The following is a 115,343-nucleotide window of genomic DNA, read 5'->3' on the forward strand; positions in this document are numbered from 1 at the left end:
AAGGCGTAGATCGAGGCGATATCCTGCTCTCCGTGGCCGGCACTGACGGCGTCGGACCACAGATTGCGAATCTGCGCGAGCGAGGGCATGGCGTTCTCGCCACCGGCTTCCAGCGCCAGGCCGGCGTCTTTCAGCCCCCACTGCAGCGCCATCTGCGCGTCGAAATTGCCGCTGCCGATCGCATCGAGCTTGACCTTGGTGTAGGGACTCGCCAGTGGCCCGCCATCCAGCGTCTGCCAGAGGTCATCGGTCGAGAAACCGAGCGTCTCGGCCAGGCGTGACGTCTCCGCGATACCCTGCATCATGGCGATCAACCAGGCATTGACGACGATCTTCATGCGCGCGCCCTGACCGGCATGCCCCAGCCACTGGGTCTTCTTGCCCAGCACATCGAAGATCGGATCGGCCACCGGCCCGGCCTTGTCACGGTCGCCGCTGGCGAGCACCGTGACGGCGCCCTGCTCGGCCGGCGCTTTGGTGCCGGAGACCGGCGCGTCGACGAAGATCACATCGGCGCGGCTTTCACCGACCTCGGCGATCAGGCGATCGGTCTCGGCTACACCGAGCGTGCCCATCTGAATCAGCAGCGAATCCTGCGGCATCGCCTGCAGCGCACCGGCGTCGCCCAGCAGCACGTCCCGCGTGACGGCGAGATCCGGCAGCATCGCGATCACCGCCGCGGCATCCGTCACCGCATCGGCGGCAGAATCCGCTTCGCGAGCCCCGGCCGCCACCAGACCGTCCGCCTTGCCCGGCGAACGATTCCAGACGGCCACCCGGAAGCCGGCTCCGAGCAAGTTGGCGGCAAAGGCGTGGCCCATGGCGCCCAAACCAAGAACGGCGACACTGCGAGAATCGGACATGACATTTACCTCGTGGGGATCTGTAGTTAGCTAACGGTATCGTTCCACTATAGGCAAAACGTCTCATCGACAAAAGTCGTGCCTCGCTCGAGCTAACGGGAGCGCTAGCGCCATCATGATCTCCGGCATCGTCGGTCGGGGTGCGTCGTACGACGGAAGCGGTATGGTGAAGTCTCGACATCGCCATCAAGCTGTCCCGCACGACGCTATTTGTCATACAAGAAATTGTCGCCATCTACAGGAGTCAAACGCCATGTCCCCGACAGTCGCTCTGATCGCGCCAGGCGCCATGGGCGCTGCCATCGGCCGCCGCCTGACCGATCACGGTCTCGATGTCTGGACCTGCCTCGAGGGCTGCAGCGCGGCGAGCCTCGAACGCGCGCGGGCAGCGGACCTGAAAAATGTGCCGCTGGCGTCACTGATGCAGGCCGACCTGCTGCTCTCGGTGGTGCCGCCGGCCGAAGCGGCAGCACTCGCCGAACGGCTGGCACCGTTTATCACGCAGACCGAGACACCACCCGTCTACTGCGATCTGAACGCCGTCAGTACGGCGACGCTGGCCCGGATCGAACGCATCGTCAGCGACAGCGGCAGCGCGTTCGTCGACGGTGGCATTATCGGCCCCCCACCTTCCGAGACGAAGACACCGCGTATCTATGCCGCCGGCGAGAACGCCCCGGCTCTGGCGAAACTGTCGTCGTACGGTCTCGACGTTCGAATACTCGACGGCGGCATCGGGAGCGCATCGGCGCTCAAGATGTGCTTTGCCGGTATCAACAAGGGCATGACGGCGCTGACCACGATCATGCTGCTTGCCGCCGGCCGTAGCGGCGCGGGGGAAGCGCTGCGTGGCGAGCTCGCCCACAGCCTGCCGGAGGTGATCGAGCGCATCGATCATGGCATACCGGACATGCTGCCCAAGGCGTGGCGCTGGCATCCTGAAATGCGCGAGATCGCCGACTTTCTCGACGCCGCCGATCCCCAGGGCAACGATGTGGCTGGACGACGCGCCTTCGAAGGCTTCGCCGCGCTCTATGAGCACCTGGGCGACGTCAGCACCAATGACGCGCTGATACGCCAGCTCGAAACGCTGATCGACGCTACGGCTGGCGCCTCGCGCAAGTGACGCCGAATGCGCCTCTCACATGCCATGCTTGATACCGCGACTGATCAGCCACCAATTGGCCGGATAGGACGTCGCGAAACCGATGAGCATGGCGATCTGCATCATGAACCAGTAGGTCGCGGAGGCAACGGGCGGCTCCTGCGGCAGAATCAGCAGGAAAGCGATGGTCAGCCAGGCGAACATGCCGATCTCGAAGGCCACCAGCGAGACGGTATCCGCCTTGACGGCGTTGACGAACGCACGCGCGAGATTCTTCTCGCCCATCTCCATCGCAGGGAGAATCTGAAACGCCAGGCCGAATAGATAGGCCCCGATGAACGCGCCAACGAAGTGCCCGAGCAGCGTCGAGCCCAATACCGTGAAGCCGGTGAGCGCGACGATTGGCGCCGCGACCGAATCGCCCAGCGTGCAGCCGCCACCGCAGTGCGTGACGCCGACGAATACGCTTTGCCATTTGGGTTTGTCCCCACCGTGATGATGCGCGTGCGATCCATGCCCCGGGTGTTGAGAACCCTCGTGTTGAGAACCCTCGTGATGAGAACCCTGGTGATCAGAGCCGTCTCGGCGGGAATCCCCGTGGTGGGAGTTCTCCTGATGCGGGCCGTGATCATGCGCGTCGTGCCCGCGAGATTCATGTTCGTGATCGGCATGCTGATGCCCTTGATGCCCACCATGCTGTTCGGACTTGAGCGGCGCCCGTCCCATCTTGAGGTAGGCCCACCAGCCGACGAGCGGCATGTAGAGCCCGGTAATCGGCCAGGTCACATTCATGACCGCCATAGGTTGCGGTCGCTTCGACACGTCGATGGCGATGGCGATGGCCGTGGCGATGCCCAGCAGCAGAAAGATCCAGGACCAGAAGGTCAGCATGGCGAAAAACGCTCCTTGTCGGTGAGATATCGGGATTCCGAAGTCCATTTCGGCGATGCGAGATTGAATTCCTCATGGAGTCAATCAGTCGCCGCCTAATTGGCGGCCTCACCTGAAGGTATAGAGTCTCTTCGCGTCGCCAACAAGCGACGTCCTGCACAAAGGTCGTGATCGACGACGCCGATTCAGTCATGTTCACCGTCACTTTTGGCAGTGCTCGTGAGTCGTAAAATAACAACATAAACATCAATAAAGCGGCCGATTATCGATTGATGAAACTGCTGTTCTGAAAGTTAACGCAAAATCGTTCATGGAACTGACGGCGAGTCAATTCCACCAAGAGATGACCGATAAATGGCGCTCATTCACTTATCGTTCTAATCATTAAAGCACCGCTTTATAAGCGACCTCGCTTGATGCATCATCAGCGCCCACGCGGTCGCTGAAACGATTCAGGGGGATTCCTTCACGGCGATGTCCAGACGCGATATCGATGGTATCGGCTCCCGTGATGGAAGATCCAAGCTCCACGTCGGAGCACTCGATCGACACGCCAATGACTCGTGATCGAATGGATGCGCCAACAGGGCAAACGGATAGAACGAACAGGAAAACGATCATGCCAGCAAGGCCACAGACGAATTACCGCAGCGCGCTGGTCGTCGTGACGACGATCTTCTTCATGTGGGGATTCATTACCTGCCTCAACGACATTCTGATCCCTCACCTCAAAGCGGTGTTCTCGCTGAATTACACCCAGACCATGCTGATCCAGTTCACCTTCTTCGGTGCTTACTTCATCATGTCGCTGCCGATGGGCAAGCTACTGGCGAAGGTCGGCTACAAGAACGCCATCAGTCTGGGCCTGCTGATCGCCGCCGTCGGCGCGGTGATGTTCTATCCTGCCGCGAAGGCGCCCTCCTACCCGCTGTTCCTGACCGCGCTGTTCGTCCTGGCGAGCGGCGTCACCATGCTGCAGGTCGCGGCCAATCCGTACGTCAGCATGCTTGGCCCGGAAGGCTCCGCCTCCAGCCGACTCAATCTGGCGCAGGCCTTCAATTCGCTTGGCACGACGATCGCCCCTTACTTCGGTGGCATGCTGATTCTCGGTGCGGCCGTGCTCGGCGCCAGCGAACTGGCCGACATGTCCCAGGCTGACCGCATGGCCTACCGCGTGCAGCAGGCGCAGAGCGTACAGACGCCCTATCTGCTGCTCGCGGCCGTACTCGCCGTGCTCGCCGTGGTGATCTATCTCTGGAAGCTGCCCAACTTCAAGGATCAGGCGCGTGACGACAGCCCCCGGGACAACGTCACCGCCGCCCAGGCGCTGCGTCACCCTCACGTGCTATTCGGCGTGATCGGCATTTTCTGCTACGTCGGCGCCGAGGTCTCGATCGGCAGCTTCATGATCAACTACCTGTCGCTGCCGGATATCGGCGGCATGAGCGAGAGCGCCGCAGCAAGCTACGTAGCCTACTACTGGGGCGGCGCGATGATCGGCCGCTTCATCGGCTCGGCGCTGATGCAGAAGATTCGCCCCAGCCTGCTGCTCGGCCTCTTCGCGATCGTCGCGGCGCTGCTGGTGGTCACTACCATGCTGACCTCCGGCCATGTCGCGATGTGGAGCATCGTCGCCATCGGGCTATTCAACTCGATCATGTTCCCCACCATCTTCACGCTCGGCATCGCCAAGCTGGGCCCGCTGACCAGCAAGGCCTCGAGCCTTCTGATCATGGCGATCGTCGGCGGTGCCATCCTGCCGGTGGCGCAGGGGGCGATCGCCGATACGGTCGGTATCCATCACGCTTTCATCCTGCCGCTGCTCTGCTATCTGTTCATTGCCTTCTACGGTTTCCGGGGCTCGCGGGTGCTCAACCCGCACCCGGCTTCCAGCGAGGAGCTGGCCGAGGCACGCGGTTAAGCGCCGATTTCGCAACGAGCGCTATCATCACAAAACGAGCGCTGCTATCACAAAGCGTGCCTCGTAGACGACGAACGCCCCTCTCAGGAGGGGCGTTCTCGTTATCGGTACTGTCACGCTGGCGCGTAACGCAAGATCACGAATCCGGGTAATCGGTGCCAGCTCCGACCTCGCCCCAGGCACGCACTTCCTCAAGCGTCTGCTCGAGATGCTCGGTGACCTTGCCGACACCCCAGGCGCCCAGCACCAGATGGCGAGGCGGTTCGGGGTGCGCGACCAGATCGATCATCGTCTGGGCAGCGCGGCGCGGGTCGCCCGGCTGCTTGCCGCTGCCTTCACTGGTACCGGCCATACGCGCCTTGGCGGTCTCGGCGTAGTCATCGATCCGGCTCGGCGTCTGCTGCAGCGAGCGCCCGGCCCAATCCGTACGGAACGGCCCCGGCTCGACGCAGGTAACGCGGATACCGAGCGGTTCGACCTCGGCCTTGAGCGAATCCGACCACCCCTCCACGGCATGCTTGCTTGCCGCGTAATAGCCGGACCCCGGGAAGCCGATGAACCCGGCGACCGAGCTGATGCTGATGATATGGCCCGCACGCCGCTGGCGCATGCCGGGCAATACCGCCCGCGTCATGGCGAAAAGCCCGAAGACGTTGGCATCGAACTGGGCGCGAATCGCCGACTCCTCGCCCTCTTCCACCGACGCCTGATAGCCGTAGCCGGCATTGTTGACCAGGACATCGAGGCGGCCGAATTTCGCCTCTGCGGCGGCAACAGCCGCGGTGATCTGGTTCGGGTCGGTGACATCGAGCGCCAGGGCCAGCGCGCGGTCCTCGGCGCCTTCGACCAGATCGGCGACACGTTCGCGAGCGCGAGCGGACACGACGACGCTGCCGCCCTGATCGATGATCAGACGAGCGAGTTCGCGGCCGAAGCCGGTGGAGCAGCCGGTGATGAACCAGACCGGAGAATCGGGCATCGACATGATGTTCTCCCAGGATGATGACGGCGCGGCCAGAACGATGACACGCCCCTGCCGTCGGTGAATGTCGCCTCTTAGCATAGACGACACGAGCCCGTGTTCACCCCCACCCATGAAGGCCCGCAGGGCGCCTGGCGACACTTACGACCTTGGTCTTATCCCTCTTGTACCCGCCGCCAGCATCGGGATAATTGATTAGCGGGCAAAAGATAGACGCGTTATCGATTTGTCTGCTTCGGTCGGGACGAGTCCGCCCCATAACCACTATCAGCTCGGTACGACTAGCATGACGCCGCCGTGACCTGGCACCGAGGTTACGTCCGCACATTGGCGCCGGCGGATGACCCACTCGGCCCATACAGCTAAGACGAAGACTCGGCTGCAAAGACTCGGCGGCAATGCCGGCCGAGCCCTTATTCCGACGTCCTGACCAGAGGACGCACGCGACAAGAGATCACGAAGGAACATGACGCAAGTCGAGCATCTGTTCGAACGCTATGGCCCCCGTTACAAGCTGTGGGTGACGCTGACCGTGATGCTCGGTCTCGTGGCGCTGGGCATGTCGATCACCATCGTCAACGTCGCCATACCGTACATCAAGGGCGCCTTCGGCATGAGCGACTCCCAGGTACAGTGGCTCTCCACCGGGTTTCTCGCCTCGACGACGGTCTCGCTGCTGGTCGCGCCGTGGCTGGTTGCGGCCGTCGGCCAGCGCGCCACCTTCATCGGTCTGCTGCTGGCTTTCATCGCGGCCTCCATTCTCGGCGGACTCGGCCAGGGCATGGCCGCCCTGGTCGCCGCCCGTATCGTTCAGGGCGGCATGACCGGACTGATCCGCCCGGTGGCGATGCAGGCGCTGTTCGCCGCCTACCCGCCCGAAGGTCGCGGCATGGCCACGGCCATGTACGGCATGTGCCTCGGCCTGCCGCTGACGCTCGCTACCGTGATCGGCGGCTGGCTGGTCGAGCATTTCACCTGGCGCTACGTCTTTTTCGTCACGCTGCCGATCTGCGCCGCCGCGATCGCCATGGGCTTCTTCTTTCTGCCCTCACGTGAGCACAAGGGACCGCGTCCGCCGTTCGACTGGGCCGGCGTGATCATGCTGTTCGTCGCAGTCTTCTCGCTGCTTGCCGCGCTCTCCAACGGCCAGCGCTGGGGCTGGTATGACCCTCGGGTGCCGGAACTGATCCTGATCGCCACGCTGACTGGCGCCGGTTTCGTCGCCTGGCAGAATCGTACCGCGCATCCACTGCTCGATCTGGCGATCTTTCGCGATCGCACTTTCATCGTCGGCACGCTGGCGATGTGCCTGTTCGGCGGTACCTTCTACGGCATCATGTATCTGCTGCCGCAGTTCGTGCAGGCGGTGCTGCACTACAGCCCGATCTCCGCCGGCAAGATCTTCCTGCCCTCGACGCTGGTTCTCGCCGTGCTCGTGCCGCTGGTGGGCTGGCTGAGTGATCGCTATCCGCCGCACTGGATCACCCTGCCGGGCCTTGGCTGCGCACTGCTCTCCGTTTGGCTGATGGCGCAGATGGACTGGAACACCTCGTTTTTCTATCTCGCCATGGCCATGGCTGTGCTGTCGGTCGGCATGGCCGCCTTCCCGCCGCCGACGCTCTCCAACGCCATCGCGGGCTTGCCCGTTCATCTGATGGGCCATGGTTCGGGGGCGATCAACTTTGCGCTTCAGCTCGGCGGCGCGCTGGGCACCGCCGGACTGGTGATCCTGCTCGATCGTCAGAGCGCCTACCACGGCCAGAGCCTGAACGCCGGCGTCAATGCCGGCAACGCGATTGCCCGCCAGCAGCTCGACCAGCTGGCCGATCTCACCGCTCGGCTTGGCGTGCCCGATACTCAGCAGCAGGCGATGGCTGGCTACCTGATGGAGCGTATCGAGACGATCTGGGCGTCGATCCTCGCCTATCAGGATGGCTTCTGGATATTGATCGGCAGCCTGTTTCTGGTCGTCGTGCCCTCGCTGCTGCTGAGCCGCTGGCGCGGGCTGCCCCGTACCTGAGCCTGCCGCTACCTTCGAATCCCTCTCCGACCGCTGAAGGACCCTTTCGCGCATGACCGCCGACTCTTCTCCCAAGCGACGCCTGCCCCGTTCCACCAAGCTGCTGGTTCTGGCGCTGATCGTCATCGCCTGCCTGATCTGGATCGGCTTCGCGGTCGCGCATCGCCTGACCCACGTCAGCGTGCAGGACGCCCGCGTGATGGCCGATCAGATCACCGTCAGCAGTCGGCTCGACGGCCGCGTGACCCGATTCGACCTGACCGAGGGCGAGACCCTTAGCGCAGGCGATCCTGTCGCCTCTCTCTATAGCGAACCGGACCAGCGCAAGCTGAAGGCGCTGGAAGCCAACGCCGCAACGCACCAGGCGCGCGTGGATTACGAGTCCGCACGACTCGAACTGGCCAAGCAGCAGTACCAGGGCGGGATCGACATTACCAAAGAAGAGCTCGACGCCAGCAAGGCCGCCGAGAAAGCCGCCGGTGCGCGCCTGACACAGGCCGAGCGCGACTATCGCCGCTCCGATACGCTCTACCGCAAGAACTCGGTATCTCAGCAGCGCCGCGACCAGGACTACTACGCCTACCAGGCCGCGCTGGCCGAGCATCACCAGGCTGAGCAGGAGGTTGCCGTCAGCCAGGCGCAGGCGAACAATGCGCGCGTCGGCTTCCTCAACGGCGTGCAGGTGCCTCTGCCCAACCCCACGGTCATGCGTCAGGAGCTGCAGATCGCACGTCAGGAGCTGGCCGAGGCCAAGGCCAGACTCGATGAAGAGCAGTTGAGAATCCGCGACCTCGAGGTCAAGAGCCCCACCGATGGCGTCATCAACAAGACCCTGATCGACCCCGGCGAATACGTCAGCGCCGGGCAGCCGATCCTGATGATGCACGATCCCTCGAAACTCTGGGTCGAAGCCAACGTCAAGGAGACCGACGTTGGCTCGCTGCGGGTTGGACAGCCCGTCTCCATCACCGTCGACGCCTTTCCTGATCGGACTTTCAGCGGCCACGTCGCCATCATCGGCCGCGCCGCGACGAGCCAGTTCGCGCTGCTGCCGGACCCGAACCCGTCGGGCAATTTCACCAAGATCACCCAGCGCATTCCGGTGCGCATCCGCTTCGATGACGGCCCCACCGAACTGATCGGCCCCGGCATGATGGTCGAGGTGGATATCGACGTCAGCGATGACGGTGAAGACCGCAGCGTCCATGCCCAGACGACGCCCGCCACCAGTTGAGCGCGCCGGCGGCTTGCTTTCGGATTACGATGGCGCTCCGAGTTCATCGCCGCAGGAGCATCACATGCCCGTCATCATCACGCCGTTCACGCCCGCTCACCGTCAGGGCGTCATCGACCTGATCCTGCCGATTCAACAACAGGAGTTCGGTATCGAGATCACGGCAGCCGACCAGCCGGATCTCGGCGATATTCCCGGCTTTTACCAGCAGCAGAGCGGTGGTTTCTGGGTCGCAATGGCGGGAGACCGGATCGTGGGAACGATCGGCCTGAAGGCGTTCGACAACGGGCAGGCCGCGCTACGCAAGATGTTCGTCGCCGAGGCGTACCGCGGAGGCGCCAGCGGAGCAGCGCGGCAGCTGCTCGAGACGTTGCTTGCGCACGCCGATCGCTACGCCATCGAGACGATCTGGCTCGGTACCACCGCACAATTCGTCGGTGCTCATCGTTTCTATGAAAAACACGGCTTCGAGCTCGTCGAGGCCGAAGCACTGCCGGACCACTTCCCGCGCATGGCGGTAGACACGCGCTTCTATCGCCGGCGGCTGGCCGGCTCGCAAGACCCGGTCCATCAGTAGGGTCCGGCCTGCTAGCCAGCGCCTGCCTTGCGGCCGCAGTAAGGTTTTCGGGACCTCACTGCACCATCGCCATCAGTTCCGGCGTTCCCTCCACCAGCATACGCACGGCGACAAACAGCACGAAGACCAGTCCGACCCAGGCGATCCAGGCATGCTTCTCGACCAGCCGCGCGACGAGGGCCGCGGCGAAGGCCATGATCGCCACCGACAACAGCAGACCGAACATCAAGGCCGCCCAATGACCGGTTGCGGTACCCGCGACCGCGAGCACATTGTCGAGACTCATGCTGAGATCCGCCAGGATGATGGCGAGCATTGCGCGGCCGAAGCTTCTCGGCGCCTTGCTCGCTCCCTCTTCGTCGCCGCCGCGAATATCCTTGTACATGCCCCGGGCAACGTAGAGTAGGAGCAAACCCCCGACGACCTGCAGGCCGGGAATGGTCAAGAGCCAGGCGGCAATCAGCGACAGCAGGATTCTCGCGATCACCGCGACCGCCATGCCGGCGGCGATGGCCTTGTCACGCTGCTTGTCGGGCAAGCCAGCGGCAATGGTACCGATGATCACGGCATTGTCCCCGGACAGAACGATATCGATGAGAATGACGCCGAGAAAGGCAAAGATCGACGAACTCGTGAGATCCATGGACGAAGGTTCCCGTTAACGTATTGAAGACATGTGATCTCCCGGCGCCGCCGAAGGAGCGACCATCCGGGTAGAGCCAGTGGAAGATGCCTGTGAGCAAAGCCGCGAGAAAGACGAATGAGAGACGCGAGAGGCCGGCAAATCATCCGGTTTCAGTCATACATCATACATTTATTATCTCGCTAACCGATACGCGAAAAGGCGCATTGACATGGCTGGATTGCCGTCTCCAGGCCGGCGCATGAACGACGCCCCGAAGGATAACGGCGCCCGGAAATTGGGCGCCGCTGTCAGATCTCCCAGAAGAACTACCGCCGGGTCATGGTACCGGCTGCAGTTGCCACGACTCGCTCGCCGTCATTTCCAGAAATTGCTCTTCACCAGATCGACGACATCGGTCATCCGCCCATTGAGAACCGCCTTGCCGGAGTAGAGCGCGGTCGACACGACCTGCCCCGGCTCGACCTTCGGCGGCATGACCAGCTCCATCCGGTTGACCTTGACGTCGAGAATGGCGGGGCCCGGATGCGTCAGCCATTCGGCGACGGCGTGCTTGAGCTCATGCTCCGCTTCGACGCGGCGTCCCCATAGACCGATCGACTGCGCCACCAGCGCGAAGTCCGGATTCTCGAGATCGGTATAGCTGTCCAGCAGGCCATCGACCTTCTGTTCCAGCTCGACGAAGCCGAGAGAGCTGTTGTTATAGACGACGATCTTGAGCGGCACCTTCTCCTGTTTTAGCGTCAGCAGATCGCCCATCAGCATCGTCATGCCGCCGTCGCCGCACATCGCGATCACCTGACGCTCGGGAAACGCCTTCTGAATGCCGATCGCCTGCGGGTAAGCATTGGCCATGGTGCCATGCACCAGGCTCGAGAGCGTCCGCCGCTGCCCACGCGACTCGATATGGCGCAGCATCCACACCATCGGGCTGCCGGCATCGGCGGTGAAGAAGGCGTCATCGTGCGCCGCCTCATCGAGCGCCAGCGTCAGCTCCTGCGGATGAATGAGGGCGTCATCCATCGACTCGTGCGCATCGCGCTCCAGCGCCTTGTGGTACTGATGGCGACAGTGCTCCAGCCAGCGCGTATCGGTCTGCTCGTCGACGATCTGGGCGATCGCCGCGCAGGTATCGCGCACGCTGCCGACCAGGCCGACATCGACCGGATGGCGCTTGCCGATCTGCTGCGGGTCGATATCCACCTGAATGATCGTCGCCTTCTCCGGGTAGAACTGGGTCCAGGCGAAGCTGCAGCCGAGCAGCAGCAGCGTGTCACAATCGGCGACCGCGTGATAACCGCCAGCGAGGCCGAAGACCCCGGTCATGCCGACCTCGAAGGGGTTGTCCGGCTGGATGAAGTCCTTCGCCCGCGAGGTCCAGGCGACCGGCGCGTTGAGCTTCGCGGCCAGCGCCATCACCTCGTGTCTTGCATGTTCGCAGCCAAAGCCAGCGTAGATCGAGATCTTGCCGCCAGCGTTGAGCGCCCGGATCGCCGGCACCAGCTCTTCGGCGTTCGGTCGCACGACCGGGTCGAACCGATGCGCGCGGTAGGGCAGATCCTGACTCGGCGTCTGGGTGAACAGATCGCCGTGAACGATCAATACGGCCACGCCATTCTTCGACAGCGCCGCCTGTGCCGCCAGCGCCGTCATCCGTCGCGCCTGCTCGGGATTGATGACCGACTCGCAGAACACGCTGTACTGGTCGTAGATCGGTTTGGGATCGACATCCTGCGGGAAGCCGACGCCGGTGTCGCCGGTCGCCACCTGCGAGGCGATTAGAACCACCGGCGCGCCACTGCGATGGGCCTCGAACAGGCCGTTGACGAAGTGCAGTGTGCCCGGGCCGCAGGTGCCGGCGCACAGCGTCAGCTCGCGGGTCATGTAGGCTTCGCCGCCAGCGGCAAAGCCGCCGACTTCCTCGTGGCGCACGTGTACCCAGTCGACGTCGCTGCGCCGAATGGCGTCGGTGAAGTGATTGATGGTATCGCCGACGACGCCGTAACAGCGTTTAGCGCCGGCCTGGGCGAGCGTCTCGACGATGATCTCGGCCACGTTCTGGCTCATGATGCGACTCCTTTCGCGATCGGACACGATAACGAAACGTGCAGGAAAGATTCGAGCGCCCGGCCGTGATGAGACCTGGCCCGAAACGATGACAGGCCATCGCGAGAAGCGATGGCCTGTTCAAGCGTAGTCGCCCCGACGAATTCGTGGGCCGCTCCCGTGCATTTCTTGGCAGAGCGCCTCGACCGGGTCGCAGAGCGTCTTGAGGGATTGGCAGAGCGTCTAGGCGGGGTGGCGGAGCCTCTCGAAAGAAAAGCCCGCCGACGAGACCGTCAGTCGCCTCGGTCGTCGAAGCTGACGATCTCGACCCAGTTGGCGTTCTTGCCGGTCGGCGCCTCGCCGATGCGTGTAAGCTCACCGCTCTGCGGCGTAATGCGATAAAGCCCGATGTCATCGTCCAGCTGGCCGGAAACCACCATGAACCGCCCGCTCGGATCGATATTGAACCCGCGTGGTTGCTTCTCGACCTTCGTCGTGCGCAGGAAGGTCAACCGTCCGGTTTCCGGATCGGCGGCAAAAGCGCTGATACGGCTGCGCGTGCGCTCGCTGATATAGACATGTCGCCCGTCGGGCGTGGTGTGAATGTCCGCGGCCCAGATACGCGGCGTATCGTCTCCGGCCGGGATATCTTCGCGAGCCATGCCGCGGATCAGACCCGAATCCGCAGGGATACCCGTAGCCGTACCCAGTGCCGTGAGCTGACCGCTCTGCGCATCATAGGCGTAGGTCGTGACCGCGCCAGAGAACTCTCCCAGCACGTAGACGAAACGCCCATCGGACGAGAACACGAAATGGCGGGGCCCGGTCTGCGATGGCGTTGCCACCGACGCCGGGGCCAGCGGCGTCAGATGGCCGGTGTCGGCATCGAACCGATACTGGACGAGTTGGTCGTCACCCAGGTTGGTCGCGTAGGCGAATCGACCGTCGGGCGAGGCATGCATGGCGTGCGCCCGGCGCCCCGTCGGCAGCGTCTTCTGCGCGTCGCCGACAACACCCCGGGCGTCGATGGGGCTGACGCTGAGAAGATCATCGCCATAGGAGGCGGCGAACAGGGTATGACCGCTTGGATCGACATCGATATTGGCCATGCTGGCCGGCAGCGCCCCCGTACCTTGACGGCTCAACGCGCCACTGCTGGCATCGAGACGGTAACTCACCACCTGCCGCGGCGTGTCGCGCAGCGCGGCGTAGAGATGATGGTGGTCGGGACTCAACGCCATCGGCATCACCTCACCACCGGCCGGTGTCTTGGCCAGCGGCTCGAGCAGGCCCCGCTCCCGGTCCAGTGTATAGCTCGAGATGATGCCGTCGTCCGCGTTCGAGACGTAGACATAGGTCGCTGCCTGAGCGCTCGCGGCACCGATCGTCAGAGCCAGCCCCGCGCTCATGGCGGTCAAAGTTTTGCGGTTCATCGGCGCTGATCCTTTCAGGTTGAATGCTTAGCCTGCTCATTCAAGCCCGAACGGTGCCGGAACCCCATGCCTCTTTGGTCGACCAACCTATGAGATCGAGAGAACCGGCCTTGTGCTCACCCCATTTCCGCCGGGTCAGGCACGCGTGGGAATCTCGGCGGATGGGCCTGCATGTAGGCGTGGCAGGCGCGCAGCACGCGCACGTCGTCGTGCTTGCCACCGGCGAGCTGAAAGCCGACCGGCAGACCGCGCTCGGTGAACCCGCACGGTACCGACGCGGCCGGCTGCTGGCTCAGGTTGAACGGATAGGAGAACGGCGCCCACTCCTCCCAATCGCGCATGCCGCTGCCCGGCGGCACCTCGTGATCGACCGCGAACGGTTCGATCGGTACCGATGGCGTCATCAGCAGGTGATACTGCTGATTGAAGCGCTCGAGCTTTTCGGTCAGATGCGCGCGTTCGCTCAGTGCTCGAAACAACTCGAGCGCACTCCACTGCTCGGCGGTGCGCGCGTTGGCGACGAGACCTGAATCGAGCAGCTCGCGCTGCTTCGCGTCGCTATTGGCCCAGACATCCAGTGACGCTGTGAACCAGAGCTTCTGGAAGATATCGATCGGCGATTCGAAGCCAGGGTGGACCTCTTCCACCTCGGCGCCCAATGCCTCCAGGTTTTTCGCGGCTTCGCGCACTCGGGCCGCAATCTGGTCATCGACCTCGGCGTAACCAAGCGTCGGTGAGAAAGCGATACGCAATCCGCGCAGATCCTGATCGAGATCGCTGCCCCAGTTCTCGGGCTGGCCGCGAGTCGCATAGGGGTCGCGGTAGTCATAACGGCCGATCACGTTGAGCATGCGCACTGCGTCCTCGACGCTGCGCGTGATCGGTCCGATGTGCGAGAGCGTCGGTGCCGTGGCCGGCGGCCATTGCGGCGTCCAGCCGTAGGTCGGCTTGAAGCCGAAGGTGCCGGTGAAGGCCGCGGGAATCCGTATCGAACCACCGGAATCGCCGCCCTGATGCAGCACGCCCATGTTGAGCGCTGCCGCCACCGCCGCCCCGCCGGAGGAACCACCGGGTGTCAGCGAGGTATCCCAGGGATTGCGCGTGGCGCCGAAGACGCGATTGTCGGTAACCGCCTTCCAACCCATCTCCGGGGTGTTGGTCTTGCCCAGAATGACGGCTCCGGCCTCGCGCAGCATGCGCGCCGGCGGGCAATCCTGCTCGCAAGGCTCGGCCGATGTCGTCAACGATCCATCGCGCGCCGGCATGCCCGCCACTTCGGAAAGATCCTTCATCGAGATCGGTACGCCGTCGATGGGACTCAGTGGTTTGCCCTGCCCCCAGCGTCTCGCGGAGGCCTTGGCCGCCCGCTCCGCGCCTTCATGATCGACGTGCACGAACGCATTCACGTCCGGATTGAAGCGCTCGATGCGAGCAAGCGCCGCTCGTGTCGCCTCTAAAGGTGACGCTTCGCCGCTGCGATAAAGCTGTTCGAGACGCTTCGCGTCCATGTGGCCGAGATCGGTTTCTGCATCCTTGTCGTTCACGTTGTCTCCACATCCTGTGGTGAGTGATGTCAGTTTCGAGGTCTGTACTCGTGATTCGTGGCTCGTGGCTCGTGGCTCAAAAATCGTGTTCGGCTTCGGCCGGGGCCCGGCGGCCGCCACTCATGCGCTGGAGGTGAATTTTCCGCGTCAGACGAATGACCGGCCGAATCAGCATCTCCACGCTGCCGATGACGAACAGCCAGGTGCCCGCGTAGGCCAGCGATTCGTAGAAAAAGAAGACACTGCCGATGACGAACCAGACACCGATGAGAATGTCATTGACGATGCTCAACACCTCGTAGCGCTGGCGCACGATGAGTTCGTCGTGACCGAAGTGCAGCGTGATACCCGATTGATTCGAGGCGTGCTGCGACGATTCCTTCATAGTGATCTCCCTGTCGATAAACGTATGCAAGGCGGCTCTTCCAGCGACCGCTCGCCCCGAAGCATAGGAAAAATCATCGGCTTCTGCGGCGTCGGGCGACGGGTCGCGGCTTTGGCTACGCTGAACGAAGCACACAGGATTGCGATCATGTTTCCATCCGAAGCGGAGGTAGACACCCATGCCAGAGAGTGTGAAAACGCCCGACAAGCACGCCGTCACCGCCGACGACACGACGCTGTTCATCTTTGGCGCCAGCGGCGATCTGGTAAAACGCCTGCTGATTCCCTCGCTCTTCAACCTCGATCGTGACGGCCTGATCGCTTCCGAGATGCGCATCGTCGGCATCGACATCGCCGACCACGACGACGCCTCCTTTCGTCGGCACCTCAAGGATTTCATCGCCGACAAGCAGGCAGCCAATCACGCCGAAAGCCGCGGTGGCGAGCTCGACGACGAGAGCTGGGCCTCGTTCGAGCAGCGCCTGCACTACCGTCAGGGCGACTTCACCGAGGCCGCGATCTATGCGTGGATCGAGAAGCGCATCGCCGAGAGCCCGACCGGGAGCGCCCTGTTCTACTGCGCGACCGGATCACGCTTTTTCGGCGACATCGCGCAGCAGCTGGGCCACGCCGGGCTGATGAAGGAGCCCGAGGGTGCCTACCGCCGCCTGGTCGTCGAGAAGCCGTTCGGTCACGACCTGGAATCCGCGCAGGCGCTGAATGCCAAGCTGCTCTCGGTCATGCGCGAGGACCAGATCTACCGAATCGATCATTTCCTGGGCAAGGAAACGGTACAGAACATTCTGGTAGCGCGCTTCGCCAACGTGCTGTTCGAACCCTTCTGGAACAATCACTACATCGATCATATTCAGATCACCGCGGCCGAGACCGTCGGCGTCGAGAAGCGAGCCGCGTTCTACGACCAGACCGGCGCCATGCGAGACATGGTGCCCAACCACCTGTTTCAGCTATTGGCGATGGTGGCGATCGAGCCCCCCGCCTATTTCGGTGCCGATGCGCTGCGCGCCGAAAAATCCAAGGTCCTCGGCGCGATTCGCCCCTGGCGGGTGGAGGAAGCCGCCGAGAACTCCGCCCGCGGGCGCTACGAAGCGGGCGCTTTCGACGGCAAGGCGGTACCCGGCTATCTCGAGGAAGAGGGCGTCAAGGCAGAAAACGACACCGAAACCTTCGTCACCATGAAAGTGATGGTCGACAACTGGCGCTGGATGGGCGTGCCCTTCTATCTGCGCACCGGCAAACGCATGAGCGCCCGCGATACGGAAATCGCGATCTGCTTCAAGCCGGCACCCTACTCCCAGTTCCGTGACACGGAGATCGAGCGCACCGCCTCGAACTGGCTGATCATCCAGATCCAGCCCAACGAAGGGATGTGGTTCGACTTTCAGGCCAAGAGACCGGGGCCGGAGCTCGAGATGGACACGGTCAAGATGGGGTTCGCCTACAAAGACTTCTTCGATCTGCCCGCCGTGACCGGGTACGAAACGCTCATCTACGACTGTTTGACCGGCGACCAGATGCTGTTCCAGCGGGCCGATACCATCGAGAACGGCTGGCGCGCCGTGCAGCCGTTTCTCGACGCCTGGTCGCAGAACCCGGCGCTCGAAGGCTACGCCGCCGGAGAAGACGGCCCGCGCGGCGCCTTCGAGCTGATCGGGCGAGACGGCCGTCGCTGGCACCAGGTCGGCTCCGCTACCGGCCCCGGCGTTGCACCGGTGCCAAAGAGTGGCAAACGCGAAGATGGCAAGCGCTGATCTGCATCAGACATCGCTGATCAGCGAGCGTGCCAGCAATGTCTCCACCAGCGGCTGACCATTAATCTCGAACGACTGGTCGAGCCGCTGGTCGCGAAACCCGCAGGCTTCGTAGAAGCGAATGGCTGGCGCATTCGTCGAGAGCGTCCACAATCCGACATCGCGATAGCCTTCGGCTTCCAGACTGTCTCGCGCTGCCTGCCAGAGCAGCGTGCCGACACCGCTGCGCTGCGCACGCGGCGCCACGTAAAACGCAAGCAACTCACCCCACCCTTCGGCAAGGCGCGCGACCTCCGGTCCCGCCTCATCGGTGATTCGGAAGCCGCCGATCTGCACCCAGCCCAGAAGTTCGCCAGCGGCCACGGCCGCCAGTACTCGAGCTCCTTCGTCGAACCGGCGCTGCCAAGCGGCCAACCTCGGCGCTAGCGAAAGACCATCCAGCGTGCTGTCGGCGATCTGCCCACGATAGTTCGTCTGCCAGGCGTCGAGCCCGATCTGGGCAATCGCCAACGCATCGTCGGGCCGTGCCCAGCGCACCACCGGATTTGTGTCGACTGTCATGGGTTCACGCCTTCAATCGCCCCAGCGCGAAGCCCGCGATCGCCGTGTCCTGCACGCCGGTACCTGTGAGATCGCAGACGGTAATTTGAGAATCCGATGTGCGCAGGCCCCTGCCACCGGCGACCACCTTGCCCAGCTCGTTGACCGTGAACGGCGGCTCGTGCCCGGCATAGGCTTTCAATTCACCGTTGTTTTCGCTCTGGGCGCGGGTATCGGCAACGAAGTGATCGGCCCGTTCCATCACCGACGTGTCGAGTTCGCGCTTCTCCGGGCTGTCCGAGCCCATCGCCGTGACGTGTACGCCCTCGCGAAGATGCTCTCCGCTCAACAATGGCGCTCGCGACGGCGTGCTGGTGACGATGATGTCCGCCTCCGCGCAGGCGGAGGCGATATCCGTGTGTACGGCGACGGTCAGGCCGTACTGTTCCTGCATTCGGGCGGCGTAGGCCTCGGCCTTGGCGACATCCCGCGCCCAGACGTCGAGCGTATCGATGTCTCGCACCAGCTTGAGCGCGGCGACCTGCAGCTCGGCCTGCAATCCGGCGCCGAGCACGGTGACGCGTTTGCTGTCGGTTCGCGAGAGGTGCTTGGCGGCAATTGCGCCGGCCAGCGCGGTGCGGATATCGGTGAGATAGCCTTCGTCGAACAGCACCGCTTCGACCAGGCCAGTCTTGGCCGAGAAGACGATCATCAACCCGTTGAGACTGGGCAGGCCGAGTTTCGGATTGTCGAAGAAGCCGGGACTGACCTTGATCGCAAATGCGGCATTGCCCTTGATATGCGCGGTCTTCACATCGACCTCGCCGTTGGACTCCTCGATCGCCATGGAGAGGATCGGCGGCTGCGTGACGCTGCCCTCGCCGAGCGCCCGGAATCCGGCTTCGACGGCCTCCAGCGCCGCATGATCTAGCGTGACGACGTTCTGAATCTGTTCGCGGTGGTAAAGCTCCATGACTGACTCCTGCGTCCTCTCGTATGGGGTTGGCCGACAGCGCTGCCGCGCTGTCCGGTTCACGCGCTTCAGCGCGACGGATAATCCAGTAACGTTCTGGCCCTGGCGAGCGTGCCGGCATCGACCCCGTTGCCCGAGACGATCAGCGCGACTTTCTCGCCGCGAATGTCGATCGCGTGCTCGTCGATGGCAGCGAGACCGACCACGGCTGCCCCCTCGACCAGCATCTTTTCCTGCTCGAAGAAGTGCAGCATGGCGCGGGCGATGGCTGGCTCGGAGACCTGATAGTGGTCGTCCATTACCTCGCGCACCAGCTCGAACGTGCAGCGGTTATCGAGCCCGATGCCGCCACCGAGCGAATCGGCCAGCGACGCTTTCTCCTCGACTTCGACAGGCTTTCCGGCCTCGAGACTTGCGATCATCGCCGCGCCCTCGAGCATGCTGACGCCGGTCACCGTGGCGCGCGGGTTGATGCTCTTGATCGCGCGGCCGATCCCGCCCAGCAGACCGCCGCCGGAGAGTCCGATCAGCACGCGGTCGAGCTCCGGCAGTTCCTCCATTAGCTCGAGCCCGATGGTGCCCTGGCCGGCGGCGATCAGCGAATCGTCGAAGGGTTCGATCAGCGCCATGCCCTCCTCACTCACCAGCCGGCGCGCCTCGATGAAGGCATCATCCTGAGAGCGGCCAATCACCCGCGCTTCCGCCCCCAGTGTCTCGATGGCCGCCACCTTGTTGGCCGGCACCAGCTCGGATAAGCAGATCACCGCCCGCGCGCCGAGACGTTGGGCAGCCCACGCCACCGCACGGCCGTGGTTGCCGGTGGAAGCGGTGGTGACGCCACGTTCGAGCTGCTCAGGGGATAGCGAAGCGATCTTGTTGAGCGCCCCGCGTAACTTGAATGCGCCGCTCGGCTGCAGCGTCTCGAGTTTGAGGTAGATTTCGGCATCGAAGCGCGCCGATAGGCTCTGGGAGAGGATCAGTGGCGTACGCGCCGCCTGGCCGGCGATGCGGCGTCTCGCCAGATAAATGTCGTGAAGCGTGACGGGGTCGGACATGCGGATTCCCGAGGCGGTAAAAGAAAGCGGCAGAGTTTTCACCCTGCCGCAGACGTGCGGTCACATCAAGCCGATGCGAGACCGGCGTTTTCGCTCGCGATGCTCGCTCCCGCCACCCCCCTGGTCGCCGCCAGCTGCACCGTGACGTGAAGTGCGCGGTCGCTTCGCGCTAGTGGCCAAATTTACGAAAATTTCGATACCCCACTGTTGGAGCGAGCTCTGCTCGCGAATATCTCGGTTCGCGAGCAGAGCTCGCTCCTACCCTACACCGAACGCCGAGCCCCGAAGCCCCGGGGCCCAAACCCAAGGTCTAACTTAGACCTTCAGGTCACCACTGCGAGTCAGTTCATCGGTGACACGGTCGATAGCGCGTTTGGCACGCCCGATGACTTCGTCGACCTGAGCGCGGTCGATCACCAGCGGCGGTGCGAAGCCGAGGATATCCCCGTTGGGCATGGCGCGGGCGATCAGATTCTCTTTCATCGCGGCCGCTGCCACCCGGGCGCCAACCTTGAGCGCGGGGTCGAACGGCGTGTATTCGCCCTTCTCCGGGGCGAACTCCAGCGCCGCCATCAGCCCCTCGCCGCGCACGTCACCGACCAGCGGATGCTCACCAAAAGTCTCCTTCAGCCGCGCGTTGAAGTAGGCACCGGTCTCGGCGGCATTGCCCACCAGATTCTCGCGCTCGATGATGTCCAGGTTGGCCATGGCGGCGGCGGCGCCCAGCGGGTGGCCGGAGTAGGTCCAGCCGTGGCCGATCGGTCCGTACTCTCCGGTGCCAGCTTCCAGTGCTTTCCACACGCGTTCGCCAACGATCACGCCGGAGAGCGGCTGATAGGCGCTGGTCAAACCCTTGGCGATGGTGACCAGATCCGGCTGGATGCCGTAGTGCTGGAAACCGAACTGGCTGCCGAGCCGACCGAACCCACTGACGACTTCATCGGCGATCAACAGGATCTCATGGCGCTTGAGTACGGCCTGGATTGCGTCCCAGTAGCCTTCCGGAGGCGGGATGATACCGCCGGTGCCCAGCACGGGCTCGCCGATGAAGGCACCGATAGTTTCCGGCCCTTCGCGCTGAATCAGCGCTTCGAGCTGCTCGGCACAGTAGGCCGAGAACTCGCGCTCGTTCATCTCACCGCGCTCCCTTCTGTAATAGTAAGGGGCTTTCGTATGCAGGATGCCGTCGATGGGCAGGTCGAAATGCTGGTGGAATGCAGGCAGACCGGTGAGCGAACCGGCGGCGATGCTGGAACCGTGATAGCCGCGCTGGCGCGCGATGATTTTCTTCTTCTTCGGCTGACCGGTGACGTTGTGGTAGTAGCGCACCAGCTTGATCTGGGTCTCGTTGGCATCGCTGCCGGAGAGCCCGTAGTAGACCTTGGTCAGACCGTTGCCGGCGAGCTTGGCGATACGCTCAGAGAGCGCGATCAGCGGCTCGTTCGAGTGGCCGACATAGGTGTGGTAGTAGGCGAGCTCCTTCGCCTGGGCGTAGATCGCATCGGCAATCTCGCTGCGCCCGTAGCCGATATTGACGCAGTAGAGCCCGGCGAAGGCGTCGATCATCTCGCGACCGTCGCGATCGACGATGGAAATGCCCTGGCCGCCGGTGATGATGCGCCCCGGCGCATCGCCTTGGGCGTAGTCACGCAGATGGGTGGAGGCGTGAAAGACATGCTGGCGATCGTTGTCGATCAAGCTACGGGTATCGGTCATACCGTTTTCCTTACTAAAAGCGGAACCACCACCGCGACTGTCGATGGTGTTTGATGATGGTTCCCGGCGGGCGCAGCGATCGGAGCGATCCTTGGTAAATACCCGCGTTGAATCTCGTGAGTCACGAGCTTGAAGCAGAAGGCATATTGCCGAGGCAGTAATACTTGGTATCGAGATACTCCTCGAGCCCCTGCGCCCCGCCCTCGCGACCCAAGCCGGACTGCTTGATGCCACCGAACGGGATCGGTGCGCCGGTCATCTTGACGCTATTGACGCTGACCATGCCGTATTCGAGGCCGCGCATCAGCTTCCAGGTGCGCCGGAGATCGTTGGTGTAGACGTAGGCGGCAAGGCCATATTCGGTGTCGTTGGCGAGCTGGATCACTTCGTCATCGCTGTCGAAGACGCCGATCCCGGCCACCGGCGAGAAGGTCTCCTCGCGGAAGACGCGCATTTCCGGCGTGATATCCACCAGCACGGTGGGCACGAAGAAGTTCTCCCCCGGCGCCTTTCGTTCGCCGCCGAACCGGCGCGCGCCCTTGTTGATACCGTCTTCGACGATGCCGTTGGCCGATTCCACCGCACGCTTGTGAATCAGCGGGCCGATGTCGTTGTTTTCCAGGCCGTTGCCCACGGTGAGCGCTTCCATATGCGCGACGAAGCGCGCGACGAAATCGTCGTAAATGCCGCGCTGGACGAAGATCCGATTGGCGGCGAGACAATCCTGCCCGGCGGTCTGGAACTTGGCCGCGACCGCTTCCTTCGCCGCGGCATCCGGGTCCATGTCGTCACAGACGATGAACGGGGCGTTGCCGCCGAGCTCCAGCGACATTCGCTTGACGCTCGACGAACTCTGGCGCATCAGCAGCTTGCCGACGCGGGTCGAGCCGGTGAAAGAGATATTGCGGATACGGCTGTCGCTGCAAAGCACTTCGGAGACGGTTGCCGGGTCGCCGGTGACCACGTTGAAAACGCCTGCCGGGATGCCAGCCCGCTCGGCCAGTTCAGCCAGCGCGAGCGCCGAATAAGGCGTTTCATTGGCCGGCTTGACGATCACCGGGCACCCCGCCGCCAGCGCCGCACCGGCCTTGCGCGTGATCATCGCCAGCGGGAAGTTCCACGGCGTGAACATCGCCGCCACGCCCACCGGCTCCTTGATCGTCCCCAGCGCGGCGTTCGGAATATGGCTGGGGATGGTCATGCCGTAGGCACGCTTGGCTTCTTCGGCGAACCATTGAATGAAGCTGGCGCCGTAATCGACCTCGCCGCGACCGTCATTGAGCGGCTTGCCCTGCTCGCGGGTCATCAAGTAGGCGAGATCTTCCTTGTGCTCATGCAGCAGGCGATACCAGGCGTGCAGTTTCTCGGCACGCTCGTGCACGTTGACGGCTCGCCAAGCGGCGAAGGCGTTCTCGGCGGCGGTGACCGCCTCGGTGATCTGCGCCGCTTCGAGCAGCGCGCAGTGGCCGATCGTCTCTTGGGTCGCCGGGTCGATCACGGCCTCCTCGCGGCCTTCGGTGCCGTGGGTCCATTTGCCGTCGACATAGGCGTACTGGCGGAACAAGCGCGGATCGTTGAGTTTCATGTCGGCTCCTCGGTTTCAGCAGACCAGAACGCTCGGTGCAAGGCGCCCAGTGCCGGGTAAGACAAGAAGAGGCGCTCGGCCCCATCGATGTTTCCAGCCTACGCCTGTCACCACACCGAATGTTTTTGTCCGGCGCGGCAGAGGATGGCCTTTTTTCGGAATGCGGCCATGGAAGTGACGTTTTTTTCGGCAGTTGAATCGCAGCACCGGGATCGCGCCCCTGGAGTCAAGCAACGAACCGGGCTTACGACGCCGTCGAAAGCCCGGTTCGTTTGACACCCCGGTCGCTCGCAACGATGTTTAGACGCACTTTTCATCACCGGTGGGTCGACGAGTCATGGCGTCGCGCGGCCGTTCCGGCCAGCCTGGCGCCGACCCGATTCCCGCTATCAGCCACTCCCATGGAAGGAGCCAACCATGCAGATGCGTTCACTGGGCCATCCGGATATCCAGACCGCGCCGATCGTCTTCGGTGGCAATGTCTTCGGCTGGACACTCGACGACAAGCAGTCTTTCGCCATGATCGATGCCTGGCTCGATGCCGGCTTCAACGCCATCGATACCGCCGACGTCTACTCTCGTTGGGCAGAGGGCAATCAGGGCGGCGAATCCGAGACAGTGCTGGGCAAGTGGTTCAAGCAGAGCGGTCGTCGCGACGAGGTGGTGCTGACCAGCAAGGTCGGCATGGATCTTGGCGACGGCAAGGTCGGTCTATCGAAAGCCTACATCATGCAGGCGATCGAGGCGTCGCTGACCCGCCTGCAGACGGACTACCTGGACGTCTATTTCTCGCACCAGGACGACCAGGACACCCCGCTCGAAGAGACGCTCGAGGCCTACGATCGACTCATCGAGCAGGGCAAGATCCGCATGATCGCTGCCTCAAACTACACCGGCGATCGTCTGTCCAAGGCGCTCGAGGTCAGCAAGGCTAAGAGCCTGCCGGCCTACCGCTGCCTGCAGCCCTTTTACAATCTCTATGATCGCGAAGACTTCGAGCGTGACCTGGCACCGGTCTGCCGCGAGCACGATATCGCTGTGGTGCCCTACTTCTCGCTCGCCAGCGGCTTTCTCACCGGCAAGTACCGCTCGCGGGAAGACGCCAAGGGCCAGGCCCGCGCCGACTTCGTCGACAAGTACTTCGACGACAAGGGCATGCGCATTCTCGAGGCGCTCGATTCGGTCTCCAAGCGCTATGACACCCAGCCGGCTGCCGTATCACTGGCCTGGCTGCTGGCGCAGCCGACGGTGACCGCACCGATCGCCAGCGCCAGCAAGCCGCATCATCTCGATGCGCTGAAGGCGGCATGCGATCTCAAGCTGGACGCCGATGCGCTCAAGACGCTGGATGACGCCAGTCGAGGCTAAGCCAATGCAGAACGCGGCATGAAGACGACAAAACCCGGCCAATGCCGGGTTTTGTCGTCGCGAGCAGCCACTACTCATTCAGCATCGGCAGCGCGGGACCCGCCTGTCGTTTTACCGCTTTGGTGACGATGTAAGTGAAGTAGCGTTCGATGCCGAGATCCGACACCAGCCAGCGATCGATCAGACGCTGATAGGCGTCGATACTATCGGCCTCGATCTTGACCAGATAATCCATGCCACCACCGATCGCGAAGCACTCGACGACATCGGGCGTCTCGTTTACGCACTGCTCGAAGCGCGCCAGGCTCTCGGCGTTGTGCTGCTTGAGCTCGACCTGGACCCAGACGGGCGTGCGCTTGACCACGACATCCGAATTGAGTCGCGCGCCATAGCCCTCGATGACCCCAGCCTTCTCGAGACGCTTGACCCGCTCCCAGCACGGGCTGACGGAGAGGTTGATTGCCTCTGCCAGCCGCGACTTGGTGATCCGGCCGTCGTGACTCAGAATTTCGAGGATCTTGAGGTCGTAGCGATCGAGTTTCATTCGGCCGGTTTCGGGGCCGATGAAGAGCCGACCGGTTTCGGGGCCGAGAACGAATCGCGCTCCAACGACTCGACCACCTCGGCGACGACCGCAATGGTATCGCCCATGCCGACCTTGGCCGGAAAGCGCCGTGCGATCACCACTCCATCGCGCTCTGCGCGATACTCGACCGGCGCCGAGCCAGTCCGCGTCATGTCGAAGACGCGGGCCAACACATCGCCCTTCTCGACCATTTCGCCGAGCGCGACCGTCAGCTCCAGCAAACCCGTATGTTCGCTCTGTACATAGCAGCTGGCATCCGGCATATCGACAGCGATCATCGGCTCGGTGGGAACCTCCAACTCGCCCTCGACCAGTCCGTAATGAACGAGGAAGTTGCGCACGCCGCGTTCGGTGATCGCCAGGCTCTGCGGTGTCGAGGTGCCCCCGCCGCCGAGTTCGGTGGTGACGAAGGTCTTGCCCTGAGACTCGACCGCAGTGTCGTAGAGCTTGGCCGCGTCGAGTTCGAACATCATCATGGCGTAGGGCGCGCCGAACGCTATGGCACCGGCAAGACTCGCCGCTTCCTGCGCCAGATCGTCGAGGCGATGCGCCGCAGCGAAAGGCACGATATCGAGCGTGCGCCCACCGGAGTGAAGATCGAGCGCCACATCGCACATTGGCACCAGCACGCGATTGAAGTAGTCGGCGATCTGGCTGGTCGGCCCGCCGTTCGGGTCACCGGGAAAACTCCGGTTCATGTTGCCGCCGTCGAGCGAGGAGGTGCGCTTGCCGGCCTCCGCCGCCGGCGTGTTCATCATCGGCACGATTATGACGCGACCGCGAACGTCCTCGGCCTTCAACGTGTTGGCGAGCTTCATGAGTGCGGTAATGCCTTCATACTCGTCACCGTGGTTGCCACCGGTCAAAAGCGCCGTAGGGCCTTCGCCGTTGGCCACGACGGTGATCGGGATCATCACCGCCCCCCAGGCGGACGTGTCGATGGAGATCGGCAGCTTCAAAAAACCGTGCTGAACGCCCTTGGCATCGAAATCGACGGTGGCGCTGATCGGACTCGGACGCAGCGAAGCGGACATGCAAAAACTCCAGAGCGAGAGAGGAAAGAGACGCTGGCGCGTCTCATCCATCGAGGTTAGCAGGTATCGAGATGACGGCCCTAGGGTCGACGGGCGCCGCGGTTCGACAGTTGGTCCAGCCTATTCGACAAACAGCGCTACTTGACGAACAGCTGGCGCGGGAAGTTGCACAGCGGCTCGGCGCCGTTTTCGGTGATCAGGATACTTTCGGTAATCTCGAGCCCCCAGTCATCCATCCACATGCCGGGCATGAAGTGGAACGTCATGCCCGGCTCGAGAATCGTCTCGTCGGAGGGGCGCAGACTCATGGTGCGTTCGCCCCAGTCTGGCGGGTAGCTGATCCCGATCGGATAACCGCAGCGCGCACCGCCGCGGTCGAAGCCGTACTTGTCCATCGCGGCGCCGAGCGCGAGCGCGATATCAGCACAGCGATTACCGGGCTTGGCGACGGCGAGACCGTTCTCGATGCCTTCGAGCAGCGCCGATTCCCCACGGATGAAGTCCTTCGGCGGCTTGCCGAGAAACACGGTTCGTGACAGCGGCGCGTGGTAGCGCTTGTAGCAGCCGGCGATCTCGAAAAACGTTCCCTCGCCTTCGCGAAACGGTGTGTCATCCCAGGTCAGGTGGGGCGCTGCGGCGTCGCTGCCGGTCGGCAGCAGCGGCACGATCGCCGGATAGTCACCGCCGTGAACCTTGCCTTCACCGTCGGTCCAGCCCTCGGTTCCGACCCGATAGATCTCGGAGACCAGTTTGCTCTTGGCCAGCCCCGGCTCGATCATCTCGATGATACGCGTGTGCATGCACTCGACGATGCGCGCCGCCGTGCGCATGTAGGCGATCTCCTGCGGCGACTTGATCGCCCGGCACCAGTTGACCAGCGCCGTGGCATCGACCAGCTTGGCGTGGGGAAGCTCCTTCACGAGACTGGTGTAGGCCTTGGCAGAGAAGTAGTAGTTGTCCATCTCCAGCCCGACATTGCCGGTATGCCAGCCATACTCCGGCAGCACCGACTGCGCCAGATACTCCATCGGATGCATGTCCGGATTCTGCACGTAGTAATCCGGGTAGTAGCGCACCCGCTCTTCGTTCATCCAACAGGTACGCCAGGCGCCGTTGGCATCTTGCCGCCGGCCATACCAGACCGGCTCGCCCTCGAGGCCGATCAGCACGCACTGATGGACATAGAACGACCAACCGTCATAGCCGGTCAGCCAGGCCATGTTGGAAGGGTCGCTGACGATGAGCACATCGACACCGCGATTGGCCATCGACACCCGCACCTTGTGCAGGCGGCTGGCGTACTCTTCGCGGGAAAAAGGCAGGGATACCTGGAACATGGTGCCACTCGACTAACGGGACCGAATTGATGGAACCTGCCAATCTGCCCTCGATCAACAGGGAGACCGACAGAGACCTGCCGCTTGCCGACCGGATGTGGAATTGTCATGATGCGTAGCGCCAACATCAGTACAATTATCGGTCAATGCATCATTTAGGATAGTAGCATCGCCGCGCGTCCCGCCGTCAAAGGCTTTATTGCATCATGACAATTGATCTGAAACCCTTCCTGAGCCAGCAGGGTCCGAAATATCTCGCCATTGCCCGCGCACTGGCCGAAGCCGTACGCCAAGGCGCGCTGGCACCCGGCTCCCGCCTGCCCACGCACCGTGATCTGGCAGAAACGCTCGGTGTCAGCGTACAGACCGTCTCCCGCGCCTACGATCAGGCCGAGAAACATGGGCTGGTGCAGGCTCGCGTCGGCAGCGGCACCTGGATCCGCGATGCCGACGGCGAATCCGAGACCGAGTATCTGCGCGCACCGGCAGCTTTCACCGACGAAAGCCAGATCGATCTCTCCATCGCCCATCCGGTCTGCCCGCCCTCCCATCACGTGCGCTTTCGCCAGGCGCTGGCGGAGCTCGCCGACGTCGCCCACGCCGACGTGATCGCCGCCTGTCGGCCGATTGCCGGGCTCGCCCATCAGCGCGAACGCGCCAATCACTGGCTTGGCGAGCGCCTCGGCGTTCCCGGCGAGGTCGAGGATCGGCTGCTCTGCAACGGCACGGCGCATGGCCTGATGCTGGCCATCGCCACGGTCGTCCAGCACGGTGACGTGGTCTTGACCGAAGCGCTGACGGATCACGGCCTGATTTCGCTATCGCGAACCCTCGGCTTTCAGCTACGTGGCGTGGCGATCGACGATCAGGGCGTCGTACCCGAGGCATTGGAAGCCGCTATCGTGCGCTTTCAGCCCCGCGCGGTCTGCGTGACGCCAACCCAGCTCAACCCGACCGGGGCGACGATGGAGAACGCACGCCGCGACGAGGTCGCCGAGATTCTGGCGCGCCACGACGTCTGGCTGATCGAGGACGATGTCCACGCCTTGCTGGAACCGCCGGGACTGACGCCGCTCGCGGCCCGATTGCCGCAGCAGAGCTTCCACGTCACCAGCCTGACCAAGGCCACGGTGCCGGGGCTGCGCGCCGGCTACCTGAGCGTACCGCGCGGCCAGATGCACCACACGCTGCCGCGCCTGCGCGCCACCAGCTGGATGGCCACACCGCTGGTGCTCGAGCTCGCCGACTACTGGCTGGCCAACGGCATGATCGACACCCTGGCCCACGAGCAGCGGCGTCTTCTGGCCGAGCGCCAATCGCTGGCGGCGAGGCGGCTGGCCGGGCACGCCATCGAATCGCGGCCCAGCAGCCTGCATCTCTGGCTCGCGCTGCCCGAACCCTGGCGCGCCGAGGAGCTGCAGCAGCAGGCGAGCCAGGAAGGGGTCGCCATCACCACGGCCCAACCCTTCATGGTCGACCCCACCTCGCCGCCTCGCCGAGTGCGCCTGAGCCTGGGTGCGGAGAATGACATCGAACGCCTCGATGCGGGCCTCGGCATCATCGCCAATCTGCTGCAGGAGCCGCCGCCGCCGATGCTGCAGATCGTCTACTGATGAGCAATGAGCCATGCGCGAAGCACTGTCGCCCAGTGGCGTGTCTCGCCAGCGATAGCGGGTTCGCCCCCATCGTCTCCTGTCGTCTGATACGATCGACATTCAACTACATCAATAACTCACCGCTTTCAGGGAGCTCCCATGCGTGTCCTGATCTACCACAATGACGCCGACAACTGGCGCACGATCCTCTCCGAGCGCCTGTCTGGCGTCGAGTTCATCACCGCTGCCGCGAGCGGCAACCCTCAGGCCGACTACCTGGTGGCGTGGAAGCCGCCTGCCTCGGTCTTCGACGAGCAGACCGGGCTCAAGGGCATCGTCAACCTTGGCGCCGGCGTCGATGCACTGCTGCAGAACCCGTCACTGCCTCGCGACATCCCCATCGTCAAGCTGCGTGACGCCGGCATGGGCGAGCTGATCGGCGATTACGCTCGCTACGGTGTCATGCATTTTCAGCGCGACTTCGATCGCTATCGAGACCAGCAGCGTCAACGTCAATGGCAGCCCGTTTCGGTCGTCGACAAGGCCGACTGGGGCGTCGGCGTGCTCGGGCTCGGCGCCATCGGGACGCGCGTGGCGCAGATGCTGGCGGCCGACGGCTATCCGGTGCACGGCTGGAGCCGTTCCCCCAAGCAGCTCGAAGGCATCACCTGCCACCACGGCGATGCCGGCCTCGACGCCTTGCTCGGCCAGGTCATGACGCTGATCACGCTGCTGCCGGACACGCCGGCAACGCGCCATCTCATCAACCGCGAGACCCTGGCCAAGCTGCCGGCGGGCGCGAGCCTGGTCAACCCGGGGCGCGGCAGCGTCATCGACGAGCGCGCGCTGATCGAAGCTCTGGGTGAAGGCGATGACGACCGCCAGAGCGGCGGCCACCTGCGCGGCGCCATTCTGGATGCTTTTCCGGTCGAACCGCTGGCCGACGATAGCCCACTGTGGCGCCATCCGCGCATTCTGATCACTCCGCATATCGCAGGCCCGACCCCGCTCGGCGCCGCCGCCGATCAGGTCGCAGAAGCGCTGAAGGCGATGTCGGAAGGGAAGCCGGTCGAAGCCATCGACCCCGATGCCGGGTATTGAGTTCACGAGCGATCCTGACAGCCACTGCCACGCTCTGGAACCTCCAGCCGCCACTGCCGTCTCAGAAGCCATCGTGATGTAGCAGGAGAGGCTTCATGTTAGCGATGATTCGACGGGGGATCACAGCGGTAGCGGTACTCGCGGCCATCGGCTGCGCACCGCTGAGCCTGGCCGCGCCAGCGCCCGACCCCACCCCCTTCACGGCGCGCTACAAACTAGCGATCGATGGCTGGCCGGACGCGACGATCACCCACCGGCTGTCGCACGGCAGCGGTGGCGAGAGCGACGTGTGGACAAGCGACATGCAGGCAAGCATCAAGGTGGCCAGCGGCGAGGAGCGCGGGCGCTTTCGGCTCGATGACGATGGGCCGCCGCAGGCGCTCGACTACACCAGCCGCTACTCGCTGCTCGGCATCGGCGATGACTACCATCTCGGTGCCGACGAGCTGCAGACGCTTCCCGATCGCCAGACCGCGCTGTTCTCGCTGTCACGCCGCGCCCCGGACGCTCGCTGCGCGAGTGCTCAGGTCTCGCCCTGCGAGTTGACCTATCAGGACCATAAGGGTCGCGAGAAATCGATGCTCTACCGCGTCGTCACGCATGGCGACGTAAAGACGCCAGCCGGGACCTATGCCGGTGTCACGGTCGATACCTGGGACCCCGATCCGGACAAGCGCGATCGTCATCTCTTTCTGACGTTCAGCTCGGAGATCGCGGGGCTTTTATTGGGTAGTCGCTACGTGAAAGACGGCAAGGAGAGCAGCCATCTCGAGCTGCTGAGCATAACGCGAGATCGGCCTGCCGCGAGTGACTGAAGTCGCTTCCCATCCGCCCCCGCATCCACTAGAGTCGAGCCCCCACGGACGCCGCATCATCGGCGTCCGTTTTTTCGTCTCGTATTCCCGTCACCTATCAACGAGGTTGCCATGCTGCTCGGCCTGCTGTGGATTCTGCTGCCTCTGGTTCTGGGCTATCTGATCCCGATCCGGCATGCCGGCATTCGCCGCGCGATCGACCGCGGCGTCAACCTATCGGTCTACGTGATTCTGCTCTTGATGGGCGTGGGTCTGGGCAGCCTGGCGAATCTTCTGGATGAGCTCTCTCGCATCGGCACTACCGCGCTGACACTCTTCATCGTGATTGCGCCGATCAACCTGCTGGCGCTGGCCTGGCTTTGCCGTCGCCCTGTGGGCAGACGTGCGCCCGAGCGCATCGGCCACGATGACGGAACGCCGACCGGGAAATGGCAGGCGCTGGCGGGCTCTACGCAGCTGGCCGGCACGGTGCTGGTCGGGGTCGTCATCGGCGTTGCCGCGCGATGGTTCGATCATTCGCTCACCGCCCTCTCCGAGACGCTCGCGACCTGGACACTCTACGTACTGCTGGGCCTGGTCGGGTGTCAGCTGCGTAACTCGGGACTGGGCCTGCGACAGATTCTGCTCAATCGACTGGGACTGGCGATGGCGCTGACCGTCTTTGCCAGTTCGATGCTGGCCGGGCTCGCCGTGGCACCGCTGCTGGACCTGCCGTGGAATCAGGGTATGGCGATGGCCGCTGGCTTCGGCTGGTACTCGCTCTCCGGCATTCTGATCGGCGATCAGCTGGGGCCGGTACTGGGCGGCGCGGCTTTCTTCAACGATCTCGCCCGGGAACTGCTCGCCTTCCTGCTGATCCCGCTTTTCATGCAGCGCGCCATGCCGCTGGCCATCGGTTACAGCGGCGCGACGGCAATGGACGTCACGCTCCCGATCATTCAGCGCTACGGCGGCGTCACCTGCGTGCCTCTGGCGATCGTCAGCGGATTTCTGCTCTCGCTGCTCTCCCCGCTGCTGATCCTGCTGCTGCTATCATTTTGACCGGTGGGACCGCGTTCTACCGCCTCCCGTCTACGACCAACGACGTGGAGAGCCATTCGGCCGACCGTGATACGCTGAACCAAAGTTACCGGTAACATAAAAGCTCTTCTCTACAGGGAAAGACGGCATGCCTCGTCGCTCGTCCGGGCGCGTCACGCTTCAGCACATCGCCGATAGCGTCGGCGTGACCAAGATCACGGTCTCGCGCGCGCTGCGCGAGCCGCACCTCGTCTCCGAGGATCTGCGTCTGCGCATCGAAGAGGCAGCGGCGGCCCTGGGCTACATTCCCAATCGCCAGGCCGGTGCGCTCGCCAGCGGCCGTAGCCAGAGCGTAGCGCTACTCATTCCATCGCTCTCCAATGCGGTGTTTTCGGAGATTCAGCGCGGCATCGAGGAGGGTCTGAGCGCGGCGGGCTACCAGGTGCTGATCGGACACACCGGCTACTCGCTGCTCGAGGAAGAGCGTCTGATCGACACCTACTTGAGCTACGGTGTCGATGCGATGATTCTGCCCGGCACGCGACATACCGATCAGGCGCGCCGGCTGCTCACGCGCTCGGGAATCCCGCTGGTCGAGACACTGGAACTGACCGATACGCCTCTGGACATCAACGTGGGGCTGGATCAGAGCGCTGCCGCGGTCGCACTGACCGAAGCCTTTCTCGAACGCGGGTATCGCCGCATCGGCTTCATGGGCGCGAGGCTTGACCACCGGGCGCAGCTTCGCCTTGCCGGATGGAAACGTCGTATGAAGCAGGCGGGGCTCTCGTGCGAACGCTGCCTGACCACACCGCGCCCCTCCTCCTACCGTCTGGGCGGCGACATGCTGGCCTCGATGCTGGAACGCTGGGCGGATCTGGACGGCGTGTTCTGCAACAACGATGACCTGGCCGCCGGCGCGCTGTTCGAGTGCCAGCGACGCCATCTGGACGTCCCCGGTCAGCTGGGCTTGGCGGGATTCAACGGACTGGATATCACCGAAGCTACGACGCCGACGCTCGCCACCGTGGTGACACCGCGCCGGCGCATCGGTGATTTAATCGCCAGGAAGCTTCAGGCGAGGTTGCAGGGCGCGCCGCTGGTGCCCTGCCGAGAGGATGTCGGGTTCGAGGTCGTCTGTCGCGGCAGCCTGTGACAGGATGACCAACGGTACGAAACGCTAGAACTCACCGCGCAGGGCGCGTTTTTCCAGTTTCAGCACGGCCTCGTTGACGACCTGATCCATCGTGCCGGCGATATCGACCGTGACCGCCTCGTCTTCACCCGGCGCTTCCAGCGTCTCGAGCTGACTGTCGAGCATCGCCTCACCCTTGAAGAAGTGCGCTTGCCGGGACTGAATGCGCTGCAGCAGAAGTTCACGACTGCCGGCCAGGTGCACGAAAGTGAGCCCATCGTCACCGCGACGCAGCGTATCGCGATAGCGTCGCTTGAGGGCGGAGCAGCCAATCACCAACGTTTCTCCCTGGGCCCTCGCCGCGCCGATGAGCTCGGCCAGCTTGGCAAGCCATCCGGCACGATCGTCGTCGGTCAGCGGTTCGCCACGCGACATCTTGGCCACGCTCTCCGGCGCATGGTAGTCGTCACCATCCAGAAATCGGCCGCCCAGCGCCGTCGCCAGGCGCTGACCGACTTCCGTCTTGCCGCAGCTGGAGACGCCCATCACGACGACTCGCCGCCCCTCGGATTCGCTCATGGTTCTGCCTTCTCATTCAATGACTGCTCGGGCGGGCGAGCGCCCCCTGTTCCGCTGTCGTTAATCACCAGATCTCGACCACGACCTTACCGGAGCGACGCGAATCTCGGGCAAGATCGAAAGCATCGACCGCCTCATCGGCGGGGATGACGTGAGAAATGACGCTATCGAACAGGTCGTGTCGCTCCAGCAGCGTGATCGCACGGTCGACCTCGTCGTTGAAGCGGAAGCAGCCCAGATAGCGGACTTCTTTCGAGATCATCGGGGCGAGCGTGATGCCCTGCGGCTCGGGCCCCATCATGCCGACCTGGACGATCGTCCCCGCGCGACGCACCGCGTCGATCGCCCCATTGATCGATGCCGGGACGCCGGAGCACTCGAGCACGATATCGAAGGCCTGTGACGACAGCGCCTCGCGAGTGACGTTGACCGTTGCGTCAATGCCCAGCGGTGCGGCCCGCTCCAGCGCTTCATCGAGCACATCGGTGATGGTCACGGATTCCGCACCCTCGATGACCGCCGCCGCGGCCGCCAGCAGGCCGATAGGACCGGCACCGCAGACCAGCACCCGCTGCCCGCTCACCCCACCCGCCAGATTGATCGCATGCAGTCCGACCGCCAGCGGCTCGGCCAGCGATGCGCGCTTCAACGACAGGCTCTCGGGCAGCGCGCGGATCATCTCCTGGCGGACGACCAGATATTCCGACATGCCACCCTGCGTGTGCGGCCAGGTCGAGGCAGAACCCAGATAGGCGCCATTTGGCCAGAGATGCGGCATCGACTCGATACCGCGAGACGACTCGCCGAACGTCGCCGGATGGAAAGTCACCGGCGTACCGGTGGCCCAAGTGCCGCTCGGGTCCTGATCGATGGTACCCGACAGTTCGTGACCCGGAATCAATGGCTCGCGGATGGCGAAGGCGCCATTGGCCCCCTCGTGATAATAGTGAATGTCCGACCCACAGATACCCGCGTAGTGGATCTTCACTCTGACCGAACCGGCCGGCACCTCAGGCACGTCGCGATCTTCGATCTTCAGCGTCTTCGCCCGGTGGATCACCAGCGATTTCATGGTCTGGCCCATCTCGTTCTCCTTCCTATTCAGCACGTTTTCGGCTCGCAGTCACGTCTCAGACGACCGCGGTCATGCCACCGTCGACGAAAATGTTCTGACCCGAGACGAAATTCGACGCCGGCGAACCGAGGAAGATCAGCGCGCCGATGAGTTCGTCGACGTCGCCCCAGCGCTGGGCGGGGGTGCGCTTCTCGACCCACTGATTGAACGTCTCGTCCTGCCACAGCGCGGTGTTCATGTCGGTCTTGAAGTAGCCGGGTGAAATGCAGTTCACCTGAATGTTGTGACGCGCCAGATCGGCGGCCATGCCCTGAGTCAGCATGACCACGCCACCTTTCGAGGCCGAGTAGGGTGCAATGGTCTCGCGAGCGAGTTTCGACTGGACCGAGCCGATATTGACGATCTTGCCCGATCGGCGCTCGGCCATGTGCCGCGAGAGCACGCGGGAGACGTGAAACACGCTGTTGAGATTGGTGCCGATGACCGCGTTCCAGTCCTCGACCGCGAACTCACTGATGGGCGCGCGTTTCTGGAGCCCGGCGTTGTTGACCACGATGTCCGGCGTGCCGTGAGACTCGATCAGCTTTTCGAGGGCCGCTTCCGTCGCCGCGGCATCGGTGACATCGAACGCCGTCGCCGCGACCTCGGCGCCAGTCTCCTCCCGAATACGCTCGGCGGAGGCCTCGACGCTCTCCAGCGTGCGCCCATGAAGGATCACCTTCGCCCCGTGCCGCGCCAGGCCACGGGCCAGCGCGTAACCCAGCCCGCGGGAGGAGCCGGTCACCAGAGCGGTCTGACCGCTGATATCGAAAAGGGCGTCACGCATATCGAGAGTCTCCTTCGAGAGAACGTTGTCGAGAAAGCCAGTTTTCCAGAAACCGCTTTCAGAAAATGGCGAAGATCACCACGGCGAGGATGAAGCCCGCCACCGATTCGATCGCCTGCTGCATGGTCCAGGTCTTGAGCGTGGTCTTGACGTCCATGCCCAGAAGCCGACCGACCAGCCAGAAGCCCGAGTCGTTGACGTGGCCGGCGAACACCGAGCCCGCCGCGGTCGCCAGGGTGATCGCCACGATCTGCAGCGCGGAATAATCGGCAGCGGCGACGGCAGGCGCCATGAGCCCGGCCGCCGTGACCAGGGCGACCGTTGCCGACCCTTGCGCCAGACGCATGATCACGGCAACCAGATACGCGGCGACGATCACCGGCAGCCCCAGGTCACCGAGCGATGCCGATAGCGCGTCACCGATGCCGGATGCCCGAAGCACCCCACCGAACATGCCGCCGGCGCCGGTGATCAGCACGACCGAGCAGATCGGTCCCAACGAGGAGTCGACGATCTTCTCCAGCGCACTGCTCTCCTCTCCGCGCGAGCGGCCCAGCACGATCAGCGCGACGAAGACCGAAATCAACAGCGCCACCGGCGTATTGCCCAGCGCCGAGGCGATCTTGAACCAGGTCTGGTCCGGATCGGCCACGCCGAGAGAGCGCAGGAAATTGAGCCCGGTATTCAGAAAGATAAGGACCAGCGGCAGCAGCAGGATCGAGATGACGGTGGAAACCTTCGGCGGGTTCGTGACCTCGTCATCGTTGCTCTGGCCAAACAGCGCATCCGACAGTTTGATGTCGGTATGCTTGGCGGTGAACTTCCCCCACAGATAACCGGAAACCCACCACAGCAACGGCGCGATGATCAGGCTGACCAGCAGCAGCAGACCCAGGTTGGCGTTGTAGAGTTCGGACGCCGTGACAGGCCCCGGATGCGGGGGCGAGAAGACGTGCATGACCGAGAACGCGGCCGCCGTCGGAATGGCGTAAAGCAGGATCGGACCGCCCAGACGCCGAGCGACGGCGAAAACGATCGGCAGCATCACGATCAGGCCGGCGTCGAAGAACATGGGGAACCCCATGAGCAGAGACGCGACCCCCAATGCCAGGGGCGCCCGCCGCTCGCCGAAGACCTCGATCATGCGGTCGGCGAGCACCTTGGCGCCGCCGGAATGTTCGACCAGCTTGCCCAGCATCGCGCCCAGACCGACCAGCAGCGCCACCGCGCCGAGTGTGCTGCCGAAGCTCGACACCATGGTCGGCACGATCTGATCGGCCGGTATGCCGGTCACGAACGCGGTGATCAGACTGACGGCGATCAGCGTCAGGAAGGCGTGAACCCTGAACACGATCACCATGACCAGCAGCAGCGCGACTGCCCCGGCTGCAATGCCCAGAAGCGGGCCCGCCGACATTGTTTGCTCCCAACCCTGCATCTCATCTCTCCCGAGAGTATGTTACCGGTAACATCATAGGTGAGACCAGCACACCTCGACATAAGACTTTCGGATCACGGGCTGTTAACGAACTACAAGCCATCCGTGCCGTCACCTGCCGGCGAGAGGTTACAGCGTCTCCAGCGCTTCCCGGATGGTCTCTTCACGTCGCCGCGCCAGCTCCTGGCCCAGCGCAGGACCCTGGAAGCCTTCCTCGAGCAGCGCGCGAGGCAGAATCTGCGAGGCGAGGCGCCAGGCCAAGGCGAGATCGTCGGCGAGCGCGCCATCGTCATGGGCGATCAGTGCCAGCAGCGGCGCCACCCGCTCGGGACGTCGCCAGGCATCGATGGCATCGAGCCACCCCATGATCGCGCTCGCGTTGCGGCGCACCCCGCCGATATGCTGCCGCAGCCGTCGAGACAACGCCGCCAGGCGCATGGCCTCGCGGAAAGCATTGGGCGCCTTGACGCCATCGTTGAGAGCTGTGATGGACTCATCGTCGAGATGTTCACCCAGCCGCGCCCAGCGCCAGAGCGCCTGATCCTCACCATCGGTCACGTCCGACATTCGCTCCAGTGACGTCGCCAAAGCTGGCGTCGCCAATGGCGGCATCAGCACCGCCAGCGCCCCGCAGGCGTCGAGCGTTTCGAAATAGGCGCCGGGGTCAACCTCGCCCAGCGCCTTACCGGTCTCGGTCCAGACCCGTTCGGCGACGAGATAGCCAACTTCACCGCTGGCGGCCAGCTGACGCATCAGCGCCTGTGTCTCGGGTGCGATACCGAACCCGAGCTGGCGGTAGCGGGCGAGAAAGCGCGCGGCGCGCAGCACCCGAAGCGGGTCTTCCACGAAGGCCGGGGAAACATGCCGCAATCGTCGAGCATCGAGGTCACGTTCGCCGCCGTAGGGGTCGACCAGCTCACCGGACGGCTTCTCGGCCATGGCGTTGATGGTGAAATCGCGACGGGCAAGATCCTGCTCCAGCGTCACATCCGGGCTCGCATGAATTTCGAACCCGGTGTAGCCGTGCCCCTGCTTGCGCTCGGTACGCGCCAGCGCGTACTCCTCATGCGTGACCGGGTGGAGAAACACCGGAAAATCCCGACCGACGGACTGAAAGCCGCGACGGCGCATCTCCTCGGGCGTAGTACCGACCACCACCCAGTCACGGTCGCCGACAGGCCAGCCCAGGCGCGCATCGCGCACCGCGCCGCCGACCAGATAGACGTCGAGCCCCTCGATCGCGGTATCGCTGTCGACGCTCATGGGCACTCCTCAGGGCTTCAAGACGTGATCCGGGTGGCGGTGCGCCCAGTCGACGAAACCGCCATCCAGGCTATAGACCTCGCCGAAACCCTGGCCCGCCAGCCAGGCGGCTGCCTGCTGGCTGGAGTGACCGTGATAGCAGACCACTACCAGCGGCATATCCGATGGCGTCTTCTCGACCAGCTCGGCCACGCTGGTGTTATCGAGATGACGGCTGCCGGGAATATGGCCCTGCGCGAAGCTGAGCGGGTCGCGGATGTCGACCAGCTGCAGGGGACGTTGTTCACCGAGCCACTGCTGCAGCGTCGACGGATCGAGATGTTCGAAAGCTTGCGACATCGAAGACTCCGAAACTTGGGAAGGCGCTCCACCGACGGCGGAGCAGATAAAAAGATGACAGCCGTCGTCGCGGAACTCGCTGACCGGAAGCGATCATCGGCCGCCATCCGGCCGTCGATTCGAGTCCGAATTGTTCATTCCTGTCTGACGGTCAATTCAGGTTCGATGGTCAACTCATGATAGCGAGACGCACGTCCGCTGCCAGTCACTCGTCAGCGCTCCGGAAAGGCTGAATAAATCGACGAGCGAGATGAAGCGCAAGGCGCATGGAACACAGAACACGAGACATAACATGGGGTTAGGCGAGTGTTCGAGTACCACGCAACGCAGCGATTCGCTAGCGTAGGCATTTATGCAGCCTTTCCCTGACGTGAGGGCTCGACTATCAGGCTGCCGCTGTCCAGATCCATGGCCGTCAGAGATCCGCCCCAGACGCAGCCCGTATCCAGCGCGCGCGCGTCGACGCGCGCATCGGGCGTGTGCCCCTCGAGCGCCGCCCAGTGACCGAAGACTAACGTCGGACGCACGCCCGCAGGCTCCGGCACTCGCGGGTAGGTGAACCAAGGCGCGAAACCGTCCGGCGCGCTGTCGAGCCCCTCTTTCGCGGCAAAGTCGAGCGTACCGTCGGCGGCGATGAAGCGCATCCGCGTGAACACGTTGACGATGGCGCGGAGTCTATCGGTGCCGGTCAAGGCATCATCCCAGCGCGCTGGCACGTTGCCGTACATGGCGCCCAGAAAGTCATCGACGGTGTCGCTCGCCAATACCGACTGCGCCTCCCGCGCCAGCGCCCGCGCCTGGTCGAGCGTCCAGTTCGGCAGTAGGCCGGCATGGGTCATCACGCAGTGTCGCGTTCGATCCTCGACCAGCAGCGGCTGGCGACGCAGCCAGTCGATCATCGCCTCGCGATCCGGCGCCTCGAGGATATCGGTCAGCGTGTCATGACGTTTCAGCTTGCCATGCCCGCGCGCCACCGCCAGCAGATGCAGATCGTGATTACCGAGCACCACGCTCACCGCTCCATCTAGCGCCATGCTCTTGCGCAGACAGCCGAGCGAGTCGGGCCCGCGGTTGACCAGATCGCCGGCCAGCCAAAGATGATCCCGCGAAGGTGAGAAATCGAGCCGCGCCAGCAGCGCCTCGAACTCCTCGAAGCAGCCCTGCAGATCGCCAATCGCGTAGGTCGCCATTGCTGTTCCTTGTCGGTTGTTGCCGCTCGGTCGCGTTCGGGATTCGCCGCCTCGGTGCGTCACTCGTTTGGCGGGACGTCCCCGCAGCCTGGCGGGTATCCGAGCGGGTCAGTGAACCTGGTTGGGCCCGGCCAGCCGAAACGGCGCAATCGAGACGTCGAACGACTGCTGACTGGCGACATCGACACAGGTGTAGCTGCCCTGCATCACGCCCACCGGACATTCGAGCACGGCGCGACTGGTGTAGCGGAAGCTATGACCGGCAGTGATCGTGGGCTGCTTGCCGACGACACCGTTGCCGCGAACTTCCTGCACCTTGCCGTGACCCTGGGTGATTTTCCAATAGCGAGAGAGCAGCTGCACGCTGCGCTCGGAATGGTTGTGAACGGTGATCGTGTAACTGAACACGAATCGCTGGTCGTCGACCGACGACTCATCCTCGCGAAATTCGGGTTCGACGTCGACGGTGATCGCCGGAGGCACTTCAGACATGACAGATGCTCACAAAGGGGTCTCGCTCGAGAAGCCAGCCGGCGAGTGGCGCAGAGCGCCTCACGCCAGGTTCTCCATCGAGTGGTTGCTGATCGTGACGAGCTCGCCGACCGAGAGCGTCTGCGGCCGGCGACCGGGATCGATCCCGAGCGCCTCGAGCGCATCGGCAGCGATGATGCCCTTGAAGTTGTTGCGCAGAGTCTTGCGGCGCTGGCCGAAAGCCGCTCGCACGATATCGGCAAAATGCGCTTCGTCCCGCGCCGTCGCCGGCAGCTCGCGAAACGGCGTCAGACGGACGATGGCGGAGTCGACCTTGGGGCGCGGCACGAAGGCTTCCGGCGGCACGACGAACAGCGACTCCACCTGACAGTAGTACTGCGTCATCACCGACAGGCGGCCCCAGTTGCTGCCCCCCGGCTGCGCCGCCAACCGCTCGACCACCTCTTTCTGCAACATGAAGTGCATGTCGGCGATGGCGCCGCGCGCCGCCAGCAGATGGAAGATGATCGGCGTGGAGATGTTGTACGGCAGGTTGCCGACTACCCGAAGCTGACGCCCATCTTCTTGCGACAGCGCCTGAAAGTCGAACTTCAGCGCATCGCCTTCGTGGATCGTGAATTCGGGGTAGTCATAAAACTGCACGCGCAGGCCGGGGATCAGATCCCGATCCAGCTCGATCACCTCGAGCGCGCCGGCTGCGGCAAGCAGCGGCGCCGTGAGCGCCCCCTGCCCGGGACCGATCTCGACCAGCCGATCCTCGGCGCGCGGACCGATCGAGCGCACGATGCGCGAGATGATGCCGCTGTCCTGGAGAAAGTTCTGGCCGAAGCGCTTGCGAGCACGAGGCAGCGGCGCACGGTCGGGAGAACGACTAGACATGAAAGACAGATTCCTTAATTGACGCGAGTCGCCATCTGGCGAGCGACATCCAGCGCCACGCGAAGACTGCCGACATCGGCGAGGCCGCTGCCGGCCAGGTCTAGCGCCGTGCCGTGATCGACCGAGGTGCGCACCATGCCGAGGCCGAGCGTGATGTTGGCGGCACGACCGAAACCGGCGTATTTGAGCACCGGCAACCCCTGATCATGATACATCGCCAGAACGGCATCGGCGGCATCCAAATGGCGCGGCGTGAAAAGCGTATCCGCCGGCAGCGGCCCGACGATATCGATACCCAGCTCGCGTAGACGCGTCAGCGCGGGGCCGATGATCTCGATCTCCTCGCGACCGAGATGACCATCCTCGCCGGCGTGCGGGTTGAGGCCGCAGACCAGCAGGCGCGGCGCCTCGATGCCGAAGCGGCTCTGGAGCTCTGAGACCAGTACCCGGATGACGCGTGTCAGACCGTCTGGCGTGATCGCCGCCGACACCTGCTGGAGCGGCAGGTGTGTGGTGGCCAGCGCAACGCGGAACGTTCGCCCGTCTCGTTCGGTGGCGAGCATCATCACCACTTCCTCGACGCCGCAGGCATCCCGTAGATATTCGGTATGTCCGGTGAAGCCAGGATGGCCGCCTTCGATGATGGCGCCCTTGTGCAGGGGCGCGGTCACCATCGCGTCAGCCTGACCGCGGCGACAGGCGGCGATGGCCACGTCCAGCGTCTCCAGCACGTAACCGGCATTGGCAGGGTCGAGCCGACCCGCGTGCGACGGCGCCCTGAGACCGACGGGCCACACCGGCAGACGACCGTTGACCGCTGGCGCGATCGCCTCACCCGGCGTGCAGACATCCAGCGTCACCGACAGTGAGAGCTCGCGAGCTCGCGCCTCCAGCAGTTCGGGATCACCGACCGCGACGACGCTCGCCGCCAGCCCTTGCCAATCTTCGGCTGCTAGCAGCGCGAGTTCCGGCCCGATACCGGCCGGCTCACCGGTGGTCAGTACCAGAGCGGGCGATGTCACCGGCGAGGCTGTCATCAACCCTGGTCGAGGCGGTTGTCGATGTAGGCGCTAGCGCGAATTTCCTGGGTCCACGCTTCCAGCTCGTCGTTGACCTTGCGCTGGAAAATCGCCTGGCTGGCCTGTTCCCGGGTCATCTTGCCGCCCGAATTGCCGCGTGTCTCGAGCAGCTTGACCAGATGAAAGCCGCTGGGGCTGCGAATCGGCTGGCTCACCTCGCCCTGCGACAGCGCCGGCACGACCTCGGCGAAGATGGAGGGGATCTGCGCCGCCGGACGCCAGCCCAGATCGCCGCCCTGCAGCGCCTGGGCGCCGTCGGACTGCGCCACCGCGAGCTGCTGGAAGTCAGCGCCGTTCTGCAGCTGCTGATGGAGATCCTGTGCCTTGGACTGCGCCTGCTTGACCTGATCCGGCGTCGGCGACTGCGGCACGGCGACCAGTATCTGCGCCAGGTGATAGGAGGCATTGCTGGTCTGACTGTTCTGCTCGAGGAAGCGGTCGACTTCGCGATCGGAGACGGTCACCTTGCTCGCCACCTGGCTCTGCTGCACTTGCCGGATCAGCAGCTCGCGGCGCACCTGCTCGCGCACTTCCGCCAGGGTCTGCCCCTGCTGCTCGAGCTGATCGGCGAACTGATCCAGCGTCAGGCCGTTGTTCTTGGCGATGCCCCGCATGGTCGTATTGAGCTGGGTCTCATCGATATTCAGGTTGGCGTTCTCCGCCATCTGAAGCTCGATCTGCTCGACGATCATGCGGTCGAGCACCTGCCGTTCCAGCGCCTGGCCCGGCGGCGCCTGGATATTTCTCGACTGCAGCTGATTGCGCGCCTGCGCTACCCGGCTCTCGAGCTGGCTGTGCATGATGGCGTCGTCGTTGACGACCGCGACGATGCGATCCAGCGGCACTTCTTCTGCTACCGCCGACAGCGGCGACATCAGCGCCACCAGTGCCAGGGGGATCCACGCTTTAAGACGCATGCCTACCTCTCTTGCTTGACTCTCGACTGTTTTGACGACGCACCGTCGGGCGCGCCATCAGTTTCGATACCGCGTTATCGAAATGCGGTGTTGTTGGATGTCCTGAGACTGCCGCTTTAGAAGTCGGTCGGCTGATAGCCGGGCACGGCCGACGCGAAATAGCTGTCCGTCCCCTGACCGACGCCGCCCAGCCCCTTGAACACGAAGCGCAGGAACAGGCCACGGTCCGTGTAGTCATCATCGGTCGTGTAGCCGGTGTCGTTGTCATCGACCCACTCTCGCCAGACGACCTGCACGGCGCTGCAGCAGCTGTTGAACTGGACGCCGGCCAGGCTTTCCAGGTCGCGCTTGTTGGTGTTGTCGTAGAGATAACGCCCGATCAGATCCAGCGATGCCGTCGCCTTGTAGGCGAACGAGACATCGAAATCCTCGCGGTCGTAACCCAGCTGATCGTCGACGTCACCGGAAGGATCGAACCCTTCGAGTTGCCAACGGTAGCCAAGGTTCAATACGTGGCCGGCCGGGCTCAGATACTGGGCGTAGGCGGAAGCCTTTTCGGTGCGCGAGCGATCGGCGTCGTAGAGCCACGAGTAGCGCGTTCGCCACTGATCGTTGATGCGCCAGTCGAGCTGGGTGACGACCGGCGAGCGATCCCGAGTCCGGCGATAGTCGTAGTAGCGCGCCTGCTCCGGCGACAGCGTTTCGCTGCCGTCGAGCAGCGTGACGTCGCGATTCTCGAAGTAGGCGCTCTGGCCGACCGAGAGTGCCAGGCGTTCACGCCCGGTGTCGTCCTCGAGAAATCGCGTCGAGGCACCGTAGGAGAGCTTGTTGACGTCACCGATGCGGTCGCTGCCGGTAAAACGATATGGCGACCACAGTTGGCTCCAGGAGACCGGACGCTCGTCGGTGTCGAAGTCCGGATAGTCGGACTGATCGCGCTCCGGCACGTAGGCGTAATAGAGGCGTGGTTCGAAGGTCTGTTTCCAGTCACGATCGAACAGCGACACGTCGCGCTGGAAGATCAGCCCGGAGTCGACCGAGTAAACCGGTACCGTTCGTGAAAGACTCTCGTCACGGTCGGTATCTCGATTGCCGTAATCGAGATCATAGTGGGTCTGCCAGAGCTGGACGCGGGGCTCGAGGAACCCCCACGACGGCTGACCACGCCAGCCCAGAGCCGGTGCCAGCGTCACACGGGAACCGTTGGCCGCCTCACTGAGCGGAATCTGACGTTGATCGCCAGTCTGCTCGTCTTCCCAGAAGCCATCGCTATCGACGCCGTGCAGGTCGCGCCAGAAGTAGGTAGCGTTGGAGTTCCACTCTTCGTAGAGCCCGTTGTCCTGATCCCAGCGCGCGTTGGCCGTTAGGCTCGGCAGCTTGTAATAGGGTCGATCGTCCTCGTCGAGCGGATAGTCCATGCGCTGGTAGCCCTGCGCGCGGGCATCCAGGTTCCAGGTCGTACCCTGATAGCTGATCCGCGCCAGACGCTCGAGGTACTCGGTATCCTGCTCGGCGAAACTGGTACCGAAATCGTCGAAATAGCGGCCGTCGCTGGCGGCACCGTAGCGCAACCCATAGTCGAGACGGTCCGTGAAATAGCCGTTGTGCCGATAGTCGACATACCAGCGATCCTCGCCTTCGAACGCATCGTTGGGATCGTTCGGGTTGTCGTTGTCGCCACCGTTATCGTCCGCCAGATAGGCGCCCTCTATCGATCCCTGGTCGCTGCCGAACAGGTAGCGGAACTCGCCGCCCAGCATGGCACCATGATCGGTGATGACGCGCGGCGTCAGCGTGGCGTCATAGTTGGGGGCGAGATTGAGATAGTAGGGCTGCGCGTAGTCGAGTCCATCGCCGGAAACGCCGATGCTCGGCCACAGAAAACCGCTCTGACGGCGGTCGTCGATCGGGAAGCGCACCCACGGCCAGTAGAAGACCGGCACATCACCCATCTCGAGACGCGCGTTGCTCGCCGTGCCGTAGCCCTGGTCGCGGTCGATGGTGACGTCGTTACCGACGATCCGCCACAGGCGGCTGTCCGGTGCGCAGGTCGTGAAGCTCGCCTCGCTCATGCGGTAGCGGCCGTCTGCCAGGCGCTGCATCGACTGCGCATCGCCGCGCACTCGCTGGTCATGGAGGACGTAATGGGCGTCGTCGATGCGCGCGGCATCGCTGTCGAGCGAGACCTGGCCGTCGTCGCCGCGCACCAGCAGACCGGGATAACGAATCGTCAGCGGGCCATCGGCAAAGGCCGTGTCCCGCGCCGCGTTCACACGGACCCGCGGCGACTGCAGCTGGCTGTCGCCCCGCCGCAGCACCACCTCGCCACCGAGGATGGTCTCTCCGTTGTTGCCATACTCGGCCGACTGCGAGTCCGAGAGCACTTCTTCCGGCGTCTTGCCTTCCGGCAGCAGATATCCCGGTTGTACGTAGCGCCCGCCGCAAAGTGCGCCGCTGGGAGCCGCATCACCCCAAGGCACCCAATCGAGCTGATCCGCCGGAAGTGGCGCGGGCGGTGCCGCCTGTGCCGTCGAAGAGATCAGGCCGGTGAGGGCAGTCCAGACCAGTCGCTTGCCCATGTCCTCTGTGTCCTTGCCGAGTGAAGCCGGTATTATACAGACCTCGCCGAGAGTTGCCGCGAAGCCGTTCCCTGTTCGTTCGCGTGAGAGTGACGGCATGGCGAGCGGCCGCCGAACACGACACACTGGCGTGCTTATGCGTCGTCGAAGTGCCTACCGAGACGCTTGGCGTATTGAGCGCGCCATGCCGAAACCCCGGGCGCGAATAGCCGATGCGCCGGCGCAAAAGATTGCGCTCAGCATGCGGTGCCATGTCAGGTCAGTCAACTCGACACGCCGTAGACGGTTCGGCAACGACGACGTCACTCTCTGCCATTTTCACCAGCGGAAGCTTGCATGACTCTGCGCCTCGACACTCTACGCGACTGGATCGCCACACAGCACGATCTCGATCCCGACACCTGCCGCTTCGATCCCATTGCCGGCGATGCCAGCTTGCGCGGCTACTGTCGCGTCACCTTTCCCGCCGGCGCCGTAAGCGGGGCCACTTCGCGCATCGTGATGGATGCACCGCCCGCGCTCGAGGAGAGCGAGCCGTTCGTGCGCATCGGCCGGCAGTGGCAGGCAGCGGGACTGCAGGTGCCGACGATCCACGCCGTCGATCTCGCGCAGGGCTTTCTCGAGCTCGATGATCTCGGCGATGACAGTCTCCATCATCACTTCGGCACGAAAGACGAGGCCCGCCGCGGCACGGCACAGGCGCTCGCCGTGCTGGACGAGATTCAACGCCTGGCGCCCCACGACGACTTGCCCCCTTACTCACCGGCGTTTCTGGAAGAGGAGATGGATCGCTTCCCGGACTGGGGTCTCGCGCGCTGGCTGAAGATCGAGACGCCGGGCGATTGGCCCACCATCAAACGCCACCTGCTGGACAATATCGCGATGCTGCCGACGGTCGCGGTTCATCGCGACTTCGACGCCATGAATCTGATGGTCCACCGCGACCGGCTCTGGATCATCGACTTCCAGGGGGCGCTGGCTGGCCCGCTCGGCTACGACCTGATCTCGCTGCTGCGCGGGCGCTATCATCGCTGGCCGCGCGAGGAGATGGATCGCTGGATCGATGCCTTCCGCCGACGCTCGATCGACAGCGGCGTACTGAACGAACGCATGACAGAACACGACTTTCGCCAAGCCGTGGAATCCATCGGCGCCCAGCGTCAGCTGAAGATCCTCGGTCAGTTCTGTCGGCTCTACCTGCGCGACGGCAAACCGCGCTATCTCGACTGGCTGCCCCATTTCCTTCGTCATCTCGATGAAGGGCTCGAGGCGCTGCCGGCACTCGTCGACTTCCGCCACTGGCTCCGCGACAGCTATCGACCGGCGATGGAGGCCCGTCTGGCCGAACATCACGCCGGCCGAGATCAGGAATGCTCTTCATGAAAGCGATGATCCTCGCCGCCGGACTGGGTACGCGCATGCGCCCGCTGACCGACCACTGCCCCAAACCGCTGCTGCCGGTGGCTGGCAAGCCGTTGATCGTTCATCACCTCGAGCGCCTGGCTGCCGCCGGTTTTCGCGAGATCGTGATCAACGTGAGCTACCGCGCTCAGCAGGTCATCGATGCGCTTGGCGACGGCAGCCGCTACGGCGTCGCGCTCGATTTCAGCGTCGAAGCCACGCCGCTGGAGACCGCTGGCGGCATTCGCCATGCCCTGCCCCGGCTCGGCGATACCCCCTTTGCGCTACTCAATGGCGACGTGTGGACCGATTTCCCGCTCGAGCGTCTCTCGCTCGACGCCGGCGACCTGGCCTCACTGGTGATGGTGGACACCGCCGACTTTCACCGCGATGGCGATTTCCACCTGGACGTCAACGGCCGCCTGCAGGCCAGCGGTGAGCCGCGTCTTATCTACGCGGGCCTTGGGGTGATTCATCCCGAACTGATCGCAGCCCTGCCGGACGAGACACCGGTCAAGCTCGCGCCCTTGCTGATCGAAGCGATGCAGGCGGGGCGAGTTGGCGGCTGGCACCATCGCGGCGACTGGGTCGATGTCGGCACGCCCGAGCGGCTTCATGAGCTCGAATCTCGCCTCCAGCGCACCTGACGACCGACGCCAGCGAGAGTGTTATCCTGCGCGCCATCAGTCATGACACGCGCGATACGCGACAGACGTCGCTAGATCGCCCCAGACAGGAATGCGAAAGATGAAAGCCACAGTCAAATGGACCGACGGTCGCCAGTTCCTCTCCGAATCCGGCAGCGGCCACGCCGTGGTGATGGATGGCAACCCGGACAGCGGCGGCCGCAACACCGGCCCGCGCCCGATGGAAATGCTGCTGATGGGTCTGGGCGGCTGCACCTCCTACGACGTGATCCAGATTCTCGAGAAGGCGCGCGCCGACGTCACCGACTGCGTGGCAACGCTCGACGCCGAACGCGCCGACACCACGCCCAGCGTATTCACCAAGATCCACGTGCACTTCGTCGTCACCGGCAAGGGGCTCAAGGACGCACAGGTGAAGCGCGCGGTCGACCTCTCCGCCGAGAAGTACTGCAGCGCCTCGCTGATGCTCGCCAAGGGCGGCGTCGAGATCACCCACGACTACGAGATTCGCGAAGCGTAAGCCGCGAGCCGCGAGCCGCGAGCCGCGAGCCGCGAAAACCAGCATGGGGTTCTGGTACAGAAAAGCGCCAGCGACGTTGTCACTGGTGCTTTTCGTAGTTCGTAGCCGCTTTTACCGCGCCCCGCCCCCGGCGCGGCCGTAGCTTGCGAATCAGACCTTGTAGACGCTCTTGGTCATCGCCTTCGAGACCAGCCGCATGCCCCACTTGAGTGGCAGCGGGAAGCGCTGGCCACCAGACTCGAGCGCCTGGCGCTCGTGCTTGGCTTCGTCCACGCGCATCTGTTCGAGCACCGCGCGGGAGCGCTTGTCGTCGATCGGGAGCTTGCGAAGATGGGCTTCGAGGTGGTGGCCGACCTGCTCTTCGGTGGCGGCGACGAAGCCGAGACTGACGCGATCGCCGACGGCGCCGGCGACGGCACCGAGCCCGAACGAGGCAGCGTAGAAGACCGGATTGAGATAGCTGGTGCGGCTGTCCAGCTCCTGCAGCCGCTGATCGCACCAGGCCAGATGATCGATCTCCTCGGCGGCGGCCTCTTCCATCTTCACACGCGTTTCGCTCAGCTTGGCCGTCAACCCCTGCCCCTGGTAGAGCGCCTGGGCACAGACCTCTCCGGTGTGATTGACGCGCATCAGGCCGGCCACGTCTCGGCGCTGATCATCATCGAGCAGGGCTTCCGGCTGCGCGTTGGCAGGAGATGGCCTGCCAGGCTGAGCCGCCTTCGGCACCAGCGTGCGCAGCACGGTATCGAACTGATGGATCAGATTGTCCGCGTGAGACAGTTTTCGGTTCATGCGCCCCTCCTGAAATCGGTCCTTCGATTCTGTTTCTTCAAGCCGTCCTCGTGCGCGCCGCCGCTTCAGCCTGGCGGCCATTGCATGGCTCGGCCACCGAGCAAATGCATGTGGATATGATAGACCGTCTGACCACCCTGCTCGTTGCAGTTCATGACCACGCGGTAGCCGTCATCGGCAAAGCCGAGATCTCTGGCGAGCTTCGCGGCGGTGTACTGAAGGCGGCCGACCAGGGCGAGATCGGTTTCCTCGATATCGTTGAGCGTCGCGATCGGTTTCTTGGGGATGATCAGAATATGGGTCGGTGCCTGAGGGTTGATGTCGTTGAAGGCGAGCACATGCTCGTCCTCGTAGACGATGTCCGCGGGAATTTCGCGGTCGATGATCTTGCTGAATAGCGTCGGTTCCATACGGTCTCCAGACGTAAGACGAAAGCGGGAGCCAGCTCAGCGAAAGCGCCGCTGGGCAAGCAACTGACGGACCTGGGGAGCCAGGATCAGATCCATTGCCAGCGACAGGCGCGCGCCCGGCACGACCAGGGTATTCGGCCGGCTCATGAACGCATCATGGATCATCGTCACGAGATAGGGGAAGTCGACCACGGAGGGGTCGCGGAAACGGATCACGACGAACGACTCGCCGTCGTTGGGCACATCCTGAAGTTCGAACGGATTGGACGTATCCACCGTCGGCACGCGCTGGAAGTTGATGTGGGTGCGCGAGAGCTGCGGCTGGATGTAGCGCACGTAGTCCTGCATGCGCCCGAGGATGGTGTCGATCACCGCCTCCTGCGAGTACCCCCGCAGCTTGGTGTCGCGATCGATCTTCTGCAGCCACTCCAGATTGATGGTCGGGGCCACACCGATCAGCATGTCGACGTGACGCGCGATATCGACATCGTGCGTCACCAGTCCGCCATGCAGCCCCTCGTAGAGCATGAGATCCGTCCCGCTCGGGATCGGCTGCCAGTCGGTGAAGGTTCCCACCTGCCAGCCCGCCTCGATCATGCGCTTGTCTTCGGCATGAATATAGTGGCGATAGGTGCCCTTGCCGCTGTCGCCATACTCCTGAAACAGTGTGTCGAGCTGGTCCAGCAGGTTGGCCTTGACCGAAAAGTGCGAAAGCTCCGCCTTGCGCTCGGGCGCCGTTTGCAGAATCTGCGCGAGTTCGGCCCGCGAGTAGCGATGGAAGGCATCGCCATCGATGAAGGCAGCGTGGACATCTTCACGGCCGAACATGCGCTCGAAGGTCCGCTTGACGGTCGTCGTACCCGCGCCGGAAGAGCCCGTCACGGCAATGATCGGATATTCACGCGACATGCCGACACTCCCGCCTGCAAGCGATCGCGGCCGACGCCGGGCGGCGAGTCCGCACGCTTTCCCGATGCTCGGTGAAGATGAATTCCCAGCGCTGCATGGCGACGATTCCTTGTTCTACGCAATCCGTCCGCGACCCTTTTATCCGTCCGCGACGGCAATGTCCGCTTCTCCGCTGGGCGCGCGGCGCTCGCCAACCGGGCGCCACCGCCAAGGACCGGTACGTTCAGTCAGCGCGTTTTTCCCGAGCTATGGCGCGATGTGCGATATCGCGTCGGTAGAGCGCGCCCTCCCAGCGTACCATCTCGACGCTGGCATACGCCTTGGCCGTCGCGGCGGCGACGCTGTCGCCCAGCGCCGTCACACAGAGCACGCGTCCACCACTGGTCACCACGCGCCCCTGGTCATCGAGCCGGGTGCCCGCATGGAAGACATGACAGCCGGCATCAAAGGCGGCCTCGAGCCCGGTGATCTCGTCGCCCTTGCGGTAGCTGGCGGGATAACCGCCGGCAGCCATCACCACGCCGACAGCGGCGCGCGGGTCCCATTGGCACTCGACTTCGTCGAGCCGCTGCGCGAGCGCCGCCTGGCACAGCGACACCAGGTCGGACTGCAGGCGCATCAGAATCGGCTGGGTCTCCGGATCACCAAAGCGGCAGTTGTACTCGATCACCTTAGGCGCACCGCTTTCGTCGATCATCAGGCCCGCGTAGAGAAAACCGGTATACGGATGCCCCTCCGCCGCCATGCCCTTGACCGTCGGCATAATCACCTCATCCATGATACGGCGGTCGATCTCGGGCGTAACGACCGGCGCCGGGGAGTAAGCGCCCATGCCACCGGTATTGGGCCCGGTATCGCCATCGCCGGCGCGCTTGTGATCCTGGCTCGTCGCCATCGGCAGCACGTGCTCACCGTCCACCATGACGATGAAGCTCGCCTCCTCGCCAGTGAGAAACTCCTCGATCACCACCCGCGCACCGGCGTCACCGAAGGCGTTGTCTTCGAGCATGTCACGAACGGCTGCTTGCGCCTCCGCCTCGGTCATCGCCACGACGACCCCCTTGCCGGCAGCCAGCCCATCGGCCTTGATCACGATCGGCGCGCCATGCTCGGCGAGGTAATCGAGCGCAGGCGCCACTTCGCTAAAGGTTCGATACGCCGCGGAAGGAATTGCGTGGCGCGCCAGGAAATCCTTGGTGAATGCCTTGGAGCCCTCCAGCTGGGCAGCACCCTGGCTCGGCCCGAAGATCGCGAGGCCGGCGGCTTCGAAGGCATCCACGACACCAGCGACCAGTGGCGCCTCGGGACCGACGATGGTCAACGCCACGGCATTGTCTCGCGCGAAGTCGATCAGCCCCGCCGTATCCATGGCGTCGATGGCAACATTGGTCACCTTCGACTCACGTGCCGTGCCGGCATTGCCGGGGGCGACGAATACCGTCTCGACCTGCGCCGACTGCGCCGCTTTCCATGCCAGCGCGTGCTCGCGCCCTCCACCACCAATGATCAGAACCTTCATCGCTAGCCTTCTTGCGCCGGGCCCAGGCGGCCCGCGAGTGAATGAGAATGGATGGCCAGCATTATGTCAGAAACGCGTGCCGCCCGCCGCCGCCTTGAGGCACAATGGCGCCCAACCCGATAGCTGCCGCCCGCGACTTCTCGACCGTATCCGATGAATCTGATTCTGCTAGAACCCCCGGACTGGCTGGACGCAAGTCATGCACGCCTCACCGATGCGCGGCGCCTGCAGCACCTGCGCGACGTTCACCGCGCGCAGCCCGGCGATCGCCTGACAGTTGGCGCCCTGGATGGCCGAATCGGCCGCGCCGAGCTGTTGACCCTGGACGATGCCGAAGCCACGTTGCGGATCGAAGCCCTGGATCGAGAGCCGCCACCGCCGCTGCCCGTTCATCTGCTGCTCGCCCTGCCCCGACCGCGAATGCTGGCGCGCACGTTGGAGCACGTCGCCGCGCTCGGCGTCAAACGGCTGACGCTACTGCATACCGCCCGCGTCGAGAAGAGCTACTGGCAGTCACCGGAGCTGCGCCCGGAGAAGATCCGCCAGCACCTGCTGCTCGGCCTCGAGCAAGCGCGCGATACCCGCCTGCCCGAGGTGGCGTTCGAGACCCGTTTCAAGCCGTTTCTCGAGGACCGACTGCCGGCTCTGCTGGCGAACCGGCGCGGGCTGCTGGCCCACCCCGGCATGCCGGCCGCCTGCCCGCGCGGCATCGACGATCCGACCCTGCTCGCGATCGGACCGGAAGGCGGCTTCGTCGACTATGAGGTCGAGCGGTTGCTGGAGAGCGGCTTCGAAGGCATCCATCTCGGCGAGCGAATCCTGCGCGTCGAGACTGCCGTCACTGCCCTGCTGGCGCGGCTATTCTAGCTGCCCGCCGGACATCCCTGACGGCCCGCCAGACAAGACACGCCCACTCCGATCACCGTCATATTCCCACCTCGCATCGTTTGAAGAGTCCGAAGTTTGATTAAGTAAAATCGTCTTCCCGCCGATATTCCTCTATATAGTGATATCAATGGACGGAGACGCACGGATGCGCTCTCGCCAATTGCGAGGAACAACCCCATGCTCAAACGATTAATCGGCAGTTCAGACACCGCCTTCATGGCGGCGCTGGACCGGTCATCGGCCATCGTCGAGTTCGACACCGAGATGAACGTCATCGCGGCCAACGACAACTTTCTCTCGCTGATGGGCTACACCCGGGAAGATGTCATGGGACTGGCGCATCCCCGTCTATGCACCGCCAGACACGCGAGCAGTGATGACTACCGGCGTTTTCGTGAGCGCCTCGCTCGCGGCGAATTCGTCAGCGGGCGTTTCGAGCGCCTGACCCGCGACGGCCGAACGGTCTGGCTGGAAGCGAGCTACAACCCGGTGAAGGACAGTCGGGGCAAGGTGGTGCGCATCGTGAAACTCGCCAATGACGCCACCCCTCGGGTTCAACAGGCGCTCGCCGACCAGAGCCGTCTCTCGGCACTGGACCGGTCGATGGCGAGCATCGATTTCGATCTCGATGGTCGCATCCTCGACGTCAACGACAATTTCCTGCAGGTCACTGGCTATCGCCGAGACCAGTTGATCGGCCGCCCCCACGCCATGCTCTGCTCGGCGGAATACGCGGCCAGCGCCGAGTATCGCCGCTTCTGGGAGCACCTCAATCAGGGCGAGTATTTCTCGGGCCAGTTCCAGCGCGTCCGTGCCAATGGCGACGTGCTATGGCTGGAGGCCACCTACAACCCGGTTTACGACGACCAGGGCCACCTGGTGCGCGTGGTGAAATTCGCCAGCGACATCACCCAACGCGTGCTGCGCCAGCAGGCCGAGTCGGAAAGCGCGGAGATGGCTTACGGCATCTCCTCCAAGACGCAGGACATATCCCAGCAGGGGGCGCGCCTGCTCGAGGAAGCCACGGCCGAAATTCACAAGATGGCGACGACCATCGAGTCCATTTCCGGGCGCATTGCGACGCTACGCGATCAGTCCGAGGAGATCGACACGCATCTCGCCGCCATTCGACGGGTGGCGGAACAGACCAATCTGCTCGCGCTGAACGCGGCGATCGAGGCGGCCCGAGCGGGCGAGCATGGTCGCGGCTTCGCGGTCGTCTCCCACGAGGTACGACAGCTGGCCGAGCGGGCTGCCACGGCAACCCGCGATATCAGCGCGGTCATCGAGGGATTTCAGGGACTGACGACGCAGGCCAATGACGACATGCAGCACTGCATGACCAACGTTGAACAGGGGGTCTCGCTGGTGGGAGATACCGGGCAGATCATTCAGGAGGTCTATCGACACGCCAGTGAGGTCGTGACCGCGATCGGCCGGTTAACCTCGACGCTCGACAAGGAAGATGAGAGTGGCATACGAGATCGTCAGGCCTCAGCCCGACGCCCTGCCGCACTCGATGAGACGTGACCGCCAGCGTTCGGCGTCGCGCGTCAATTCCACGCCGAGAAACCGCCGCGCGCTGACCGCCAGGTTGTCGAGCAGCCGTTCGGCAGGTTGCGATCTCGCCTCACGGCGTGAGGCATCACGCTCGGCGACGCTGCCACCTTGCCGGGTGTCATGAATCCAGAGCAGCGGCAGCGAGCCGGGGCCGACGGACACTTTCAACCGCCGGTAGAGCTCTGCCACGTCCAATTGGGCGATATCGGCCCAAAGTAACCAGGCCGAAGCGGCACGGCGGCGGGCTTCGGCCTCGCCAATCGGCAGCCAGGCGCGCTCGGCAAGGGTCGGCAAGCCAGCGACGACTTTCATCAACGCGTCGTACCCCGGCTCACCGATCACGCCCAGCGGCAGGGCATCGGGCGAGGCCCAGGCCCGCAGTCCGGCGGCCTGGTCGTTCACGCCGCTTCGCTCAACGTCTCGCGTTCGTCATGACGGGAGAGCGCCTGATGCGCGCTGAGCGTGTCCATGATCGCTTCGAGCAACGCCTTTGGCCGCCGACCGCAGCGCCGCTGCGCGATGCCGGATAGCCGCGCTCTGACGTCCATTGCCCAGTCGGCTTCCTCGAGACTCAGGCGCAGCGCCAACGCGGCGAGCGATGCCGCCAGCTGCCAGCGCTCGGCACGCTCGTGTTCGATCAGGCCGCGCGCATCGAGTAGCGTATCCGCTTGTCGGGTCAGCGCGGGCAGCGACTCGACCGCCACCGCCTGTGTTAGCCGGGAAGCGACGTCGAGACCGGCGCGCGCGCTGCTAAGCCAGTAGCGCCTGGCAAGCCGTCGCCCATCGTCCCGATCACGAATCTCGCCAGACCAGGCGACGACTGCCAGCGCCGGTTCGGCATGACGCTTCTCGCAGAGCGTCGTCTCGATACGCGTCAAGTTCAACGTCGCACGCTTACCATGGTGCATGAGCTCGCGAGCCGGCAGCGTCTCGCCGAGTTCGATGACTTGCGACAGCGGCAGCCACTCGCCGCCGTGGCGCACGCGACGCGTGGCGGCAACGCTCGATAGCCAGCCTCGTCCATGGTTATCCAGACGCTCGAGCTCCGCCAAGGCCGGGAGCTGCGCCATCAGATGCCAGCTGGCGCCCAGCTTTTCGGCCCATTCGAGCTGTTCCGGTCGCCCTGCCGGCAGACGATGGCGTGGCCAGGCGAGCGGCTGCGGCAGCCCTTGATGATCCAGCGTGATGACCGGCATCGCCCGATCGGCGCCGCTGACGTTCGACGTCTTCGACCAGTAGAGCGCGTGTGCCGAATCGCTGGACGCCAGCAACTGCTGCTGTGTCGTGTCGGCCATCAGCCGGGCGAAATCGCGCTGACTGGCATCGTGGCGCCGGGCGCGAGCCCAGGTCTGCTCGAGCAGCGTCATGCCGAGATTGTGCTGACGCAGTGTCGCGAGGGTGGTGGCGAGCGCGTCGCTCTGGCGCAAGACACCGCGGGAGAGCGCCTGCTGGCGCGCCTGGTGGGGTGAGACATCGCGGTCGCTATCGCCCACGAAATCGGACGCGTCCGCCAGCGATAGCGCTTCGTCGAGCAATCGGTCCGCATCGATCGGCTCGAGATCTTCCGGCACCCGCTGGCCGCGAGAGAGATAGCAGAGCTTCAGGCGATGGCGCATCACCACGTCCAGAACGCCCCCGAGCCGTGCCGCTTCGTCGAGCTTGGTCAGAATGCATCCCCACAGTGGCTCGCCGGCCTCCGAAGAGGCCCGCTGCCAGGACTCGATCACCTGCGCCAGGGTATCGCCGTGGGCAGCCGCATTGAGCACCAGCACCCGCCGCACCGGTGCTGGCCCCTCCGCCAAGCGTGCGATCTCGCCCACCAGGCGCTGATCGCGCTGGCTCATGCCGACCGTGTCGATGACGGTCAGACGTTTGGCACTGGCGCGGGAAAGTAGCGCACGGCGCGGCTGGGTCAGTCGCGCCAGCAGATCGCCGAGATTGCCGTCGGCGTCCAGCGCGTGAACGTCGACACCGAGCAGGCGCGCGTAGATACGCAGCTGCTCGGCGGCACCGATTCGGTAACTGTCGGTCGTGACCAGCGCAACGTCTTTCGCGCCGTGGCGCATCACGTAGCGCGAGGCCAGCTTGGCGGTGGTCGTGGTCTTGCCGACGCCGGTCGGGCCGACCAGCGCGAAGACACCCCCGTCAGCGAAGAGTGCCTCCTCGTCATCCAGCAGGCTGAGGCGCGCTCGCAGCTGACGACGCAGCCAAGCCAGTGCCGCTGGCGAATCCGCGGATACATCCCGCAGCTCTTCCGGTGGGTCTTGAACGATCTCGTCGGTCAGTGTCGCCGAGAATCCGGCCCTTATCAGACGCTGACGGAGCGCTGCGTACCGGGAAGCGGTCTCTGCCGGCGAGTCGTCTCGCGACTGCAGAAGTGAGCGGACATTGTCGAGCAGCTGTTGCTGAAACGCCTGCCACGCGGCCGGCGCGTCGGGAAGCGTCTGCGCGGCGTTAGATGACGCCGCTGACGCTGAGGTCGACGCGGGTGCAACCGGCGATGTATCCGATGCCGCGGGCGCCGATTGCGCCGTCAGGGTCGACAGCGCGGCCTCGTGCTCCTGCTCGGCCATCGCGATGATCTCGACGCCGCCCTCGACGGTGCGATTGGAGAGGATCAGCACCTCCTCGCCCAACTTCGCCCGCACCTGGCGCATGGCCTCACGGCTGTTGCTCGCTATGAAACGTTCGACGCCCATGACTTCCCCGCTGATTCGAGGCAGCCGAGTCTCGTGTCAGGCCGCCGTTCCACATGTTGGCGGCCAGTCTGCCATCACGAGCGCGCGGGGAAAGGCGAAGTTTGCGCGCAAAAGAGCGGCCAATTCCGGGCGAGGGCTGGGCGCGGCGTTCCGCTCTCGTCACTCGGCAACCGAGCCTCAGCATCCGACACCCAGCAACTGGCCCTCGGCGATCAACCGTCAGTCAGCCGCGCGATCAGTGACTGCGTCGGATACCCATCGGGGATGACACCGATGCTGCGCTGATAGGCGCGCAGTCCGGCGCGCGTGTTCGGACCGACGAGCCCATCGGGCGTGCCGACGGCAAAGCCATTATCGTTCAACGCCTGCTGCAGACGGCGGATCTGACTGCGCGACAGCGCCGGTTCATTGCGCGGCCAATTGGCCTGGATACCCGGGCGACCGGCGATACGATCGGAGAGGGTTGCCACGGCCAATGCGTAGCTGGTCGAGGCGTTGTAGCGCATGATCACACGGAAATTATGCCCGACCAGAAACGCGGGCCCTTTGGCACCGGCCGGCGCAATCACGGAAGCCTGGTCGAAGTTCGGCAGCGTGCCCCCCGCGACTGGCGTGACGCCCTGACTGCGCCAGGTGGCCGTGGCATGCCGTTCGGAAAGCTCGGTCTGGGAGTAGTCGAAGTCATCAGGCAGCGTCACCTCGACGCCCCACGGCTGGCCGCGCTGCCAGCCTGCGTCATCGAGATAGTTGGCGGTCGAGGCCATCACATCGGGAATACTGCCCCAGATATCGCGGCGCCCGTCGCCGTCTTCGTCGACCGCGTAAGCCAGGAAACTCGAGGGAATGAACTGGGTATGCCCCATCGCGCCGGCCCACGATCCCCGCATGTGGTCACGATCGATATCGCCGTTCTGCAGGATCTTGAGCGCGGACATCAACTCACCCCGAGCGAACGATTGGCGGCGGCCATCGTAGCCCAGCGTTGCCAGGGCATCGATGGTCTCGAAGTCGCCAAAATTGCTGCCGTAGTTGCTCTCGATACCCCAGATCGCGACGATCACCTCGCCGGGCACGCCGTATTCGGCGGTCACCCTGTCGGCCAGGGCACGATTCGCCGCCAGCCGCTGACGCCCGGTCGAGACACGCTGATCGGAAACGGCACTATCGAGATAGCTCCAGATCTGGCGGGTGAACTCCGGCTGGGAGCGATCGTACTCGAGAATCCGCGGAAGATAGCTGGCGCTGTCGAAGGCGAGCGCCAGCGTCGATCGATCGACGCCCTTGGCGGCTGCACTCTGGCGAAAGTCATCGACCCAGGCCTTGAATCCGGCGGGGTCCTTGGTGGAGGACGACGTCGCTGCCGGTTCGTTGCGAGCCTTCGCGGGAGCCGCATTCGCGGACGGGGCATCAGGCTGGGACGGCGAGGCGGATTGACCGGCAGAAGACCCGGCAGTATCCGGCGTTACCGTGTGAGTGTCGGCGACGCTCTGACAGCCCATGAGGGCGAGCGAGAGACAGAGAGAGGCGGTGGCTGATGCCTTGATCGACAGTGATCGCTTCACGGAGCACTTCCTTGATGCTGACTTGATGCTGGAAACCCTGAGTCCCGGCCCGCCGTGCCCCCGATACTGGCGGCGCGGCCCGGAAGTGCCAGTGTAGCGCATCGGCGTTGACCGGGAAGCCGGTCACGACCTCTCTCGCCATCGAGTCAGTAACGGTCGTACCAGGAGTCCGTTGCGGGTCGTTCCCGTTTGTCCCTGGAGGGCGTTGGCGTGTGAAGGGACCCATCCTGTGTCGCGTCCAGGCCATTGTCCGCGGGCAATGGGGTTTCGCCAGCGCAGAGAGGGTTCCGGCTATCCTCGAGGTGATCGCACGACGCGTCGCCAGGCGCCGGGTAGCGCCCCTCGCTGCCACCGATCGGGTCGACCTTGCCGGCTGACGTTGCGGCGTTCGCTTCGCCTCGCCACTGCTGATATTCCCCCCACAGCAGCTCATGGCGCAGGAATTGCCTGGCCGCTTTGCCGACGGCAGCCTCCCGCGGGTCGCTCGTGCCGGCGTCTGATTCGACATCACGACTGGCCGCGTAGAGCTGACGGCGAGAAAGGCAGCCAAGGTCGCGCCAGCGCAGCAGCTCGCGCGAGGTAACGAGACTCCAGGGCTCGTCGCCCGCCGCCAACCGCTGAAGGCGTGCCTGCGCAGCGTCCTCACCGCCGCTGAGAGCATTGACATCCGCGGCGGATTGTCGCGGCAGGGATAGGCTGTCCATCGAAGGAAGGCCACGCGGACCATCTTCCGGCCAGGGCGGGAGCGAGACCGGTAACACCACGGTCAGCGGCTCCAGCAGTGCGCTGTCCCGAGTGCGTTCGACGAAGGCACCGAAACTCATGTCGTCGTTGGATTCCGGACGCGAGAGCGCGGCAAACAGGGGTGAATCCGAAAGGACCGTCAGACGTTCCGCACCCAGCGCTTCCCGAAGCGCCTGCGTCGTTCGCTGCTCGTTCTCACCGGCCATGTCGTGGGTGATGAGACGCGTCGCGCCGATTCTACGCAAGAGCTCCGGCAGCAGCCTGGCTGGGTTGCCGACGCACACCAGGAGGTCGCTCCCGCGCGTCAGCAGGTTCCCGCGCAGCGCCATCAGGCTCTCCCAGAGAAATGCCCACTGCCCGCCGTCGAGCGCCTCTGACTCGGGGTCAAGCCACTCCGGCTCGAGGACATAGACGCACAGCATCGATTCCGCCCGCGGCTGGCAGGCGAAGAGTTCGTTGTCGATCAATCTCAGGTCTCGCCGCAGCCAGACCAGATCACTGTGTGCCATCATGGGGAATCCTCGATTGCCACGGAGGCCGAGCGGCGCCGAAACGCTCGGGCTGGACTCTTCACTTCACCATCAGTTCATTTCACCATCAGTCCGAAACTTCGAAAATCGTCCAGAATCGCAACAGTAAGCTGAAACCTCGGCAAAAGGCTTGGGCACCAACAATTGTACAACACCTTTATGGCTTAACAAGAGATGTACAACGCCACAGAGACGAGAGGGCCAGCAGGCGCTATGGCTAGGGCCAAAACGGCGTGATAGAGTCGGTTCAACGCCATCGCTCGGCGCAGACAAATAATCAATACTTTCAATAATTTTGACGTTGACCCAATCAATGCCGAGCGTGTTCTGAAGGAGGAGAGACACCATGCCGGGCCACATGCCTAGCCAGTCTTCGCTGACATGCGCGACCTGTTGTATCGGTGCCCAGACTCTGCCGTTTGCCGCCGGCGATACCACGGTTCGAGATAAAACGCCTGCCTGGATGCTGGCACCGCGCGGTGTCCGCCGTCCCTATCTGACAGATCCGCCCCGACGCCTCTGAAGGCTTCCCAGCCTGACCGGTCCCTGACGCGCCCGCTGACAACGCCGCCGCCCGACACGCCCGAAGACACGATCCCGGGCGCTGGATCACTGCCGGTGTGCACGCGATTCGCGGCCGCGCGCGTCGGGTGACATCGCATACACTGAGCCAAGCCATTCATTTCGAGCACGCGAGAATCCGATATCGGCCTCGAGAGCGTCATCACGCGATCTGCCGACGGTTTTCCGAGCCAACCTAGAGCGACACCTCATGTCACTGCCGCTGATCGTTCTGCTGCCGCTGCTGGGCAGCCTGATACCGCTGCTGGGCAATAACCGGCAGCGCAATCTGAACGCATGGAGTACCGCGCTGCTGCCGGCTATCGCCCTGGCGATCGTCCTCGCTCACGCGCCGGGCGTTCTGGCCGGCGAGATATATCGCTTCAGTCTCAGCTGGGTGCCGCAACTGGGGCTCGACCTGGCCTTCAGACTCGACGGCCTGACGCTGCTGTTCCTGCTGCTGATTCTCGGCATTGGCCTGCTGATCATTCTCTACGCCCGCTACTACCTGTCGCCCGAAGACAGCATGCCGCGCTTCTACAGCTATTTGATGCTGTTCATGACATCCATGATCGGTATCGTGATGGCAGACAACCTCCTGCTGCTGTGGGTGTTCTGGGAGCTGACGAGCCTCTCGTCGTTTCTGCTGATCGGCTTCTGGCATCATCAGAGCGAGGCCCGCCGTGGCGCCCGCATGGCGCTTGCCGTCACCGGCATGGGCGGTCTGGCAATGCTCGCCGGCTTTCTGCTCATCGGGCATATCGTCGGTACCTACGATATGCAGACGGTGCTGGACAGCCGGGATCTGATTCAGGCCGATCCGCGCTATCTGCCCGCGCTGCTGCTGATCCTGCTGGGCGCCTTTACCAAGTCGGCGCAGTTCCCGTTCCATTTCTGGCTACCCCATGCGATGGCTGCGCCGACACCGGTCTCCGCCTTCCTGCACTCGGCCACCATGGTCAAGGCCGGCGTCTTCCTGCTGGCGCGTCTGCATCCAGCGCTGGCGGGGTCGCAACTGTGGCTCTATATCGTCACGCTGACCGGATTGGTCACGATGATCTACGCCGCCTACTTTGCCCTGCTCAAGTATGACCTCAAGGGCGTGATGGCGTTCTCTACCGTCAGTCACCTTGGGCTGATCACCATGCTGTTCGGCCTCGACAGCAAGCTGGCCGTGGCGGCAGGGCTTTTCCACATCATCAACCACGCCACGTTCAAGGCGTCGCTGTTCATGTCGGTGGGCATCATCGACCACGAAACCGGCACGCGCGATATCCGCAAGCTGAGCGGCATCCGGCGCTACATGCCGATGACGGCCGTGCTGGCCGCACTGGCGGCGGCTTCGATGGCCGGCGTGCCGCTGCTCAACGGCTTCCTGTCCAAGGAAATGATGCTGACCGAGACGCTCAACACCGGCATCCTCGGCGGTCTCGCCTGGCTGATTCCGGTACTGGCGACGCTTGGCAGCCTGCTCTCGGTCGCCTATTCGCTGCGCTACGTGCGCAACGTCTTCTTCGGCCCCAAGGCCACCGAGCTGCCAAAGGCCCCTCACGAAGCGCCCTTCTTCATGCGCCTGCCGATGCTGATTCTGGTGGCACTCTGCGTGGTCATCGGCCTGCTGCCGGCGCTGACCGTCACCGGCCTGCTGCAGGCTGCCGCGGAGGCGACCATCACGCCGCCTCGCCCGGAGCTGCATCTGGCCATCTGGCACGGCTTCAACCTGCCACTGCTGATGAGCGTCATCGCACTGGCCGGCGGTGTCGGTCTCTACCTGGCTCGGCGCAATCTGTTCGCCTTTCAGCGCCAGTTCCCCCAGCGCAATGCGCTGATGATCTTCGAGGTCAGCGTGCGCCGCGTGCTGACCGCAACCCAGGTCGCGATCGACAAGCTCGAGAACGGCTCGCTGCAGCGCTACATGCTGTGGCTGATCGTCGCGGTGCTGTTCTTGACCGGTAGCGGCCTGCTCGACCTGGATCGGCTCAAGGGCAGCCAGGCGCTGCAGCCGCTGGATGGTCTGCTGATCGTCGGTGCGATCATCACGATCCTCGCCGGGCTGGGCACGGCGATCCTGCACCGGCGCCGCCTCGTATCGCTGATCATGCTGTCGGTGGTCGGGCTGATGGTCTCGCTCGCCTTCGCGCGCTTCTCGGCGCCGGATCTCGCGCTGACGCAGCTGGCCGTCGAAGTCGTGACCGTCATTCTGCTGATGCTCGCGCTCTTCTTCCTCCCGCAGCGTACGCCGAAGGAGTCGAGCGGCGGTCGCATCGTTCGCGACGTGCTGCTGGCGGCCGGTTTCGGGGGCATCGTCACCAGTCTCAACTACGCGCTGCTGACGCGGCCGCTGGACAGCATTTCCGGCTACTTCCTCGACAACGCAGTGAGCGGCGGCGGCGGTCACAACGTGGTCAACGTCATCCTGGTCGACTTCCGTGGCTTCGATACTCTCGGTGAGATCACGGTGCTGTGTATCGCTGCCATCGGCATCTACAAGCTGCTCAACCGGCTGCGCCTGTTTATGCCCTCGAGCGATAGCGAAGGCCGTCCCTGGTCGAAGGACCTGCACCCGATGTTGCTGGCGACCGTCTCCCAGAGCCTGCTGCCGCTGGCGCTGCTGGTCTCGGTGTTCATCTTCCTGCGGGGTCACAACGAGCCCGGCGGCGGCTTCATTGCCGGCCTCGTGACCGCCGTGGCGCTGATTCTGCTCTACATCGCGCGCGGTGTGGACTGGGCCCAGACCCGGCTTTCTTTCCAGTACCAACCCATTGCGGTGGTCGGCGTGCTGATCGCGGCGCTGACCGGCCTCGGCAGCTGGCTATTCGGGCACAACTTCCTGACCTCGGCGTTCGGCCACTTCCATATTCCTTTTATCGGCGATATCGAACTGGCGACGGCAATGCTGTTCGACCTCGGCGTGTATCTCACCGTAGTTGGCGCCACGCTGATGATTCTGGCCAACCTGGGCAAGTTGACGACACCGCACCGGCCCAGCAAAGAGAATGATAAGGAGGCCCTCTGATGGAAGCGCTCTTTGCCACCGTGACCGGATTTCTGGCCGCCAGCGGTCTCTACCTCTCGCTGCGCGGGCGCACCTTCCCCGTGGTCGTCGGGCTGACGCTGCTCTCCTATGCAGTCAACCTGTTTCTGTTCTCGACCGGCGGCCTGACGACCAATGGCGCCGCCGTGATCAGCGACGATGCGTCCCGCTACGCTGACCCGCTGCCACAGGCGCTGGTACTGACGGCTATCGTCATCGGCTTCGCGATGACGGCGTTCTCGGTCATCCTGGCCATGCGGGTGCGCGGCGATCAGGGTAGCGACCAGGTCAACGATCAGCGCGGAGAAGAGTCGAAGGAGGAGAAGTCCTGATGCAGCACCTGATCATCCTCCCGATTCTCCTGCCGCTGCTGAGTGGCGTGCTGATGCTGCTCAAGCGCGATGCCACGCGGCTGCCGCGCCGCGGCATTGCGCTGGCATCGACGGCGCTACTGGTCGTCATCGGCGCCTGCCTGGTCGTCCAGAGCGACAGCGGCCAGATCACCTACTATGCGCTGGGCGACTGGCAACCGCCGTTCGGCATCGTGCTGGTGCTCGACCGCCTCTCGGCACTGATGGTGTGCCTGACCAGCGTTCTGGCGCTGGGCAGCCTCGCTTACGCCTGCGCTGGCGACGACCGCAAGGGCAGCAACTTCCACGGCCTGTTTCAGCTGCAGCTGATGGGTATCAACGGCGCCTTTCTGACCGGCGATATCTTCAACCTGTTCGTGTTCTTCGAGGTCCTGCTGATCGCCTCCTACTCGCTGCTGATGCACGGCGGCGGCAAGGACCGCACCCAGGCGGGGTTCCACTACGTGGCGCTCAATCTGGCAGGCTCGGCCATGTTCCTGATTGCGCTCGGCGTGATCTACGGCACGACCGGCACGCTCAACATGGCGGATCTTTCGCAGAAGGTGGCGACGCTCGACCCGAACCGGCTGGGTCTACTCAAGGCGGGTGCCTTCCTGCTGCTGGTGGTATTCGGTCTGAAAGCGGCGATTCTGCCGCTCTACTTCTGGCTGCCGCGCGCCTATGCCAGCGCCCCCGCGCCGGTAGCCGCCCTGTTCGCGATCATGACCAAGGTCGGTATCTACGCCATTCTGCGCGTCTATACGCTGATCTTCGGCAGCGGCGCCGGGGAGCTGGCCAACTTCGTGCAGCCGTGGCTCTGGTGGTTCGCCCTGGCAACGCTCGCGCTCGGCGGCGTCGGCGTGCTCTCGGCCCGAGATCTACGCGGCCAGGTCGCCTACCTGATCCTGATCTCGGTCGGCACGCTGCTGGTCGGCGTCAGCATGAATCGTGAAGCGCCGATCACCGCCCTGCTCTACTACATGATCCACACCACGCTGGTCAGCGGCGGACTGTTCCTGCTCGCCGATGCGATCAGCGAGCAGCGCGGCAAGGCGGGCGCACGCATCGTCCCCGGTCGCGGCGTCACCCAGCCGGGACTGCTGGGAGTTTTCTATTTCGTCGGCGCCGTGACAGTGATCGGCCTGCCGCCGCTCTCCGGCGCCATTGGCAAGGCGCTGCTGCTCGACTCAGCAGAGCCGAGCGAGCAGCCTTGGCTGTGGTCGCTGCTGCTGCTGTCGAGTCTGGCAGGCCTGGTCGCGATGGCGCGAAGTGGTTCGACGGTGTTCTGGAAAGCCGGTCGCGGTGACAGCGAGGGTCCCCGCCTGAAGCCGGCGATGCTGGCTGGCCTGATACTGCTGCTCGGCGCGTCTCCGGTACTGTCGATCCTCGCCGGGCCGATTACCGACTTCACGCACGCCAGCGCCGCGCAACTCCTCGATCACGGCGCTTATGCCGAAACGATTCTGCCGCAATCTGATGCTGGAGGTGGCTCATGATTCCTCCCACGCGCTGGCTGCCGATGCCGATTCTCTCGGTACTGCTGCTCGTCGTCTGGCTGCTGCTGCAGCATAGCGTCGCGCTTGGGCAGTGGCTTCTCGGCGGCGTACTGGCCATCGCGATTCCGCTGGTCTGTCGCCCTTTCTGGGAACGGCAGCCGACGATCAAGCGCCCCTGGCGCCTGTTCCTCTACGTGCTGCGCGTGCTGGGCGATATCGTCACCGCCAACCTTCAGGTCTCGAAGCTGATACTCGATCCGCGCGGGCGGATGCGTCCGGCATTCGTCGAATATCCGCTGACACTGAAAGAGAATTTCCCGATCACGATTCTCGCCAGCACCATCACGATGACGCCGGGAACCGTTTCCGCGCACCTGCGCCTGGATGGTCGGACGTTGCTGATTCACGCACTCGATGTCAGCGACATCAACGAGTTGATCGACGAGATTCACCAGCGCTACGAGCGCCCTCTGATGGAGATCTTCGAATCATGATCGATATCGCCCTGTGGATCGCGTTGGCGCTGTTCACCGCCGCCATCGTGCTCAACTTCTATCGCGCGGTGATCGGTCCGAGCCTGCCCGATCGCATCCTGGCGGTCGACACCATGTACATGAACTCGATCGCGCTGATCGTGCTCTTCGGCTTCTGGCTCGACACCAAGAACTACTTCGAGGCGGCACTGCTGATCGCGATGCTGGGCTTCATCAGCACCATCGCGATCTGCAAGTATCTGCTTCGCGGCGACATCATCGAATAGCGACCGAATAGGAGGAAATACGATGCTCGAGAGCCTTCTGGAAGGCGTGATCGCCTTCATGTTGATCGCCGGAGGCGCTTTTGCCTTCATCGGCTCGCTGGGGCTGACCCACCTCAAGGATTTCTACATGCGGCTACACGGGCCGTCGAAGACGACGACGCTCGGGGTCGGCTGTACGCTGATCGGCTCGATGATCTACTTCAGCCTGCACGACGGCCCGGTCGTCCAGGAGTTCCTGATCACCATCTTCGTCTTCATCACGGCGCCGGTCTCCGCGCACATGCTGGCGAAGAGCGCGCTCCACCACAAGTTAAAGCCGGATGCCAGCACTCGGGGCAACCCGGAAGAACTCGAAAGCGAGAAGCCCAAACATACCGTCGAGGAGTCGCCACAGGGCAATTCGCCATTGCCCTGAGTCGACGCGAGCCAGATGCCGTTCGGGTTACCAGCCAGCGGTGTGCTGCTGGACCAGATTGGCCAGCAGCGAGATGTGCTCCGGGCGATCGTTCAGCGCGGAAATGTAGCGATAGCGCCCGCCGCCCGCCTCCTGGAAATAGTGGCGGTTCTCGGCATCGATCTCTTCGAGCGTCTCCAGGCAATCTGCCGCGAAGGCCGGGCTGATCACGTCAACGCACGCCGTCTTGTCCGCGCCCCACTGCTTCAGCGTTTCATCGGTGTAGGGCTTCAGCCACTCTTCGCGACCGAAGCGCGACTGATAGCTCTGAAACCACTCATCTTCGCCAAGCCCGAGCGCCTCTGCCAGCAGTCGACTGGTTCTTTCGCACTGGCGAGCGTAGGGGTCGCCGTTGTCGACGTAGCGCTTGGGAATACCGTGATAGGACATCAACAGGCGACCCCGGTCCCCCTGCGCCTCCCAGTGCGCCCGCACGCTCGCCGCCAAGGCGGCAATGAAATCCGGATGGTCGTGATAGTCGCGGACGAAGCGCAGCTCCGGCAGGTGGGGACAAGGGTCGAGCGCCTTGGCCAGACGCTGAAAGACGGCGCCTGTCGTCGTACGCGAAAACTGGGGATAGAGCGGAAGCACCAGAATGCGGTCGACACCGGCCTGGCGAAGTTTGAGGCCGGCTTCCTCCATGCTTGGCTTGCCATAGGTCATCGCCAGTTCCACCGGAATCTCCTCGCCGGTCGCCGTCGCCAGCCGCTCGGCGAGCGCACGCTGCTGACGCCGGCCGATCGCCAGCAACGGCGATCCCTCTTCCTGCCACACGGAGGCATAGGCCTTGGCGACCTTGGGGGGCCGAATGCGCAAAATTACGCCGTGCAGAATGGGCCACCACAGCCATCGCGGCGCATCGATGACGCGCGGGTCGCCCAGAAATTCGGCCAGGTACTGCCTGACCGCCTTGGGCGTCGGTGCTTCCGGCGTCCCCAGATTGACCAGCAGGACTCCGTATCGGGCCGCCATAAACACCACTCCTTTCCCTGCATCTTTGATCGAAGTTTCCAAAGACATTCTACCACCGCAAGCTTGCGCCAGCGCGATTACCTTATACGATCAACAGAATATGTATAAGTTATGGATAAATTCATGTCTCGACCGTTGATCCTGATACTCGGCGATCAGTTGACCGAATCGCTCGAGGTCCTCACCCAGGCGCCCGACAATGCCGTGATCGCCCTGTGCGAGGTCAAGGCGGAAGGTGAGTACGTGCCCCATCATCCGCAGAAGATCCTGCTGATCCTGTCGGCCATGCGCCACTTTGCCGATACCTTGCGCGACAAGGGCTACCAGGTCCATTACAGCGCGCTGGACGACGACGACAATCGACAGGACCTGATCGAGGAGGCGGAGCGGCTGGCCGATGCCTATGGCTGCGACGACATCCGCGTCACGCAGCCCGGCGAGTGGAGGCTGTTCGAGCGTATTCAGCGTCGCGGCACGCGCTGGCGGATTCACGAGGACAACCGATTCTTCTGCTCCATCGAGGCGTTCGGCGAGTGGCTCGACGGCCGACGCCGCTTTCGCATGGAGGACTTCTACCGGCAGATGCGCAAGCGTACCGGGCTCCTCATGGAGGGCGACGAACCCGCGGGCGGTCAGTGGAACTTCGATCACGACAATCGCAACCCGATCAAGCACGGTCTGCAGATGCCGGCACCGCCGAAGCATCGCCTGGATGACACGACGCTGGCCGTCAAATCGCTCGTCGAGACTCACTTCGACACCCATTTCGGTACCCTCGAACACTTCAACTGGTCGGTGACCCGGCGCCAGGCACTGGGCGATCTCAAACACTTCATTGCCCATGCACTGGCCGATTTTGGCACCTATCAGGATGCGATCAGCGACGACGAGCCACTGCTCTTTCACTCACGTCTCTCGGCGGCGATGAACATCGGCCTGCTCTCGCCCCAGGAAGTCTGCGAGGCCGCCATCAGCGCCTGGCGAGACGGGCAAGCTCCGATCAACGCGGTCGAGGGCTTCGTACGCCAGATTCTCGGGTGGCGCGAGTACGTCCGCGGTATCTACTGGCAGCGCATGCCCGGCTACAAGCAGGAAAATCGTCTGAACGCCCGCCGCGGCCTGCCTGACTTCTACTGGACGGCGGAAACCGACCTGCGCTGCGTCCGCCGGGCGCTAGAGATGACTCGCGACAACGCCTACGCGCATCACATCCAGCGCCTGATGGTGACCGGCAACTTCGCGCTGCTCTGTGGCGTCTCGCCGGCAGCGCTGTGTGACTGGTATCTCGCGGTCTACGCCGACGCCTTCGAATGGGTGGAACTCCCCAACACACTGGGGATGACGCTCTACGCCGACGGCGGCTATCTCGGCTCCAAGCCCTACTGCGCTTCGGGCAAGTACATCGATCGCATGTCGGATCACTGCAGACAGTGTCGCTATGACGTCAAACAGGTCACCGGCGAGCGCGCCTGCCCGTTCAACAGCCTCTACTGGCACTTCCTCGAAAAGCACCGCGAGCGCCTCAAGGGCAACCAGCGCATGAAGCTGATCTACGGCAGCTGGGACAAGATGCAGGACGGCAAGCGTCAGGTCATTCTCGATCAGGCCGAAAAATTCCTCGGCACCCTCACGTTCGAAGCCCCTTACGGCAAGGATGATCATGCCAGCGGCTATCAGCGCTCATGACATCAAAAGGGCGCGTTACTCATCCGGGGACGGGATGTGGTTGTCGAGAGGGGCAAAGCGAAAGGCGCGGGGCAGACTTCCCTCCGATACATGGCAAGTCACTGCTCGACCTGCCGGAGGGAAAATTGAGGTTGCGGGGTTGGGTGGGACAAGCGATCGGGGAATGGCTCAGAACACCAGCGGCATTCTAGAGAGCAGCGGATCGTGATAGTGCGGCTCATGGCCGACGATCTCGTCGTTGGCGACCTGCTGGACGAGATAAGCGCGGTGGATACCGGCACGTTTCAGTTCACCGTAGACGTCGTCGAGCGAGCGAAACAGCATGGGTTTGCCGCGCTGGGTCAATACGTGAGTCGGGCCTTCCGCCGGCTCCAGCATGACCTGATAGTAGCGACTTCCCGCATGCGCGATGACGCGAATCTCGAAGTCGTCGTGGTGTCGTGCGTAGCGTTTGAGTTCCTTGGGGTCCATGGTTCCCTCCCGTCGAGTTGATGGATCTTGTCGAGAATGCTGGCGTTCCTTGCCAGGTCTCGCGCGTCGGACTGACAGCCAGACGGCCCTGATTCGGACCCTCGCCTGGCGCCAGATGGTGAAGGCCTTGCGCCCACGCCGAGCCCATTTGGCCTCGCTTTCATTAAGCTTGTGTGACAGTCAGCAGTAAGACTTCCCGCTGAAGCGAGAGTTCATCGAACGATCGACGCAGGATGGCGCAACAACAACCCAAAAAAGTATGACGAAAGCGAGCCCCAACCTGCCGGAGCGGCCTGCATGGGGGGGCCACCTGGCGAGTCAACACCTCGGTCTAACGCCGCAGGGGAGATCTTGCATCACTGATAAGCCGACGGATCGATCGCCTTGCCCAACGAGTTGCGATCGATCCAGCGCCCGGCCTTGGCTTCCTTGTATCGAAATACCACGCGGTCGCCGACCACTACCGGCAGCTCGGCATCTTCGGTCTGGTAGCTGTAGAGTTCGCCGTCGACCGTCAGCCAGTGTCGATAGAGATCCGGCATGCCAAGCCACTCCTTGAACGGCCCTTCGCGCTCCAGCTTCTCGAGTTGTCCGCGAACTTCGATCTTCGGCGTGCGCTGCCGACGACCGCGTTGAAAACCGCCTGCCATAGTTGAACTCCTGAACTGTCGTCGAGGGACCGCGCCCTCGACCGGGTATCGCCCGGCATGGCCGGGCTCATTCGTAGTGCTGGCCGTAACTGTCCGGTGCCAGATCCTCGAAGCGGGTGTACTTGCCGATGAATGCCATATGGACGGTGCCGATCGGGCCGTTACGTTGCTTGCCGATGATCAGTTCCGCCAGTCCCTTGTTGTCGGGATTGTCCGTGTTGTAGACCTCGTCGCGATAGACGAAGGCGATGACGTCGGCGTCCTGCTCGATGGCGCCCGACTCACGCAGATCCGACATGACCGGGCGCTTGTTGGGGCGCTGCTCCAGCGAGCGGTTGAGCTGGGAGAGCGAGACTACCGGGCAGCCGAACTCCTTGGCGATCCCCTTGAGCGAGCGCGAGATCTCCGAGATCTCCGCGGTCCGGTTCTCCGAAAGCCCCGGCACCTGCATCAGCTGCAGATAGTCGATCATGACCAGCCCGATGTTGCCATGTTCCCGCGCGATACGGCGCACGCGAGAGCGCAGTTCATTGGGCGAGAGCGCCGGGGTATCGTCGATGAACAGCTGCCGGTCCTTGAGCAGGTTGACCGCCGAGGTGAGCCGCGGCCAATCCTCGTCCTCGAGCTGACCGGTTCTGACGCGGGTCTGATCGATGCGCCCGAGCGACGAGAGCATGCGCAGCATCAGCGACTCCGCCGGCATCTCCATCGAGAAGACGATCACCGGTTTGTCGTTGGAGACGACGGCGTGCTCGACCAGGTTCATGGCAAACGTCGTCTTGCCCATCGAGGGACGGCCGGCAATGATCACCAGATCCGATGGCTGCAGGCCCGAGGTCATCTCGTCGAGATCACGAAAACCGGTCGAGATGCCGGTCATCTCGCCTTTCATGTTGAACAGCTCGTCGATGCGATCGACCGCCTTGGTCAATAGATCGCTCATGCCGATCGGCCCACCGAACTTGGGCCGTGACTCGCTGATCTGAAACACCAGGCGCTCCGCCTCGTTGACCAGCTCGTCCGACGGACGCCCCTCCGGCGAATAGGCGCTGTCGGCGATCTGGCGCGAGGCCTGGATCAATTTGCGCAGCGTCGCCCTTTCACGAACGATATCGGCGTAGGCGCGGATGTTGCTCGCCGATGGCGTATTACGCGCAAGTTCCGCCAGATAGGCCAGGCCGCCGACACTCTCGAGCTGATCACGGCGCTCCAGCGCCTCGGAGAGCGTCACCACATCGAGCGGCTGCGCGGCCTCGGCCAGCTCGCCCATGGCGTTGAACGTCAGGCGATGTTCATGGCGATAAAAGTCGTCTCCGATCAGCCGCTCGGAGACCGTATCCCAGCTGGAATTGTCGAGCATCAGGCCGCCCAGCACCGACTGCTCCGCCTCAAGCGAGTGAGGCGGCATCTTGAGCTGGGCGGTTTCCTGATCGCTTTCGACGCGTTGGTTCATAGTCTGGCGCAATCCTCGGATCTGATATCGCTGTCGAAACGGCGTGATGGCAGCAGCGGCATGGCGCTCATTCTACCGAGTCATCCAGCGCCATAGAACGGTCGGTCGGCCGCTCGTCAATCCGCGCGATGAACGAGCGAGGGCGACGCCGTCGCGGACGGCAGCGTGCGCCACCCGTAAGCAGAGTCGGGACGCAAAAAAGCACGCAGGGAAACCCTGCGTGCTTTTCGCATGGCGCTGTCTCACGGCGGCGTCGAGATTACTCGGCGACGACCACGACACGAACGCTGGAGACGACTTCGGCGTGCAGCTGCAGCGCGATGTCGTATTCGCCGGTCTGGCGAATCGGGCCTTCCGGCATGCGGACTTCGCTCTTGGCGACGTCGATACCAGCCTGCGCCATGGCTTCGGCCAGATCGCGCGGACCGATGGAGCCGAACAGCTTGCCTTCGTCTCCGGCCTTGGCAACCAGCGACAGTTCGATCTCGGCCAGCTGAGCCGCACGCGCCTCGGCCTGAGCCTTGCGCTCGGCAGCCTGGGCTTCGAGTTCGGCGCGCTGGGCTTCGAACGCTTCCACGTTGTCCTTGGTGGCCGGTACGGCAAGGCCGTAGGGCATCAGGTAGTTACGACCGTAACCGGGCTTGACGGTGACCTTGTCACCCAGTTCGCCCAGCTTGCCGATGTTATCGAGCAGAATGACTTCCATTCTCGTGAACCTCTCGTCAATCACTGCGTGTCAGACGACCGCGAAAATCCGCGAAGGTATCCACCAACGCCAACAGCAGCACAATCAGAATCGTGGGCCAGGTAGTCAGCAACAGTGCATAGAAACCGACCAGCCAGAACCCGCTCATTCCCTTCAAACCCATAAATCCGTGAACCAGTGCAACCCCGGCGATCAACAGCGGAACCCAGGCCAGCAAACCCGCTGCGGGAATCGCGAAGAGCATGCCCAGCCCGGCCAGCACGACCAGCAGCGCCAGCTGCTTTCGCGACAGCTTGAGCGCGTGGAACTCTTCCCGGAAACCGCCGGGATTGTAGAGTCCGGCCTGCCAGCTTCGCGCCAGTGCCAGGCAGGCAGTGCCGGCCAGCAGCACGATCAGCCCGGTGACACCGCCGATGACCAATGCGGCCATCCGCTCGGTGTTGATCCCCTGGGCCGAGAGCTGATCCAGCAGCCCGGCCACCTCGGTGGAGTTCCGGCGCAGCTCGTCCAGAAGCGGCCCCGCGCCGCCGGCGGGGACGAATATCCCCACCTGGATCAGCACCATGCAGACCAGGCTGCCGACGATCAGCGTTTCCGACCACTGCATGCGCGAGCGCAGTACCGTGGCCATCAGCGTTACCAGCAGGATGCTGGCCAACGGCACCGCATCGCCCTGCATCCACCACCAGCCGGCGGGGATGGCAGCGGCGATCACGACCGGCGCGGCAGTACTCAGACCGCGTCTGAGCGTCACCAGCCCCGTTATTGCGGCACCGAACCAGAACAACCAGGGCACGAGAGACGTCAGTGCGGCAGCCGCCAGCGCCTGGGGCGTACCGCGCATGATCCAACGTGCCAGTGCCAGCATGATGCCTCGCTGTGGTCGATCAGAACGTCCGTCGACGCCCCGGAATTACCGGATCGGGATTTACTGGTGGCTGTCGGAGTACGGCAGCAGCGCCAGGTAACGCGCCCGCTTGATAGCGGTGGACAGCTGACGCTGATAGCGCGCCTGAGTGCCGGTGATACGGCTCGGCACGATCTTGCCGGTCTCGGTGACGTAGGCTTTCAGCGTATCGATGTCTTTGTAATCGATGTACTTCACGCCTTCGGCGGTGAAGCGGCAGAACTTGCGGCGACGGAAAAAGCGTGCCATGAGAATCTCTCCTTAACGTGAAATCGAATCAGTTCGCTTCGGTGGTGGCTTCGGAACGTTCGGAACGCTCGCGGTCGCCACGCTCGGAGGACTTGTCGTCACGGCGACGGCCTTTGTCTTCGGCCGGCTTCATCATCGGCGAGGCTTCGGTCACGGCTTCTTTGTTGCGCACGATCATGCTGCGGATGATGGCATCGTTGAAGCGGAAGATGTTCTCGATCTCGTCGAGCGTCTCGGCGCTGCACTCGATGTTCATCAGCACATAGTGTGCCTTGTGAATCTTGTTGATCGGGTAGGCCAGGTGACGGCGACCCCAATCTTCGAGACGATGCACGGTACCGCTGTTCTCGGTGACGAGGCTGGTGTAGCGCTCGACCATGGCCGGAACCTGCTCGCTCTGGTCCGGGTGGACCATGAACACGATTTCGTAATGACGCATGTTAGCTCCTTTCGGTTTGGCAGCTTCTTCGCGGTTGCGCCGACAATGACACCGGCCACGAGAAGCAAGGAGTCGATCCCGCGGCGCTTGCTGCTCGCCTAGACGAGATAGCGCCGGGTATTCGGACCTCGTGACGTTGCTGCAGACGGCGCCGAGCCCGACACCTTGCCGCAGAACGCAGCTCCATGAGCATAGCCTGCCCACAGAACCGCGCAATTGTAGAGATCGGAAGGAAGCGACGCAAGCACGGACGCACTCCGACGCCGCCTGTGAGGTGCAGGATCCCCCGCGGCGGGGAGACCGGCCACCGCGGACCAGATCCGGTTTCACCCGGTCAAATCGGGCGAGACTCGCTTTTGGAGATGACTCAGCGCCGCTGCCTGACCGCCTCGAACAGGCAGATGCCGGCAGCCACCGACACGTTCAGACTGGAGACGCTGCCCGCCATCGGCAGCTTGACCAGCGCGTCGCAGGCTTCTCGGGTCAGCCGGCGCAGCCCCTTGCCCTCAGCGCCCATCACCAGTGCACAGGGCCCGCTGAAATCCGCCTCGTAGACCAGCCGGTCGGCTTCACCCGCCGTTCCGGTAATCCACACCCCGAGCTGCTTGAGCTTGTCCATACAGCGCGCGAGATTGGTGACCTGAAAGACCGGCACGGCTTCCGCCGCCCCGCAGGCGACCTTGCGCACGGTAGCGTTTAAGGGCGCCGACTTGTCCTTGGGCACGATGATGCCGTGAACGCCGGCGGCATCGGCGCTGCGCAGACAGGCACCCAGGTTGTGAGGGTCGGTCACGCCATCGAGGATCAGCAACAGCGGAGGCTCGGGCGCCGCCCACTGCTCGAGCCGCCACCACAGGGTAGTCTCGTTCTCCGGCACCAGTGGCGGACAGAACCCGATGACCCCTTGATGCGTCGACTGCCCGGAGAGCGCATCCAGCGTCTCTCGTGACACGGCTCTGACCCGACAGCCCTGGCTCTCGGCCTGCGCCAACAGCGTGTCGAGCCGCTGCTCCGCGTGCCCCTGCTGCACCCAGATCTCGCGAGCGGGCTGGCCGCGATCGAACAGCGCCTGCACCGCATGCACACCGTAGATCGGCTCGAGCTCGGCCGGGGTCGGCGGCAGATCGCGCGCCGAGGCTGTCTTGCGCCCCGCGCCGCGTTCACCTTTGCGCGCCGGGCTGCGCTGAGCGCCGTCGCGTCTTGGACCTCGCGCCATCAGCGCTTGCCTCGGCTCTGTCGCGAACGCCGAGAGCGGCGCTGGCCGCCACCGTCGCCATCGCCGTCCTTGCCGGCACCCTGGCGCTCGCGCTTGCCGGGACGCTGCTTGCGCTTGCGCGGCGACTCGCTGATGCCGGATTCGCTCGCACCGGCACCGCCGTCGGCCCCGCCCGGCTTGTGCGTGCGCGGAGTGCGACGATGACGTGGCGTCTCGTCGGCGAGGTCGAAGTCGATCTTGCGATCGTCCATGTCGACGCGCGCCACGCGCACTGTCACGCCATCACCAAGGCGATAGGCAACGCCGCTGCGCTCGCCCTTGAGACGATGTTTCTCCGCCTCGTAGTGATAGTAGTCGGAAGGCAGCGAGGTCACGTGGACCAACCCTTCGACGTAGACATCGTCGAGACGCACGAAAATACCGAACTGGGTCACCGAGGCAATGGTGCCCTCGAACACATCGCCGACCTTGTCGGAGAGGAATTCGCACTTGAGCCAGTCGGTGACGTCACGGGTCGCATCGTCGGCGCGACGCTCGGTCATCGAGCAGTGCTCACCGAGTTCGATCATCTGCTCGAAGGTGTAGGGACACCAGACCGTCGGCTTCTCGACCGGGGCATCGTCGGCGCGCAGCACGGTCTGCGTCTGGCGCGGGCCACGGATCACCGAGCGAATCGCCCGGTGCACGAGCAGATCCGGATAGCGGCGAATCGGCGACGTGAAGTGCGCATAGGCCTGATAGGCAAGCCCGAAATGGCCATCGTTCTGCGGCGAGTAGACCGCCTGGCTCATCGAGCGCAGCATCACGGTCTGAATGATATCGGCGTCCGGGCGATCCTTGATCACCTCGCGAAGCGCTTGATAATCCTTCGGCGAGGGTTCGTCGCCGCCGCCAAGCGTGAGCCCCAGCTCCCCGAGAAATATCTTCAGGTTTTCGAGCCGCTCGGATGCCGGCGGCTGATGCACGCGATACAGCGCCGGCAGATCGTGCTTGTCGAGGAAGCGCGCGGTGGCGACGTTGGCCGCCAGCATGCACTCCTCGATCAGCTTGTGTGCATCGTTACGGGTACGCGGCACGATCTTCTCGATCTTGCGCTCGTCGTTGAAGACGATCTGCGTTTCCGTGGTTTCGAAGTCGATGGCGCCGCGCGCCTCCCTCGCCTTGCGCAGCACCTTGTAGAGCTCATGCAGGTTCTCCAGCGACGGTACCAGCTCGCGGTAGCGCTCGCGCAGCGCCTGCCCCTCCTCGCTATCGGCATCCTGCAACATCGTGCCGACATCGTTGTAGGTCAGGCGGGCATGAGACTGGATGACGGCGTCGTAGAAGCGGTAGCGACTGATGGTGCCGGACTGGGAGATGTTCATCTCGCAGACCAGCGTCAGGCGGTCGACGTGCGGGTTGAGCGAACAGAGACCGTTGGAGAGCAGCTCCGGCAGCATCGGCACGACCTGCCCGGGGAAGTAGACCGAGTTGCCGCGCACGTAGGCTTCGTTGTCCAGGGGACTGCCGTTGCGCACGTAGTGCGACACGTCGGCGATGGCCACGATCAACTTCCAGCTACCGGATTTGGTCTTCCACGCGCAGACCGCGTCGTCGAAATCCTTCGCATCCTCGCCATCGATGGTCACCAGCGGCATCTCGCGCAGGTCGATGCGCGCCTGCTTGTCCTCTTCCAGCACCTCGGCGGAAATGCCCGCCACCTGCTGTTCGACTTCCGGCGGAAACTCGGCGGGAATGTCGTGCGTGCGAATGGCGATATCGATCTCGAGACCGGGATCCATGCGCTCACCGAGAATCTCGACGACCTCACCGACGGGCTGCTTGCGGGTTTCCGGCTGCTGCGTGATGCGTGCGGAGACGATCTGTCCGTCCTGGGCGCCCTGGGTGGCGCTGTGCGGAATGATCACTTCCTGACTGATGCGAGAGTTCTCCGGGATCAGCACCGCGAATTCCGGGCTGTTCTGGCGGAAAACGCCCACCAGCGACTGCGTATTGCGGGCCAGCACCTCGGCGATGGTCGCCTCGTCACGACCGCGGCGATCGCGGCCGCTGACGCGCGCCAGCACGATATCGCCGTCGAAGACGCGGCGCATCTGCCGAGGCGGCAGCACCAGATCGGGTTTGACGCCATCGTGACGGATCAGAAACCCCATGCCGTCACGGTGGCCCTGTACCCGCCCCTTGATCAGGTCGAGCTTGTCGATCAGCGCGTAGGCGCCCTTGCGGTCGCGCAGGATCTGCCCATCGCGCTCCATGGCGGCCAGACGACGACGCACGGCTTCCTGCTGGTTGTCATCGTCGAGCCCGAGCATGGCGCTCATGTTTTCGTGGGTGATCGGCTTACCGTAGGCTTCCAGCCGGGCGAGCAGATACTCGCGGCTGGGAACGGGATTGTCGTACTTGTCTGCTTCGCGAGCCGCGTGGGGGTCGTCTGCCAACGTCCAATGAGTCATGCAACCATCTTCCTTGCGTTGAGCCTGGTGGGCCTCATTGGTAGAGAGAGGTCACGCGGCGAACGGCTTGAGCCGTAGTGTCTTTTGTGGGTCATGACGCAAGTATAGCGGTCACGCCAGCCCGACCCAACCTCGGCCGGTTCGAACGGCTGCATGGCCAAACGTATCCGAGACTCGAGCGACGAGATGGTGAGCGCACGACGACGGCGAAATGCCTCGCTTCCAAGGCGAGAACAGACGCTTGCATTCGAACGCAAAATCGGTATTATGCATCGCGCCTTGGCCCAGATGGCGGAATTGGTAGACGCGCTAGCTTCAGGTGCTAGTGTCCTTACGGACGTGGAGGTTCAAGTCCTCTTCTGGGCACCAACGACGATCATTCGATGTGATCGCCGCGACACAAGGCTCGGATCAAGCCCGGATGGCGGAATTGGTAGACGCGCTAGCTTCAGGTGCTAGTGTCCTTATGGACGTGGAGGTTCAAGTCCTCTTCCGGGCACCATTCCAACGGAGTTTTTCAACTCCTCGCAGTACCCGATACATGACACGCCCAGGTGGCGGAATTGGTAGACGCGCTAGCTTCAGGTGCTAGTATCCTTACGGATGTGGAGGTTCAAGTCCTCTCCTGGGCACCATGTGTCATGCATTCTCGACGATCCTCGCGTCGAGACTCTTGTTCCCTCGTTCCATACTTCATCCAAGACCGTACTCGCCTCATCTTCGCGCTCTCGCCGTTCTCGTTATCGCCTCGTCGTGCATGGCCGCGCATCACTTTCGCGAAGGCGTAAACGCTCGCGTCGCCCTTTGCTACCAATCATCACTCGCCAGCCAGCGCCAAATCCCCGCGGCAGCCTTGGCGCAAATGATTCGCCTACTGGAATCTTCCAGGCCGATTGGCGACCGCCTCGAGCCCCCAACCGGTGCGATCCACCCGCCCTTCCAGCCGCCGCTCGACATCGTCGGCCAGCTGCGGGAAGAAATCGAGCCCGGTACGTGCCTCGATCTCGTCGATGGTGACCAGATAACGGTCCAGCGGTTCATGGCCACTGACGTCCTGCGGCATGAGAAAGGCGATGGCGCGAGGCGTGGCGCCGGGAACCACCAGAATCTTGTAGAACGCGACTGGCACCTGCGAGAAGCCGATCCGGTGCAGCCACTGATCGTCGAATACCGGCCCGGTCATGACCCATAGCGATCCGAAACGCGGCACGAAGTCATCCATGACCGCCTCTTCGAGCCGCTGCCACAGCTGACGATTGAGCTTGGGTCGCTGCGGGGTAATGTTGGTCATCAGGAAGCTGTCGGCCTGGCCGCCCTCGCCGTTGACCACCGACATGGCGTAATTGGGCGCAAGATGCCCGCGATCGTAGCCGCTACCCGTATAGTCGTCGCTACGAATGGGCCACAGGCTGCGCCAGTCCTGCGAGAAGTGATCGGGCCGCGGCAGACTGTGCGGGTCATCGACGCGATGGAGCGCATAGCCAGCCCAAAGCGGCTCGGCACGCAGGTCCGACCAGCCGACCAGGAAACCGTCGTTGGTCAAAACCCGGTTCCAGCCGCGCCAGTCATCCCACTGCCAGGCCGGGACGCCCATCCAGCTGAGCCGATCTCGAACATCGCCCTGCTGCCAGTACCACAACCCGCCGATGACGACGACGAACAGCAAGCCGATTTTGGACGTGCGAGCCAGCTGCGCGAGCAGCCCGCCGGAACCACGACGTGCCAAGACGACCTACAGGCCGACTGAGAACATGGCGTCAAGATCGTGACGCGAGTGGACCTGCATGGCGTTGAGGGTTTCGGTGTCGCGAATGCCTTCCACGCTGGTGAGACGCTCGGTGACCAGCGCAGCGAGCGATTCGAAGTCCCGCGTGCGGGCGATGGCGATCAGGTCGTAACGCCCACAGGTGGAGTAGACCTCGCTGATGCCATCGAGCTCGGCCAGCCGTTCGGCAACGCCGCGGATGCGGCCCTTCTCGACGTTGATCAATATGACAGCGTTCTGCATGGCGACTCTCCCCCGGCGACTGGACTGAAAACGTCGCCGAGTATATCAGCTCGTGCCTCCGCCGCACGCCTCCCGCAACCCCAGCCGTGACACGGACGCTCAGGCCGACTCGCGCACCGGCTCGGGAATCGGCCATTGGTAGCGACGCACGATCTCGCCATCCTCCACCGACTCCAGCTTGACCGGGAACCCCCAGAGCTGGTGCAGGTGGCGCAGCACCGGAAACAGGCTCTGACCCAGCGGCCGGCGGCGATCCTGGACATGGCGCATCGTCAGCGATCTGTCGCCGCGAATGTCGGCTTCCCATACCTGGATGTTGGGCTCGCGAGCCGAGAGCGCGTACTGGACGCTCAGCGCTTCACGAATTCGCCGATAGCCGCGATCGTCATGGATCGCTTCGATCTGGAGCGCATCGTCGCGATCGTCGTCGACCAGACTGAACAGCTTGAGATCACGAATGACCTTCGGCGAGAGGAACTGCTGAATGAAGGACTCATCCTTGAAGTTCTGCATCGCGAAGTGCAGCGTCTCGAGCCAGTCGCTGCCCGCGATATCCGGGAACCACTCGCGGTCTTCGTCGTTCGGTGAATCGCAGATACGCTTGATGTCACTGAACATGGCGAATCCGAGCGCGTAGGGATTGAGGCCATTGAAATAGGGGTTGTCGAAGCCGGGCTGGCTGACGACGGAGGTATGCGACTGCAGGAACTCGAGCATGATGCCCTCGTCGATCAGACCATCGTCATACATGCGATTCATCAGCGTGTAGTGCCAGAACGTCGCCCACCCTTCATTCATGACCTGCGTCTGGCGCTGCGGATAGAAATACTGCGCGAGCTTGCGCACGATGCGCACGATCTCGCGCTGCCAAGGCTCCAGTAGCGGCGCGTTCTTCTCGAGAAAGTAGAGCAGGTTCTCCTGCGGCTCGCTGGGATAACGGCCGTGCCGATGCAGCCCGAGCGGATCATTCTCGTCATCGTGTAGCGGCGCCTGGGCCAACCCGCTCGACGGTGTGGGTATCGTGCTCCAGAGCGTGTTGACCTGCGTCTGCAGATAGGCTTCGCGCTCCTCCTGTCGACGTGACTCCGCCTCGGCCGAGATCGGCGAGGGGCGCTTGTAGCGATCGACTCCGTAGTTCTGAAGCGCGTGACAGGCATCCAGAAGCTGCTCCACCGCGGCCACGCCGTGGCGCTCTTCGCACTTGGCAATGTACTTGCGGGCGAAAACCAGGTAGTCGACGATCGCCGAGGCATCGGTCCAGGTGCGGAAGAGATAGTTGCCCTTGAAGAACGAGTTGTGGCCATAGCAAGCGTGGGCGATGACCAGTATCTGCATCATCAGCGAGTTCTCTTCCATCAGATACGCGATGCAGGGGTCGGAATTGATGACCAGCTCGTAGGCCAGCCCCATCTGGCCGCGGCGGTAGGCCTGCTCGACCGACAGGAACTGCTTGCCGAACGACCAGTGATGATAGCCGACCGGCATGCCGACGCTGGCGTAGGCATCCATCATCTGCTCGGAAGTGATGATCTCGATCTGGTTGGGATAGGTATCGAGTCGGTATTCGCGCGCCAGCTCGGCAATGGCTTGCTCGTAGGCCTCGAGCACCTCGAAATTCCAGTCCGAACCGGTGGCGATGGGCTTGCGTCGGGTCATCGATCTCTCCTCGGTGGCGTCACCGATGTCAGCTCTGCGCGCGCTGACGGAAAAGCTCGCGGAAGACCGGATAGATATCTTCCGCCTGGACGATCTGCTGCATGGCGAAGCGCTCGGGATAGGCCGCCTTGACCGTATCGTAAGCCTCCCATAGCGCCTGATGAGCGTGCGGGGTGATCTCCACGTAGGTGAAGTACTGAAGCTTCGGCATCAGTGACTCATCGAGCAGCTCCAGGCACGTCGACGAGTCGTCGTCCCAGTTGTCACCGTCGCTGGCCTGCGCGACGTAGAGATTCCACTCCTCCGGCGCATAGCGTGCCTCGATGATACTGTTGACCAGCGTCAGCGCGCTGGAAACGATCGTGCCGCCAGTCTCACGCGAGTAGAAGAACTCCTCCTCGTCGACCTCCTTGGCCACGGTATGGTGGCGCACGAACACCAGCTCCACCTTTTCGTAGTTGCGCTCGAGGAACAGATAGAGAAGCAGGAAAAACCGTTTACCGATGTCCTTGTGCGCCTGCGTCATCGAGCCGGAGACATCCATGATGCAGAACATCACCGCCTGGTTGGAGGGCATCGGCTGGTGGGTCAGATGGTTGTAACGCAGGTCGTAGGTGTCGAGGAACGGAATCGACGCGATGCGCTTTTCGAGGCGCTCGATTTCTAGCTTCAGCTCGTCGATTCGCGCCGGATTGCGTAGTACCGGATCCTTGCGCTCCTCCAGCGCTAGCGCTTCACAAGCCTCGCGCAGCGCTCGCTTCAACGGCGCCTTCATGCCGATACGCCGCGCCTGCGCCTCGCGCATCGAACGCACGATATTGATACGTGCCGGCACGCCCTCCTTCGAGATCCCCGCGCGAACCGGGCGCGTCTCCTCGAGCACGCGAAGCTGCTTGCGCTCGAGATGGGGAAGCTCCAGGCCGTCGAAGACGAAATCGAGGAACTCTTCGCGCGAGAGCGTGAAGACGAACTCGTCCACGCCCTCACCCTGATCGGAAGCCTGTCCCTCTCCGCTGCCGCCGCCCCCACCACCGCTGGGTCGACGCAGCCGGTCACCCTCGGCGAACTCCTTGTTGCCCGGACTGACGACCGTACGTCGACCGCCGGGCCCATGCTGGAAAGAGGGCTCGGAAATGTCCTTGGCGGGAATCGAGACTTTCTCGCCGCGCTCCATATCGGTAATCGAGCGGCGATTCACCGACTCCTCGACCGCGCGCTTGATGTGCGACCGATAGCGCTGCAAGAAACGCTGCCGGTTGACCGCACTTTTGTTGCGCGCGTTCGGGCGTCGATCGATGAAATAGCTCATGGCACCTCCTGCAGGCGAACCGCAGACTGGCTTCGACAGAGACCGCCGAATGGTGGCTCTGTCTCCAGGTGGCCACGCTGCCGGCCACCTCCAATGACATCGAATGCGTTACTGCGACTTGCGCACCCGCAGGTACCACTCGGAGAGCAGCCGCACCTGCTTCTCGGTATAGCCGCGCTGCACCATCCGATCGACGAAATCTTCATGCTTGCGCTGATCGGAAGCCGACGCCTTGGCGTTGAACGAGATCACCGGCAGCAACTCTTCGGTATTGGCGAACATCTTGTGCTCGATTACACCGCGCAGCTTCTCGTAGGACTGCCAGCTCGGGTTCATACCATTGTTGTGGGCCCGGGCGCGCAGCACGAAATTGACCACTTCGTGACGAAAATCCTTCGGGTTGGAGATACCTGCCGGCTTCTCGATCTTCTCGAGATCCTCGTTGAGCGACTGCCGATCGAACAGCTCGCCGGTTTCCGGGTCGCGATACTCCTGATCCTGGATCCAGAAATCGGCATAGGTGACGTAGCGGTCGAAGATGTTCTGGCCGTACTCGGTGTAGGACTCGAGGTAGGCGGTCTGAATCTCCTTGCCGATGAAGTCCACGTAGCGCGGCGCCAGAAACTCCTTGATGAAACGCAGGTAGCGCTCGTGAGTCTCCTTGGGCAGCTGCTCGCGCTCCAGCGCCTGCTCCAGCACGTAGAGCAGATGTACCGGATTGGCAGCGATCTCGTGGGCATCGAAGTTGAAGACCTTGGAGAGAATCTTGAACGCGAATCGCGTGGAGAGACCATCCATGCCTTCGTCGATTCCCGCCGCGTCACGATACTCCTGAATCGATTTCGCCTTGGGGTCGGTATCCTTCAGATTCTCGCCGTCGTAGACCCGCATCTTGGAGTAGACGCTGGAGTTCTCCGGCTCCTTGAGTCGCGACAACACCGAGAACTGGGCCAGCATGCGCAGCGTATCCGGCGCGCAGGGCGCTTCGTTGAGCGAAGAATGCTCCAGCAGTTTCTGGTAGATCTTGATCTCTTCGGAGACCCGCAAACAGTACGGCACCTTGACGATGTAGACGCGGTCGAGGAAGGCCTCGTTGTTGCGGTTATTGCGAAACTGCTGCCACTCGCTCTCGTTGGAGTGGGCCATGATGATGCCATCGAAGGGAATCGCCCCCATGCCCTCGGTCGGGTTGTAGTTACCCTCCTGAGTGGCCGTCAGCAGCGGATGCAGCACCTTGATCGGCGCCTTGAACATCTCGACGAACTCCATCAGCCCCTGGTTCGCCTTGCACAGGCCACCGGAGAAACTGTAGGCGTCGGGATCGTCCTGTGAGTAGAGCTCGAGCTGACGGATGTCGACCTTGCCCACCAGCGAGGAGATATCCTGGTTATTCTCGTCACCCGGCTCGGTCTTGGACACCGCGATCTGATTCAGCCGCGAGGGGTGCAGCCTCACCACGCGGAAACGCGAGAGGTCGCCGCCGAACTCCTTGAGCCGCTTGGCCGCCCAAGGCGACATCGGCCCGCGCAGATAGCGCTGCGGAATCTCGTACTCCTTCTCGAGCAGCTCGCCATCCTCTTCCGGCGAAAAGAGCCCGAGCGGCGATTCGTAGATCGGCGAGTCCTTGATCGCATAGAACGGCACGCGCTCCATCAACAGCTTGAGCCGCTCGGCCAGCGAGGATTTGCCGCCGCCGACCGGCCCCAGCAGATAGAGGATCTGCTTGCGCTCCTCGAGCCCCTGCGCGGCATGGCGGAAGTAGGCAACGATCTGCTCGATCGCCTCCTCCATGCCATAGAACTCGGCGAAGGCGGGATAGCGCCGAATGACCTTGTTGGAAAAAATACGTGAAAGGCGGGGGTCCTTGGCCGTGTCGATCGTCTGGGGCTCGCCGATGGCGGAGAGCATACGTTCGGCGGCGTTGGCGTAGACGCTCGGATCCTTCCGGCACAGCTCTAGATATTCCTGCAGGCTCATCTCTTCCTGTTGAACCTGCTCGTAACGGCTCTGCACGTGATCGAAGATGCTCATGGAAGCCTCCTGGTCGTGACCCCCGACATCGCAGGACGAAAGCCCCGCCAGCCGGGCTAGCTGACTATCAGCATAGACAGATGCACGAAGCGTCGAACGAGCTCTTTTTACGAGTCTTTTCAACGCCGCGTCGAAACCAACCGTTTAGAACACGCTACCACGATCCGGTTTCGATGCACGGGGAATTTGAGCGCGAAAAACGTGCAATTCGAAGCGGTGATCGCTAAGTAAAAGAAAACGCAGGAAAAATCGGGGAACAGCGAATCGGGCAAGAAAAACGGCCATCAACGGCAGGAGAAAGCGGCATCCGAACGTGCGAATGCCGCCTTCGATCAGGCGTCCTCGAAGGCCGCCCTGGCGTCCGCCAGCAGCTGATCGAGCAACTCCGTCGTGGTATTCCAGGAGCAGACGAAGCGCGCGCCGCCAGCGCCGATGAAGGTGTAAAACGTCCAGCCTCTGGCCCGCAGCTTGGCGATAACCGCTTCCGGCAGATTGGCGAAAACACTGTTGGCCTGCGTCGGGAACATCAGCGAGGCACCAGGCAAGGATGCCAGGCCCTCAGAGAGATAGCGGGCCATCGCATTGGCATGGTCGGCGTTGGTTCGCCACGCACCGGATTCGAGAAGCCCGAGCCACGGCGCGGCAATGAAGCGCATCTTCGATGCCAGCTGGCCGGCCTGCTTGGCACGGTAGGCGAAGTCCTCCGCCAGATCCTTATTGAAGAACAGGATCGCCTCGCCCATCGGCAGACCGTTCTTGGTGCCGGAAAAGCAGAGCACATCGACACCCGCCTGCCACGTCAGCTCGGCCGGCTCGGCATCCAGCGCGCTGCAGGCATTGGCAAAGCGAGCGCCATCCATGTGCAGACGCAGGTCGTACTTGTCGGCGACCGTGCGAATCGCCAGCAGCTCCTCGCGCGAGTAGACCGTGCCGACCTCGGTGGCCTGCGTGATCGAAACCACGCGCGGCTTGGGGTAGTGAATATCGCTGCGCCGGGTGACCAGGCGCTCGATGCCTTCCGGCGTCAGCTTGCCATCGTCGCCGGGAGACGTGAGCAGCTTGGAACCGTTGGAGAAAAATTCCGGCCCGCCGCACTCGTCGGTCTCGATATGGGCGAGTTCATGGCAGATCACGCTGTGATAACTCTGTCCGAGCGCCGCGAGCGAAAGCGAATTGGCGGCAGTGCCGTTGAAGACGAAGAAGACATCGCAATCGTAGTCGAAGAGCTCGCGAAACCGGTCGGCGGCGCGGTGCGTCCAGACGTCGTTGCCGTAGGCGAGGTCGTCACTGGCATTGGCCTGGATCAGATAATCGAGAGCTTCCGGACAGATACCGGAAGTATTGTCGCTCGCGAGGAAGCGAGGGCTACAGTCAGCTGTCATTTGGCGGGTCCTTGTACGATCCCTCCATCGAGAAAATGCGCGGGAGATGGACGACGCAGGTCGGCGATCTCCTCGGCCGAATCAGGCCGATTTCGCCTTTCCGAGGGCCAGGTGTCATGGCCGAAACGAGAAAAAGCGCGATAGCCACGACGACGGGGTCACCATCATCGGACTCGCGCTGACGCAGGGTAGTCTACCACCTGTCCGACACCGGCCCCAGCTCGAGCCCCGCTTGACTCCACGCTGGCTCAACGCAGTAGGGGTATCGGCCGATCATAGGCGTGCCGCCAGGCGCACCCCCGCCTCGATGGCTCGCTTGGCATCCAGCTCCGCCGCGCGCTCCGCGCCACCGATGCAGTGCACCGATACACCGGCAGCGGCCAGCAGATCGAACATCTCGCGCTGCGACTCCTGCCCGGCGCAGACCACGACCGTGTCGACCGCAAGCAGACGCGCCTCGCCGCCGATGCGAATATGCAGCCCCTCGTCATCGACGGACTCGTAGGTGCAGCCCACGATCGTCTCGACACGCCGCGCGCGTAGCGCGGCCCGATGCACCCATCCCGACGTCACCCCAAGCTCCGCTCCCGCCTTGCCGGAGCGACGCTGCAGCAGCGTGATCTGGCGCGCCACCGGAGGCGCTACCCGCGCTTTCAGCCCTCCCGGCTCACGCACCGACAGATCCACCCCCCACTCGTCGCACCAGGCGGCAATGTGCGCACCGGGCTCGGCCGTCAGCCCCGAGTGCGAGAGCAGCTCGGCCACGTCGAAGCCGATGCCACCGGCACCGATGATGGCGACGCGCCGACCGACCCGCTCCGGATGCAGAATGGCCATCGGATAGCGCATCACGCTCGGGTGGTCGATGCCCTCGAGCGCGATCTCGCGCGGGCGTACCCCGGTCGCGACGATCACCTCGTCATACTCTCTCAGCTGCTGCACGTCTGGCGTCGTGGAGAGGCGTAGTTCGACGCCCAGCCGCGTCAGCTGCGTCGTGAAATAGCGCAGCGTCTCGGCGAACTCCTCCTTGCCGGGAATACGCTTCGCGTAGCGAAACTGTCCGCCGATCTCCGGTTCACGCTCGAAAAGCGTGACACGGTGCCCCCGTTCGGCGCAGGCCTCGGCTGCCGCCAGCCCGGCAGGCCCGGCCCCCACGATGGCAACGCGGCGCGACGGCGAGGCGGGTCTCAGTACCAGTTCCGTTTCGTGGCAGGCCCGCGGGTTGACCAGACAGGAGGTCAATCGGCCCTTGAAGGTGTGATCCAGACACGCCTGATTGCAGGCGATGCAGGTATTGATCTCCTCTTCGCGACCCTGCTCGGCCTTGGCGATCCAGGCCGGGTCGGCCAGAAACGGCCGCGCCATCGAGACCATGTCGGCATCGCCTGCTGCCAGAACGCGTTCGGCGACCGCCGGCATGTTGATGCGGTTGGTCGTGATCAGCGGAATCGATACCGCCTCGCGCAGCGCTCGAGTCACCGTGCTGAAAGCGGCGCGCGGCACACTGGTGACGATGGTGGGTACGCGCGCTTCATGCCAGCCGATGCCGGTATTGATCATATCGGCACCGGCCGTTTCGATATCACGTGCCAGCGCAGTGATCTCCTCGCGCGTGCTGCCCCCTTCCACCAGGTCGATCATCGACAGCCGGAAGATCAGCAGGAAGTCGTCACCGCATCGTTCGCGGATGCGGCGCACGATCTCGACGGCGAACCGCCGACGCCGCTCGGCGTCGCCTCCCCAGGCATCGTCTCGGTGATTGGTCCGTGGACACAAGAACTGATTGATCAGATAGCCCTCGGACCCCATCACTTCGACGCCGTCATAGCCGACGCCCTGCGCGAGCGTCGCGCAGGTCACGAAGTCCGCGATCTGCGCCTCGACCTCGGCCGTCGTCAGCGCCCTTGGCGTATAGCGATTGATCGGTGCGGCGATGGCCGACGGAGCCACGAGCGCCGGCGAGTAGGCGTAGCGCCCGGCATGCAGGATCTGCAGACAGAGATGACCGCCTTCGGCGTGCACCGAGTCGACGACCTGTCGATGAGGCTCGGCTTCTCGCGCATCGGTCAGCTTCGCCGCGCCTTCGAAGACCGCGCCGGCGGCATTGGGGGCAATGCCGCCGGTGACGATAAGCCCTGCACCGTGTCGCGCCCGCTCGGTATAAAACGTTGCCAGCCGCGCGAAACCGTCTGGCGCTTCTTCCAGATTGGTATGCATCGACCCCATGACCACGCGGTTGCGCAGCGTCAAGGCGCCGACCGTCAACGGCCGAAAAAGATGGGGATACAGACTCACGGCTGCGCTTCCACGAAGATCAAATGGCACGCCGAACCCGGCACTGGGCCAATTCAAACGCACGTATGACGGCAGTCTAGCGTAACGCTAGCGGGAAGCCATTCCACCAAAGCGGTATCGCGAGATGCGAGATGCGAGATGCGAGATGCGAGATGCGAGATGCGAGATGCGAGATGCGAGATGCGAGATGCGAGATGCGAGATGCGAGATGCGAGATGCGAGATCAGTATCGTGTCTGTGCCCGAAGATGCAAGGGACATCGACTAGACAAGAAATAGCGGAGGGATGAAGCGTGTAGGGAACTGACAGGAAAGCGCGTTAATGGCGGACCGGACGAGACTCGAACTCGCGACCTCCGGCGTGACAGGCCGGCATTCTAACCAACTGAACTACCGGTCCGCATTATCGCAACCATCATCATCTGACGATGGTGGGTGGTACAGGACTCGAACCTGTGACCCCCAGCATGTGAGGCTGGTGCTCTAACCAGCTGAGCTAACCACCCAAACGTCAAACGAAACTTACCAGATACTACGACTGGACTGCGCGAAGCGTGGCGGACCGGACGAGACTCGAACTCGCGACCTCCGGCGTGACAGGCCGGCATTCTAACCGACTGAACTACCGGTCCACTTTGTCAGCATCGACACTCTGAAAGTCACCGAGTGACGACACCTGCTACGCAACCAGCGTTTGACATCCGGTGTATCGGCTACACCTGCATGCCAGGGAAAATGGCGGACCGGACGAGACTCGAACTCGCGACCTCCGGCGTGACAGGCCGGCATTCTAACCGACTGAACTACCGGTCCGCTGCTTTCCAACAACTCGCAATCGAATTGGCCTCATCAACCACGACCATCATCGCTTGCGACACGTGCCCGGACCACTCGAGAAACGCAGTGGTGGGTGGTACAGGGTTCGAACCTGTGACCCCCAGCTTGTAAGGCTGGTGCTCTCCCAGCTGAGCTAACCACCCGTGGTCACGTGGCGCTGCATTCTACCTGTGGCCGATCGAAAGTCAACCGCTTTTCGTGACGCAATTCTTTCGACGGATCATTACCTTGCGCCAAGTCGTCGGGCGATGATGCTGCTGGCCTCAGCGATCAGTGAATCCTGCGTCGCATCGCTGCGCTTCGGCGGCTGCCAATCATGATCGCCGCCTTCGAGAAAGTGCATTTCCGTCTGCGGCGGCAGCGCATAGTCGGCGACCTCCTCGCGCCGCCCGAACGGGTCTCGCGTACCTTGAATGACCACCAGCGGGCAGCAAATCGCCGACCAGTGATCGAGCCGTGTCCGCTCAGGCTTGCCCGGCGGATGAAAGGGATAACCGCACAGCACGAGCCCGGCGCACTCGTGAGCGACCGGCGCTCGAGTCGCGAGCAGGCTGGCGACTCGTCCGCCCATCGACTTTCCTCCGAGCCAGAGCGGCGTCAGCGAGTCGTGCTCGCGAATAGCGTGCTGCCAGACCGCCAATTCGTCGACCAGGCGCTCGACACGCGGCGGTGGCCGGCGACGGCCTTCCCGACGCATCATCGCCATGTAGCCGAACTCGATCGCCACGACCTGCACGCCCGTCGCGGCGATGGCCTGGCGCAGCGATGTCAGAAACGAAGAGTCATGCCCGGCGCCGGCGCCATGGCAGAGCAACCAGCGCGCGTGTACCGCGGCGCCCTCGACCTGGAAGCTTCCCAGTGCGGTTTCGTGTCGCCGGCCATCGCCGCGCTCGAGCGCGGCCTCGAGTCTCTCGCTATCCTGAAGTTCGAGGCGCACTGGCGTCCCTTCACCTGTCATCATCTTCTCCCTGGGCGCGGAACGGGCATGAGGCGCAAGACTCCCACCGCGGTATAAATTTGCGTAGGATAAAAAACCTGATCGATCGGTCAGCTTCAGCCACGACCGACGAACGACACTCCAATGACAACAGTTCAGGACACTCGCCATGACGTTGAACATTCTCGTCGTCGGCGCCGGCATGGGCGGCCTGACCGCCGCGCTGGCGCTTCAACAGGCCGGCCATCGGGTCGAGGTCGTCGACCGCGTCGCCGAGCTGCGCCCGATCGGCGCCGCGATCTCGGTATGGTCGAACGGCGTCAGGGTACTCAAGGCGCTCGGCATGGGCGATGCCATCGAACAGGCCAGCGGGCGCATGAACGCCATGGCGTATCACGGCAAGGATGGCACTCCGCTGACCCGGTTCAGTCTTCAATCGCTCTACGACGAGGTCGGACAGCGCGCCTGCCCCATCGCCCGCGCGACGTTGCAGCAGGTGCTGCTGGATGCCGTGGGTCACGACAACGTCACACTCGGTCTGGCCTGCACCGACTTCCGCCCGGACGCCAGCGGCGTCACCGCCGAATTCGCCGACAACTCGACACGTCGGGCCGATCTGATCGTGATCGCCGACGGCACGCACTCCAGGCTGCGAGAGCGCGCGCTGGGCAGAGCCGTTCAACGGCGCTACTGCGGCTACGTCAACTGGAACGTGCGCGTGCCGGCAAGCGAGGACCTGGCTCCGCTGGATCAGTGGGCGCAGTACGTCGGCGATGGCCAGCGTGTCTCGATGATGCCGATGAGCGGCGACCCCGACACGCCGGAATTCTACTGCTTTCTCGATGTGCCGCTGGCGCCGGGCACACCCAATGACCCCGCCCGCTATCGCAACGAACTCGCCCAGCACTTCAACGGCTGGGCGGCGCCGGTACAGCGCCTGATCGAGCGCTTCGATCCGGCTGCCATGGCGCGCGTCGAGATACACGACATCGAACCATTGGCCACGCTGATCGGCGAGCGCGCGGCGATTCTCGGTGACGCGGCACACGGCATGGCACCGGATCTCGGCCAGGGCGGCTGCCAGGCAATGGAAGACGCCTGGGTGCTGGCACGGGCGCTGGACGAGGCCAACGGCGATGTGACGAGAGCACTGAAAGCCTACGATGGCGCCCGGGCCGAGCGCGTCGGCGACATCGTCACCCGTGCCCGCAAACGCGCCGAGACCACACACGGCGCCGATCCCGCCGCCACCCAGGCCTGGTACGCCGAATTGGCGCAGGAGGACGGCAGTCACATCATGGCGGGCATGCGCAAGACGATACTGGGCGGGCCACTGGGTTGAGACGCTTGCGAGCTCGCCGGTCGGCGAGCCCGCTGCTCACTCAGGCTTCGCGAGCGAGCAGGTCGAGAGTGTCGATGCGCGTCTCTCGCAGCCGTTGCTGCTTGGCCTCGAGCCCCTCGAAGTCGAAAAGCGTTCGGTCGGCGAGCTGCGACGGCGCGACGTTGGTGACCGCCTTGAACATCGTTTCCAGACGCCCCGGATGCTTGACTTCCCACTCGGCCAGCATCTCCTTGACCACCTGACGCTGCAGGTTGGGCTGCGAACCGCAGAGATTGCAGGGAATGATGGGAAACGCCATCTGCCTGGCGTATTCCGCGATATCCGCTTCTCGGCAGTATGCCAACGGACGAATGACGATGTTCTTACCATCATCGGACAGCAGCTTCGGCGGCATCGACTTGAGTGAACCGCCGAAGAACATGTTCAAAAACAGTGTCTCGAGAATATCTTCCCGGTGGTGCCCCAGTGCCACCTTGGTCGCCCCGATCTCCTCGGCGTAGCCGTACAGCGAGCCACGACGCAACCGCGAGCAGAGCGCGCAGGTCGTCTTGCCCTCCGGCGTCTTTTCCTTGACCACGGAGTAGGTGTCGCGCTCCAGGATGTGGTAGGCGACTCCCTTGGCCTCGAGATACTCAGGCAGCACATGCTCGGGAAAACCCGGCTGCTTCTGGTCGAGATTGACGGCGACCAGTTCGAAGTTGACCGGTGCGTTGCGCTGCAGATTCATCAGAATCTCCAGCATGGTGTAGGAGTCCTTGCCGCCGGAGAGGCAGACCATCACCTTGTCGCCTTCGTGAATCATGCCGTAGTCGATGATCGCGTTACCGACCTGGCGCCGCAGTCGCTTCTGCAGCTTGTTGAACTCACGTTTGGCCTTGGCCGCGTCGGGGCCGACCGTGGACATGTTGCCATCGGCAGGAACGTGAGACTGCCGGCTGTCGACCGGGTCACTGGCTTGTTGCATGGCTCGCTCTTTCGCGCTGGGCGGGCTGTGGCGCACCGTCTGCTGCGCGGGTCTGATTCGTGGGGCGCCCATGCTAACACCGCCTTCCGGCATGACGAAGCGTCACCGCGGGTCGCCAACCTCAAATCAGCTGCATCATGTTGACGTAACGCAGCACGATGCCAGCGAACAGGACCACGATTCCCGCTCGCTGCAGCTTGAACTCGGCCGGTGTCAGCGCCAGGCGGCGCAGCCAGAACATCAACACGCCGCGCACGTCCCGCGTGCGCCAGACATAGTGCAGATAGACGGCAAGCACTACGATCAACCCGACTGCCAGCACCGCATTTTCCAACCACGCCATCATCGCTCCCCCTGTCTCTCTCCTGCCTTGGGGACGCCCTCGCCCCGGTTGACGGCTAGCGAACCAGGCTCGTCTCTTGTCAAACGCAGATAGATCATCGCCGTCGTCACCGCATCACCGAGCGCGGTATGCCGGTCCAGAACCGGCACATCCAGCGCCAGCGCCGCACGTTCCAACCGTAGATCCGGTTCGACGAGTGGATCGATCTGCCGTCGCCGACGCGCATAAAGGCGACGCACGTCGAGCCTTGGATTGGATAGTCCAGCGCCGAATCGTGGTTTCATCGCGCGCTCCAGAAGGATCAGGTCGTAGGCTAGTGCCCAGCCGATCACCGGACGCTCGCCGACGAAGTCTCGCAACCTCGACAGGGCATCACCCAACGCCTCGCCACCCGATAGATCGACGCCGCGCAGGCCATGAACGCGAATCGAGCGCTCGTCGAGGCTGTCCGGCTTCTGCAACCGCAGGTTCAGCGCGCCGCTCGTCAGGATGCGATGGCCGGTCACCGTCACCGCAGCCAGCGAGACCAGTTCCGCGCGCCTAGGGTCGAGCCCCGTCGTCTCGCAGTCGAGCGACACGACCTCCGGTGCCCGGATTACGTCGCCGCGGCCGCTATCGCCCACGAGCTCGCTCAACCGCCAGGACATCGCATGCCTCCCGTCAATACTCGAGGTGATAGCGGTGGGTCAGCCGCTGCCGGAAAGCCTTGACCGTATGCAGCGCCTGGCGCAAAAGATCGCGTTCGAATCCGCTCAGCTGCTGCACCACCACGCGATCGCCGGCGTCCGGCTCACTGAGCTCAGCCGGTGACAGACTCAATTGACGCTTCAATCTCAGCTCCGCGAACAGCGCCAGCGCCTCGCCGAGATCGTCGGCAAACGCCCGATCGAGACGACCATCCTCGACGAGCGCATCGAGCCGGGCGAAGGTCGACGTCGCCGCGATACGCCGCTCCAGTGCCAGCGTCCTGACACCGTGAACGATAGGGAACAGTCCTGCCTTCTTGATATCGATGCCGTGTTCCGGATGGCGCAGCGTGCCGAAGACGGTAAGGCCCGAGCCAAATCGCAGTGCGCCCCGCGCAACATGCGAAAGCAGTAACTCGTCGTCCGAGCACCGCGCGAAGATCGCATCTCGTAGCGCTTCGACAAGTGAGGCATCTCCGGACACGCAGCGCGTATCCAGCAGGATCGCCAGTTGCATCAGCGAGCGTGGGTCGCGACTCGATGCCCAGCGCGCCACCTTGCCATGCCAGGCGGATTCGGCAGCCACCCATGCAGGATTGGTGACCATGATGTTACCGGGACACGGCGGATAGCCCAGCGCGGAAAGTCTCGCGCTGAACGTGGATAGCGCCTTTTTCAGTTCGGCCTCCGGTGCCGGCTCGAGCCAGGTGCTGCCATCGGCGAGTATCAGCGCGTTGTCCTGATCCGTTTTCAGCACCTGTTCGCCGCGGCCCTCGCTGCCCATGACCATGAGGCAGCTCTGCTCGAGCAGCAGGCTCGGCACGGAGAAGCGGTAGGCACGCTGAATCAATCGGGCATTGAGCGCTGCCAGCAGCGACATGACGAAGCGCAGCTTCGCCCCCTGAGCCATCAATCCTTCCACCAGCTCGGTCATGCCTGCCGCTGCGGCCACCAGTTGATCGACAGTCTCGGCTCGCTCGATCTGCAGCCCGACCCAGTGCGTACGGCTCGAGAAGAGGCTCAGAAGGTCCAGCATCTCGACTACGCCGACGACTTCACCGGCCTCGAACACCGCGACCCGAGTCACGCGTCGCGAGGTCATCGTCACCAGCGCCGAGAACAGATAGTCATCGGCGTCGACGGCAATCAGCGGACGTCGAGCGAGCGGGCCCACCGGCGAGCCGAGTGCCAACCCACCTCGAGTGAGCGCATCAAGCAGATCGCTTTTGGTCAACATTCCCGGTTCACCACGCGTCTCGACCAGCAGGCTATCCACACCCCGCTCGCGGAGCCGAGCCACAGCCGCCTCTATGGTGGTGTTCGGGCCGACAGTCAGAGGCTCGCGCATGCCGTCACGCACTCGGGCGAGCATGAAACTGGAAAGCGTCGTGCCGAACTCGGCGCGACGCGATAACAGTCGTTGGGTTTTCTCGGCCAGACGCTCGCGAAAATAGCTTGCAAACGCGGGCGATTGATCGCAAAGCGCCGTGAACGATGCCGCCGGAATCAGGTGGCAGAGTGTCTCCTGTTCGGCCCGAAAGCGATAACGACTGTGACCGCCGAGCACGCTAATCCCACCGAACAGATCTCCGGCAACGTAGTGACCGATAACGGCGCGCTCGCCCTCCAGCGCCGGATCGCTCTCGCTGACTTCCCCCTTGTAGATCAGAAACACGTGCTGCGGCACCTGCCCGGCGTCCAGCAGAATCTTTCCCACAGCGTAGTAACCGAGATCGGCCGAGCGCCGCAAGCGTTCACGCTGACTCGTGTCGAGCAATGTGAACGGCAGAGAAGCAAGGTCAGCTTCGAGCATGATCGATCACCACGCAAAAGGGCCCCGGCGAGCCGGGGCGACGAACCTGATCAACAACGGTCAATGATCGATGGCGCTACCTGCACCGCGCGGCACGCGGATCTCTTCGACGATATGCTGGATCGACGCCGGTGGCGGCGCGGTCAGCTTCGAAACGACCAGCGCCGTGACGAAGTTGAAGATCATGCCGAGCGTGCCGATCCCTTCCGGCGAGACACCGAACCACCAGTGTTCAGGCGTACTCATCTCCGGCGCGATGAACTTGAAATAGACGATATAGCTGAACGTGAAGATCAACCCGACCAGCATCCCGGCAATCGCCCCCTCCCTGTTCATGCGCTTGTAGAAGATGCCCATCAAGATCACCGGGAAGAAGCTCGAAGCCGCCAGTCCGAAGGCAAACGCCACCACTTCGGCGACGAATCCTGGCGGATTGATGCCGAAGTAGCCGGCGATCACGATCGCCACCGCCGCCGCGATGCGCGCCGCCAGCAGCTCGCCTTTCTCCGAAATGTCGGGTTTGAGCTGTTTCTTGAGCAGGTCATGCGAGATGGCCGACGAGATCACCAGCAGCAGACCGGCCGCCGTCGAGAGCGCCGCGGCGACGCCACCCGCCGCCACCAGCGCGACCACCCAGGCCGGCAGGTTACCGATCTCCGGGTTGGCCAGCACGATGATGTCGCGATCGATATAGACCTCGCTCGGATTGTCCGTCGGTGCGTTGGTCAGCAGGCGTTCGCCATGACTGCCACGCTCGCCTGAGTAGCTCGGCGTACCGGAGAACGGATCTCCGGCGGCCATCTGCACGCGACCGTCGCCGTTCTTGTCGACCCAGGCGATCAGCCCCGAATTCTCCCAGTTGTAAAACCACTGCGGTAGCTCTTCGTAAGCCGCGTTGTCGACCGTTTCGATCAGGTTGACCCGGGCGAAGGCTCCGACCGCCGGCGCGCTGGTATAGAGAATGGCGATGAAGAACAGCGCCCAACCGGCACTCACGCGGGCGTCGCGTACCCGAGGCACGGTGAAGAAGCGCACGATCACATGCGGCAGCCCGGCCGTCCCGCACATCAGCGCCGCGGTGATGAAGAAGACATCGAGGGTCGACTTGGCGCCGGAGGTGTACTCGCGGAAGCCGAGCTCCGTGACCAGCTCATCCAGGCGCGTGAGCAGATAGACGCCGCTGTCGTTGCCCGCAGAATCGAGCAGCGTGGCGCCGAACCCGGTCTGCGGCAGCACGTGACCGGTCATCATGATCGACAGGAAGATCGCCGGCACCGTGAAGGCGAAGATCAACACGCAGTACTGCGCGACCTGGGTATAGGTGATCCCCTTCATGCCACCGAGCACGGCGTAGAAGAAGACGATCACCATGCCGATCACCACGCCGAGATCGACATCCACTTCGAGAAACCGAGCGAAGACGATGCCGGTGCCACGCATCTGGCCTGCGACGTAGGTGAACGAGACGAAGATCACGCAGATCACCGCCACCGTTCGCGCCACGTTGGAGTAGTAACGGTCACCGATGAAGTCCGGCACCGTGAATTTGCCGAACTTGCGCAGGTACGGTGCCAGCAGCATCGCCAGCAGCACGTAGCCACCGGTCCATCCCATGAGATAGACGGAGGCGTCATAACCCGAATAGGCAATGATCCCCGCCATCGAGATGAACGACGCCGCCGACATCCAGTCGGCTGCCGTTGCGGCACCGTTGGCCATGGGCGAAACGCCGCCGCCGGCCACGTAGAACTCCTTCGTCGAGCCGACACGCGAGGCGATCGCGATGCCGATATAGAGCACGAAGGAACCGCCGACGAAGAGGTAGGTGAGGAACTGAATATCCATGGCCCGAATCCTTCCGTTTTTCTGGTTATCGAGGTTCGTTGCGTTGAGCGCTGAAGCGATGTTGCCGCTTTACTGCTCCTCGACGTCGTACTCCCGGTCGAGGCGATTCATCGACCAGGCATAGAACACGATCAGCACCAGGAAGGTGTAGATCGCGCCCTGTTGGGCAAACCAGAATCCGAGCTTGAATCCGAAAAAGTGGATGGCGTTGAGCGGTTCGACCAACAGCACGCCGAATCCGTAGGAGACGATGAACCAGATCACCAGCAGCGTGGCGATCAGGCGCACGTTGGCTTTCCAATAGTCCTGTCTGCTTTTTCCCTTCATGATAATCCCCTGCCTCGTCAGCCGATGCGTGATAGCGTTTGGGAAATCAACGGTTTGTTATCAAGGCCTGTCAAAGCGAGCCTATGTCAGCGGCGAGCGACGGCGTCAGCGGACTTTAGTCGAGGGTGATGAACGATGGCTTCCCCTTGCCGAAATCATCCGTAAAATCAAATACCTGAGCACCCATCTCAAGCACTGAACCTTGGTCTATCAGCCCTTGGTCTTGCCGAGTCAATCAGCGGGGGAAACATGTTCGAAGGCGGGTTACTGATCGTCGTGGCGCTCTTGTACGTGATCGCGCTCTTCGCCATTGCCTGGCGCGGTGATCGCCATGCGCGTCGACACGGTCCGGCTAGCCGCCGACCGATCGTCTACAGTCTCGCGCTGGCCGTCTACTGCACCTCGTGGACCTTTTATGGCAGCGTGGGGCAGGCAGCCACATCAGGCTGGTCGTTCGCCAGCATCTTCATCGGGCCGGTGCTCACCTTCCTGCTGTTCTGGCCCGTCATCGGCAAGATGATCCGCGTCGCCAAGCGCCAGAACGTCACCTCGATCGCCGACTTCATCGCCTCACGCTATGGCAAGTCGCAGTCGCTGGCGGCTTTCGCCAGTCTGATTGCCTTGATCGGCACGCTGCCCTACATCGCGCTGCAGCTGAAAGCGGTCTCCGATGCCTTTCGGGTGATGACCAGCGACGGCCATACGTTGAAGACGCCGGTGGTGGACGATACCGCCTTCTACGTGGCGATCTTCATGGCCGTGTTCGCGATCCTGTTCGGCACGCGCGACACCAACGCCACCGAGCATCACGAAGGGCTGATCCAGGCCATCGCCTTCGAGTCGGTGGTCAAGCTGCTGGTGTTTCTGGTGCTCGGCGCCTACGTCACCTGGGGCATGTTCGACGGTCTGGGCGAGCTTCTGACCCGCGCCGACACCTACCTGCAGCTACAGCATCAGTTGACCGAGCAGAACTTCGACACCAGCTTCTGGACGCAGACACTGCTCGCCATGCTGGCCGTGTTCTGTCTGCCGCGGCAGTTTCATATCACCGTGGTCGAGAACACGCACACCGATGACGCCAACCGCGCCCGTTGGCTGTTCCCGCTCTATCTGCTCCTCATCGGGTTCTTCGTTCTGCCGCTGGCGGCGGCGGGCCTGTCACTGTTTCCGGGCAACGATCTTTCGCCGGACAGCTACGTGCTGGCCCTGCCGATCGTCGCCGATCAGCCGTGGCTCGCCATGCTCACCTTCGTCGGCGGGCTCTCCGCCGCGACCGGCATGGTGATCATGGCCGCTGTCGCCAACGCCATCATGATCTCCAACGAGATCGTGCTACCGGCGCTGTTCCGGGCGCGCTGGTTCGAGGCGCAACCTCGCGACTACGGCCGCTTCGTGCTGCTGGCCCGGCGCGTCACCATCGTCGGTATCCTGGCGCTCGCCTACCTCTTCTATCAGCTGGTCGCGGAGTACAGCACGCTCGCCGCGACCGGCCTGCTCTCCCTGTCGGCGGCCGCCCAGTTCGCCCCGGCGGTCCTCGGCGGGCTTTACTGGAAGCGCGGCAATCGGCTCGGCGTCGTCACCGGTCTCAACGTCGGCTTTGCGATCTGGGCCTATACCCTGCTGATGCCGGCACTGATTCGCGCCGGTCTGCTGCCGCAAGCCTGGCTCGCCGGCGGGCCGCTTGGCGTGGAGTGGCTTTCGCCGCTGCATCTGTTCGGTCTCAACGTCACCGACAGCTTCGCTCACGGCGTCATGCTCTCGCTGGGCTTCAACCTGTTCTTCTACATTTTCATCTCGCAGCTGACCCCACAGCGGGTCGTCGAACGCATCCAGGCATCACTGTTCGTCGACAGCATCGAGACGCGCCAGACCACGGTCAATCGCCCATGGACCGGCGCCACCACGGTGGGCGATCTCAAGGTCCTGTGCGAACGTTTCCTCGGCCAGTCCCAGGTCGAGCGCGCCTTCGCCGACTATGCGCGACGCAATGCCAAGCCGATGGAGAACAATACGCGCGCCTCGATCGACGTGATTCAGTTCACCGAGCGCCTGCTCGCCTCGGTGCTCGGCGCCTCATCGGCGCGGATCGTCGTCAACTCCGCACTCCAGGGCCGCGGCATCGGCATCTCGGACGTCATCTCGATCGTCGACGAGGCGTCACAGGTGCTCGAGTTCAACCGCGCCCTGCTGCAGGCGACGATCGAGAACATCAACCAAGGCATCGGCGTGGTCGATCAAAACCTCAACCTGGTGGTCTGGAACCAGCGCTATCTGGAAATTTTCCGTTTTCCCGACAACCTGATTCGCGTCGGCACGCCGATGGAAAAGGTGTTCCGCTACAACGCCCATAATGGCGAATACGGCCCGGGCGATCCGGAAGAGCACGTCGAGCAGCTGATCGATAACATTCGCGGAGGCCAGCCCCACCGCTACGAGCGCTACCGCCCCGACGGCACGGTACTGGAGGTTCTGGGCAATCCGATGCCGGGCGGCGGTTTCGTCTACACCTATCAGGACATCACCCAGCAGAAGCAGACCGAAGAGGCGCTGATTCGCTCCGAGAGCAATATTCGAATCTACACCGACAACGTGCCGGCGCTGATCGCCTACTTCGACAAGGAGTGTCGCTACCTCTTCACCAACCGCGCCTATGAAGCCGCGATGGGCATCGACCGTAACGCGGTGATCGGCGAGCGAGTGGAGAACGTCATGCCGGCCGCCGCCGCGCGTCAACGCGGCCCCTGGATGCAGCGCGCACTGAACGGCGAACGGGTGACGTTCGAGATCTCGCTCGATGACGGCGACGGCGGCGTTCGCTACATGCTGGTGACCTATACACCTCACTTCGGCGAGGGCGGCCGCATACTCGGTTTCTTCGCGCTTTATCAGGACATCACCGAGCGGCGCCTGGCCGAAATCGCGCTGCGCGAGACCAACGAAAATCTCGAAGAGCGCGTACGTGAGCGCACCCAGGCGCTCTCCGAGGTCAACGCCGCCCTGCGCCAGGAGAACCGCGTACGCGCAGAAGCCGAACAGGCGCTGCGTCAGGCCAAGCAGACCGCGGAGGACGCCAATGCCTCGAAGACCCGCTTCCTCGCCGCCGCAAGTCACGATCTGCTGCAGCCGCTCAACGCCGCGCGGCTTTTCACCTCGGCACTGGGCCAACAGATGGAGGGCGCCGATCATCGCCGTACCATCGGTCATATCGATGACTCGTTGCAGGCGGCAGAAGAACTGCTCGGCACCCTGCTCGATATCTCGAAGCTCGATGCCGGTGCGCTGACGCCCCGCAAGAGCCAGTTTCCGCTGGCGGATATCCTGCGGCCGCTGCGCGCCGAGTTCGAGGTGATGGCGGACGACCGCGGCCTTGACCTGGAGATGGTCGCAACCAGCCTGTGGGTGGAGAGCGACGCGCAGATGCTCAGGCGCATCGTCCAGAACTTCCTTTCCAATGCCCTGCGCTACACCCAGCAGGGTCGCGTGCTGCTGGGCTGTCGCCGCCGCGCCGGCCGCGTCATCGTCGAGGTCTGGGATACCGGCCCAGGCATTCCCGAATCCAAGCTCAGCGAAATCTTCCAGGAGTTCCGCCGGCTTGATCAGGCGTCACGCCACAAGGAGAGCGAACGCGGCCTGGGCCTGGGTCTGTCGATCGCCGAGCGCATGAGTCGCGTACTCGAACACCCGATTCAGGTGCGTTCGAAAGTCGACGCGGGCACCGTCTTCTCGGTCTCGGTGCCACTCGTGGCCGAGCGCCGCGGCGCGGCCAAACCGGAGGAGACCGCGCCGAGACGAAGCGGCAACAAACTGGTGGGCACGCGCATTCTCTGCATCGACAACGAGCGGCTGATTCTCGAGGGCATGAAAGCCATGCTCGAGGGCTGGGAGTGCGAAGTCTTCACCGCCACTTCCATCGGTGGCGCCAAATCCGCCATTCGCAACATGGGCGGCGATCCCGACGCCATTCTTGCCGACTATCACCTCGACAACGAAGTGACTGGCATGATGGCGCTCGACGCCCTGGAAGAGCTATGCGACGACGCGGTGCCCGGTATCGTGATCACTGCCGATCGCACCGAGGAAGTCGCCGAGGAGGTCAAGCGCGGCGGCTATCAGCTGCTGCTCAAACCGGTGCGCCCCGCCGCCCTGCGAGCGCTGTTGACACGCACCCTGCAAGCGAGTCGTGCGGCGAAGCTTTCCGGCGACGAAGGAGACTGACTGTCAGGCGCCGGGGGATGCCGTCCGGCGGCTATTCAAGCCAGCGCCTTCAGGCTGATTGGCGAGCCGGGTCTTGCGACATGGATGTCGCAAGAGGCGCGTTAGGGCAGACAGAAAATCGCTCCTGCATTTTCTGCACTTCCGCCATCCATGGCGGTCGGATGTCCGTTACGCGCCGACCCGAGCGAGCACATGAGCCGGAAGGTAAAAGCGGGCTTGTGCCGCCATAGAGGGGGAGCGACGAGGGGGCGAGCGTTAAGCCCCCTCGTCAGGACGGCGCTGAGCCATTGAAGAGGCTCGACAGTGAGGTTCTCAACTCCGCTTATCGCGTCACCACGGTTTATTACCCGCGATAAAACAAAGCCCCGCCAACCTCTCGGTCGGCGGGGCTCGTCGTTCATGCCCGCATGCCCGAGCTAAGGCTTCACGCTAGTAGGGCTTCGCGCTTACTCGTCGAGAAACGAGCGCAGCGGCTCGGAGCGCGACGGATGGCGCAGCTTGCGCAGCGCCTTGGCTTCGATCTGACGAATACGCTCGCGGGTGACGTCGAACTGCTTGCCGACTTCCTCCAGCGTGTGGTCGGTATTCATGTCGATACCGAAACGCATGCGCAGCACCTTGGCTTCGCGAGCGGTCAGCCCGCCAAGCACGTTGCGGGTCGCTTCGATCAGGCCTTCGCCGGTGGCAGAGTCGATCGGCAGCACCATGGTGCTGTCCTCGATGAAGTCGCCAAGGTGCGAATCCTCGTCGTCGCCGATCGGAGTCTCCATGGAGATCGGCTCCTTGGCGATCTTCAGCACCTTGCGCACCTTGTCTTCCGGCATCTCGAGGCGCTCGCCCAGCTCTTCCGGCGTCGGCTCGCGGCCCATCTCCTGCAGCATCTGACGGGAGACGCGGTTGAGCTTGTTGATCGTCTCGATCATGTGCACCGGAATACGAATGGTGCGGGCCTGGTCGGCGATCGAGCGTGTGATCGCCTGGCGAATCCACCAGGTAGCGTAGGTCGAAAACTTGTAGCCGCGACGATACTCGAACTTGTCGACCGCCTTCATCAGGCCGATGTTGCCCTCCTGGATCAGGTCCAGGAACTGCAAGCCGCGGTTGGTGTACTTCTTGGCAATCGAGATGACCAGACGCAGGTTGGCCTCGACCATTTCTTTCTTGGCGCGACGCGCCTTGGCCTCGCCGATGGAGAGCCGACGATTGACTTCCTTGAGCTGACCCACCTTGAGCTGGACCATCTCTTCTTCGAAGCCGATCTTGCGCTGGGCGCGCTGCACATCACCCCGGAAGGGCGACAGTCGATCGGCGAACTTGCTCTGCTCGGCCACGAATTGATCGAACCAGCCCTCGGTCGCCTCGTTGCCCAGGAAGGCATTGATGAACGTCTTGCGCGGGACTTTGCCCTGCTTGACGAACACCTGCATGATCGCCTTTTCCTGCTCGCGAACCTGCTCGACGCTGATGCGAACCTGGCCGACAAGACGCTCGAAGTGCTTCGGCGAGAGCTTGATCGGCGAGAACAGCTCGGCCAGTCGCGCCTGCTCGCTGCCGGCTTCCTTCGAACCGAAACCGTGCTTGGCTACGGCCGCCTTGGCGATCTCGTTCTGCTCGCGGATCTGCTCGAAGCGCACGCGCGCCTCTTCCGGGTCCGGGCCGCCTTCGCTGGAGTTGTCGTCCTCGTCCTCGTCGTCGCTGTCTTCGTCGTCTTCGTCATCGTCGGCGTTGACGTCGGCTTCCTCTTCTTCGGGCATCTCGACTTCCGCGACGCCGGGAATCCCCTCGTCCGGATCGATGAATCCCGAGAACAGGTCGGAAAGCCGGCCCGGTGCTTCTTCGTCCTGCGTCTGATCGTAGAAGTCCAGGATGGAGTCGACAGCGCCCGGCAGATAGGCCAGCGACGACATCACCTCGCGCAGCCCTTCCTCGATGCGCTTGGCGATGAGAATCTCGCCTTCGCGGGTCAGCAGCTCCACCGTTCCCATCTCGCGCATGTACATGCGCACGGGATCGGTCGTCCGTCCGACATCGCTCTCGACAGCCGCCAACGCTGCAACGGCTTCTTCCGCCGCAGATTCATCGGTGGAGTTGTCGGACATCATCAAGGTGTCTTCGTCAGGCGCTTCCTCGACGACGTTGATCCCCATGTCGTTGATCATGGAGATGATGTCTTCCACCTGATCGGGATCAGCGATATCTTCCGGGAGGTGATCGTTGACCTCGGCATAGGTCAGGAAGCCCTGCTCCTTGCCGCGAGCGATCAGCTCCTTCAAACGTGACTGCTGTGTATTTCCAGCCATAGAAACCCTACTCGACGAAGAGAATGAAGCACCTGGAGTGACAGCGCGATGCCCCAAAAGCCCGCTATTATAGCGCGCCATCGCTTTTTGCTGCCAGCCTCTGTTTGCCTTGCCTACCAGGTGTGCTAGTGTGTTCGGCTACCTTTTGGTTACCAATCTTGTGGCGATCGCCGGCTTTTCAACCTTTCGGCGCTCGCGATTCGCCCTTGTGCTTCCTGCTTCCCTGCGTCGAAGCCCTGCCTAGATAAAAGCCCTGCCTTAATCATTACCCACGCGCCTGATCGCCATTCAAGAACCCGCCGCCAGGGTGCCAATCAATTCGCGTAACCGCTGCTTTTCCTCGCTGCTCAGCGCTCCCGGCTGCCGGCTTTTTTCCAGCAGCTGGCGGTACTCCTCGGCTGGCGTGAGTCGTTCGCTTTCGCGCTCGAGGTGTCGCACCCAATCGCGCAGCTCGCTGCCGCGAACGTCCCGCGGTATCGCCAGCTCCCGTCGTGCCAGCTGATCCAGGCGCTCGCCGTCCGGTGAACCATGAAAATGCGCCAGCAGAACCTGTGGACTCCGGTAGCGTCCGGCGCGCAGCAGTTGCACCACATCGCGGCATAGTCTGCCGTCAGGCATCGCCTTGGGGCACCAGTCGAGCGATTCGGGCAGCTCACTGACCAGACCCGGCTCGTGCATCAATAGATGCAAGATTCGCGCCGGCAGACTGAGAGAAAGCGTAGCAGCTCCTGAGCGAGATGCTGGCGCGCCGTGGCGTGTTGCACGATTGCTGCCACGATTGTCGCGTTCCTCACCACCGATATCGGACGCAAGGCCCGAGAAGGAGTCCACCCCCCGCTCGGCATCGTCGGCCGGCATCAGCGCCTCGAAACCCTCGCCATCGGACGAGGACGGTTGCGACGGCGCCGAGTGGTTCGACAGCCAGTCGCTGAACTGCGACTGATCGATGCCGCTACGCACCGAAAGCTCTTTCAGCAGCAGCGATTTGAGTACGCCGGCCGGCAGCTGCTTGAGCGCGTCGAGCACGGCGGTCACGAAGCGCTCGCGACCCTCGACCTGCTTGAGATCACGCCCTTCGGCAGCCTGCTCGAACAGAAACTCCGACAGCGGATTGGCACAGGTCACGCGGTTTTCGAACGCCTCCGGTCCCTCGCGGCGAATCAGCGTATCGGGATCGTCGCCCTCGGGCAGAAACAGGAACCGAACCTGGCGGCCATCGATCATCGACGGCAGCGATGTCGCCAGCGAGCGACGTGCCGCCTGGCGACCGGCGTTGTCGCCATCGAAGCAGAACACCACTTCGTCGACCAGGCGAAAAAGTCGCTGCAGATGATCGCTGGTCAAGGCGGTGCCCAGCGTCGCGCAGGCATTGCGAATACCGAACTGCGCCAGCGCGACCACATCCATATAGCCTTCGACGATCAGCAGCCGAGAGAGCTGGCGGTTGGCCTGGCGCGCTTCGAACAGCCCGTAAAGCTCGCGCCCCTTGTGGAAGACCGGTGTCTCCGGGGAGTTGAGGTACTTGGGCTTGGCGTCGCCCAGCACCCGACCGCCGAAGGCGATCGTGCGCCCCTTCCAGTCGCGAATCGGAAACATCACGCGATCGCGAAAGCGATCGTAGGTTCGCCCGGTCTCCTCTCGATGCACCAGCAGACCGTACTCGACCTGCACCGCTTCGCTGATGCCCTGCCCCGAAAGATGGCGTTTCAGCGCCTCCCAATCATCTTCGGCGTAGCCGATGCCGAACGCCTTGATGATCTCCGCGCTCAGCCCGCGCCGCTCGAGATAGTCGCGTGCCGCGCTGCCCTGACCCAGCGCCAGCCGCTCACGAAAGAAACCCGACGCCAGCTCGAGCAGATTGACGCCTTGTTCACGCTTCTGCTGTCGCTGCTTCGCGCCGGGGTCATCCCCCCCCTCGCGTTCGACCTGCATGCCGGCACGAGAAGCCAGCTGTTCGACCGCTTCCGGGAAGCGCAGGTTGTCGTACTCCATCAGAAAGCGCAGCGCGTTGCCGTGGGCACCGCAGCCAAAGCAGTGATAGAACTGCTTGTCGTGACTGACGGTGAATGACGGCGAGTTTTCCTGATGAAAGGGGCAGAGTCCGGTGTGATTACGACCGCTCTTCTTCAGTTGCACCCGCTCGGAGACCACATCGACGATGTCGGTGCGTGCCAGCAGGTCATCGATGAAGCGCTGTGAAATCTGTCCGGCCATGGCGTCAGGAAGCTCTCGGAAACCGACCTTGAGTCGACGGAGAAGGCAACGGTCCTGCCCGGTGACCGCGAATGTTCCGGTCGAAGGCGCCGGCGGAAAAGCCTGCGAGACCCGCTACCGGTGTCGATCACTGCCGCGGCGAAGGGACGATACCCTCAAGGATAGGTCAGACCGTATGGATCAGGGACAAAAACAAACGGCCACCCGAACGGCGGCCGTTTGACTATCCCTCTGGCGTGACCGAAGTCACCCCCAGTACGGATCAATACAAGCGTTCGAAACGCTTACGCTCACGCTGAAGCTTCTTGGCGTGACGCTTAACGGCAGCCGCAGCTTTACGCTTGCGAACCGCAGTGGGCTTTTCGTAAGTTTCACGACGGCGAACTTCGGAAAGAATGCCGGCTTTTTCGCAGCCACGCTTGAAGCGACGCAGCGCGACGTCGAACGGCTCGTTATCACGTACTTTGACAGAAGGCATTAAGCACTCACCTACCTTGGGAATTGAGTTCGGTTTGAACGCACGCCCAAACAGTTAAAGACGCACGACCCAGTCCTGCAGAGCAGGGCATTCTATTCCTCGAGTGAACCCTTTGCAAACGGCTTTTCGCCCAGCGCGGAGGGTCGTAATCGGGCGAGCCATGCAAAGCCGATACCGTCGGCGTAGAATGACGCCCCTTCATATCGCTTCACCCTTTACAGTGTTTCACCGAACGGCGGACCCTTGACCATGCGCGTGCTGGGCATCGAAACCTCCTGCGACGAGACCGGCGTCGCCCTCTACGACACCGAGCACGGCCTGCTGGCCGATGCGCTCTATAGCCAAGTCGCGCTGCACGCCGAATTCGGCGGCGTGGTGCCGGAGCTCGCCTCGCGGGATCACACCCGCAAGCTGCTCCCGCTGATCGATGAGGTCCTGGCGGAAGCCGGCATGGTCAAGTCCGATCTCGATGCGATTGCCTACACGGCGGGTCCAGGCCTGGTCGGCGCACTCATGGTCGGTGCCTGCACTGCGCATGGCATGGCGCGCGCGCTCGGCATTTCGGTGCTCGGTGTCCACCACATGGAAGGCCATCTGCTCGCGCCGATGCTCGAAGACGAGGTGCCCGAGTTCCCGTTCGTCGCGCTGCTGGTCTCCGGCGGCCATACCCAACTCGTCGATGTGGCCGGCCTCGGCGAGTACCGCCTGCTTGGCGAGTCGGTCGACGACGCAGCGGGCGAAGCCTTCGACAAGGTCGCCAAGATGCTCGACCTCCCCTACCCGGGTGGCCCGCAGGTCGCCGCGCTGGCCGAGCGCGGCGACACCGCACGTTTCCGGTTTCCCCGGCCGATGACCGATCGCCCCGGCGTCGATTTCAGCTTTTCCGGCCTGAAGACCCACACGCTGACCACGCTGCGAACCCTGGAGAGAGACGGCGCGCTCGACGAGCAGAGCCGCTGCGATGTCGCCCGCGCCTTCGAAGATGCTGTCGTCGACACGCTGGTGATCAAGTGCCGTCGGGCACTGCAGGCCAGCGGTCGTCAGCGGCTCGTGGTCGCCGGCGGCGTCAGCGCCAATCGCCGGCTGCGGGCAGCGCTGGATACCGCACTGTCGAAGCTTGGCGCGCAAGCGTTCTACCCGCGCGGGCGTTTCTGCACCGACAATGGCGCCATGATCGCCTACGCCGGTGCCCGACGCCTCGCGCTCGGGCAGCGCACCGATACGCTGCAGCCACGCCCGCGCTGGCCGTTGAGCGAACTCACTCCTCCTGTCGCCTGACGGCCTGACCATCCGGGTTGACGGACCCTCCCCCCGGATCGCCACGCTGCGTCAGCGCATCTTCCTCGCCGAGCGGGTCCGCCAGCGTCGAGAGCGACCGATCTCGCTTGCGCTCTCGCCAGCGCCGAATGTTCCAGGCGTGACGCACCAGTACCAGTAGCGAAAAGCCACAGATCACGCCGGTCATCGCCGGGCTCAGCCAGTAGCTGAGCAGCGGCGCCATCAGCGCCGAAGCGAGCGAGGCGACCGCCGCCGTGCGTACCCGCCAGGCGAGCAGGAACCAGCACAGCGCACAGATCAACGCCACCGGCGTCGCCAGCATCAGCAGTACACCGAAGGCGCTGGCCACCGCCTTGCCACCCCGGCCGCGATGCCAGACGGGGCAGCTGTGCCCGACCAGCACGCTCAGCCCGACCAGCCCCTGAGCCCATACTGACAGCGACAGCGCACTCGCGGCCCAGAGGACCGGCATGCCCTTGGCGGCATCGACAAGCAGCGTGACCAGCGCCGGCCGCCACCCGAAAGCCCGCAACACGTTGGAGAAGCCGGGATTGCCCGACCCGGCAAACCGCGGATCGCCCAGGCCCCAGGCGCGACAGATCCAGATCGCGCCCAGCAACGAACCGCTGAGATAGCCGCCCGACATCAACAAGGCGGTGGCGAGCCCCGGTGGCAAACGTTTCTCCCTCGTTCAGCAGATCATGGTGGATAACGACCGTCTTCCGATCACCGCGGCGATGAGCGATGCGCTCACCGGCGACGCCTCCTGATTCTGCCACTGCCATGACGTACAATCGACGCCACCATGGGTTTGGGGCCACTCAGCGGCCCTGCCGGACAACGTTTGTCCGCTCGCGCTTACACAAGAGGACTCCCGCGTGGATCAGGTAGCAGTGGATCTGGTAGTGATCGAAGCCTTGGCCGTGGAGACGGTGATCGGTGTCTACGACTGGGAGCGGCTCGTGCGCCAGCGGCTTGAACTCGATCTGGAACTGGAGACCGACATTCGGGCCGCCGCCCAGGATGACGATCTGCGTCATACACTCGACTATGCCGCCATCTGCGAGCGCCTGACCCGCTACGCCGAGGACAACGCTCACGGCCTCGTCGAGACCTTTGCCGAGCGTGTCGCCGCCCTATTGATCGCCGAGTTCGGCATTCGCCGACTACGCCTTGGCGTGCGCAAGCCAGGCGCGGTTGCCAACGCGCGTGCGGTGGGCGTGCGTATCGAGCGCGAGGCCAACTGATGCCATTGGCGGTACTCGGCCTAGGCAGCAACATCGCGCGCGAGCATCATCTGCGCCAGGCGCTGGCGGCGCTCGAGACGCTCGCGGCTCCGCAGCCGCTAGCCATTTCGCCGGTGGTCGAAAGCGCCCCGGTCGGATTCGACGACGCGCGCCACTTCTACAACCTCGTGGTGGCCTTCGAAACGCCCCTCTCACCGCAGGCACTCGAGGCCGAGTGCAAGACGATCGAACGCGCCAATGGCCGACCGAGCGGACCGGCCAAGCTTGTCGCGCGCACGCTCGATATCGACCTGCTGCTGTGGGGCGACGCGGTCGGCCGCTTCGGCGACGTTAACCTGCCGCGTGAGGATATCCTGCACTACGCCTTCGTCCTGCATCCGCTGTCGCTGCTGTTTCCGGACCACTGTCACCCGACGAACGGCCGCAGCTTCGCCGACCTCTGGGCAACGTTCGATGCCGCCGCCCAGCCACATGAGCGGGTCGCCGCCGACTGGCTCGGCGGCTGATTCGGCAATCTTCACACTTTTTACCGATTGCCTGCCTCGTTCATGACCGTCAGCGAGCCACACTCAGGAGATCTCTCGACCGGTGAAAAAGCCCGACCTGATGCCACTGTCCCTCAGTAACCGACGCGACTGGCCAAGACTGTCGCGACTGAGCCTGAAGCTCTTCGCGATCATCCTGATCACTAACGTGCTGATCAGCGGCCTGGTCTTCGTCTTCATCTCGCGCAGTCTTGACCAGGGCTTCGTCAATTACCTGGAGCGCAGCCAGGCGACCCGTGCCGAGACGCTGGCCAACGCGCTGGGCGAGCAGTGGTCGCAGCGCGGCAGCTGGAAATGGCTGCGCGACAATCCCCGCGCCTGGCAGAGCCTGGTGCGCAGTCAGCTTTGGTCCAGTGAACGCCACCCTCCAAGCGGCATCGACCGTGAGCTGAGCGACGCCCACGGCTATGTGTTACTCGACGAGCTGAGCAATCCGGTCATCGGCGAGCCACTGCTCAAGCCACCGCCCCAGGATCCGGACATGCCGCCGCCACCGGAGCCTCACTTCGTCCCCATCCGCAGCGGCGACAAGATCGTGGGTCAGCTCGGCTACCTGCCGCCCGAGCGGCTGATGGCGCGGATGGATCAGATCTTTCTCGACCGCCAGCAGCGCAACCTGGTGATCATCGTCGGTTCTCTATTTCTGGCCTCGCTGCTGCTCGCCGGCGGGCTCGCCTGGTGGCTGGGTCGCCGCGCTCGCAGCATGACGCTCGCCACCCGGCGGTTGACGCTCGGCGACTACAGCGTACGTCTCTCCGAACGAGGCCGCGACGAGCTTTCGCGCCTGTCGGCGGATTTCAATCAGCTCGCCGAGACACTGGAGGCCAACCGGCGCGCGCGCCAGCGATGGGTCGCCGATATCGCCCACGAGTTACGCACGCCGCTGGCGGTGCTGCGCGGTGAGATCGAAGCGATGCAGGACGGCGTGCGCCCGCTGACGGTCGACAATCTAGGGTCGCTGCAGCAGGAGGTCGGCCAGCTCGGGCATCTGGTAGAGGATCTGCGTCTGCTGGCCCAGAGCGATGCCGATGCGCTGGACATGCATCTGGTGCCCGTCGACCTCGAGGAGTCGTTGACGCAGCGCCTGGACGACAGTCGGGCGCGACTCGAAAGCCAGGGTCTCGAGCTCTCCGTCGAGAGCGAGGCGCTATGGGTCCGCGCCGACAGTCAACGCCTGCGTCAGCTATGGGATAACCTGCTGTCAAACACCATGGCCTACACCGACAGCCCCGGCATGCTGCGCGTGGTGCTTCGGCAGCGCCAGCAGCGCGCCGAGGTGATCTGGGAAGACACCGCACCCGGCGTTCCCGCGTCGGAACTCTCGCGGCTCACCGAGCGTCTCTATCGGGTCGAAGGCTCACGCAATCGCCGCAGCGGCGGCAGCGGACTGGGACTCTCGATCGCCAGCGCCTTGATCGAAGCTCAAGGAGGCGAACTGACGCCCTCGGTCTCGCCACTCGGTGGCCTACGCTGGACACTGTCGTTCCCGCTGGAAACGACCCTCTCGTCAACTGTCATGGAGCCGGCTTGATGAATGACACGCTGCTGATCGTCGAAGACGAACCCAAGATCGCCCGTCTGATCGCCGACTACCTCGCCAAGAGCGGTTACACCTCCGACCACCTCGATCACGGCAACGCCGTCATGGAGTGGCTGGAAGAGAATCAGCCGATGCTGATACTGCTCGATCTCATGCTGCCAGGGACCGATGGCCTCACGCTGTGCCGCCAGATTCGAGAACGTTATCCGGCGCTGCCGGTCATCATGTTGACCGCGCGTGTCGAGGAGGTCGACCGCCTGCTGGGGCTTGAGCTCGGTGCCGACGACTACATCTGCAAGCCGTTCAGCCCGCGCGAGGTCGTGGCCAGGGTCAAAGCCGTGCTGCGCCGTACCCGCGGTATCAGCGGCGGCGGGGAATCGCTACCGGAGTCGGACCGGATCACGCTCGACGAGGATGGCTGGCGCGCGCTCGCCGGCGGCGAGGATCTGAGTCTCACCGCCGTAGAGTTCCAGCTATTGAAAGTGATGATGCAAAGCCCCGGGCGTATCTTCTCGCGTGACCAGCTCATGGATCACATGTATCGCGATCACCGCATCGTCTCGGAGCGTACGGTCGACAGCCACGTCAAGAAACTCCGGCGCAAGATCGCCGACGTCTGGCCCGAGCGCGACATCATTCGCTCGGTCTACGGCGTCGGCTACAAGTACCAGCCGGAAGAATAGACCTACCCTGCCTCTCGGCCCTAATATCCCGGCCCGGGCCAACGCTCGGCGCTGGAAAAGAGCCGGGCAGCACAGGGCTCGAGACCGGTCAGGCGATGTTCAAGAACGACTTGAGATCGTCGAGATCGTTATAGTCGTCGTTACGCCCGAAGAGCTCGTCGATCTGCGCAGCTCGCCGCTTGTCGAGCACGCCATCGGTGTGGGTGATGTCATAAAGCTCCTTCAGGTACCCGGTAAAATCCTCGAACTCCCCTTTGATTTCGCTATTGGCGTTCGGCGTCAGCACGTACCAGGTACCTGATTTCTTGAAATAGATGGTGTCCCCGCCGTCGAGAAGACGAATCGAGGCGACATCCACCTTGTCCATATCCTCCTTGAAGTCGCCGAAGTTACCCGGATCGCCGCTGTCGCCGAAGATGTTGACCACGTCGGGGTTCTCGTCCCAGGCCGCCGGGTCCGGCGCATCGATGTACTGGGTAATGGCATCGACATCATTGTAGCTGTCGGTCTGCGCGAAGACGTCGTTCATCTCGTCGGCACGTGACTGGCTGAACTCACCGTTCGGATGAGACAAGTCATAAAGCCCCTTGAGATAGTCGATGATCTTGCCACGCGTCTCTTTATCGGTGTGGCTGTCACCCGCGTTCAAGTCGATAATCTGCTTGACGCCATCCTTCGAGAAGATGACCCGATCGTCCCCCGCCAGCTCGATCGAACCGACGTCCACCCGGTCCACGTCTTCCTTGAAGTCGCTGTAGGTGCCGGGGTCACTGTCATCGCCGAAACGCGGCAGGCCGGACTCGTCGGCCGGATCGAGAATTTCGGTGTCGGTGTCGCTCCACGGCCGCCAGTCGTCGGTCTTGTAGTAGCTGTCCTTTCCGTTCTGACGGACGGTGGTGCCATCCAGATGCTTCTCCCAGAGGTTCTCGCTGTCGGGGTCGCCGTCGACGTGCAGATTGGGGGCAAGTCGGGGCAAGGAGCTGCCTCGCTCCCCGTCGGTATTCTGGAAATGCTCCCACTCGTCGGCCTGATACTCGAAAATCGATTGATCGTCGGGAGAATCGCGGCCGCCGTACATGTAGGACTCGTAGCGGGCGAATTCGAGCTTGTCTCCCCAGTCGTCCTGAGTGACGCCGTAACTCGCCAGATCCTTGAAGAAATCGCCCTGGGAGTCGGTCAGCTTCTGCATTTTCTGGTGATTGATCGCCTCGGCGATCAGCGAACCGGCGATGCCAAAGATCGCCCCGGCGATGCCGAGCACCGGACCGGCGATCCGCGAGCCCATGAAGAGCCCGTTCATCACCTTGGTACCGATATTGCCGATACTGGCAGCCAGATTGCTCCCTCGGGACGAGAACATCGATATGGTGTTGGCAATCGACATCGCCGTGCCTGAAGTACCGGCCCCAAGGGTCAACCCGGCACCGGCTTTCTCCAGAGCCGTATCGGCGTTTTGCAGTTTCTTGACGCCCGTCACGATATCCATCACGCCGCCAGTGACATCCAGGCCTGCTCCCCCCATGAAGCGCAGGAAGCTGCGCCCCATCTTGCGAGCCGTCTCTCCCTTCGAATCGGCACCGGTCGGAGCCCCCATCTGTTCACCGAGACTCTGGGTCATCTCGCGATAATCTTTCTTGCCCTGTTCGTCGAGATCATCCAGCGGAATACCGGCGTCGCCGAGGTTGTCCGACGCCGTGTTGACGGCATCCTTGATGGACTTCGAAACCGCATCGACGTTCTTCGTGCCCTGGCTCTTCCAGATATCGGGGAAGTTGTCGTCGAGCAGTCCAAGCCACGAGGTCGCATTGATCTTGGCCTTGCCATCTTTGCCCTTGCCGCCGAGCTGCTCGACGATGTTGGAACCGAAACGGGCGAAGTCGTTACCGAAGCTCAAACCACTGACCAGGTCTCGGACGGCCGCCAGACGCTCGGTGTCGGTCATGTCGTCCCAGCTGCCGTTGGACAGCTGCACGCCGCCGCTGATCAGGCTCATGGTGCCGGTCATGGCGCCGAGGGTGCCGGAACCACTGGCAGAGTCGAGCACTTTCTTGAAGGAGCCTCGCGTGTCTTCCGAGACCCCCTGGAGATTGTCGTTGATGACGTTCTGGAACAGCTTTTCCTTCTGAGCCTGATCCGCACCGGACGACTCGCTGATATTGGTCGCCAACGTGAAGGCTTTCAGCAGCTTTTTGCTATCGCCGCTGCTCAAGCCATCGAGCGTCTTCTTGAAGCTCTCGATATCGTTGAGGACCTTGTTATAGGCGTTATAGGCTTTGGTGCCCTTGTCCATCTCCTGAAGAGCGCCATTGATACCGTGCTGGACGATATCGATGGTGTCGCGTAGCGCCACGTCGGCACTTTCATCGTCGACACTGTCTGGATTCTCCATGTAAGAATCCAGCTGGTGGGTCATCATGTTCTGATCGAAGGTCTGCTTGCGCGCGGCGTAGCGATCCGGGTCGAGCGCCTGCAGCGCCTGAAAGTAGTTGTCGACTTCCGTCTGAATCCGATCACCCAGCGCTTCGTCGCCGCTCTTCTCCGCTTTCTCCTTGATCGCGATGACGTAATCCTCGAAGTCGAGGTTGGCGTTGCCGTCACTATCGAAAAGCGCTTCGTTCACCTTGTCGCTGATGGCGCTCCGCTGGTCGTCGGGAATGCTCTCGATCGCGCCCTGCAGCGACTCGTCATAGCGCTTGCTGATATCGTCGCTCTGCATCAGTTCGGAAATCTGACTGGCGAGTTCATCTTCATCGATGAGCGCCTTGGCATCATCGCTGGTCAGATGCGTGGGGTCGGTCTGCGACTGCCGGTAGGTCGAACCTCCCGACTCCATCAGCTCGACGTAACCATAAAGATCGTAGCCGTTGTCGACCGCACCCTGCGCGTCGATCAGATCGACCAGTTTGGCTTCGTCCGAGTCCTTGTCGAGCTTGCCGCTGTCGACATCGTCGCGAATGCCCTGAATGAAATCTTCGGCGGCCTTTTCGCCCACCGTCTTCTTCTCACCGTCGTCATTGGTCTCGTCGACTTCGGTTTCCGTCAGGCCGTTTTCGGTGAAGTCGGGGATATCGTACTTGTCTCGAATCTCGTCTGCGCTAAG

The 115,343-nt window shown here is 63.5% G+C and carries 95 protein-coding genes, 8 tRNA genes and 1 pseudogene (1 of these 104 running past the window's edge); 34 read left to right on the top strand and 70 right to left on the bottom strand.

What is annotated here, in order from left to right; translation table 11 throughout:
- Positions 1-863 (bottom strand): NAD(P)-dependent oxidoreductase (locus IE125_RS06815; protein ID WP_189443916.1); only part of this gene is annotated, 863 nt, incomplete at its 3' end.
- A gap of 253 nt (positions 864-1,116) precedes the next feature.
- Between IE125_RS06815 and IE125_RS06820 the strand changes: the two genes are divergently transcribed.
- Entirely contained in the window at positions 1,117-1,989 is an 873-nt protein-coding gene (locus tag IE125_RS06820) for a DUF1932 domain-containing protein (protein WP_189443917.1), read from the top strand.
- A gap of 15 nt (positions 1,990-2,004) precedes the next feature.
- On the opposite strand, the gene IE125_RS06825 is transcribed toward IE125_RS06820, so the two are convergent.
- Positions 2,005-2,859 (bottom strand): DUF4396 domain-containing protein, encoded by an 855-nt coding sequence (locus IE125_RS06825; RefSeq protein WP_229808968.1) that lies wholly within the window; start codon positions 2,857-2,859, stop codon positions 2,005-2,007.
- A 619-nt stretch (positions 2,860-3,478) separates the two neighbouring features.
- Here IE125_RS06825 and fucP point away from each other — a divergent pair.
- Positions 3,479-4,780, top strand: a complete 1,302-nt coding sequence (gene fucP / locus IE125_RS06830; protein WP_189443918.1) for an L-fucose:H+ symporter permease — start codon at positions 3,479-3,481, stop codon at positions 4,778-4,780.
- A 136-nt stretch (positions 4,781-4,916) separates the two neighbouring features.
- Here the strand turns inward: fucP and IE125_RS06835 are convergent, their stop codons facing one another.
- Positions 4,917-5,765 (bottom strand): oxidoreductase, encoded by an 849-nt coding sequence (locus IE125_RS06835; protein WP_189443919.1) that lies wholly within the window; start codon positions 5,763-5,765, stop codon positions 4,917-4,919.
- Between the two features lie 463 nt (positions 5,766-6,228).
- On the opposite strand from IE125_RS06835, the gene IE125_RS06840 reads away from it, so the two are divergent.
- The 3 genes from IE125_RS06840 (at position 6,229) to IE125_RS06850 (ending at position 9,593) form a co-directional block, all read left to right on the top strand.
- Positions 6,229-7,782, top strand: coding sequence for a DHA2 family efflux MFS transporter permease subunit (locus tag IE125_RS06840; RefSeq protein ID WP_189443920.1), 1,554 nt, complete (start codon positions 6,229-6,231; stop codon positions 7,780-7,782).
- 52 nt (positions 7,783-7,834) lie between these two features.
- Positions 7,835-9,016: an HlyD family secretion protein gene (locus tag IE125_RS06845; protein WP_189443921.1), complete on the top strand. Its 1,182-nt coding sequence runs from the start codon at positions 7,835-7,837 to the stop codon at positions 9,014-9,016.
- Between the two features lie 64 nt (positions 9,017-9,080).
- Positions 9,081-9,593 carry a GNAT family N-acetyltransferase gene (locus tag IE125_RS06850; RefSeq protein ID WP_189443922.1) on the top strand — a complete coding sequence of 171 codons (513 nt, stop codon included), beginning with the start codon at positions 9,081-9,083 and terminating at the stop codon, positions 9,591-9,593.
- A 55-nt stretch (positions 9,594-9,648) separates the two neighbouring features.
- Here IE125_RS06850 and IE125_RS06855 read toward each other — a convergent pair whose 3' ends face one another.
- The 5 genes from IE125_RS06855 to IE125_RS06875 all read right to left on the bottom strand — a co-directional run bounded on the left by IE125_RS06855 (position 9,649) and on the right by IE125_RS06875 (position 15,644).
- Positions 9,649-10,236 carry a YjbE family putative metal transport protein gene (locus tag IE125_RS06855; protein WP_189443923.1) on the bottom strand — a complete coding sequence of 196 codons (588 nt, stop codon included), beginning with the start codon at positions 10,234-10,236 and terminating at the stop codon, positions 9,649-9,651.
- Between the two features lie 357 nt (positions 10,237-10,593).
- Entirely contained in the window at positions 10,594-12,303 is a 1,710-nt protein-coding gene (locus IE125_RS06860; protein ID WP_189443924.1) for a thiamine pyrophosphate-dependent enzyme, read from the bottom strand.
- A 272-nt stretch (positions 12,304-12,575) separates the two neighbouring features.
- On the bottom strand, positions 12,576-13,715 hold the full coding sequence (locus IE125_RS06865; protein ID WP_189443925.1) for a lactonase family protein: 1,140 nt from the start codon (positions 13,713-13,715) through the stop codon (positions 12,576-12,578).
- 116 nt (positions 13,716-13,831) lie between these two features.
- Positions 13,832-15,259: an amidase gene (locus IE125_RS06870; RefSeq protein WP_229808969.1), complete on the bottom strand. Its 1,428-nt coding sequence runs from the start codon at positions 15,257-15,259 to the stop codon at positions 13,832-13,834.
- Positions 15,260-15,335: 76 nt separating this feature from the next.
- On the bottom strand, positions 15,336-15,644 hold the full coding sequence (locus IE125_RS06875) for a YrhK family protein (RefSeq protein ID WP_189443926.1): 309 nt from the start codon (positions 15,642-15,644) through the stop codon (positions 15,336-15,338).
- A 178-nt stretch (positions 15,645-15,822) separates the two neighbouring features.
- On the opposite strand from IE125_RS06875, the gene zwf reads away from it, so the two are divergent.
- Positions 15,823-17,415 carry a glucose-6-phosphate dehydrogenase gene (zwf, locus tag IE125_RS06880; RefSeq protein WP_189443927.1) on the top strand — a complete coding sequence of 531 codons (1,593 nt, stop codon included), beginning with the start codon at positions 15,823-15,825 and terminating at the stop codon, positions 17,413-17,415.
- 6 nt (positions 17,416-17,421) lie between these two features.
- On the opposite strand, the gene IE125_RS06885 is transcribed toward zwf, so the two are convergent.
- The 5 genes from IE125_RS06885 to IE125_RS06905 all read right to left on the bottom strand — a co-directional run bounded on the left by IE125_RS06885 (position 17,422) and on the right by IE125_RS06905 (position 23,284).
- Positions 17,422-17,976, bottom strand: coding sequence for a GNAT family N-acetyltransferase (locus tag IE125_RS06885; protein WP_189443928.1), 555 nt, complete (start codon positions 17,974-17,976; stop codon positions 17,422-17,424).
- Positions 17,977-17,980: 4 nt separating this feature from the next.
- Positions 17,981-18,928, bottom strand: a complete 948-nt coding sequence (locus IE125_RS06890; RefSeq protein WP_189443929.1) for a cyclodeaminase — start codon at positions 18,926-18,928, stop codon at positions 17,981-17,983.
- Between the two features lie 68 nt (positions 18,929-18,996).
- Positions 18,997-19,983, bottom strand: a complete 987-nt coding sequence (gene eutB / locus IE125_RS06895) for a hydroxyectoine utilization dehydratase EutB (RefSeq protein ID WP_189443930.1) — start codon at positions 19,981-19,983, stop codon at positions 18,997-18,999.
- 315 nt (positions 19,984-20,298) lie between these two features.
- Entirely contained in the window at positions 20,299-21,699 is a 1,401-nt protein-coding gene (locus tag IE125_RS06900) for an aminotransferase (RefSeq protein WP_189443931.1), read from the bottom strand.
- Positions 21,700-21,820: 121 nt separating this feature from the next.
- The gene (locus IE125_RS06905) at positions 21,821-23,284 is read right to left on the bottom strand and encodes an NAD-dependent succinate-semialdehyde dehydrogenase (protein WP_189443932.1); all 1,464 of its coding nucleotides are present in this window, start codon (positions 23,282-23,284) and stop codon (positions 21,821-21,823) included.
- A gap of 417 nt (positions 23,285-23,701) precedes the next feature.
- On the opposite strand from IE125_RS06905, the gene IE125_RS06910 reads away from it, so the two are divergent.
- On the top strand, positions 23,702-24,652 hold the full coding sequence (locus IE125_RS06910; protein WP_189443933.1) for an aldo/keto reductase: 951 nt from the start codon (positions 23,702-23,704) through the stop codon (positions 24,650-24,652).
- Between the two features lie 70 nt (positions 24,653-24,722).
- Here IE125_RS06910 and IE125_RS06915 read toward each other — a convergent pair whose 3' ends face one another.
- The 3 genes from IE125_RS06915 to doeA all read right to left on the bottom strand — a co-directional run bounded on the left by IE125_RS06915 (position 24,723) and on the right by doeA (position 27,609).
- Positions 24,723-25,196, bottom strand: coding sequence for an Lrp/AsnC family transcriptional regulator (locus tag IE125_RS06915; protein ID WP_189443934.1), 474 nt, complete (start codon positions 25,194-25,196; stop codon positions 24,723-24,725).
- Positions 25,193-26,272: a N(2)-acetyl-L-2,4-diaminobutanoate deacetylase DoeB gene (gene doeB, locus IE125_RS06920; protein WP_189443935.1), complete on the bottom strand. Its 1,080-nt coding sequence runs from the start codon at positions 26,270-26,272 to the stop codon at positions 25,193-25,195. The genes IE125_RS06915 and doeB overlap by 4 nt, the downstream gene beginning before the upstream one ends.
- A gap of 137 nt (positions 26,273-26,409) precedes the next feature.
- The gene (gene doeA, locus IE125_RS06925; protein WP_189443936.1) at positions 26,410-27,609 is read right to left on the bottom strand and encodes an ectoine hydrolase DoeA; all 1,200 of its coding nucleotides are present in this window, start codon (positions 27,607-27,609) and stop codon (positions 26,410-26,412) included.
- A gap of 206 nt (positions 27,610-27,815) precedes the next feature.
- On the opposite strand from doeA, the gene ehuR reads away from it, so the two are divergent.
- From ehuR to IE125_RS06950, 5 genes are all read left to right on the top strand, one after another.
- Positions 27,816-29,222 (top strand): MocR-like ectoine utilization transcription factor EhuR, encoded by a 1,407-nt coding sequence (gene ehuR / locus IE125_RS06930; protein WP_189443937.1) that lies wholly within the window; start codon positions 27,816-27,818, stop codon positions 29,220-29,222.
- Positions 29,223-29,363: 141 nt separating this feature from the next.
- Entirely contained in the window at positions 29,364-30,305 is a 942-nt protein-coding gene (locus tag IE125_RS06935; protein WP_189443938.1) for a 2-hydroxyacid dehydrogenase, read from the top strand.
- Positions 30,306-30,400: 95 nt separating this feature from the next.
- Positions 30,401-31,120, top strand: a complete 720-nt coding sequence (locus tag IE125_RS06940) for a hypothetical protein (protein ID WP_189443939.1) — start codon at positions 30,401-30,403, stop codon at positions 31,118-31,120.
- 111 nt (positions 31,121-31,231) lie between these two features.
- On the top strand, positions 31,232-32,161 hold the full coding sequence (locus tag IE125_RS06945) for a LysO family transporter (RefSeq protein WP_189443940.1): 930 nt from the start codon (positions 31,232-31,234) through the stop codon (positions 32,159-32,161).
- Positions 32,162-32,288: 127 nt separating this feature from the next.
- Complete coding sequence (locus tag IE125_RS06950) at positions 32,289-33,296, top strand: LacI family DNA-binding transcriptional regulator (protein WP_189443941.1); 1,008 nt, start codon at positions 32,289-32,291, stop codon at positions 33,294-33,296.
- 24 nt (positions 33,297-33,320) lie between these two features.
- Here IE125_RS06950 and IE125_RS06955 read toward each other — a convergent pair whose 3' ends face one another.
- From IE125_RS06955 to IE125_RS07010, 12 genes are all read right to left on the bottom strand, one after another.
- Positions 33,321-33,854: a gluconokinase gene (locus IE125_RS06955; protein ID WP_189443942.1), complete on the bottom strand. Its 534-nt coding sequence runs from the start codon at positions 33,852-33,854 to the stop codon at positions 33,321-33,323.
- Between the two features lie 64 nt (positions 33,855-33,918).
- Positions 33,919-34,938, bottom strand: coding sequence for an L-idonate 5-dehydrogenase (locus IE125_RS06960; protein ID WP_229808970.1), 1,020 nt, complete (start codon positions 34,936-34,938; stop codon positions 33,919-33,921).
- A 46-nt stretch (positions 34,939-34,984) separates the two neighbouring features.
- Positions 34,985-35,755: a glucose 1-dehydrogenase gene (locus IE125_RS06965; protein ID WP_189443943.1), complete on the bottom strand. Its 771-nt coding sequence runs from the start codon at positions 35,753-35,755 to the stop codon at positions 34,985-34,987.
- Between the two features lie 58 nt (positions 35,756-35,813).
- A complete protein-coding gene (locus IE125_RS06970; RefSeq protein ID WP_229808971.1) occupies positions 35,814-37,172 on the bottom strand; it encodes a GntP family permease in 1,359 nt (452 codons plus the stop codon).
- A gap of 150 nt (positions 37,173-37,322) precedes the next feature.
- A complete protein-coding gene (locus IE125_RS06975) occupies positions 37,323-38,456 on the bottom strand; it encodes a tRNA nucleotidyltransferase/poly(A) polymerase-related protein (RefSeq protein WP_189443945.1) in 1,134 nt (377 codons plus the stop codon).
- A gap of 9 nt (positions 38,457-38,465) precedes the next feature.
- Entirely contained in the window at positions 38,466-38,795 is a 330-nt protein-coding gene (glpE, locus tag IE125_RS06980; RefSeq protein WP_189443946.1) for a thiosulfate sulfurtransferase GlpE, read from the bottom strand.
- 350 nt (positions 38,796-39,145) lie between these two features.
- Complete coding sequence (locus IE125_RS06985) at positions 39,146-39,985, bottom strand: symmetrical bis(5'-nucleosyl)-tetraphosphatase (protein WP_189443947.1); 840 nt, start codon at positions 39,983-39,985, stop codon at positions 39,146-39,148.
- A gap of 108 nt (positions 39,986-40,093) precedes the next feature.
- A complete protein-coding gene (gene apaG, locus IE125_RS06990) occupies positions 40,094-40,477 on the bottom strand; it encodes a Co2+/Mg2+ efflux facilitator ApaG/CorD (protein WP_189443948.1) in 384 nt (127 codons plus the stop codon).
- A 60-nt stretch (positions 40,478-40,537) separates the two neighbouring features.
- Positions 40,538-41,356 carry a 16S rRNA (adenine(1518)-N(6)/adenine(1519)-N(6))-dimethyltransferase RsmA gene (gene rsmA / locus IE125_RS06995; RefSeq protein ID WP_189443949.1) on the bottom strand — a complete coding sequence of 273 codons (819 nt, stop codon included), beginning with the start codon at positions 41,354-41,356 and terminating at the stop codon, positions 40,538-40,540.
- A 14-nt stretch (positions 41,357-41,370) separates the two neighbouring features.
- The gene (gene pdxA, locus IE125_RS07000) at positions 41,371-42,393 is read right to left on the bottom strand and encodes a 4-hydroxythreonine-4-phosphate dehydrogenase PdxA (RefSeq protein WP_189443950.1); all 1,023 of its coding nucleotides are present in this window, start codon (positions 42,391-42,393) and stop codon (positions 41,371-41,373) included.
- Positions 42,393-43,352: a peptidylprolyl isomerase gene (locus IE125_RS07005; RefSeq protein WP_189443951.1), complete on the bottom strand. Its 960-nt coding sequence runs from the start codon at positions 43,350-43,352 to the stop codon at positions 42,393-42,395. Before IE125_RS07005 ends, pdxA begins: the two co-directional genes overlap by 1 nt.
- 116 nt (positions 43,353-43,468) lie before the next feature.
- Positions 43,469-45,931: an LPS-assembly protein LptD gene (locus tag IE125_RS07010; protein ID WP_189443952.1), complete on the bottom strand. Its 2,463-nt coding sequence runs from the start codon at positions 45,929-45,931 to the stop codon at positions 43,469-43,471.
- A 336-nt stretch (positions 45,932-46,267) separates the two neighbouring features.
- Between IE125_RS07010 and IE125_RS07015 the strand changes: the two genes are divergently transcribed.
- The 3 genes from IE125_RS07015 (at position 46,268) to IE125_RS07025 (ending at position 48,499) form a co-directional block, all read left to right on the top strand.
- Positions 46,268-47,314 (top strand): aminoglycoside phosphotransferase family protein, encoded by a 1,047-nt coding sequence (locus IE125_RS07015; protein WP_189443953.1) that lies wholly within the window; start codon positions 46,268-46,270, stop codon positions 47,312-47,314.
- Positions 47,311-47,979: an N-acetylmuramate alpha-1-phosphate uridylyltransferase MurU gene (gene murU, locus IE125_RS07020; RefSeq protein ID WP_189443954.1), complete on the top strand. Its 669-nt coding sequence runs from the start codon at positions 47,311-47,313 to the stop codon at positions 47,977-47,979. The genes IE125_RS07015 and murU overlap by 4 nt, the downstream gene beginning before the upstream one ends.
- Positions 47,980-48,079: 100 nt before the next feature.
- Positions 48,080-48,499 (top strand): OsmC family protein, encoded by a 420-nt coding sequence (locus IE125_RS07025; RefSeq protein ID WP_189443955.1) that lies wholly within the window; start codon positions 48,080-48,082, stop codon positions 48,497-48,499.
- Between the two features lie 150 nt (positions 48,500-48,649).
- On the opposite strand, the gene coq7 is transcribed toward IE125_RS07025, so the two are convergent.
- From coq7 to purD, 4 genes are all read right to left on the bottom strand, one after another.
- Positions 48,650-49,291 carry a 2-polyprenyl-3-methyl-6-methoxy-1,4-benzoquinone monooxygenase gene (gene coq7, locus IE125_RS07030; protein WP_189443956.1) on the bottom strand — a complete coding sequence of 214 codons (642 nt, stop codon included), beginning with the start codon at positions 49,289-49,291 and terminating at the stop codon, positions 48,650-48,652.
- Positions 49,292-49,356: 65 nt separating this feature from the next.
- Positions 49,357-49,701 (bottom strand): histidine triad nucleotide-binding protein, encoded by a 345-nt coding sequence (locus tag IE125_RS07035; protein WP_189443957.1) that lies wholly within the window; start codon positions 49,699-49,701, stop codon positions 49,357-49,359.
- 36 nt (positions 49,702-49,737) lie between these two features.
- Complete coding sequence (locus tag IE125_RS07040; protein ID WP_189443958.1) at positions 49,738-50,610, bottom strand: phosphoribulokinase; 873 nt, start codon at positions 50,608-50,610, stop codon at positions 49,738-49,740.
- 223 nt (positions 50,611-50,833) lie between these two features.
- Positions 50,834-52,129, bottom strand: a complete 1,296-nt coding sequence (purD, locus tag IE125_RS07045; protein ID WP_189443959.1) for a phosphoribosylamine--glycine ligase — start codon at positions 52,127-52,129, stop codon at positions 50,834-50,836.
- A 153-nt stretch (positions 52,130-52,282) separates the two neighbouring features.
- On the opposite strand from purD, the gene IE125_RS07050 reads away from it, so the two are divergent.
- Both IE125_RS07050 and IE125_RS19485 read left to right on the top strand, forming a co-directional pair.
- On the top strand, positions 52,283-52,996 hold the full coding sequence (locus tag IE125_RS07050; RefSeq protein ID WP_189443960.1) for a 16S rRNA (uracil(1498)-N(3))-methyltransferase: 714 nt from the start codon (positions 52,283-52,285) through the stop codon (positions 52,994-52,996).
- A gap of 198 nt (positions 52,997-53,194) precedes the next feature.
- Positions 53,195-54,547 (top strand): methyl-accepting chemotaxis protein, encoded by a 1,353-nt coding sequence (locus IE125_RS19485; RefSeq protein WP_189443961.1) that lies wholly within the window; start codon positions 53,195-53,197, stop codon positions 54,545-54,547.
- Here IE125_RS19485 and IE125_RS07060 read toward each other — a convergent pair.
- The 4 genes from IE125_RS07060 to IE125_RS07075 all read right to left on the bottom strand — a co-directional run bounded on the left by IE125_RS07060 (position 54,512) and on the right by IE125_RS07075 (position 60,094).
- Entirely contained in the window at positions 54,512-54,979 is a 468-nt protein-coding gene (locus IE125_RS07060; RefSeq protein ID WP_189443962.1) for a hypothetical protein, read from the bottom strand. The genes IE125_RS19485 and IE125_RS07060 overlap by 36 nt on opposite strands.
- Positions 54,976-57,276 (bottom strand): flagellar biosynthesis GTPase FlhF, encoded by a 2,301-nt coding sequence (flhF, locus tag IE125_RS07065; protein WP_189443963.1) that lies wholly within the window; start codon positions 57,274-57,276, stop codon positions 54,976-54,978. The genes IE125_RS07060 and flhF overlap by 4 nt, the downstream gene beginning before the upstream one ends.
- Before the next feature lie 212 nt (positions 57,277-57,488).
- Positions 57,489-58,838: a lytic murein transglycosylase gene (locus tag IE125_RS07070; RefSeq protein WP_229808972.1), complete on the bottom strand. Its 1,350-nt coding sequence runs from the start codon at positions 58,836-58,838 to the stop codon at positions 57,489-57,491.
- Between the two features lie 146 nt (positions 58,839-58,984).
- On the bottom strand, positions 58,985-60,094 hold the full coding sequence (locus IE125_RS07075) for a deoxyribodipyrimidine photo-lyase (protein ID WP_189443964.1): 1,110 nt from the start codon (positions 60,092-60,094) through the stop codon (positions 58,985-58,987).
- A gap of 790 nt (positions 60,095-60,884) precedes the next feature.
- Here IE125_RS07075 and IE125_RS07080 point away from each other — a divergent pair.
- From IE125_RS07080 to IE125_RS07105, 6 genes are read left to right on the top strand one after another with little or no spacing between them, the layout of a single operon-like run.
- Positions 60,885-63,689 carry a monovalent cation/H+ antiporter subunit A gene (locus tag IE125_RS07080; RefSeq protein WP_189443965.1) on the top strand — a complete coding sequence of 935 codons (2,805 nt, stop codon included), beginning with the start codon at positions 60,885-60,887 and terminating at the stop codon, positions 63,687-63,689.
- Complete coding sequence (locus IE125_RS07085; RefSeq protein WP_189443966.1) at positions 63,689-64,039, top strand: Na+/H+ antiporter subunit C; 351 nt, start codon at positions 63,689-63,691, stop codon at positions 64,037-64,039. Before IE125_RS07080 ends, IE125_RS07085 begins: the two co-directional genes overlap by 1 nt.
- Positions 64,036-65,553 (top strand): monovalent cation/H+ antiporter subunit D, encoded by a 1,518-nt coding sequence (locus IE125_RS07090; RefSeq protein WP_189444269.1) that lies wholly within the window; start codon positions 64,036-64,038, stop codon positions 65,551-65,553. Before IE125_RS07085 ends, IE125_RS07090 begins: the two co-directional genes overlap by 4 nt.
- The gene (locus IE125_RS07095) at positions 65,550-66,047 is read left to right on the top strand and encodes a Na+/H+ antiporter subunit E (RefSeq protein ID WP_189443967.1); all 498 of its coding nucleotides are present in this window, start codon (positions 65,550-65,552) and stop codon (positions 66,045-66,047) included. Before IE125_RS07090 ends, IE125_RS07095 begins: the two co-directional genes overlap by 4 nt.
- Positions 66,044-66,313, top strand: coding sequence for a K+/H+ antiporter subunit F (locus tag IE125_RS07100; RefSeq protein WP_189443968.1), 270 nt, complete (start codon positions 66,044-66,046; stop codon positions 66,311-66,313). The genes IE125_RS07095 and IE125_RS07100 overlap by 4 nt, the downstream gene beginning before the upstream one ends.
- Before the next feature lie 22 nt (positions 66,314-66,335).
- Positions 66,336-66,728 (top strand): Na+/H+ antiporter subunit G, encoded by a 393-nt coding sequence (locus IE125_RS07105; protein ID WP_189443969.1) that lies wholly within the window; start codon positions 66,336-66,338, stop codon positions 66,726-66,728.
- Positions 66,729-66,755: 27 nt separating this feature from the next.
- Here the strand turns inward: IE125_RS07105 and hemH are convergent, their stop codons facing one another.
- On the bottom strand, positions 66,756-67,739 hold the full coding sequence (hemH, locus tag IE125_RS07110) for a ferrochelatase (RefSeq protein WP_189443970.1): 984 nt from the start codon (positions 67,737-67,739) through the stop codon (positions 66,756-66,758).
- 123 nt (positions 67,740-67,862) lie between these two features.
- Here hemH and IE125_RS07115 point away from each other — a divergent pair, with 123 nt between their 5' ends.
- Positions 67,863-69,425: a cryptochrome/photolyase family protein gene (locus tag IE125_RS07115; protein ID WP_189443971.1), complete on the top strand. Its 1,563-nt coding sequence runs from the start codon at positions 67,863-67,865 to the stop codon at positions 69,423-69,425.
- Between the two features lie 168 nt (positions 69,426-69,593).
- Here the strand turns inward: IE125_RS07115 and IE125_RS07120 are convergent, their stop codons facing one another.
- The 9 genes from IE125_RS07120 to rnr all read right to left on the bottom strand — a co-directional run bounded on the left by IE125_RS07120 (position 69,594) and on the right by rnr (position 77,969).
- A complete protein-coding gene (locus tag IE125_RS07120) occupies positions 69,594-69,896 on the bottom strand; it encodes a DUF6482 family protein (protein ID WP_189443972.1) in 303 nt (100 codons plus the stop codon).
- A gap of 356 nt (positions 69,897-70,252) precedes the next feature.
- Entirely contained in the window at positions 70,253-70,546 is a 294-nt protein-coding gene (locus tag IE125_RS07125) for a hypothetical protein (protein WP_189443973.1), read from the bottom strand.
- Positions 70,547-70,613: 67 nt separating this feature from the next.
- Positions 70,614-71,999 carry a replicative DNA helicase gene (dnaB, locus tag IE125_RS07130; protein ID WP_189443974.1) on the bottom strand — a complete coding sequence of 462 codons (1,386 nt, stop codon included), beginning with the start codon at positions 71,997-71,999 and terminating at the stop codon, positions 70,614-70,616.
- A gap of 259 nt (positions 72,000-72,258) precedes the next feature.
- On the bottom strand, positions 72,259-72,705 hold the full coding sequence (gene rplI / locus IE125_RS07135; RefSeq protein ID WP_189443975.1) for a 50S ribosomal protein L9: 447 nt from the start codon (positions 72,703-72,705) through the stop codon (positions 72,259-72,261).
- Between the two features lie 16 nt (positions 72,706-72,721).
- Complete coding sequence (locus IE125_RS07140; RefSeq protein ID WP_189443976.1) at positions 72,722-73,573, bottom strand: hypothetical protein; 852 nt, start codon at positions 73,571-73,573, stop codon at positions 72,722-72,724.
- 60 nt (positions 73,574-73,633) lie between these two features.
- Positions 73,634-73,861 (bottom strand): 30S ribosomal protein S18, encoded by a 228-nt coding sequence (gene rpsR / locus IE125_RS07145; RefSeq protein ID WP_035472385.1) that lies wholly within the window; start codon positions 73,859-73,861, stop codon positions 73,634-73,636.
- A gap of 28 nt (positions 73,862-73,889) precedes the next feature.
- A complete protein-coding gene (rpsF, locus tag IE125_RS07150; protein WP_189443977.1) occupies positions 73,890-74,300 on the bottom strand; it encodes a 30S ribosomal protein S6 in 411 nt (136 codons plus the stop codon).
- A gap of 367 nt (positions 74,301-74,667) precedes the next feature.
- Positions 74,668-75,516 (bottom strand): 23S rRNA (guanosine(2251)-2'-O)-methyltransferase RlmB, encoded by an 849-nt coding sequence (gene rlmB / locus IE125_RS07155; RefSeq protein WP_189443978.1) that lies wholly within the window; start codon positions 75,514-75,516, stop codon positions 74,668-74,670.
- Positions 75,516-77,969 (bottom strand): ribonuclease R, encoded by a 2,454-nt coding sequence (rnr, locus tag IE125_RS07160; RefSeq protein WP_189443979.1) that lies wholly within the window; start codon positions 77,967-77,969, stop codon positions 75,516-75,518. The genes rlmB and rnr overlap by 1 nt, the downstream gene beginning before the upstream one ends.
- Positions 77,970-78,251: 282 nt before the next feature.
- Between rnr and IE125_RS07165 the strand changes: the two genes are divergently transcribed.
- The 3 genes from IE125_RS07165 (at position 78,252) to IE125_RS07175 (ending at position 78,604) form a co-directional block, all read left to right on the top strand.
- A tRNA-Leu gene (locus IE125_RS07165) sits at positions 78,252-78,338 on the top strand.
- 46 nt (positions 78,339-78,384) lie between these two features.
- Positions 78,385-78,471: transfer RNA gene (locus tag IE125_RS07170), tRNA-Leu, on the top strand.
- 46 nt (positions 78,472-78,517) lie between these two features.
- Positions 78,518-78,604: transfer RNA gene (locus IE125_RS07175), tRNA-Leu, on the top strand.
- 236 nt (positions 78,605-78,840) lie between these two features.
- Here IE125_RS07175 and IE125_RS07180 read toward each other — a convergent pair.
- The 13 genes from IE125_RS07180 to IE125_RS07240 form a co-directional block, all read right to left on the bottom strand.
- Complete coding sequence (locus tag IE125_RS07180) at positions 78,841-79,695, bottom strand: DNA/RNA non-specific endonuclease (RefSeq protein ID WP_229808973.1); 855 nt, start codon at positions 79,693-79,695, stop codon at positions 78,841-78,843.
- A gap of 6 nt (positions 79,696-79,701) precedes the next feature.
- On the bottom strand, positions 79,702-79,977 hold the full coding sequence (locus IE125_RS07185; protein ID WP_189443980.1) for an Lrp/AsnC family transcriptional regulator: 276 nt from the start codon (positions 79,975-79,977) through the stop codon (positions 79,702-79,704).
- Positions 79,978-80,076: 99 nt separating this feature from the next.
- The gene (locus tag IE125_RS07190) at positions 80,077-81,633 is read right to left on the bottom strand and encodes a SpoVR family protein (RefSeq protein WP_189443981.1); all 1,557 of its coding nucleotides are present in this window, start codon (positions 81,631-81,633) and stop codon (positions 80,077-80,079) included.
- A gap of 28 nt (positions 81,634-81,661) precedes the next feature.
- Positions 81,662-82,942 carry a YeaH/YhbH family protein gene (locus IE125_RS07195; protein ID WP_189443982.1) on the bottom strand — a complete coding sequence of 427 codons (1,281 nt, stop codon included), beginning with the start codon at positions 82,940-82,942 and terminating at the stop codon, positions 81,662-81,664.
- Between the two features lie 108 nt (positions 82,943-83,050).
- The gene (locus IE125_RS07200) at positions 83,051-84,973 is read right to left on the bottom strand and encodes a PrkA family serine protein kinase (RefSeq protein WP_189443983.1); all 1,923 of its coding nucleotides are present in this window, start codon (positions 84,971-84,973) and stop codon (positions 83,051-83,053) included.
- A gap of 332 nt (positions 84,974-85,305) precedes the next feature.
- Entirely contained in the window at positions 85,306-86,355 is a 1,050-nt protein-coding gene (locus IE125_RS07205) for a threonine aldolase family protein (protein WP_189443984.1), read from the bottom strand.
- Between the two features lie 273 nt (positions 86,356-86,628).
- Entirely contained in the window at positions 86,629-88,650 is a 2,022-nt protein-coding gene (locus IE125_RS07210; protein WP_189443985.1) for an NADPH-dependent 2,4-dienoyl-CoA reductase, read from the bottom strand.
- 322 nt (positions 88,651-88,972) lie between these two features.
- Positions 88,973-89,049 (bottom strand) — tRNA-Asp (locus tag IE125_RS07215).
- A gap of 29 nt (positions 89,050-89,078) precedes the next feature.
- Positions 89,079-89,155, bottom strand: a tRNA-Val gene (locus IE125_RS07220).
- Between the two features lie 49 nt (positions 89,156-89,204).
- A tRNA-Asp gene (locus tag IE125_RS07225) sits at positions 89,205-89,281 on the bottom strand.
- A gap of 104 nt (positions 89,282-89,385) precedes the next feature.
- Positions 89,386-89,462, bottom strand: a tRNA-Asp gene (locus IE125_RS07230).
- 91 nt (positions 89,463-89,553) lie between these two features.
- Positions 89,554-89,629 (bottom strand) — tRNA-Val (locus IE125_RS07235).
- An 80-nt stretch (positions 89,630-89,709) separates the two neighbouring features.
- Positions 89,710-90,444 (bottom strand): alpha/beta family hydrolase, encoded by a 735-nt coding sequence (locus IE125_RS07240; RefSeq protein ID WP_189443986.1) that lies wholly within the window; start codon positions 90,442-90,444, stop codon positions 89,710-89,712.
- Between the two features lie 148 nt (positions 90,445-90,592).
- Between IE125_RS07240 and hpxO the strand changes: the two genes are divergently transcribed.
- The gene (hpxO, locus tag IE125_RS07245; RefSeq protein ID WP_189443987.1) at positions 90,593-91,765 is read left to right on the top strand and encodes an FAD-dependent urate hydroxylase HpxO; all 1,173 of its coding nucleotides are present in this window, start codon (positions 90,593-90,595) and stop codon (positions 91,763-91,765) included.
- A 40-nt stretch (positions 91,766-91,805) separates the two neighbouring features.
- On the opposite strand, the gene ttcA is transcribed toward hpxO, so the two are convergent.
- The 6 genes from ttcA to IE125_RS07275 all read right to left on the bottom strand — a co-directional run bounded on the left by ttcA (position 91,806) and on the right by IE125_RS07275 (position 97,743).
- On the bottom strand, positions 91,806-92,669 hold the full coding sequence (gene ttcA / locus IE125_RS07250) for a tRNA 2-thiocytidine(32) synthetase TtcA (protein WP_189444271.1): 864 nt from the start codon (positions 92,667-92,669) through the stop codon (positions 91,806-91,808).
- Positions 92,670-92,850: 181 nt separating this feature from the next.
- Positions 92,851-93,072, bottom strand: a complete 222-nt coding sequence (locus IE125_RS07255) for a hypothetical protein (RefSeq protein WP_229808974.1) — start codon at positions 93,070-93,072, stop codon at positions 92,851-92,853.
- Positions 93,072-93,719, bottom strand: a complete 648-nt coding sequence (locus IE125_RS07260) for a 3'-5' exonuclease (RefSeq protein WP_189443989.1) — start codon at positions 93,717-93,719, stop codon at positions 93,072-93,074. The genes IE125_RS07255 and IE125_RS07260 overlap by 1 nt, the downstream gene beginning before the upstream one ends.
- A gap of 13 nt (positions 93,720-93,732) precedes the next feature.
- A complete protein-coding gene (locus IE125_RS07265) occupies positions 93,733-95,571 on the bottom strand; it encodes a DUF294 nucleotidyltransferase-like domain-containing protein (RefSeq protein WP_189443990.1) in 1,839 nt (612 codons plus the stop codon).
- 60 nt (positions 95,572-95,631) lie between these two features.
- Entirely contained in the window at positions 95,632-97,416 is a 1,785-nt protein-coding gene (locus tag IE125_RS07270; protein WP_189443991.1) for a sodium:solute symporter family protein, read from the bottom strand.
- Between the two features lie 69 nt (positions 97,417-97,485).
- The gene (locus IE125_RS07275; protein ID WP_189443992.1) at positions 97,486-97,743 is read right to left on the bottom strand and encodes a DUF4212 domain-containing protein; all 258 of its coding nucleotides are present in this window, start codon (positions 97,741-97,743) and stop codon (positions 97,486-97,488) included.
- Positions 97,744-97,992: 249 nt separating this feature from the next.
- On the opposite strand from IE125_RS07275, the gene IE125_RS07280 reads away from it, so the two are divergent.
- Positions 97,993-101,958, top strand: a complete 3,966-nt coding sequence (locus IE125_RS07280) for a hybrid sensor histidine kinase/response regulator (protein WP_189443993.1) — start codon at positions 97,993-97,995, stop codon at positions 101,956-101,958.
- Between the two features lie 446 nt (positions 101,959-102,404).
- On the opposite strand, the gene rpoD is transcribed toward IE125_RS07280, so the two are convergent.
- The 3 genes from rpoD to rpsU form a co-directional block, all read right to left on the bottom strand.
- Positions 102,405-104,258: an RNA polymerase sigma factor RpoD gene (rpoD, locus tag IE125_RS07285; protein ID WP_189443994.1), complete on the bottom strand. Its 1,854-nt coding sequence runs from the start codon at positions 104,256-104,258 to the stop codon at positions 102,405-102,407.
- 288 nt (positions 104,259-104,546) lie between these two features.
- The gene (gene dnaG, locus IE125_RS07290) at positions 104,547-106,472 is read right to left on the bottom strand and encodes a DNA primase (protein ID WP_189443995.1); all 1,926 of its coding nucleotides are present in this window, start codon (positions 106,470-106,472) and stop codon (positions 104,547-104,549) included.
- A 262-nt stretch (positions 106,473-106,734) separates the two neighbouring features.
- Positions 106,735-106,950 (bottom strand): 30S ribosomal protein S21, encoded by a 216-nt coding sequence (rpsU, locus tag IE125_RS07295; protein ID WP_189443996.1) that lies wholly within the window; start codon positions 106,948-106,950, stop codon positions 106,735-106,737.
- A 249-nt stretch (positions 106,951-107,199) separates the two neighbouring features.
- On the opposite strand from rpsU, the gene tsaD reads away from it, so the two are divergent.
- A complete protein-coding gene (gene tsaD / locus IE125_RS07300; RefSeq protein ID WP_189443997.1) occupies positions 107,200-108,228 on the top strand; it encodes a tRNA (adenosine(37)-N6)-threonylcarbamoyltransferase complex transferase subunit TsaD in 1,029 nt (342 codons plus the stop codon).
- A 121-nt stretch (positions 108,229-108,349) separates the two neighbouring features.
- Here tsaD and IE125_RS07305 read toward each other — a convergent pair.
- Positions 108,350-108,874, bottom strand: a pseudogene (locus tag IE125_RS07305) (glycerol-3-phosphate acyltransferase); the annotation flags it as partial.
- A gap of 247 nt (positions 108,875-109,121) precedes the next feature.
- Between IE125_RS07305 and folB the strand changes: the two are divergent.
- From folB to IE125_RS07325, 4 genes are all read left to right on the top strand, one after another.
- Positions 109,122-109,475 (top strand): dihydroneopterin aldolase, encoded by a 354-nt coding sequence (gene folB, locus IE125_RS07310; RefSeq protein ID WP_189444273.1) that lies wholly within the window; start codon positions 109,122-109,124, stop codon positions 109,473-109,475.
- Positions 109,475-109,981 (top strand): 2-amino-4-hydroxy-6-hydroxymethyldihydropteridine diphosphokinase, encoded by a 507-nt coding sequence (gene folK, locus IE125_RS07315; RefSeq protein WP_189443998.1) that lies wholly within the window; start codon positions 109,475-109,477, stop codon positions 109,979-109,981. Before folB ends, folK begins: the two co-directional genes overlap by 1 nt.
- A gap of 100 nt (positions 109,982-110,081) precedes the next feature.
- Positions 110,082-111,551, top strand: a complete 1,470-nt coding sequence (locus IE125_RS07320) for an ATP-binding protein (RefSeq protein ID WP_189444274.1) — start codon at positions 110,082-110,084, stop codon at positions 111,549-111,551.
- Positions 111,551-112,243 carry a response regulator gene (locus IE125_RS07325; protein ID WP_189443999.1) on the top strand — a complete coding sequence of 231 codons (693 nt, stop codon included), beginning with the start codon at positions 111,551-111,553 and terminating at the stop codon, positions 112,241-112,243. The genes IE125_RS07320 and IE125_RS07325 overlap by 1 nt, the downstream gene beginning before the upstream one ends.
- An 88-nt stretch (positions 112,244-112,331) precedes the next feature.
- Here the strand turns inward: IE125_RS07325 and IE125_RS07330 are convergent, their stop codons facing one another.
- Positions 112,332-115,343, bottom strand: the 3' portion of a protein-coding gene (locus IE125_RS07330) for a phage tail family protein (protein WP_189444000.1). It continues 186 nt past the right edge of the window; the window shows 3,012 of its 3,198 coding nt (coding positions 187-3,198); its start codon lies beyond the right edge, outside the window; the stop codon is at positions 112,332-112,334.

Source organism: Salinicola rhizosphaerae (assembly GCF_014652715.1).
In the GTDB taxonomy this organism is placed as follows: domain Bacteria; phylum Pseudomonadota; class Gammaproteobacteria; order Pseudomonadales; family Halomonadaceae; genus Salinicola; species Salinicola rhizosphaerae.

What these genes read in the sequence shown, in the direction of transcription:
- IE125_RS06820 (WP_189443917.1), top strand. Translation starts at nt 1,117, where the DNA reads ATGTCCCCGACAGTCGCTCTGATCGCGCCAGGCGCCATGGGCGCTGCC.
- IE125_RS06825 (WP_229808968.1), bottom strand. Translation starts at nt 2,859, where the DNA reads ATGCTGACCTTCTGGTCCTGGATCTTTCTGCTGCTGGGCATCGCCACG.
- fucP (WP_189443918.1), top strand. Translation starts at nt 3,479, where the DNA reads ATGCCAGCAAGGCCACAGACGAATTACCGCAGCGCGCTGGTCGTCGTG.
- IE125_RS06835 (WP_189443919.1), bottom strand. Translation starts at nt 5,765, where the DNA reads ATGTCGATGCCCGATTCTCCGGTCTGGTTCATCACCGGCTGCTCCACC.
- IE125_RS06840 (WP_189443920.1), top strand. Translation starts at nt 6,229, where the DNA reads ATGACGCAAGTCGAGCATCTGTTCGAACGCTATGGCCCCCGTTACAAG.
- IE125_RS06845 (WP_189443921.1), top strand. Translation starts at nt 7,835, where the DNA reads ATGACCGCCGACTCTTCTCCCAAGCGACGCCTGCCCCGTTCCACCAAG.
- IE125_RS06850 (WP_189443922.1), top strand. Translation starts at nt 9,081, where the DNA reads ATGCCCGTCATCATCACGCCGTTCACGCCCGCTCACCGTCAGGGCGTC.
- IE125_RS06855 (WP_189443923.1), bottom strand. Translation starts at nt 10,236, where the DNA reads ATGGATCTCACGAGTTCGTCGATCTTTGCCTTTCTCGGCGTCATTCTC.
- IE125_RS06860 (WP_189443924.1), bottom strand. Translation starts at nt 12,303, where the DNA reads ATGAGCCAGAACGTGGCCGAGATCATCGTCGAGACGCTCGCCCAGGCC.
- IE125_RS06865 (WP_189443925.1), bottom strand. Translation starts at nt 13,715, where the DNA reads ATGAACCGCAAAACTTTGACCGCCATGAGCGCGGGGCTGGCTCTGACG.
- IE125_RS06875 (WP_189443926.1), bottom strand. Translation starts at nt 15,644, where the DNA reads ATGAAGGAATCGTCGCAGCACGCCTCGAATCAATCGGGTATCACGCTG.
- zwf (WP_189443927.1), top strand. Translation starts at nt 15,823, where the DNA reads ATGCCAGAGAGTGTGAAAACGCCCGACAAGCACGCCGTCACCGCCGAC.
- IE125_RS06885 (WP_189443928.1), bottom strand. Translation starts at nt 17,976, where the DNA reads ATGACAGTCGACACAAATCCGGTGGTGCGCTGGGCACGGCCCGACGAT.
- IE125_RS06890 (WP_189443929.1), bottom strand. Translation starts at nt 18,928, where the DNA reads ATGGAGCTTTACCACCGCGAACAGATTCAGAACGTCGTCACGCTAGAT.
- eutB (WP_189443930.1), bottom strand. Translation starts at nt 19,983, where the DNA reads ATGTCCGACCCCGTCACGCTTCACGACATTTATCTGGCGAGACGCCGC.
- IE125_RS06900 (WP_189443931.1), bottom strand. Translation starts at nt 21,699, where the DNA reads ATGACCGATACCCGTAGCTTGATCGACAACGATCGCCAGCATGTCTTT.
- IE125_RS06905 (WP_189443932.1), bottom strand. Translation starts at nt 23,284, where the DNA reads ATGAAACTCAACGATCCGCGCTTGTTCCGCCAGTACGCCTATGTCGAC.
- IE125_RS06910 (WP_189443933.1), top strand. Translation starts at nt 23,702, where the DNA reads ATGCAGATGCGTTCACTGGGCCATCCGGATATCCAGACCGCGCCGATC.
- IE125_RS06915 (WP_189443934.1), bottom strand. Translation starts at nt 25,196, where the DNA reads ATGAAACTCGATCGCTACGACCTCAAGATCCTCGAAATTCTGAGTCAC.
- doeB (WP_189443935.1), bottom strand. Translation starts at nt 26,272, where the DNA reads ATGTCCGCTTCGCTGCGTCCGAGTCCGATCAGCGCCACCGTCGATTTC.
- doeA (WP_189443936.1), bottom strand. Translation starts at nt 27,609, where the DNA reads ATGTTCCAGGTATCCCTGCCTTTTTCCCGCGAAGAGTACGCCAGCCGC.
- ehuR (WP_189443937.1), top strand. Translation starts at nt 27,816, where the DNA reads ATGACAATTGATCTGAAACCCTTCCTGAGCCAGCAGGGTCCGAAATAT.
- IE125_RS06935 (WP_189443938.1), top strand. Translation starts at nt 29,364, where the DNA reads ATGCGTGTCCTGATCTACCACAATGACGCCGACAACTGGCGCACGATC.
- IE125_RS06940 (WP_189443939.1), top strand. Translation starts at nt 30,401, where the DNA reads ATGTTAGCGATGATTCGACGGGGGATCACAGCGGTAGCGGTACTCGCG.
- IE125_RS06945 (WP_189443940.1), top strand. Translation starts at nt 31,232, where the DNA reads ATGCTGCTCGGCCTGCTGTGGATTCTGCTGCCTCTGGTTCTGGGCTAT.
- IE125_RS06950 (WP_189443941.1), top strand. Translation starts at nt 32,289, where the DNA reads ATGCCTCGTCGCTCGTCCGGGCGCGTCACGCTTCAGCACATCGCCGAT.
- IE125_RS06955 (WP_189443942.1), bottom strand. Translation starts at nt 33,854, where the DNA reads ATGAGCGAATCCGAGGGGCGGCGAGTCGTCGTGATGGGCGTCTCCAGC.
- IE125_RS06960 (WP_229808970.1), bottom strand. Translation starts at nt 34,938, where the DNA reads ATGGGCCAGACCATGAAATCGCTGGTGATCCACCGGGCGAAGACGCTG.
- IE125_RS06965 (WP_189443943.1), bottom strand. Translation starts at nt 35,755, where the DNA reads ATGCGTGACGCCCTTTTCGATATCAGCGGTCAGACCGCTCTGGTGACC.
- IE125_RS06970 (WP_229808971.1), bottom strand. Translation starts at nt 37,172, where the DNA reads ATGTCGGCGGGCCCGCTTCTGGGCATTGCAGCCGGGGCAGTCGCGCTG.
- IE125_RS06975 (WP_189443945.1), bottom strand. Translation starts at nt 38,456, where the DNA reads ATGAGCGTCGACAGCGATACCGCGATCGAGGGGCTCGACGTCTATCTG.
- glpE (WP_189443946.1), bottom strand. Translation starts at nt 38,795, where the DNA reads ATGTCGCAAGCTTTCGAACATCTCGATCCGTCGACGCTGCAGCAGTGG.
- IE125_RS06985 (WP_189443947.1), bottom strand. Translation starts at nt 39,985, where the DNA reads ATGGCGACCTACGCGATTGGCGATCTGCAGGGCTGCTTCGAGGAGTTC.
- apaG (WP_189443948.1), bottom strand. Translation starts at nt 40,477, where the DNA reads ATGTCTGAAGTGCCTCCGGCGATCACCGTCGACGTCGAACCCGAATTT.
- rsmA (WP_189443949.1), bottom strand. Translation starts at nt 41,356, where the DNA reads ATGTCTAGTCGTTCTCCCGACCGTGCGCCGCTGCCTCGTGCTCGCAAG.
- pdxA (WP_189443950.1), bottom strand. Translation starts at nt 42,393, where the DNA reads ATGACAGCCTCGCCGGTGACATCGCCCGCTCTGGTACTGACCACCGGT.
- IE125_RS07005 (WP_189443951.1), bottom strand. Translation starts at nt 43,352, where the DNA reads ATGCGTCTTAAAGCGTGGATCCCCCTGGCACTGGTGGCGCTGATGTCG.
- IE125_RS07010 (WP_189443952.1), bottom strand. Translation starts at nt 45,931, where the DNA reads ATGGGCAAGCGACTGGTCTGGACTGCCCTCACCGGCCTGATCTCTTCG.
- IE125_RS07015 (WP_189443953.1), top strand. Translation starts at nt 46,268, where the DNA reads ATGACTCTGCGCCTCGACACTCTACGCGACTGGATCGCCACACAGCAC.
- murU (WP_189443954.1), top strand. Translation starts at nt 47,311, where the DNA reads ATGAAAGCGATGATCCTCGCCGCCGGACTGGGTACGCGCATGCGCCCG.
- IE125_RS07025 (WP_189443955.1), top strand. Translation starts at nt 48,080, where the DNA reads ATGAAAGCCACAGTCAAATGGACCGACGGTCGCCAGTTCCTCTCCGAA.
- coq7 (WP_189443956.1), bottom strand. Translation starts at nt 49,291, where the DNA reads ATGAACCGAAAACTGTCTCACGCGGACAATCTGATCCATCAGTTCGAT.
- IE125_RS07035 (WP_189443957.1), bottom strand. Translation starts at nt 49,701, where the DNA reads ATGGAACCGACGCTATTCAGCAAGATCATCGACCGCGAAATTCCCGCG.
- IE125_RS07040 (WP_189443958.1), bottom strand. Translation starts at nt 50,610, where the DNA reads ATGTCGCGTGAATATCCGATCATTGCCGTGACGGGCTCTTCCGGCGCG.
- purD (WP_189443959.1), bottom strand. Translation starts at nt 52,129, where the DNA reads ATGAAGGTTCTGATCATTGGTGGTGGAGGGCGCGAGCACGCGCTGGCA.
- IE125_RS07050 (WP_189443960.1), top strand. Translation starts at nt 52,283, where the DNA reads ATGAATCTGATTCTGCTAGAACCCCCGGACTGGCTGGACGCAAGTCAT.
- IE125_RS19485 (WP_189443961.1), top strand. Translation starts at nt 53,195, where the DNA reads ATGCTCAAACGATTAATCGGCAGTTCAGACACCGCCTTCATGGCGGCG.
- flhF (WP_189443963.1), bottom strand. Translation starts at nt 57,276, where the DNA reads ATGGGCGTCGAACGTTTCATAGCGAGCAACAGCCGTGAGGCCATGCGC.
- IE125_RS07075 (WP_189443964.1), bottom strand. Translation starts at nt 60,094, where the DNA reads ATGATGGCACACAGTGATCTGGTCTGGCTGCGGCGAGACCTGAGATTG.
- IE125_RS07080 (WP_189443965.1), top strand. Translation starts at nt 60,885, where the DNA reads ATGTCACTGCCGCTGATCGTTCTGCTGCCGCTGCTGGGCAGCCTGATA.
- IE125_RS07085 (WP_189443966.1), top strand. Translation starts at nt 63,689, where the DNA reads ATGGAAGCGCTCTTTGCCACCGTGACCGGATTTCTGGCCGCCAGCGGT.
- IE125_RS07095 (WP_189443967.1), top strand. Translation starts at nt 65,550, where the DNA reads ATGATTCCTCCCACGCGCTGGCTGCCGATGCCGATTCTCTCGGTACTG.
- IE125_RS07100 (WP_189443968.1), top strand. Translation starts at nt 66,044, where the DNA reads ATGATCGATATCGCCCTGTGGATCGCGTTGGCGCTGTTCACCGCCGCC.
- IE125_RS07105 (WP_189443969.1), top strand. Translation starts at nt 66,336, where the DNA reads ATGCTCGAGAGCCTTCTGGAAGGCGTGATCGCCTTCATGTTGATCGCC.
- hemH (WP_189443970.1), bottom strand. Translation starts at nt 67,739, where the DNA reads ATGGCGGCCCGATACGGAGTCCTGCTGGTCAATCTGGGGACGCCGGAA.
- IE125_RS07115 (WP_189443971.1), top strand. Translation starts at nt 67,863, where the DNA reads ATGTCTCGACCGTTGATCCTGATACTCGGCGATCAGTTGACCGAATCG.
- IE125_RS07120 (WP_189443972.1), bottom strand. Translation starts at nt 69,896, where the DNA reads ATGGACCCCAAGGAACTCAAACGCTACGCACGACACCACGACGACTTC.
- IE125_RS07125 (WP_189443973.1), bottom strand. Translation starts at nt 70,546, where the DNA reads ATGGCAGGCGGTTTTCAACGCGGTCGTCGGCAGCGCACGCCGAAGATC.
- dnaB (WP_189443974.1), bottom strand. Translation starts at nt 71,999, where the DNA reads ATGAACCAACGCGTCGAAAGCGATCAGGAAACCGCCCAGCTCAAGATG.
- rplI (WP_189443975.1), bottom strand. Translation starts at nt 72,705, where the DNA reads ATGGAAGTCATTCTGCTCGATAACATCGGCAAGCTGGGCGAACTGGGT.
- IE125_RS07140 (WP_189443976.1), bottom strand. Translation starts at nt 73,573, where the DNA reads ATGCTGGCACTGGCACGTTGGATCATGCGCGGTACGCCCCAGGCGCTG.
- rpsR (WP_035472385.1), bottom strand. Translation starts at nt 73,861, where the DNA reads ATGGCACGCTTTTTCCGTCGCCGCAAGTTCTGCCGCTTCACCGCCGAA.
- rpsF (WP_189443977.1), bottom strand. Translation starts at nt 74,300, where the DNA reads ATGCGTCATTACGAAATCGTGTTCATGGTCCACCCGGACCAGAGCGAG.
- rlmB (WP_189443978.1), bottom strand. Translation starts at nt 75,516, where the DNA reads ATGGCGCGAGGTCCAAGACGCGACGGCGCTCAGCGCAGCCCGGCGCGC.
- rnr (WP_189443979.1), bottom strand. Translation starts at nt 77,969, where the DNA reads ATGACTCATTGGACGTTGGCAGACGACCCCCACGCGGCTCGCGAAGCA.
- IE125_RS07185 (WP_189443980.1), bottom strand. Translation starts at nt 79,977, where the DNA reads ATGCAGAACGCTGTCATATTGATCAACGTCGAGAAGGGCCGCATCCGC.
- IE125_RS07190 (WP_189443981.1), bottom strand. Translation starts at nt 81,633, where the DNA reads ATGACCCGACGCAAGCCCATCGCCACCGGTTCGGACTGGAATTTCGAG.
- IE125_RS07195 (WP_189443982.1), bottom strand. Translation starts at nt 82,942, where the DNA reads ATGAGCTATTTCATCGATCGACGCCCGAACGCGCGCAACAAAAGTGCG.
- IE125_RS07200 (WP_189443983.1), bottom strand. Translation starts at nt 84,973, where the DNA reads ATGAGCATCTTCGATCACGTGCAGAGCCGTTACGAGCAGGTTCAACAG.
- IE125_RS07205 (WP_189443984.1), bottom strand. Translation starts at nt 86,355, where the DNA reads ATGACAGCTGACTGTAGCCCTCGCTTCCTCGCGAGCGACAATACTTCC.
- IE125_RS07240 (WP_189443986.1), bottom strand. Translation starts at nt 90,444, where the DNA reads ATGACAGGTGAAGGGACGCCAGTGCGCCTCGAACTTCAGGATAGCGAG.
- hpxO (WP_189443987.1), top strand. Translation starts at nt 90,593, where the DNA reads ATGACGTTGAACATTCTCGTCGTCGGCGCCGGCATGGGCGGCCTGACC.
- ttcA (WP_189444271.1), bottom strand. Translation starts at nt 92,669, where the DNA reads ATGTCCACGGTCGGCCCCGACGCGGCCAAGGCCAAACGTGAGTTCAAC.
- IE125_RS07255 (WP_229808974.1), bottom strand. Translation starts at nt 93,072, where the DNA reads ATGGCGTGGTTGGAAAATGCGGTGCTGGCAGTCGGGTTGATCGTAGTG.
- IE125_RS07260 (WP_189443989.1), bottom strand. Translation starts at nt 93,719, where the DNA reads ATGTCCTGGCGGTTGAGCGAGCTCGTGGGCGATAGCGGCCGCGGCGAC.
- IE125_RS07265 (WP_189443990.1), bottom strand. Translation starts at nt 95,571, where the DNA reads ATGCTCGAAGCTGACCTTGCTTCTCTGCCGTTCACATTGCTCGACACG.
- IE125_RS07270 (WP_189443991.1), bottom strand. Translation starts at nt 97,416, where the DNA reads ATGGATATTCAGTTCCTCACCTACCTCTTCGTCGGCGGTTCCTTCGTG.
- IE125_RS07275 (WP_189443992.1), bottom strand. Translation starts at nt 97,743, where the DNA reads ATGAAGGGAAAAAGCAGACAGGACTATTGGAAAGCCAACGTGCGCCTG.
- IE125_RS07280 (WP_189443993.1), top strand. Translation starts at nt 97,993, where the DNA reads ATGTTCGAAGGCGGGTTACTGATCGTCGTGGCGCTCTTGTACGTGATC.
- rpoD (WP_189443994.1), bottom strand. Translation starts at nt 104,258, where the DNA reads ATGGCTGGAAATACACAGCAGTCACGTTTGAAGGAGCTGATCGCTCGC.
- dnaG (WP_189443995.1), bottom strand. Translation starts at nt 106,472, where the DNA reads ATGGCCGGACAGATTTCACAGCGCTTCATCGATGACCTGCTGGCACGC.
- rpsU (WP_189443996.1), bottom strand. Translation starts at nt 106,950, where the DNA reads ATGCCTTCTGTCAAAGTACGTGATAACGAGCCGTTCGACGTCGCGCTG.
- tsaD (WP_189443997.1), top strand. Translation starts at nt 107,200, where the DNA reads ATGCGCGTGCTGGGCATCGAAACCTCCTGCGACGAGACCGGCGTCGCC.
- folK (WP_189443998.1), top strand. Translation starts at nt 109,475, where the DNA reads ATGCCATTGGCGGTACTCGGCCTAGGCAGCAACATCGCGCGCGAGCAT.
- IE125_RS07320 (WP_189444274.1), top strand. Translation starts at nt 110,082, where the DNA reads ATGCCACTGTCCCTCAGTAACCGACGCGACTGGCCAAGACTGTCGCGA.
- IE125_RS07325 (WP_189443999.1), top strand. Translation starts at nt 111,551, where the DNA reads ATGAATGACACGCTGCTGATCGTCGAAGACGAACCCAAGATCGCCCGT.